The organism is Rhodoglobus sp. G.S.4 (assembly GCF_056619605.1).
The window spans coordinates 1,727,494-1,840,523 of sequence record NZ_CM152748.1 but is presented as its reverse complement, the minus strand read 5'-3'; the positions used below and the strand labels follow the sequence as shown (position 1 = coordinate 1,840,523).

Here is a 113,030-nt window from a genome sequence, read left to right as displayed (position 1 = left end):
TACAAATACAACTGCGCCATTGACGACGCCGAGGTCATTTACATCGGCTGGAACACCTACGGGGGTGGCGGTCGTGAGATCTGGTACAGGTTCAAGAATGGCGACGTGGTTGTTTACTATCACAACGCGGATCGTGTGCTCGTCAAGGTTGGCGATCTCGTGACCGAGGCGCAGCGCTTGGGCATCCAGTCAGACACTGGCAAAGCGTTTGGTGTCCACAATCACACTGAGGTGTGGCTGCGCGGGCGGCGCGATTCCCGTGTAAATCCCCTGACCTACATCAAAGCGTTGGTTGGTGCGTCCCCTGCTGGTGACAGCGGAACAACAATTCTCGACGAAGAAGAGGAAGAAGATATGCCAAGAAACAGTGGGTTCTTTTACACCAGAGCCGATAAAAAGGTTGTTGTCCTGATCTGCAATACCGATTCGGGTTTTGAACACGAGTACAGCAACGGAACCGCAGCAAATGGTGAATACAACGGTCCGGTTGCTGGCACTTTCGCAACTGGCAGTTTCGCCCCCATCACGGAATCTCACGCAATCGCACTCAAACGAGCGCTCAAGCAGGTTAGGGAATCTTCTTCCGTGAATATCGAATCGATCACCGCCAAAATCGACTCCAAAGAGATTGCGGCGAACGTGGAAGCTGGGTTACTTGACAATTTTGAGGCACTTCCCAAAGCAGTGAATGACGACGCGGCACAACGTCTCGCGAATTAACCCTCCGAGCCCGGAGGGGGCCGAATATGCCTGAGTGGCTACCTGTTGTCGGGACTCTTCTCGGCACTGTCTTGCTTGTGGGTGGCGGGATCGTCGGCTCGGCTATGACGAACCGCGTTGCGAAGCGGGCGAATGAGACGGCGTCAATGGCGGCGAATCGATCGGCTGAGAACGTACTGATTGATCAGCTGCAGGAGGAACTCGCGCAGTACCGGGTTGAGAACAATGAGCGTGCGACTGAGCAGGATCGCAGGATGCAGAAGCTTGAGGATCGCAACGTTGAGATCACGGTTGAGCGGGACATCCTTCGCGATTATGCACATCAGCTTCGTTCCGACATTTATAACCAGAAAGAACCGCCGCCTGCTGAATGGCCGGCAGGCGTGTACCGATGAAAGAGGGTATGAATATGAGTAATGCATCGCCTGATCTTGGGGCTGTTATCACGAGTTCCAAGGTTCGCAAGATTGTGTATGGTACGTATGCTGTTGGCGCCTTGATTGTGGGGGGTGCTGCTGCGTACTTCCTCGGTGTCGAGCTTCCGTTGCCTGAGCAGGTTTCGGGTGCGCAGGCTGTTGTCGCGTATCTTGCGATTCCGATTGGCGCGTTGGCCTTGGCCAATACGTCGCAGGCCAAGGGTTCTGAGTATTGAACCCGTCTGGTGGTTGTCGCCAGTAGCTGGAAAAACTGAAAGCCCCGCGCTTCACTCTTCGGAGTGAGGCGCGGGGCTTCTTTTGCATCGTGGGCGATGAATCTTGATTACTCAGGCATTTCTATCTTCAAGTCACCTGGCCGCATCAGGCCAATAAGGGGTGCCTTTCGACCTAGCCTCGCCGCGCTCGTTGTTAGCGACTCACGCAAGTACGGGAACGCTGCCATGAAGCCGACCCGCTCAGCGAAGTCGTTTAGCACCAGGCGGTCGATCGTGCAGGGAACCTCTAGGTTGAAGATGGAAGCGATATCAGCTTGATAGTTCGCATCATCCGTCGTAACCACGAACCTAAACCGAGTATGAATCTCGTCCTGGGTTACGTGCTCTGAGTATTCCATCTCGAGCTTTGGATCGTTCTGTTCTTCTGAAGGTGGTCCGCTAACTCGAGCCGAGAGTTCAAATGGACGAATCTCAGAAAGCGCGACGATCTCCATCAGGTCAGAAATGTCGGAGATGTGGCGGAGCGCCTTAGTCTCGCTCATGCTCCGAGTGCAAAGTCAGTGCGCTTGGAGTTGACCACGCCTGGTGCGTAAGAAGAAGCACGGGGAACTCTCATGACTGTGATCATCGGCGGGATATCTCCGGTGTGGATGAGTGAGCTGTGAGCGGAGTACTTCGTTCCGTCATCGGGGAAAGCTGTGTGCTCGACTATCACGCCAATTGCGTTTGCATACTGGCGGATAGTTGAGAGCTTTGGGTCTCCGTCGATGCGCTCCATTTTGGAAACTGCTTGTTGGGAGATTCCGATGCGGCGCGCGACATCGGCCTGTTCCATCTTGGCTCGCTTTCGGAACGAAACGAGAAGGCGGATGAAGTTAATGTCATTGTGGAGAAGCTGCTTTGAGCGAGCGTACTCGGGCGTTTGGCGCGCATCGTTTAGTAATTTTCTGAAACTAGCCATGAGGGTAGACTATACACAACTTGCAGGTTGTTTCGTGTGAGTCATTCAGATTCGACTTGTTTCCACTTATTTGCGGCACCCGAAAGGTATCTCTTGCCGGCGAACGCAATTTGCCGATCTTGGATTGCTTTTGAGACTGCTGCTGTTATTCGGCGGCCGGGTTTCATGTGAAGGTGAAGCGCCACCAAGAGCGATGGCTCGTTTGCGGGTTCGCCGTGGTACTGCCTTATTTGCTTACTGAGGAAAGTCCACCGTAGTTCCCACATCTCGGGGCGCTTCCGGAGGGGCTTAATCCGGGTGACAGTTTCAGGCTGACCATGGATGATCTTTCCATCAGCCGCAGCTTCTTTGAGGCCGTCGAACTCGCCGAAGAAGTGATCCCTATTGAACTTAGCAAGCGACGCTAGCCATTCAGCAAGTTCCTTCATCGCCGCGTGATCGTGGTCCAGGTAATCGACCCACTCGTGCGGCGTCTCAGTCTCGATGGTGCAACGTGATCGACGCTCAGACATGAGCGTAACTATGCCACCGTTTTGGACGAGATCAAAGCAGGGCTGTGTCCTTGGTGCCAAGGCTTTACTTTGAGCTCCTGGCTGTCACCGTTTCGATGGCTTGAGAAATGCGAGTCAGTTCAGCTTCGCGACGCGGCAGTTGGGGCACCACCAGTAGGGGTGTTTCTCGGTGCCTGCGATTTGGAGTGGTGTGAGGCAGGCGTCGCAGTTGTGGGGTTGGTCGTCCATTTGTGGATTCTACGCTGGCGCCCGCCGGGATTCAGGGTTCGCAGTTGCCTTCGTGCGTCAAGCGGCGGCGTTCTCAAACGTTGGGAAGTGCGGTGGGAACGACGGGGAGCATTGATGTGCCTGCGGCTGCCGTTCGAACTTCGTCTAGTCCGACGTGGAGGTAAAGCCGGGTTGTTGCCAGATGCGCACGCATAAAGACGCCCCGGTCGCTATCGCGAGCTGACCGGGGCTTCGATGCGGGCTCTAGGCGTCTATGAGTCCTGAGCTTTTTACTTTTGACTCTTTCTCGATCATTTGGCGGAAGATCGAGAAGTGCTTTTCCCAACCGGCCGTTGATCCACCTGATGAGTGCAGCGCGGTCCGTACAGCGGAGAGTCCGGTCGTGAATGCGGCGATTTCGTCGGCGCCCGATACATCCATTGAGAATGTCAGGATTTGTGTCGAAGAATCACTTGCGAGGTCGGCATTTTCTATGCCCGTGCACTCGTGGAGCGCATCTGCGACTTCGTCAAATACCTTGTCAAATTCTTCTGAGGACACCTCTACGCTCTGAACTTCGAGCTCCATGTAGAAGTTGATCATTGCGTTACCTCCCCTTTGTCCAGCATTCTAGGCGTTCCAAATAACGTTTGAGGTTCCCGTGGTAGGAACTGTTTGGTGTCAGGTGCACCGTTTTTGTGTGGCTGCCGCATGGACATTTTCCTTTGAAGTACTTTTTACCTTTTGCGAATACCCAACCTTGGGATTCGCAGGCTTTCATGACTTCTTCGATGTGCTTATCGGTGTGCCGCGGCCTCTTTGCCAAGATACTCCCGAAGGCTGATCGGTGGTTGGGTGTGGCTTTGATACTAGCTTGCTATCGCGGGAGTACCGCGAATCGTACCCCCGAACTGGGGGCATATTCTTGTGCTTCGATCTTTAGAGCGGGCGCGAGTTTTTTGCGTTAGGTGCCCCCGGCGCGACTCGAACGCGCGACCGACAGATTAGAAGGCTGTTGCTCTATCCACTGAGCTACGGGGGCGGGGCGCTTATGGCGCGGTGACTAGGTTACCTGATTGCCCTTTGGTGCGGGTTTCGCGTTTGGCTGATCGGTTGCGTGGGCCGGTGGGGACGGATACGCGGGGGAGTTGTTCCATTGCTGTGCGGATGCGGCGTTGTGAGGGTCGGATGTAGGCCTTCATTGATTGTCCGTCTGAGTGGCGGAGGGAGTGTTGTACATCGAGGCTGTCGGCGCCTATTTCGAGGAGGGTGGTTCCGTGCCAGGCGCGCATGTGGTGGGCGCGGTGTTGGATGCCGGCGCGTTTGAATGCGGTGCAGAGTGTGTTGGATACGGATTTTCCGGTGACGTGTTCACTGTGGGAGGGGAACCAGTAGTCGGTGCGGGAGTAGTTGGCTGTTGTGGCGTAGTCGAGGATTATTGAGTGGAGTGGGCGTGTGACGATTTTGCGGCCTTTGGCTTCGGCTACGAGGATTGTGCCTTCGGTCCAGTTGATGTTGGCGCCGGATACGGCGGCGATTTCTGAGGCTCTGAGTCCTTGGTAGGAGTAGAGCAGTACTTTCATGATTGTGTGTCCGTAGATTCCGGAATTGAGCACGGTCTGGATGTCTTCGGTGGTGACGGGGTTGGGTTCGGTTGGTTCGACTCGTGGTTTGGGGAGTCTGGCGGCGGGGTTGTCGAGGCGGAGTTCTTCGTCTTGTAGCCAGGTGAAGAAGGTGTGGAGTGCGGATCGGTAGTTTTGTTTTGTTTTTCCGGTGAGGTGGGGGCGTCCGAGGAACATGACGAGTTGTTGTTTGGTGACGGTTAGTGGTGATTTTTGTTCGGTGTGGCGCAGCATGGAGCGGATGAAGATGCGGCGTTCTTTGATGGTGCGTTCGGTGCAGTGTTGTGCTCGCATTGATGCGGCCCAGTAGTTGGTGATTTCTTCGGTGGTCATTGTTACCTTTCGGGAACTCGTCAATGAGTGTCTGGCGAGCCTAGAAGGCTGTGGCGGGTGGGGCTATTGCCCAGTAGTGGGACTGATGTGGTGGGTGATGTTTTGGCAGACTTGAAGACGCTTTAGCGGCGGTTCCGCGGGGCCGTATTGCCTGTCCGGTTTGTGGGCCGAGTTTTCCGTATGATCGGAGCGTGCGAAACAAGGGCCTTGTAATCTCTTGGTCGCAGGTTCGAATCCTGCCGAGGGCACTCGAATAGAGGGGCTGACGATGACGCACCAACCCAATAAGACGAATGCAACTGCGGCTAGCGTTGCCGATTTCATCGCTTCCGTCGATTCTGATCGTCGTCGTCTTGAAGCAGAGTCTCTGTTGCAGATCTTTGAACGTGCTTCTGGACAGGATGCCGTGATGTGGGGCCCGTCGATCATCGGTTTCGGGTCAAGTCACTATCGTTATGCCACTGGTCGAGAGGGCGACACTGCGACTATCGGGTTTTCGCCCCGTAAAGCAAAGATTTCGCTGTACACGGCGCGAAACTTTCGGGAGTTCCCGGAATTGCTTGAACGTCTAGGAACCCACGAACTTGCGGTCGGCTGCCTCTATGTGAAGAAGCTTTCCGATATCGATCTGACGGTTCTTGAGGAGTTGCTTGTGCGCAGCTACGACATTGCCAAAGTCGATTACGACGCCAGAAACGCCCAAGGCTGAACTGTGGCAGTCCCAGTGAAACGCAGAGCTCTAGTGGCGTTAGTGCTCGCCGGCTCAATTGCGGGTGTTTCTGGTTGTGGGGGAGGCCCTCAGCCGACTGTCGCAACTTTTGAGGTTGCTGGTGGTGAGCAATACAAGATTGAACTTGCTACTCCCGAGCTGATTGAGCACGCGAAGGCGTTGCTTGCGGGGGAGAGCCTGGCCGCCATTCCCAATGGCGTCGTTGTTCGTGGCGATTCGGCGGTCAATGAGCCATGGTCGTGGCACATCGATCCGGCAGCACTTGAATTCGCGAACGTCACAATCGAAGTGTGCGACGGAATCCCGCAGTATGTCGAAGACGAAATCATCACCTCGGACCGATTCTGTCCTTGGTCTGCGCGGGTCGTTGCAGTCGACGGACCTGGCGACTAGGACCGATAAATTACTTGCGGTCGGGCGTCACGACAGTCGTAGGTGCAGTGTGGCCACTGCTTGACGGGGCGCTGCCTGCAGCAGTGGCGGTAGAACCACTTGCCGCAGCAGTCGTGTTGCTCTGGGAGGCTTCCTCGGCGGCCTGACGTGACGCCCACTCTTGCTGCTTCACGACCAGTTCGTCTTCGGCTTCGCCCGTCTCGTACTTCCAGCTTGCGAGGTCTTGAGCGAATAGCTTTTTGGCGCGGCCCGGGCGTGCTTGCCAGTCGAGGAGGCCTTCTTGAAGTTCCGCGAGGTCTTGTTCCGCTTGGAAGCTGTAGTTGACGGAGTTCTTCTTCATTGTGGCGAGTTTGTGTGCTGCCCAGTCGGCGGCAATATTGGAACCTTTGAGCGGAAGAAGGCGCACGCGCACTTCGGCTTCGCTTGATTGGTGGTCGACGTGCTCTTTTTCGCCAGCAGAGAGCGTGCTCCAGGTTGCAGCGCGGCGGCCCGAAGAAATGAGGGCTGCGACGGCGGCAGCTTTGGCCTGGCGATCTTGCTGACCGATGAGCCGACGCAGAGACGAGCGGGCGATTAGGCCAACGATTATTCCTCCGACGATGATCGCGAGGAAGGGCACGAGGGCGCCGGTGACGAAGGCTGTTCCCTGATCGGAGTTGAACCAGTCAACGAGGTCGTTCCACCACTGAAGAATCATGTTGGAACTGTAACCCCGCTAGTGAGCGAGGGCGCATAGCGACAGGCGCGTCACATCAAAATCGAAAGATATCGAGGGCGTCATCAATCGACCAGAAGTCTCCGAGCGGCAAGAATCGACGCTGTCGTTGCAGCATCCGCTTGGCCTGGAATCGGGCACCTGCTGCTGACTGCCAGCGGTGCACGTAGCCGAGCACTTCTCCGTCGGGGCGTGTAATCCGCCACAAGTCGTCGTTGAGCTCGACGGTGACAATGCCCGATTTGATGGAGTGCGCAGTTTCAGCGAAGTCGAGGGTGGTCATAATTGCTCCTTCGGTCAGCGAGGCCAATGTGTGTTGTTCGAATATATGTTCGAACACTGACATTTGGCGGTGAGCTGTCCACAGAGCGTTAAGGAGAAAACCGGGGCCGCCTGATGAGAGCGGCCCCGGTTTCGCGGGATGGAGCGAGCGAACGTTTAGCGGAGGGTAGTTCCATCAACGGCCAGCGGCTCGATTGCGGCAAGCTCTTCTTCGGAGAGAGCTGCACCGTCAAGGGCCGCGAAGCTGTTTTCCAACTGCGCTACGCTGCTGGCTCCGACCAACGCCGAGGTGACTTGCGGATGACGTAGCACCCAGGTGAGAGCAAGCTGCGCGAGACTTTGTCCACGGTTCTGGGCAATCTCGTTGAGGGCACGGACGCGCTGGAGGTACGTGTCGCCGAGCGGGCCAGGCTGAAGCCAGCGACCCTCGGAAGCACGCGAACCATCCGGAATGCTGCCATCCATGTAACGGTCGGTCAGTAGTCCCTGCGCAAGTGGGGAAAATACGATGCTTCCCGCGCCGATCTGGTCGAGAACGGGGAAGAGACCATCTTCGATGTGGCGGTCGAACATGTTGTAGCGCGGCTGGTGGATCGTCAGCGGGATGCCGTATTCCGCGAGCGCTTCTTCGGCAGCCAGCGTTTCTTCGGGGTTGTAGTTCGAGACACCGACGTAGAGGGCCTTGCCTGAATTGACCGCGGTCGCGAGGGCGCCCATCGTTTCTTCGATGGGGGTTTCAGAGTCGGGGCGGTGGTGGTAATAAATGTCGACATACTCAAGGCCCATGCGGTCAAGACTCGCGTCGAGCGATGAGAGCAGGTACTTGCGCGACCCACCGTCTTGGTACGGGCCAACACCCATCTCGTAGCCAGCTTTGGTCGAAACAATCATTTCGTCTCGATATGGCACGAAGTCATCAGCAAAGATCTCGCCAAAGTTGCGTTCTGCTGCACCAATTTCTGGGCCGTAGTTATTGGCGAGATCAAAGTGGGTGATGCCGAGGTCAAACGCGCGGCGCAGAATTGCACGCTGCGTGGCCTGCGGGCGATCAGAACCGAAATTGTTCCACAATCCTAAAGAGATCGCGGGAAGTTTGAGGCCACTGTGGCCTACGCGGTGGTACTCGGTGGAGTCGTAACGGTGGGGAGAGGCGTCATAAGGCATACGTTCAGCATATGCCCAGAGACTGGGGGAACACGGAGCGTTGGATGAGCGTTGTATGAGACATCCAGCCCAAGAAAGTAGGCTCAACTTATGCACACATTTCATCTCGCAGGCGGCTGTTTCTGGTGCCTCGATGCGGTCTACCGCACCCTCAATGGCGTTACCGACGTAGTTTCTGGATACACCGGTGGCACTGTGCCCAACCCCAGCTATGAACTGGTCTGCACTGAGACCACTGGGCACGCTGAAGCGGTTGCCGTCACCTTTGACCCTGAGATCATTCCCGACGAAGTCATTCTCGACGTGTACTTCACGCTGCACGACCCGCGTCAACTCAATCGGCAGGGCAACGACGTTGGTTCGTCGTACCGTTCCGCGATGTTCTATGACGGTGACGAGCAGAAGGCTCTCTTTGAGGCAGCTCGAGACCGCGCATCCGAATACTGGGATGGTGGCATCGTTACCACAATCGAACCTCTCGACACCTACTACAAGGCCGAGGAATATCATCAAGATTTCTTTGCGAAGAACCCCGGTCAGGGCTACTGCATGGCGGTAGCGCTGCCCAAGGTCAATAAGATTCGTTCCTCGTTCTCCAGCTACATCCGCTAGTTCGATCGCTAGGGGCTCGGTGGGAGCTCTTGTCTCTTTGCTGCGGCAGAGTGGCGCTGCGCCGTTCGACAAAGAAGGTCTTTATCTTCTGAGTCGGGCGGCGTAGGTTCGTTAACGAGCGACGCTGGTGTCGCCTCACTAATCGAAGGAGGTTCGGAAATGACTGATCACACTCTGACCGGACAAACCTGGGTGGCATTCACACAGGCTGGAGCAGTCGGCTCAGTTCATCGAGTCACTGATGGTTTCACCTTCAAGTTATTGAGCGACGAAGGGTTCCGAGGGGTTTATCCCACCCTCGATGCTGCGAAGGCAGCCCTGCACGCGAATCTGCTGCCTGGCACCGCGTGGCCGGAGTTCCGCGAACACTAGACAACCCACTTCTCCTAGTCACTGTTGCCGCGGGCGCGGCATCCACAGATCGCTGTGCCCGCGGTGACTCATGTCTGCGCTGCCGAACACTAATGAGTGACGGATGTCGGGTCGACTTCCCGGCACGAGTGTCGGCCCGCATCTGTCTCCATTCACTGTCGCTGCACACCGCTGCAGCGACGCAGACAGAGGAGCAGAAATGACAGACAACATCACGGTCTCCGGGCTCGTAGCAACGGCGCCTCGCCACATCGTTACAGGCGAAGGACTGCCGATCACTTCCTTTCGCCTTGCCTCGACTCAGCGCCGGTTCGATCGAAGCAATCAGCGATGGATCGACGGCGAAACGAACTGGTACACCATCACTGCCTTTCGGCAATTGGCGATCAACAGCGCAACGTCGGTAGTCAAAGGAGATCGCGTGGTTCTCGCAGGGCGGCTGCGCATTCGGGAGTGGGAGAATGCGGACCGGAGCGGAACCAATATCGAAATTGAGGCTGATTCTCTAGGGCACGACCTCATGTGGGGCACCGCTCAGTTCTCCAGAACAATCGCCAACGCTGGCAGTGCTGGCAGTGCTGGCGCAGGCCAGCATGGTGGCGATAGTGCGTCGGCTCACGATCGGTTTGAGCCGGCATCGGCAGGAGAAGAAGGCTCAGAGGGGCGAGACGACTCAGCGTCATCTCGCGCCGAGACTGAAGAAACCGAAGACCGGGAGCTCGAGCCAGTCACCCCGTTCTGAGTGGATCGTGCGCGCAGGCAATCTAGACTTGAGGCGGCCCTGAAGGCAGAAGGCCACCGAAAGGATTGCAATGCGCGTACGACCAGCTCACCGAACAGGCGGAGCAATCGCGCTAACCCTTGTGGCGGCAATGACGCTCAGTGGATGCGTGGCGTCAGCCCCCGCGCCAGCACCGAATGTCACACCGAGCGCTGATGCCTTGAGCACACCATCGCCAGAAGCAACACCCACTGGCCCCATTTTGCGTCCCGGTGAGTCAGCTGCCGCAAACCGTCAATTCTTCGACCTCATCAACACCGAGTATCACGACGCAAACGGCCGCGGCAACGGCCGCAGCATCGTTGACAACCTCAGTGCTAACGGCTTCGTCAAGCAAGACATGGAAGTCACTCCAGACAACACCGCAATCGGAATCGCCGCAGACTCCATCGTGGTGTCGGTGCGAATCAAGGGTGAGTGTCTTCTCGGTCAGTTCACGCCGAACAATTTCGTCTCATCCATCGAGCCGCTACTCGGTACCGGTGGCTGCCTTGTCGGAAAGACCCGCACAATCGACTGGTAGTACCCCAAACGGGTTCGACTGAGCTCGAAGCCTCCGTAGAATGGTCCCATGGCCGAATTTATTTATTCCATGGTGCGCGCGCGAAAAGCGGTCGGTGACAAGCTCATTCTCGACGACGTCACGATGTCGTTCTATCCCGGAGCAAAAATTGGTGTGGTCGGGCCCAATGGTGCCGGTAAGTCGACCATCCTCAAGATCATGGCGGGGCTCGACACGCCAAGCAACGGTGAGGCTCGACTGAGCCCAGGCTACAGCGTCGGAATCCTCATGCAGGAACCCGAACTCGACGAATCCAAAACCGTTCTCGAAAACGTTCAAGAGGGCGTTGGCCCCATCAAAGCTAAGGTCGATCGCCACGCTGCCATCGGGCTCGAAATGGCAGAACCAGATGCCGATTTTGATGCGCTCATGGCCGAAATGGGCTCGCTTCAAGAAGATATCGATGCCGCAGATGCCTGGGACCTCGACTCCCAGCTTGAACAGGCAATGGATGCCCTGCGCACGCCGCCCGGAGACTGGCCAGTCAACAAACTCTCCGGTGGAGAGAAGCGCCGCGTTGCGCTCACCAAACTCCTCCTACAGAAGCCTGACCTGCTGCTTCTCGATGAGCCAACTAACCACCTCGATGCAGAAAGCGTTCTCTGGCTCGAGCAGCACCTCTCCAAGTACCCGGGTGCCGTACTGGCCGTAACCCACGATAGGTACTTCCTCGACCATGTCGCCGAATGGATTGCCGAAGTCGACCGCGGTCACCTTTACCCCTATGAGGGCAACTACTCGACCTACCTCGAGAAGAAGCAAGAACGCCTCCAAGTGCAGGGCAAGAAAGACGCCAAGCTCGCCAAGCGACTCTCGAGTGAACTCGAATGGGTGCGCTCGAACTCCAAGGGCCGTCAGACCAAGTCGAAAGCGCGACTCGCACGCTATGAAGAAATGGCGAATGAGGCGGAGAAGACCAGAAAGTTGGACTTCGAGGAGATCGTCATCCCCATGGGACCGCGACTCGGAGCACAAGTCATCGATGCCAAGAACCTCAAGAAGGGCTTCGACGAGCGCATCCTGATCAACGGATTGAGCTTCACACTTCCTCGAAACGGAATTGTTGGAGTCATCGGGCCAAACGGCGTCGGTAAGACCACACTCTTCAAGACCATTGTTGGGCTCGAACCCCTCGACTCCGGAGACCTGAAGATCGGTGAGACCGTCGACATTTCCTACGTCGACCAGAGCCGTGGTGGCATCGATCCCAACAAGACACTGTGGGAAGTCGTCTCAGACGGCCAGGACTACATCCAGGTAGGAAAGACTGAAATCCCGTCGCGCGGCTACGTCTCCCAGTTCGGTTTCAAGGGGCCCGACCAGCAAAAGAAAGCTGGAGTTCTTTCGGGTGGTGAGCGCAACCGTCTCAACTTGGCGCTGACGCTCAAGCAGGGGGGAAACCTCTTGCTGCTTGACGAACCAACCAACGACCTGGACGTTGAGACTCTCGGGAGCCTCGAAAACGCCCTTCTTGAGTTCCCCGGCTGCGCTGTGGTGATCACTCACGATAGGTGGTTCCTCGACCGCATCGCCACCCACATCCTCGCCTATGAAGGTACCGAAGCGAACCCGGGCTACTGGCACTGGTTCGAAGGAAACTTCGACGCCTACGAAGAGAACAAGATCGAGCGACTCGGTCCAGACGCCGCAAAGCCGCACCGCAGCGCCTACCGCAAGCTCACTCGCGACTAGGGATGAGACTTCACGTACCACTCCCGCTGCGCTGGTCAGATGTCGACGCGTACCAACACGTCAACAATGCCGAAGTGTTTCGCCTGCTCGAAGAGGCGCGCATCCACGCATTCTGGCCAGCTGCGGGAGTGGATGCGCCCCTCACCGCTGTTCTTGACGGTCGCCCCAGCGGCCCAACCATGACGCTCATCGCGCGGCAGGAGATCGAATACCTGCTGCCGATTCCGTACATGCGCGAACCCATTGATATCGAGATGTGGATCGGTCGCGTCGGGGGAGCAAGCCTCGAAGTCTGCTATCAAATACACACGCCGGCAGGGATCGAACCTCGCGAACTATTTGTTCGCGCGTCAACGACGCTTGTGCTCGTGGATGCCGCGACCTCTCGCCCTCAACGCATCAGTGATGAGCAACGTGAAGTATTCGCCCGTTACGTCGAAGAGCCTCTGCAGTTCGCTAAGCGCCGCTAGCCTGCCGCGTTCGTGCGCCCTGCTAGCTAACCGGATCAGCTAGGGCTTGCGGCCGTGTCATCGCCGTCATCGTCTCGGAATTCTTCGTCGAGATCGGTCGGGTCAAGCCATTCTGCAATCGCGTGCGCTCCGCGAGCTTCAAGCAAGTGTTCGGCGTACTGGAAGAGTTCTTTGCGGTTTTCGACGCCTGAGCCCAGCGGCATCGCCACGTTGATTCCTGCTGCTGACGATTGTGCTGGAGTGAGATCGACTATTGCCGCCACCACAACGAGGAACGATGCTGGACTCTTGGCGCCGCGCAAGTAGTCGACGACTTTGCCGTCCAGCGACTGCGCATCGAGCTTCCCTTCGCCGCTGATAATCACGTCGGCACTGCCAATTACGTCGCTGAGTCCTGTCGTGTCAGCGACGAGCTGGGCTCCGCGCACAAGTTCTGCTGAGAAGAGCGCGACGAGTGGCGCCGCAGTACCACCGGCCGCACCCATGCCGGGCAGGGCTGCGATTCCGGCGGCGGAAAAGCGGCGGTCGGCTACCAGCGGGTGTTCGGCCAGCACCTGCGATAGTCGGGTGAGTCCGGCATCCAACACTGTAACTTCGGATGCCGTTGCCCCTTTTTGTGGAGCAAAAACGTGGGCAGCGCCTCGGCTCCCCGTGAGCGGATTGGTGACGTCGACGGCGATGTGCCACTGCGTCTCCAGTGCGCCGGGGATAAGCCCGCTGAGGTCAATCGTGTTGAGTGCGGTGAGCGCACCACCTCCGGGCGCTAGCTCGTTTCCTTCGGCGTCGAGGAGGCGCGCTCCGAGGGCGCGCAGTAGGCCGCTGCCTCCGTCGGTGCTGGCAGAGCCACCGAGAAAGACGGTGATGTCGCGGGCACCTCGTTCGATGACGCTGGCGGCGATGAGGCCGACTCCGTAGCTATCGGCTCGCAGCGGATCGGCCGTGACGTCGCCGACATGGGGGAGTCCGTTTGCTTGAGCGGCTTCGATGACGGCGCGATGTCCGTCGAGATCGAAACCGTAGCGGGCGTCGCGTTGACGGCCGAGGGCATCGACGGTTGAGATGGTGAGGGCGGGCTGAAGCCAGGCGGAAAGCACAGCATCGAGGGAGCCTTCTCCGCCGTCGGCCATGGGAAAGGTGAGCACCGTGGCGGTGTCGGGAAGCATCTCTCTAACGCCGCGTTCAAGGGCGGCGGCGGCATCCGCTGCGGTCAGGCTGCCCTTGAAGGAGTCGGGCGCGATGATGACGACGGGGTTCTCAGTTGCTGGCACCCTTCGACCCTAGCGCGGGCGAGCCGCGCACGAAGCCAAGGGGCGGGGCAAAGCGGCGGAGCAATGGCACGGAACAATAGGTCGCGAAAAAAGGGGCCGCCCGAAGGCGACCCCTTTTCGTAGATCACAGTGCTCAATGCACCGCAGATTCACACAGTGTTAGCTGGTGAGGCCGTCTACGTAGTCCTGGTTCGCTGCGATCCAGTCTGCAACGATGGGCTCGTAGTCGCTGCCCTCGTATTCGTTGTACATGACGTTCTCGAGCGAGTAGAGCAGCTCGGAGTCCATCTTGAAGTCAGAGATCCACGAAGTGATTTCTGGCATGTCGTCGCTCAAGGTGTCGCGTGCGAAGGAGTGAATTCCTTCGGCGTCTCCGAGAGTTCCCTCTGGGTCAGCAAGGTCCTTGATGGGGAATGCATCGTAGGCCCAGTGCGGACGCCAGAGTGTAACGGCAATGTTCTCGCCGTTGTCGAGCGCTGCCTGAAGTTCAGCAAGCATTGCTGGGGTCGACGAGGTCAGAAGTTCCATGCCGTCGAGACCATAGGTAGGCATGGTCTTGGTCATGACTGCCTCGGTGAGGCCGGCGCCAGGCTCGATACCGACGATGCGGTTTCCGAACGCGTCAGCGTTAGCTGCGAGCTCTTCGAGCGAGTCGATCGGTGCATCTTCGTTCACTGCAACGGTCAGTCCGGCTTCGGTGTTCCATGCGCCGAGGTCGGTGATGGTTGCGCCGTACTCTTCCATCAGGCTTGCGTGGGTGACTGGAAGCCATCCGTCAAGCGCGATGTCGTAGTCGCCAGTGCTGAGGCCCGAGAAGATGGGGGTAACGTCAGCGTATTCCAGCTCTACGTTGTAGCCCTTGTCTTCAAGGATTGCCTTCCAGAGGAACGAAACTGCTTCGCCCTCAGGCCATCCGTTGAATACGGCGATGGTGAGATCCTTGTTCTCAGGAGCGTCACCTGCCGCGGTGTCGTCTCCGCCTGCGGCGCAAGCCGACAGACCGAGGAGCGTTGCCGCTCCAATTGCAAATGCAGCGCGTGTCTGCTTCTTCATTGTGTCGTCCTTTTCTGCCAACGCCGAAGCGTCGACGATGTTGACGTCGATGCACACAGGGTTTTCTGCGTGCGGGAAAACGAGCGCGGGTGAGCGCCCGAAAATTAGCGAACTGGAGGAGTCAGTTCTGCTGGCTCGGCTGTGGCGGGCGCAGAAGTTGCGCTCGTGCCGTCAGCCTCGACCGTGTCGGATGCGCTTGGCTTACCGCGGAAGCTGAAGGAGTCCAGGATGAAGCGGAAGTAGCCCTTGCCGGTGCCGAAGGATGCCGTGAGCCGGTCAAGGAAGATGGCCAGAAGCACTACGGAGAGTCCAGCTTCGAACCCGAGCGAAACATCCGCCCGGCTTAGGCTCTGGATAACGGGCTTACCGAGGCCACCAGCGCCGACCATCGAGGCAATAACGACCATCGAGAGTGAGAGCATGATCACCTGGTTGATACCGGCCATGATTGACGGGAGTGCCAGGGGAAGCTGAACCTGTCGCAGGATGCGGCTCGGTGACGAACCAAATGCCTGTCCAGCTTCAACAACCTCTTTATCGACACCACGAATTCCCAGCTCGGTAAGACGCACGCCGGGAGCAAGTGCGAAGAGCACCGTTGCCACGATTCCGGGAACATCACCAATGCGGAAGAGGATCAGTGCGGGAATCAAGTAGACGAATGCTGGCATTGTCTGCAAGAAGTCGAGCACTGGCTTCACGATGGTGGAGACCGTTTGATACTTGGCAGCGAGGATTCCCAGCGGAACACTGATCAGAACTGCAATTGCTGCAGCTACCAAGACCAACGCGAGGGTATCCATAGCGTTTTCCCACTGATCCAAGCTGAGGATCAACAGGAAGCTGATTGTGGTGCCCAGTGAGAACACCCAACCGCGCGCTACGAAAGCGATCACGGCAAAGATGATCAGCATTATCCAGAATGGCGGCGACGTGAACAGGAAGTTCATTCCGTCCGCTACCGAGGCAATCATGAATTTGATGACATCGAAGAAGACTCCGAACGTCACGGTGATGTAGTCAATGCCATCTTCGACCCATTGGCCGAGGGGAAGTCTAAAGAAATCGTTCATCGGGTGACCTCCTTCTCGGTGGCGGTTTCGGTGGCGGTTTCAGGGGCGTCGACTTCAGGAGTAGCAAGAGCGTCAGAAATCAGCTCCGTCGAGACAGTCAACGACGGCTCCATCGAAGGAAATTCGCCAGTGTCTGTCGTGACATTGCCGAGTGCGGCGAGCAGTGTGACGCGCGGGACTGCCCCAATTAGGCGGCCACGCTCATCCACTACCGCGAGCGGCAGTGGACTCTCCACTGACGGAACGAAGAGTTCCGAGAGCGAGGTGTCTGCTTGGATAACGTTGAAGTCGTCGCTGATGATCGAGCTCAGGTCGGTTTCGCCGCGGCGGACCAACGTCATTGCCTCAGCATCGCGAACGATGCCCTTGAGCGTGCGATCGCGACTGATGACGAATGCGGTCGAGCTTTGCATGTCGCGCATCGTTTTCAAAGCTGCACGGGGTCCTGAGCCGGCGAATGCGGTGACGCGGGCTGGCTCCATGACGCTTGCTGCGGTGAGAACGCGTGAGCGGTCCACATCCTGAACGAACTGGGCAACATAGTCGTTGGCCGGGTCGGTGAGGATGTCTTCTGGAGTCCCGATCTGAACAATGCGACCGTCGCGCATCACGGCGATGCGGTCACCGAGGAACATTGCCTCGTTGAGATCGTGAGTGATGAAGATGATCGTCTTGCCGAGTTCCGTCTGAAGCTCGAGCAGCTGCTCTTGCATTTCGCGACGGATCAGGGGGTCGAGAGCGCTGAACGCCTCGTCCATCAAGAGCACATCAGTGTCAGCGGCGAGGGCGCGGGCAAGGCCTACGCGCTGCTGCATTCCACCAGAAAGCTCTGACGGCATCTTGTCGCCCCAACCCTTAAGGCCGACGAGGTCGATCGTCTTCTGGGCGCGAGCGAGACGTTCCGTGCGGGGAATGCCCTGAACCTCGAGCGCGTAGGCGGCGTTCTCAAGAACACTGCGGTGAGGGAACAGCGCGAAGTGCTGAAACACCATTGAGATGCGGCGACGGCGAACGTCGCGAAGTTTTGCGGCGGAAAGGCCTGAAATGACATCGTCGCCAACTGTTACTGAACCGGATGTGGTGTCCCACAGTCCGTTGAGCATGCGGATGAGCGTTGACTTGCCCGATCCGGAGAGGCCCATGACGACGAAAATTTCGCCTTTGTGAACATCGAAGCTTGCATCAATGACGGCAGCGGTGCCCAGCTCTGAGATCTCGTCGCGAGTTGCTCCGTGCTGGAGTCGCTCGACTGCTTCGTTTGGGCGGCGGCCGAAAACCTTATAAAGGTTCTTGGCGCTGACTGCGATTTCCTCGGTCACGTTCTCCTGAATGCTCGGCACCATAAGGGCTCCGCTCTTCTCGATTACGGTCCGGGTTGCGGGCACCTTCCTACTCACGCTGCTCCCTGTCGAGCTGTGCGAGAAGGGGAATCATTGTCGGAACGATTCCAGTGCGAAACAACCGTACGAACGTCAACTCGGACTCCCGAGGTGGCGCGCGCGGCCTGATTCGTTGCGCCCCGTCCACAACGCCAAACAAGGGCGTACCGGGAACCGGGCCGTAATCAAACGTAACTCTTTTGCGGAATGTTCGCAGCTTCAGGTCCACCAGATTGGGGACATCCCGCGGCGTTGGTCGACTTCGATCCGCGGCACAGTAGGCATCGGGGCGGGTCGACTTCGTTGCCTATTCGTTACATTGGCGACGCCGCCGTGGGGCGAGTCGCAACGAATAAGAGGGCTTAGCGCGGCGGGCGCACCATACCTTCTTGAGCAACACTGGCGACAAGGCGACCAGAACGATCGTAGATGCGGCCGAGCGAAAGCCCGCGCCCACCGATTGCATTCGGCGACTCCTGAACATAGAGGAGCCACTCATCCACTCGCGCCGCCCGGTGCCACCACATGGCATGGTCGAGGCTGGCAACCTTGATCCCCGGAGTAGCCCAGGCGAGCCCGTGTCGACGCATGATCGACTCGAGAATCGAATAGTCGCTGGCATAGGCCAGAGCTGCGCGATGAAGGTTCATATCGTCGGGCATTGGACCAACCGACTTCAACCAGACAGCCTGGTGAGCCACATGCCCGCCCTCAACTGAAATGAAGATCGGCGAAGGAACGTAACGCATATCAAATGGGCGCTCGGATGCCCAATACCGTGCAACCGGATGATCGAGCGACGCCAATGACTCGGCAGTCGTTGGTAATGACTCCGGGTCGGGGAGGTCGCTTGGCATATCAATCTGGTGATCGAGACCGTCGTCTTGGTCCTGGAACGATGCGATGGCCGAAAGAATTGGCACCCCATCTTGATAGGCCTGCGTACGTCGTGTTGAGAACGATCGACCATCGTGGATGCGGTCGACTGAAAAGGTGATCGGGAGGTTGATGTCTCCCGGACGCAAGAAATAGCCGTGCATCGAGTGCACGATTCGGTCCGCGGCGAGAGTGCGCTGAGCGGCAACAAGAGCCTGCGCAAGCACTTGACCTCCGAAGACTCGACCCTGCGGCATCCATTGGCTTGGACCCGTAAAAATGTCTTCGTTTGTTCGTGCGCCGGTGTCGGTCAGATCGAGGGCAGTTAGAAGCCCAGACATAGGGTCGCTCATGCCTGTAGTTTAGGAGACCTATGACTGGATCGTTTACTTTGGTGGATTCCCTGGCTCTGGGTGATCTGCATGTCTTTTTGGGTCGCGCTGCTCGTGTTGACGACGGCTCCGTTCGACTTATTGGTGGCGCAGGCGTGCTTGCCGTCTACGTTTCCGTGCTGCATCCCGCTGGCTTGCTTGACCACAGCCCAACCGTTCTTGGTTTGAGAACCTTCGCTTTGGCGTCGAAAGATACCTTCGACGCTGTTGTGCCCGTTCGCTCCCTTATCGGTCGCGTGGAAAGCGCGATAGACGAATCCGCCGACTCGTTTGGGGAACCCGTGACGGTGAGCCTGCCCATGAGCGTGAACACCGTCACGTGGGCTGCGATTACTCCGCCGCGTGGAGGATGGGTGGCAATCGATACGGTTGCGGGCGAGATCCTTGAGACTGCGGCCAAAGAGGGAATCGACGAAGTTGCGCAGGCCGTGCCCTCGGGCGTTGGCGAAGCGATCGTGCATAAAGTGCGCACAGAAGTATGGGGGCGTCCGCTGGACAACCCCGATTACCTGCCAGCGGGAGCAGGATTTGCTGCCGTAAGTTTGGGCTTCCTCGGCGACGACGATTCAGCGTCAGTCTACGAATCCGGTGCGTGGACGCGAATCACCACCAAACGGGGGCACGTACTCGTCAAGCGTCGGGCGTGGTCTGTCGCGCGCTAGCCCTCAGGTTCTCTAGACCCCGAGTCCGCTAACAAGGTTGAGCGATAGCAGTAGTGATCCGACTCCGGAAACGAACCAGACGCCCAACGATGCCCAAATGGGTGTGAGTCCCCAGCCCAGCTGACGCTTCACGACAACCGAACGCCCGATGCAGTAAATGAGTGGGCCCAGGAAGATGAATGCCGGATGAAATGGGCGGTCGATCCCGCGACGTTTCAGGCTTCGAACATCGCGAAAAGCTAAAACGATTGTGGCGATATAGGCCACCCACGTGCCGACGATCACCATGATGAATCCGGGATCTGAATAGACCAGAAGCGGATCGTAGGCGCTGAGAATCAGCGTCGTGGGGTCGATGAGGGCGAGGCCAATGAGCGGCAGGAACGGCAGCAATATGATCGTCCAGATTTGCCACGTGTACGGCGACACCTCGCTCGATGACGCAGCCGGCGCCTGAGCATACTGGGGTTGCGCATACTGCGGCTGCGCGACCGTAGCCGTGGACGTGGCAACGGGTTGCGACGCTTGGCCACCCGCAGGCACGTATTCTGACGGACCCCAGGCTGAGCCGTTCCACCACGCCTTGCCTCCACGACCAGACGGATCCGAATACCAGCCCGGTGCCGTTGGCTCCGCCGAAGAATTGCTCATGTTGGAATTCTAGCTGCAGCCGCGGCTCATTCTGTGGCTTAAAGCGCTGCGACACTCCGCCCAGCAGCACGACCGCTGAAGAGGCACCCGCCGAGGAAGGTGCCCTCAAGCGCGCGGTAGCCGTGCATCCCTCCACCGCCGAATCCGCTGGCCTCTCCTGCCGCCCACAAACCCGGCACCGTGGCTCCGTCAGCGCTGAGTGCTCGGCCGGCTAGATCGGTGTGGATGCCGCCCAAACTCTTGCGAGTCAGAATATTGAGCTTGACCGCAATGAGCGGCCCCGCTTTCGGATCAAGGATGCGGTGTGGCTTGGCCACACGGATGAGCTTGTCTCCGAGATAGTGGCGAGCTTGTCTGATCGCATTGACCTGCGAATCCTTCGAGAATGAGTTGGTGAGTTCGCGGTCGCGCGCCTCAATCTCGCGACGCACGTGCGGCAGATCGATCGCGACATCCGGGGTCAGATTTTGCATTCCGGTGAGTAATTCGTCGAGGGTGTCAGCAACAATGAAATCGGCGCCGTGCTTTTTGAAAGCCTCGACGGGAGCTGCGGCGCCCTTGCCGAGCCGTTGCTTCAGGAGTTCGCGCACGCTTTTGCCGGTCAGATCGGGGTTTTGCTCACTACCGGAGAGCGCAAATTCTTTCTCGATGATTGCCTGGGTGAGCACAAACCAGGAGTGGTCGTAACCAGTCGCGAGGATGTGTTCGAGGGTGCCGAGCGTGTCGAAACCGGGAAACAGGGGCGTCGGTAGGCGGTGCCCTGTCGCATCCAGCCACACACTCGACGGGCCAGGCAGAATGCGGATGCCGTGCTTCGGCCACACCGGATCCCAGTTCTGAATTCCTTCGACATAGTGCCACATGCGGTCGCCGTTGATGAGGCGAGCGCCAGCGGACTCGACGATGCCGAGCATCCGTCCGTCGACGTGAGCGGGAACACCGCTCAGCAGCTTTTTGGGGGCTGCCCCCATCCGCTTCGGCCACTGGGCGCGCACGAGATCGTGGTTGCCGCCGATGCCTCCGCTCGTCACGATCGTGGCGGGGGCGCGCAGCTCAAAGTCGCTAATGATCGTTCGGTTGGATGATGCACCGCGTGCTGCGTCGTCTGCAGCTAGCGTCGCACCGCGTACGCCAACAACGGCACCGTTCTCTCTGAGGAGTTCATCGACGCGGTGACGAAAATGCAGAGTCGCGAGACCATCAGCGACACCACGGCGCACGGCATCGATGAAGGGCTGAACGACGGCAGGGCCAGTTCCCCACGTCACGTGAAAACGCGGAACCGAATTGCCGTGCCCCAGCGCTGTGTAGCCGCCGCGCTCTGCCCAACCAACAACAGGGAAGAACCCCACACCGCGTTCGCGAAGCCATTCGCGTTTCTCGCCGGCAGCAAATTCTAGATAGGCCTCGGCCCAACGCCGGGGCCACTCGTCTTCTTTGCGATCGAAACCAGCCGTGCCGAACCAGTCTTGACGGGCAAGTTCGAGTGAGTCTGTGATGCCCATGCGTCGTTGTTCTGGAGAGTCCACCAGAAACAGCCCGCCGAAGGACCACCACGCTTGGCCGCCAAGGCTGGCTTCTGGCTCTTGTTCGACGATGGCGACGTGTTTGCCTGCCGCGATGAGTTCGGCGGCGGCGACAAGGCCCGAAAGGCCTGCTCCGACGACGATTGCGTCTAGTTCGCGCGACTGCGTCATACGTGACTCCTTTGACACTGATGTGCTGACAGTATGTCGCGTCACCCACCAATTTGGTGGCAACTTTCGCGCGCCACCTTGTGAACCGCGCACGGTGTAGGTACGGTCAAATTAACTCCGAGCGACGAGGCTCGGGTCAACCTGTGATTTACCAATCACGGTTGTGAGGATCGCTTGCGCGTGGCTTACCGGCAGACGCAATGGCAGATCGGAGGAACGATGAGTATGACCGTGCCCGTGAAAGCCCAGAAATCTGAGGCTAAGAAGCAGAACCCTGAGTTCGTGCAGCTTCTCGATCCAAAGGGAATTCGGCTCAGCGATGATGTCTATGACCCTTGGGTGTCGGATGTCACCGGCGATCAGCTCGCCAGCCTCTATGAAGACCTCATCATTGTGCGTCGCATCGATACTGAAGCGACTGCCCTCCAACGTCAGGGCGAGCTTGGACTGTGGCCGCCGCTCTTTGGTCAGGAAGCCGCTCAAGTCGGTTCCGCTCGCACTCTGCGGCCCGATGATTTTGTGTTCTCCAGCTACCGCGAAAACGCCGTCGCGTACTGCCGTGGAGTGAAGCTGCCCGATCTTGTTCGGGTGTGGCGCGGAACTGCGGCCTCGGGGTGGGATCCGTTCTCGGTGGGAATGGCAACGCCAGCCGTGATTATCGGCGCCCAGACGCTTCATGCCACTGGATACGCCGTCGGCTGCAAAAAAGATGGCGTCGATAGTGTCGCTGTGGCTTACTTCGGTGACGGTGCCACTAGCGAAGGGGATGTCAGCGAAGCAATGGTCTTTGCTGCCTCCTTCAAGGCTCCCGTGATTTTCTTCTGCCAAAACAACCAGTGGGCGATCTCCGAGCCAGTGGGGTTGCAAGCTCAGCGGCCGATTGCCGATCGGGCTCCGGGGTTCGGTATTCCGAGCATCCGGGTCGATGGCAACGATGTGTTGGCTGTCATGGCGGCAACTCGCAGCGCCCTCGACCGCGCGCGTAACGGTGGCGGCCCCACCTTTATCGAAGCGGTGACGTACCGCCGTGGACCGCACACGACCTCCGATGACCCGAGTCGTTATGTCGACCCTGTGGTCGCAAAAGAGTGGGAAGCTCGCGACCCTATTGCGCGCGTCGAAGCCTTTTTGCGCAGTGAAGGGGTGCTGACGGACGAACTTGCCGCCTCCATCCAGGCGCGTGCCGATCAGGTCGCTGCCGAATTCCGGGCGGGATGTCTGGCGCTCGAGAACCCAGAACCGCTCAGTGTTTTCGACAACGTCTATGCGACAGAACACTCGGGTCTTGCGCGTCAAAAGAGCCAATACAAGGCGTACCTAGAGGGGTTTGAGAAATGACTGAACTAACTCTGGCGAAGGCGCTCGGCTCAGGTTTGCGCCGAGCCCTAACCGACGACGACAAGGTTGTGTTGCTTGGCGAAGACATCGGTACTCTCGGTGGAGTCTTTCGAGTGACCGATGGTTTGCAGCGCGATTTCGGCACAGATCGAGTGATGGATACGCCTCTCGCCGAAGCCGGAATCATCGGGATGGCGGTGGGGCTCGCATTCCGGGGCTACCGTCCGGTGTGCGAAATTCAGTTCGACGGCTTCATCTATCCAGGTTTTGACCAGATCGTCGCGCAGGTGGCGAAGCTGCACTACCGCACGGCCGGAAATGTGCGGATGCCGTTGACGATTCGTGTTCCCTACGGTGGAGGAATTGGCGCGGTCGAGCACCACTCGGAGTCGCCGGAGGCCTACTTTGCCCACACCGCTGGGCTGCGCGTTGTCACGTGTTCGACGCCGCAGGATGCTCACAGCATGTTGCGCGAAGCAATAGCGAGCGACGATCCTGTGCTGTTCTTCGAACCCAAGCGTCGCTACTGGACCAAGGGTGAGGTCGACGAAGATGCTGACGGCCTGCCGATGGGCAAAGCGCGTGTCGTGGTTGAGGGTACTGACGTGACTCTTGTTACCTATGGCCCGCTGGTTGCTACTGCTCTGGATGCCGCAGTTGCCGCCGCCGACGAGGGTATTTCTGTCGAGGTGGTTGATTTGCGTTCGCTGTCGCCGGTTGACTTTGACACCGTTTCGGCGAGCGTGCAGAAGACGGGGCGGCTCGTGATTACCCACGAAGCTTCGGAATCTGGCGGTCTCGGTGCCGAAATTGCGGCGACTCTGACTGATCGTTGTTTCTACTACCTTGAGTCGGCCCCGGTGCGCATCACGGGGTTTGACGTGCCGTATCCGCCAGCAAAGTTGGAGGATCACTTCTTGCCGGATCTTGACCGCATTCTTGATGGTGTTGATCGCGCTCTTGGTCGCGTCAATTCGCTCACCGGGTGGAGCGCATGATGGCCGTTAAGGAGTTTGCTCTGCCCGATCTGGGGGAGGGACTCACCGAGTCGGAGATCGTTGAGTGGCATGTCGCTGTCGGCGATATGGTCACGCTGAATCAGCCCATTGCTGAGGTGGAGACGGCGAAAGCAATTGTGTCGCTGCCGTCGCCAGTGGCGGGCAAGATCACGGCTCTTCATGCTGAGCCCGGGGCTACCGTCATGGTTGGGGCCAAGATCGTGACATTTGAGCTCGAAGGTGCTGCCGGGTCTGCTGATGCTGCGGCTTCGTCAGATGCTGCAGAGCCAAACGATTCGGCTGAGTCAGAAGGTTCGTCCGCTGCCTCAGCCGCATCAGCCGCTCCGGAACGCAATTCGGTGCTAGTGGGATACGGTCCGGCGGTGGAGAGTGGCAAACATCCCACTCGCAAGCGTCGTGCGCCTCAATCGGCAGAGCCTGCTCCCGCCGAGTCGACCGCAACCGAAGTTGAAGCCGGAACCGGAACCGCAGCAGAAACGGCAACCGAAGCCGCAACCTCGACACCAGCAGCAAACGCTACAGCCAGCCCGGCCGAGGCGCGCACCAAGTCAACACCGCCGGTTCGTAAGCTCGCCCACGACCTAGGGGTTGACCTCACGACCGTGCAGGGCAGTGGGCCAGACGGCGTTATTACCCGTGAGGACGTCTCGAAGGCCGCCGCTGCGGGAGGAGACACCGCTGCAGCCACCTCAGCAACAGCCAGCACAGCAACCACCGCAGCAACAGCCACACGAGCGCCCCGCGCAGGTAGTTCCGAGGCTCGCCAGCGCGAGCAACGCACCCCCATCAAGTCAGTGCGCAAAGCGACAGCGGCTGCCATGGTGGCGAGCGCCTTTACGGCACCCCATGTCACCGAGTTCTTGACGATCGATGTGACTCCGACTCTCGACCTTGTTGCGCGTTTGAAAGCGAAGGGGAGTGCGGCATCCGTTCTCTCCGTTGTTGCGAAGGCGCTGTGCATTGGGGTTGCACGCAACCCGTCGCTCAATTCGCGCTGGGATGCGGAAGCTAACGAGATTGTTGAGTTCGGTTATGTGAATCTGGGCATTGCGGTGGCAACACCGCGGGGGCTCATGGTTCCGAATCTCAAGGATGCTGATTCGCTGACATTGGCTGAGCTCACGGAAGCGATCGGCGTTATTGCTCGGGATGCTCGTGCCAGCAAGGCCACACCGGCATCGTTGAGCGGCGGAACAATCTCGATCACGAACGTTGGTGTGTTTGGCATTGACACCGGCACCCCCATCCTGAACCCGGGCGAAGCTGCAATTCTGGCGATCGGTGCTGTGCGCAAATTGCCGTGGGAATACCGTGGCGAGATAGCGCTCCGCGATGTCATGACACTGAGTCTGTCGTTCGACCACCGACTCGTTGATGGCGAACAGGGTGCCCGCTTTCTCACCGATGTTGGGGCAATTCTGAGTGACCCAGGCACCGTATTGAGCATGGTGTGACACGAGGGGTGGCCGCGACAGGTGACAATGGTCTTATGACCGAGAATTTCGACCCTGCCGCGGCCGCCACCACTTCGCGTAAATCGCGACGTTTGCTGTGGGGCATTCTTGCGCTGGCTGCCTTCGTGGTTGCCGTCGACCAGGTGAGCAAGTGGTGGGCTGTGGCAACTCTCGGCGACGGCACGACAATCCCCATCATTGGGGATCTGCTGTCGTTCCAGCTTGTCTACAACCCCGGAGCGGCCTTCTCTATTGGCGAAGAGTTCACGTGGGTTCTCACAATCATTGCGGCGCTCGCGGTCGCGGCGATCACTTGGTATGCGGCGCAAGTTGAGTCACGCGCGTGGGGCTTTGCTCTCGCCATGCTGTTGGGTGGGGCCATCACCCACCTCGGAGATCGACTTTTTCGCGACCCCGGTTTTGCGCGCGGCCACGTTGTCGACTTCATCAACTACAACGGTTACTTCATCGGAAACATCGCCGATATTGCTCTCGTCGGTGGCGCCATCATGATCGTGGTCATTTCGCTCATGGGCATCGCATCGAAGCCTGAACCGGTGGCGATCGAGAGTGCGGATGCTGCGGCAACACCTCCGGCAGCAACACCCCCAACGGCACCATGACAGACCTCAGTCTGCGGATGCCCAACTCGCGGCTGCGGGCTGTGCTCAATCTCGGCACACGACGCACGCCGCCCATCACTCTGCCAACGGCGTTGGCCAAGCCGGAGCTCTTCGCGGACTGGGATGACGAAGGGCAACTGAGCGACCTCCACGTCGAGTACAAGACTGGTCAACTGCACCTCGAAACGACGAGTGCCGGTGTCAGCCACCACTTCCACACTCCGCACGGTGAGCACCGCCCCTCAAGCCCGTGGCGGGCCAACGACACCAACACGCTCTTGCAGTGGGCAACCCAACTAGCTACCGACTTTCATGCACTCTTGCCGACTGTGCTTGAGGACATCACTCAAGCGGCAGCCTGGCACGATGCCGGATTCGACCTCTACATTTGCGAAGTTGAGGAGCCGGTGCAACTTGAACTGCTCGAGATTGAAGTCGAGGGTGAGCTGCTGACGTTGCCGTGGCTCGGTGCGGGAACGGTGAGTCACGACCACATCGACGGCGAGAATCATCCGATCGCCCTCCTGTGGGGTGCAGGCGACTCTGAACCCGACCAGCCAATCGCCGAAGCATGGACTGATCCCCGCACTGGAGCGCCGCGAACCAAAGCCGTTCCGGGAGTCAACTGGGACATTGTCGGGCTGCCAGCGGTGGAAGTATTGCCCTGGCTGGAGGGAATCTACCTCAACCACCACGTCATTCCGGATGCCGAAGGAACGCTCCTCAATGCGGTTCTGCGACGCCTCGGTGGGCTCGATCGCCCCTAACGCATTGTGAACGCGAAAGGGCCTGCGACCGATCAGTCGCAGGCCCTTCATCGTGCTGGATTTGTTAGTCGTCAGTGTTGTCTTGATCGCTGCTAGTGGTAGCGCCGCGATCGCCGTGATCTGCGCGGTCGCCGCCACGGTCGCCATCGGTGGCGTCGGGGTTTGCTGCGCGCTCGGCTTCATGCTCGGCACGAAGTTCGGTGAGGGCGGCGGTGAGGGTGTCTTCGTCTAGGTTGAGTTCGGTGGCGAGAGCCGTCACGAACGTCGCTCGGCGGGCATCCTTCGCTGCTGTTCGTTCTTCTTCGGTGGCGTCGGACCCCAGTCGTTCTGGGCGCTCGGTGCTATCGCGCACTGCCGTGAGGGCGTCAGTCACGTCGGCTTCGGCGAGGCCGAGCTTGGTGGCGAGGGCGTCAGCATCGAGGCGAGGGCCGTGACCGTGCCCGGCTCGTTCGCTGCTTGTAGTGGTGCTGTTGGTGGTTGTTTCGGAGGCAGCTGCGCTTGTGGTGGCAGTGTCGATGGTGTCAGCCTGGGCAGGCAAGGCAATGCCCAGCGCGACACATGAGGCCAGCACTACGCCAGCTGCTCCTCTGATCAATTTCTTGTTCATGGTTGATCCTTTTCGTCCTATCCGGAATCTCCGGTGTACGAAATCCACACTCGGCTCACTGCCTATCAAAACCCTATGGGGACACCGCGAGAGGCATGGGCAAGTGCTGTGGTCTTGCCTGAGCTTGCGCGCTACGCGTTGAGGGCGGCCAGCGCCATCCGCTCGAGCACGGCACGCGTCGCGCCGGCACGCCCGCTGTGGGGGGTGGAGTTGATGAGCCCGAAGGTGGCGTGGGCGCGGGTGCGCAGCTCGGCGGTCGCGGCATCCGGATTTATCTGGGAGAGCACGCCAACCCAGAGTTCGACGTAGCTGCGTTGCAGGGCGCGAACGTCGTGTTGGTCGCTGGCGGTCAGGCTGTCGAGGTCGCGATCTTGAACCCGGATGACGTCAGCGTTGCCGAGCGCAAATTCAACATGAAACTGAACGAGGCTTTCGAGCGCGGCTCGGGGTGTGGCGGCGTGCTCGATCACGGTCTGGGCTCCGCGGCACAGGTTGGAGCTGGCGTCAACCAAAATCGCGGCGAGAACGTCTTGCTTGCCGTCGAAGTGGCGGTAGACGGCGGGGCCGCTGACGCCGGCGGCTGCGCCGAGTTCTTCGAGCGAGACCCGGGTGAAGCCACGCTCGGCGAAGAGGCTGGCGGCGGCGTCGAGGAGGGCCTCGCGCCGGTCGGCCTTCGCTTGGCTTCGCGGAGTTGGCGTCTCGTTCATGTTCTGAGTCTAGACAGTTCGGTTAATGCTCGCTAACCTAAATTGCGTTAGTAATGACTAACCCAAGTGGCCACAAGCTACGCAGAACGAAGGTGTTCGATGGAGAAGATTTCCTCGGCCGCTCAACCGTCCCACCCGACGTTTGCGGCTAACGAAGAGTCAATGCGCGGCCTTGTCGAGCAATTGCGCGAACGACTCGCGACGACAGCCCTCGGCGGCTCAGAGAAATCTCGCGAACGCCACGTCTCCCGCGGCAAGCTGCTTCCTCGCGACCGAGTCGATGAACTGCTCGATGCGGGCAGCCCCTTCATCGAGATCGCCCCGCTCGCTGCGAATGGAATCTACGACGACCAAGCCCCCGGCGCCGGCGTTATTGCCGGTATCGGCCTCATCCACTCTCGTCCCGTTCTCGTGATCTCCAACGACGCCACGGTCAAGGGCGGCACCTACTTTCCCCTCACGGTCAAGAAGCATTTGCGGGCGCAAGAGATCGCGCTCGAGAATAAGCTGCCGTGCGTCTATCTCGTGGACTCGGGTGGAGCCTTTCTCCCGATGCAGGATGAGGTCTTTCCCGACCGCGACCACTTCGGGCGCATCTTCTACAACCAGGCTCGGCTCTCGGCGGCGGGCATCCCGCAGATTGCCTCGGTCATGGGGTCGTGCACGGCGGGTGGCGCCTACGTTCCCGCAATGAGCGACGAAACGATCATCGTGCGCAATCAGGGCACAATCTTCCTTGGCGGCCCGCCGCTCGTGAAGGCGGCCATCGGCGAGATCGTCACGGCCGAAGAACTCGGCGGGGGAGACGTGCACGCGCGCACTTCTGGCGTCACCGATCACCTTGCCGACGACGACCGCCACGCGCTCGAAATTGTGCGGGACATCATCAAGACCATCCCCAAGCCTGCCGCTCCCGCGTGGGATGTTGTTGCCTCGCGCCCGCCCGCTGTGAACCCTGACGAGCTCTACGGCGTCGTACCGACCGACGTGCAGAGCCCCTACGAGGTGCGCGAAGTGATCGCGCGGCTGGTCGACGGCAGCGAGTTTCACGAGTTCAAGAAGGAATACGGCACGACGCTCATCACCGGGTTCGCAACGCTGCACGGGCATCCGATCGGCATCGTCGCCAACGCCGGGGTGCTGTTCAGCGAATCGGCGCTCAAGGGCGCTCACTTCATCGAACTGTGCGATCAGCGCGGCATCCCGCTGCTGTTCCTGCAGAACATTTCGGGCTTCATGGTCGGTAAGGAATATGAGGCCGGCGGCATCGCCAAGAACGGTGCCAAGATGGTGACCGCGGTCGCGACCACGCGCGTTCCGAAGTTCACAGTCGTGATCGGCGGCTCGTTTGGGGCCGGCAACTACTCGATGTGCGGTCGCTCCTATTCGCCACGATTCTTGTGGATGTGGCCCAACGCCCGCATCTCGGTCATGGGCGGCCCGCAGGCTGCCGCTGTGCTCTCCACGGTGCGCCGCGATCAGCTCGGCGAAGACGCCTTCACCGACGACGACAAGGCCGAGTTCGAGAAGCCCATCCGCGAGCAGTATGAACGCCAGGGCAGCCCCTACTATTCGACAGCCCGCCTCTGGGATGATGGAATCATTGACCCCAAAGACACGAGAGACGTGCTCGGCATGGCTCTCGATATCGCCGCAGCCACCCCGCTGCCCGACCCGGGCTTCGGCCTCTTCCGGATGTGATGGCGATGTTCTCTGCTGTTCTGGTCGCCAATCGTGGCGAAATTTCCTGTCGCATCACGCGCACCCTGCATTCCATGGGTATCCGTTCGATCGCGGTGTACACGGAGCACGACCGTGACGCAAAGCACGTTCGAGTCGCGGATGCCGCGGTGCTGATCGACAGCTACCTCTCGGTTGAATCGATCGTTGCTGCCGCCCATGCCGTGGACGGCATGCACGCCGATGCGGTGCACCCGGGCTATGGCTTCCTCTCCGAAAACGCGTCCCTCGCCGAGGCCTGCGCGGCAGCCGGAATCACGTTTATCGGCCCCGGCGTCGAAGCGCTTGAGATCATGGGCGACAAGATTGCGTCGAAGAAGCACGTGACCGAGTGTGGCGTCGCCGTGATTCCCGGAGTCGCTGAGCCGGGCATGACGAACGACGATCTCGTGGCTGCTGCGGCCGAGGTCGGGTTCCCGCTGCTGATCAAGCCGTCTGCTGGTGGTGGTGGCAAGGGCATGACGATCGTGCGCGAGCCCGATGCTGTTGCCGGTGCTCTCGACTCTGCTCGTCGCGTGGCCAGTGCCGCGTTCGGCGATGACACTCTCTTTCTCGAGCGCCTCGTCGAGAAGCCCCGGCACATCGAGGTGCAGGTGCTGGCCGATAGCCACGGCACCACGATTCACTTGGGGGAGCGCGAATGTTCGCTGCAGCGCCGCCACCAGAAGATCATCGAAGAAGCGCCGTCGCCGCTGCTCGATGAGGCAACGCGGCAGCGCATCGGTGAAGCTGCCTGCGAGGTCGCCCGCAGCGTGAACTATGTCGGCGCGGGAACCGTCGAGTTCCTCGTCTCCGACAATGCCCCCGACGAGTTCTTCTTCATGGAGATGAACACGCGGCTGCAAGTGGAGCATCCCGTCACCGAAATGGTCACCGGAATCGACCTCGTGGAGTGGCAAGTGCGCATCGCTGCCGGCGAGAAGCTCACGGTGGAGACACCGACACTCACCGGTCACGCGGTCGAGGCGCGCATCTACTCCGAAGACCCCGCCAACGACTTTTTGCCCTCGGCCGGTCAGATCGTAGCGCTCCACGAAGCGAACGATGTCCGCGTCGACAGCTCCTTAGTCGAAGGCGGCACCGTCTCCGCCAACTACGACCCCATGCTCGCGAAGGTCATTTCGCACGCGGCGACGCGCGACGAAGCCCTCACGAAACTCGACCGTGCCCTCGCCGACACCGTCATCCTGGGCGTCACGACCAACATCGAATTCCTGCGAGCTCTCCTCAACCGCGACGACGTGCGCGCGGGCGACCTCGACACGGGCCTCATCGAGCGAGCTCTGGCCGAGATCGAGTTCGCCGCGCCTACCCCGGCGGTGCTCGCAGCGGCGGCCCTGAGCATCCATTCCGAGCGTTGGATGCCGGGCTCACCCTGGCAGCGTCCCAGCGGCTGGCGTGTGGGCCACCATCGCTCAGCCCGCTACCGTCTCGCCTGTGCGGGGCAGGTGCACGAGGTTCTGGTTGCCGGCCCGCCCAGCGCAGCGGACGTCACGATCGACGGCACCACCACCCCGGCTCGCCTGACGACCACCGGTATCGAGTGGGGCACGCAGAGCATCCGCCTCACGATCGAAACGGTTGACGCCACGGTGTGGATTGGGCAGGAGGGCACTTCCTGGGCTCTCACTTCGCAGTCTCGCGCCGAGTCACTCGCGGCCCACCGCGCCACTCTCGCAAGAGTCGCCGGTGTGGTCGATCCCGAACTGCGTTCGCCCATGCCCGGCACCGTTGTTGCGGTCGCCGTCGCGCACGGAGACTCCGTGACTGCCGGTCAGACGGTGCTCACCATTGAAGCCATGAAGATGGAACACCCCGTTGTCGCCACCCTCGATGGGGTTGTCGACATCAGCTTGAAGCCTGGCGATCTGGTCACACGCGATCAGATCGTTGCCCGAATCGAATCGCCACAAGCGAGCACTGAAGGAGAAACCTCATGAGTCACGACGCTACCCGCGGCGAAATCACCCACCTCGGCCTCACCGATGAGCAGCTGAAGTTGCAGGCAGATGTTCGCCACTTCGCCGACACTGTTGTCGCGCCAGCCGCGTACGAATACGACACGAAGCGTGAACTGCCCTACGGCATCATCGCGCAAATGGGGGAGATGGGTCTCTTCGGTTTGCCGTTCCCCACGGAGTTCGGCGGTCAGGGAAAGGACTACGTCTCCCTGTGCTTGGCGATTGAAGAACTAGCTCGCGTTGACCAGTCGATCGCGGTCACGCTCGAGGCCGGCATCGGTCTTGGGGCGATGCCGATCTTTAAGCAGGGCACCGAAGAGCAGAAGCAGCAGTGGGTTCCGATGCTCGCCCGCGGTGAAGCGCTGGCTGGTTTCGGTCTTACCGAAGCGGATGCCGGCTCCGATGCTGCGGGAACCAAGACCACTGCCGAGCTAGTCGATGGCGAATGGGTCATCAACGGCACGAAGCAGTTCATCACCAACTCGGGCAGCGAAATCACGAAGGTCGTGACGGTGACAGCCGTGACCGGGCGTCGCGAAAACGGTAAGCCTGAGCTGAGCGCCATCCTCGTTCCGAACGGCACGCCAGGCTTCACGGTGCACCCGCCCTACGACAAGGTCGGCTGGCACACTTCTGACACGCACCCCCTGTCGTTCGACAATGTGCGCGTTCCCGAAGCCAACCTGTTGGGGGAGCGCGGTCGTGGTTTTGCTAACTTCATCGAAACGCTCGATGAGGGTCGCGTTGCGTTCTCTGCACTCTGCACGGGGGCCGCTCAAGGTTGTCTCGAGGAGTCGATTCGCTACGCCAACGAGCGCCACGTCTTTGGTCGTTCGATCGGCTCGAACCAGCACATTGCGTTCAAGATTGCGCGGATGCAGGCGCGAGTTCACTCGGCACGCTTGGCAACGTACGACGCAGCCCGCAAACTGGTTGCCGGTGTTCCGTTCAAGATGGAGGCGAGCTTGGCGAAAATGATCAGCAGCGAGGCGGCCATGGATAACGCTCGGGATGCCACCCAAATCTTTGGTGGCTATGGCTTCATGAACGAGAACCCTGTCGCCCGCCACTACCGTGACTCCAAGGTGTTGGAGCTCGGCGAGGGCACCACTGAGGTGCAGATGATGGTCATTGCTCGTGAGCTGGGGTTCGCAACCCTATGACCGGCAAACGTATTCAGCAGCGCGGTCTCTGGTTCGACGAGTTCGAGGAGGGCGCGGTGTATTTGCACGCGCCCGGCCGCACCGTCACCGAGGCTGACAATGTTCTCTTCACGACGATGACGATGAACACGCAGTCGCTGCACTTGGATGCCGCGTGGTCAGAGCAGCAGCCGTTTGGGCAGCGCTTGGTGAACTCGATGTTTACGCTCTCGACGATGGTGGGAGCATCCGTGGCTCAGCTGACTCAGGGCACGATTGTGGCCAACTTGGGTTTCACGGAGGTCAATTTTCCGCATCCGCTCTATCACGGCGACACGATGTATTCCGAGAGTGAGGTGCTGGAGAAGCGACTCTCGAAGTCGCGCCCCGGCCAGGGAATCATTTCGCTGCGGCACACGGCCAAGAACCAGGACGGCGTTGTGGTGGCTGTGGCAACCCGTTCGGTGATGGTTTGGACTGAGGAGGGCGCGCCGTGATTTTCACTCTAGGGCCGTCGATTCTGTTTGTTCCGGGCGATCGCCCCGACCGTTATGCCAAAGCGCTTGAGCGCGCGGATGCCATCATCATTGACCTTGAGGATGCTGTTGCGAGTGTCGACAAGGCTGCGGCCCGCGCTGCTCTGATTGCGAACCCGATGGATCCGGCCCGCACGATTGTGCGACTGAATCCGGCCGGAACGCAGGATCATGACAGTGACCTCGAGGCGTTGGAGCAGACTGACTACCGCACGGTGATGCTCTCGAAAGCGGAGTCGGCAGCTGACTTTGATGCCCTCACCGAGCTTGACGTGATCGCCCTCTGCGAGACGGCTCGTGGTGTGCTCGCTGCGACGACCCTCGCCTCGCTGGAGTGCGTGGTTGCCCTCATGTGGGGTGCCGAAGATTTGGTGGCGTCGCTCGGCGGCTCGTCGTCGCGCGAAGATTCCGGCCCCTACCGTGGTGTGGCCTTGCATGCGCGCTCGTCGGTGCTGCTCGCGGCCGGAGCCTATTCGAAGGCCGTGATTGATGCGGTGCATCTCGACATCGCAGACACCGATGGTCTGGCCGCTGAGGCTCGGGATGCCGCAGCACTCGGGTTCACTGCAACGGCCTGCATTCATCCCTCTCAAGTGGCCATTGTGCGCGAAAGTTATGCGCCCACGGTCGAGCAAATCGCGTCAGCCCGAGCACTTCTCGCCGCCGCGGAATCGCAGCCCGGAGTCTTCAGCTTCGAAGGCCGCATGGTCGACGGGCCGATCCTGCGGCACGCGGAGTGCGTGGTGGCGCGGGCGGGGTTGCGCGAGGGTTAGGTGCCGTTCTCACCGTGGCCCGGATCCGAATCATTGAGTGTCGCAGAGATTTCGCAGCGCAACATTTCTCGCGTGGCGTTGCATTTTCGTTTGATTTAGAGCCCTCGTGGTGTCAGTCGTAGACGATAGAGTCCTAGTGTGCCCAGATTTGACGAATCCTCCCGATGCAGCGCTGGCAGTCACGTCAGGTTCCGCTGGTATGGATTTCCGACGTGCACGATTGGCGGCGATCTGGAAGCTGCTACAGAGGCTTTTTTTAACGCGTTAGATGCGCCGGATCGAGTTTGGAGTCCTCACAGCAAGGCGATGGCAAAGATGGAGTTTCAGCGCCGTATACAGAAGGCGGAGCTTGGCAAACTCAGGCCAGTAGCTGACGTAAAACCTGTCGATGTGGAAAATCCGCCGCCACTGTACGAGATTCGATGGCAGAGCATCCCGGTGACTACTCGTGCGGGCGGTCTTCTAAGCCATCGCAGCACGATCGTACGTCTCTATCATTCCGAGCCCATTTCGCACCCTAACCACTTCATAGGGCACCATATTCATGAAAAAGACTTAGCAGTAGATCACATTTATCGCGCACAGGACGAAGAAATAAGAATGTCTAAGCGATACTTTGATGCTGGAGTCCCTAGTTCGTGGGGGATTGCTACTTAGGTCGAAAGCAATATAGAGTTTGATCTATGACAACGGATGCGGCACGCCTCGAAACGCTCGCTGGCCAGCTGATCGATGAGCATGACAACCTTCTTTCGTCGCTTATCGAGCAGCGTAAAAAGCACAACCTCACCCAAGCGGAAGTCGCCGAACGTATGGGGGTTAGTCAACCAACCATCGCGGCCTTCGAGCACTATGACGCGAATCCAACGTTGGCTACCGTGCGACGCTACGCTCTCGCAGTTGGTGCGAACATCGAACACTCTGTTATAGATGCGTGTTGTTCAATCGACGAGTCATTTGAAGCGATCGTAACCTCGCTATCGGGTCCTTGGCCTCCGCAGCGTGATGATGTGTCGGCGCCGCACACTTCTTGGGTGACCGCGGGAACCGTTCGTCGCGTTTCTGTTCATGGCAATGGCTGAGCTGTCTCTTGAAGATTTCGTCGGACGCTGCTCGCTGACGTCGATCTCACAACTGGAACTGAGCGGCACACGTTCACTTGATTCGAAGGCCTCATCCGACGCCGATCCGGTAGATCCTGCCTACGGGCTGGATATAGATTTGCGAGACGCAGACGACGGGTTCCGCATTCGCCTGACTACACGAGTGGAAGCCCCTCAGGGTGCCATCGTTTCCCAGGTGGGTGCAGAATATGCTGTTGAGGCGCTGAGCATTCGTTCTGTCTCTCGAGTAGTTCTTGTCGAGTTCGTAAATAATGTGGCTCTCATGCATATCTTGCCCTACACGCGTCAATCAATTTCTGACATTTCAATGCGGGTATTTGGTGCACCTTTGCTGATGCCGATTATTCAACGAGGCGAGCTCTCGTTCTCGGGCGTCAACGAGTAGGGATAAGCGCGCTGTCCACATTGGCTGATTTTCACAGCGTCAGCCCGATTTTGGTATCCAGGTCTCCGTCGGCGGCTCCAACGCCGCTTCAAGAGGCCCGTTAGCCGCTAGATGACACTCTCAAGGTCGGGATACTCGGTTCGCCGCAAAACCTCAAACCACTGACCCCAGATACGATCCCGTCGATGGGAAAGCGGCCGTTCTCGACTTGATCTGGCGTGTGGTGAGGCCGTTCTTCATGGCGAGAGCGATCGTATTGGCGAGTTCGGCATGGTCGTGGAGAGGGAGGCGGGCGCCGATGATGTGCTTGGGGCTCTTGTCGATCAGAATCCTTGTCACTCCGACTGTCTCACCACTGCGGTAGTTGGAAAACCATCCACTCGTGTCGTTGAATCGCACGTCAATGTCGAGTCCGCTCTCCTCGGCCTCGGCCTCGTGCTCGAGCATGCCGGCTCTGACGAACTCCGGAATGGTGAACGCCGCAGTGGGAATGGCGCGGTAGCCCGGTGTCGCCGAATTCGGCTTCAACATGTTGGATGCCGTGATCTTCGCCTCCAACACCGCGACCGGTGTCGGCGGCATCCCTGGGGTGCCAGCAGCATCGCCCGCCCCACCGTTGCCACACCCACATAAAGCTCGTGCTCGAGCCTCTCGTCTATGGCGCGATCAATGAAGTGTTTCCGCATCAGCTATAGACCGTTGTGATCTAATCGCACTATGACAGGAAGCCCACTCGAACTCCCGACGCTGCAGGGGGAGCGGTTAGTGCTGCGCGCATGGCGCGACTCCGATGTCGCAACGGTTCAAGAAGCATCCGGCGATCCTCAGATTCCGCTCATCACGACTGTGCCGGCAACCGACGATGACGCCGAGGCGTTGGCTCTCATCGCCCGGCAACATGATCGTCTGAGAACCGGTGCCGGTTAGGTGTTTGCGATAGGCGATAGCGCCGACCGTGCCGTTGGTCACATCGGGATATTTTCGTAGCCGGAGCAGGTGCGCGCGCCAGCATTGGGTATTGGGTCGTGCCCTCCGAGCGGCGCAAGGGATACGCCGCCGAGGCACTGCGGATGCTCACGGCGTGGGCCGTGAACCACGCTGGTCTCGACCGGATCGAGCTATATGTTGAGCCGTGGAACGAGGGGTCGTGGCGAGCGGCAGAGAGCGCTGGCTATGAGCGGGAAGGTCTGCTTCGGGCTTGGGAGCGGATAGACGGAGAGCCGCGCGACATGTTCATGTATGCCCGATTGACATCGGGCATAAGAATTACGGCGCGCTGAGGGCTACAAACTGCGCAGCTTCTCTCTCAATTGGTCAACGGTGGGTGCGCCGGCAAAGCCATCCGGGGTGACATAGCGGCGGCAGGCAAGCCCGACCGGGGCATCCGGCTGGGCAAAGGGGTCCACGCCATCGAAGAGGATGCTCGGTGACCCGCGGAACCCCACGCGCTCAGCTTCTTCGACCGTGTCGACCAGGTGTCGCGACACCGTGATCTGCGGGAACTCTTGTACGAGTTCGGTGATGTGCTGATCGGCAACCTTCCAGTTGGGGCAGCCCTCGAAGTATTGCAGCGTGATCTCCATACCTTCACCGTAAACCTTGAAGTGCGCGTGAAGCTGAAGCGCTGACGAACGCGGCGCCCGAGCGCGGAAGCTGCAAACGTGACGACGAAAATCCAATATCACCTTTAAAGCGTCTAAAGTAGATTTATAGCACCAGCCACTCACGTTAGGAGCAGTTCTCATGGCCTTCTTCGTCGACCTGCTCTGGAACCCTCAGGATGCCGCACACCTCAGTCGCAAAGACCGAGCGCCCGGTCGGTATCGTGCCTATGTGCCCGACAAACTGGGGGAGCAGCTTCCTCAGCTCGGCCAAGAAGCGCAGCAAGCGGCAGAAGATGCGCTTGCGGTTCTCGCCCGCGCCGACGAGAGAATCGGTGCTCGTGGCGGATACCTCAACCACCTGCTGATCCGCTCCGAGAGCATCTCCTCATCCTGGATCGAAGGCAATCGGGTCACCCCCAAGAAACTTGCGGTCGCAGAGCTGCTCCAGCACGGAACTCGTGTTGCTTTGGATGTTGTGGCCAACGTCCACGCCACTGAGGAAGCAATCGCCTCCCTCGCCGACCGTGAGCGCCCCGTCACGACGGCTGACCTCGAACAGCTGCAGCACGTGATTGAACCGGGGCTGGATGCGGGATTGCGTACCGAGCAAAACTGGGTGGGTGGATCCGGCTGGAGTCCGCTGCGTGCCGACTTCGTGCCTCCGCCGGAATCCGAAGTGCGACGGCTTGTCGATGATCTCAGCCGTTTCGTGACCGCAACACACGGGAACCCTGTCGTGCGCGCGGCGATCGTCCATGCGCAATTCGAAACCATCCACCCCTTCATTGACGGCAATGGCCGAACCGGGCGTGCCCTCATCCACACCGTTCTTCGGCGCACGGATGCTCTCAGAAACACCCTCATCCCCATCAGCACGGTCTTCGCCGGCGACGTCAACGACTACATTGCCGGGCTCACTGCGTTCCGGCAAGACCCACCACGACTGGATGACTGGATCATCGCATTCGCCAACGCCGCCGAGCTCGCCGCAGCGAACGCAGTGCGGCTCTCCGACGACATCGCTGCGCTTGATGATGAAATCCGCTCCGCTCTAATCCGGTATCGACAAGCCGAAGGTATCTCACCGGCGACACCACGTCGCGATGCCGTCATCCTGCGCATTCTTGACGCGTTAGCCACCGAACCAGTGCTCACGATCGAAACGGTCGCGGCGCGGCACCGAGTTTCTCCCGCCGCGGCGCACCGAGCACTCGCGCAACTCGCGGAAGCTGGCATCCTCGGCCGCAACAAGGATCACAAAGGCAAGCTGATTTGCTGGACCGCCGACCGACACCTAGCGCTCGTCGCGCTGACCGAACGCAGCAACCGAGTCGGAGGGGGAGACACCGAACACCAACGCCCGCGCCGCGGCCCGGACGCGCCAGACCCCACACAGACCGGGTTGCTGCGATCGAACCCGAAGGATCACGCGACCCTAGAGTGAAGTCGCTCGTCGATCAGAACTCGCAAACCTCGGTGAGCTCATCCAGTCTCCGCACGATGTGTCGAAGATCGACCGGTTTCTCTACGAGAAAGTGCTTCGTCGGGTAAAATTCGTACTAGGAACAGGGGCAAAAATGATCATCGCTGAAGTGCGTGCGCAGTACGTTGAGGCCACAATTCACAGCGGCGAGATCGAGGGTCTGAGCGTGTCAGAAGCCACTCGCGCTGACGCTGATTCCTACATCGCCGGTGCCATCGATTCCGACGAGCTAGTTGACCGTGTGCGTGCTCGGTATGGGCTCAACTGACTTCGTAGATCCCTACCCGATAGCGGGGACCACGGTTCTGCGCAATCTTGTTGGTGCAACGACCGCAGCTGAGCTTTCAGCGGCGGAAGCAGACCTCACGTTTGCTCGTGCAACACAGCTACTGAATGATCCAGTTCCGGCAACCAGTGAACTAGCCGAACTCAGAACTATTCACTTTCGACTCTTTCAGGACGTTTACGACTGGGCCGGCCATGTTCGAACCGTCGACGCGAATCTGTAGCCACTGATCATCATGTTTGACAAAGTCGTGGCGCCAGCCGCCGGGGAATCAAGAGAAGCCTGGTCAACGCAAGAACTGCGGCGCCTGTCTATCAACAACTCGGACACCGAAATGGTCGGCAACTAACGGTCACTACTCCTCAAACGTATTGACGATGGCGTGCGCGGCACGGTCGAGATACGCCCAGATTTCGGCGTCGTAGAGCGGCGGCAATTCGAGAGTGTCGAGGGCGTTGCGCATGTGGTGCAACCAGCGGTCGCGAGCATCCGGGTTCACCTTGAAGGGCATGTGACGCATACGCAGGCGGGGGTGTCCGCGTTCTTGGCTTTACGTGTTCGGGCCGCCCCAATACTGTTTCAAGAAACCCGTCAGGCGCTGGATCGCACCCTCAAGGTCAGGCTGCTCTGGGTACATCGGCAGCAGCACCTCATCGGTTGCGACGCCAACATAGAACTCGCGCACGAGCTTCTCGAACGTGGCGGGGGCAAGACTACAGGCGGGATGCTTGCCCATGGCGAACCCAACTTTTCGGTGGTCCACATCTTGGCCAACTCGCCTCTGTAGGGGCTGCGTCCTCTAAAGCGCTGACTTGACCTCCTGAACGACTCAGACCAGAGTTATTATCACTACGAATAATTGCGGCAAATGGCGAGGATGGCACACTCATGAGCGAACCCACTGACACGAGTACCACGGGTTTCAGCAGACGAGGGTACCTCGGAGCGGGGGGTCTTGTCGCTGTCGGCGGGCTCTGCGTGATTCTGGGTATTTCATTTGCACCAAACTTCGCCACCGTCTTTTGGGTCGCAGCACCACTCGCAGCCATAACCGCACTAATTGTTCTATTTTCGAACCGAAACTAGGTTCGCCTTCATTGATCAGGTAGCGACCGGAACCGTTGTCAAGGCAGCAGACCTCGACATCCGCTCTGGCTGCCTACGATCTATCGAATGCTGCGCAGCTTCTCACGCAGATGGTTAACGGTGGGTGCGCCGGCAAAGCCATCCGGGGTGACATAGCGGCGGCAGGCAAGCCCGACCGGGGCATCCGGCTGGGCAAAGGGATCCACGCCATCGAAGAGGATGCTCGGTGACCCGCGGAACCCCACACGCTCAGCTTCTTCGACCGTGTCGACCAGGTGTCGCGACACCGTGATCTGCGGGAACTCGTGGACGAGTTCGTTGATGTGCTGATCGGCAACCTTCCAGTTGGGGCAGCCCTCGAAGTATTGAAGCGTGATTTCCATACCTTCACCGTAAACCTTGAAGTGCACTTGAAGGTCAAGCGTTAGTCTTGCCCAATGCTTATTGGAGAAGTCGCCGATCGCCTGGATGTTCCGCGCCACACGATTCGCTTTTACGAAAAGCAAGGGCTTCTGCCCGAGCCTCAACGGCAAGGCAACGGGTATCGCGACTACGATCCCGCCGTTGTCGACCGAGTCACATTCATCCGCAACAGCCAAGCCGCGGGGCTCACACTGTCGGAAATCATGAGCATCCTGTCGCTGCGGGATGCCGGCGAAGCGCCCTGCACCCACGTCTCAAGCTTGCTCGAACACAAACTAGAAGGCGTACAGGAGCGCCGGAAAGACCTGGCGGCGCTCGAAGCGGAGCTGAAGCAACTCATCCACGAGGCTCAAGCTCTCGACCCGGCCAACTGCACCGAGGCTGAGATCTGCACCATCATCCCTAATGCTCGGGAGTTATAGTGCCCGCAGCAGCTACTTCTCGACGCTTCGTCGGTGCAATCGCGAGCTTCGGCAGCGCGAAACCAGCTGTCAGCTCGTCGTAATCGTGCCAACAATCCAAGGGGTTCCCGTGGCGCAATCCGGTTCCGTCTTGGCGCTACGCGCTGAGCCACCACCTCCGCCTAGGGAAACGTTCTCACCAGAGTTCGCCACCACGTTGTTATCGGCGTCGAGCACATCGAAGAACTTCGCATCTCCAGTGACCGAGTAGCCCTTGGGCCACACGAGAGCTACAGGTCCGCCCTCGGTCTCCGCAATCACGCACGCGTTTGCGCCGATCTTTAGAGTTCCCTCAAGTAGCGCTTCCATCCCGCTGAGCTGCGCTGAGTTCGATGTTGCCAGCCGCACAGAGTCAGCCGCGCCAGTGTGCGACGGGGTAGCGGACGTACATGCGCTGAGGGCCATTGCTAATGCGACTACGACCGAAAGCGTGGCCAGCTTTCTCGAAAATGTATCCATGGCAGAGGATGCTACTCCTCGAACGTATTGACCATGGCGTGCGCGGCACGGTCGAGGTACGCCCAGATTTCGGCGTCGTAGAGCGGCGGTAGTTCGAGAGTGTCGAGGGCGTTGCGCATGTGATGTAGCCAGCGGTCACGGGCATCCGGGTTCACCTTGAAGGGCATGTGGCGCTGGCGCAGGCGGGGGTGCCCGCGTTCCTGGCTGTACGTGTTCGGGCCGCCCCAATACTGTTCCAAGAAACCCGTCAGGCGCTGGATGGCACCCTCGAGGTCGGGCTGCTCCGGATACATCGGCAGCAGAACCTCATCCGTTGCCACACCCACATAGAACTCGCGCACCAACTTCTCGAACGTGTCGCGACCACCAATAAGTTCCCACATCGAATCGGCCGGAGCATCCGGAGTCACCGCCGGTTTCGCAATGATGCGAATCTTCGGGCGCTTCGCGGGCTCCGCCGCGTTCGCAGTCTCGGCTACGTTCTCGGCGCCGGCGCCAGCTGCATTCTCAGGCTCAGCTACATTCTCAGAGTCGGTCATTTCTTGGGCTTCTCCTCGCCAAAGTTCACGGGCACCGGGCGCGTGCGGGGCGGTCGTGCACCGCGCACACTGGCAGCACCCTCAAAGCCACTCAACACGATCGAGTTCAAAGCGGGAAGTTTGACACCCGCCTCATCCAAATCCTTCTTCAAACGAGCCCGCAGCTCGCGAGCAACATCATCCTTCGTCGCGGATGCCGTCTTCACCACCAGGCGAACCACCACCGCCTCCGACGAAATAGATTCAATGCCCCAAATCTCGGGCTGCTCCAAGATGCGAGTCGTCCACTTGGGAGTCTTATAGAGGTCGACGGCGGTTTTCAGGATGCGCTCCTGCACGGCATCCACATCGGAGTCGTAGGGCACAGCAAGATCAATGATCACGCGCGCCCACCCCTGCGACATATTGCCGACCCGGGTGATCTCACCGTTGCGCACAAACCACAGGGTTCCGTTCACATCGCGCACCTGTGTGGTGCGGATGTCGACAGACTCAACAACACCAACAGCCGGTCCGAGATCAACAATGTCGCCAACGCCCAACTGGTCCTCGGCCACCATGAAGAGACCATTCAGCACGTCCTTCACGACGTTTTGGGCACCAAAACCTAGACCAGCACCGGTCGCTGCGGTGATGAGGGCGAACGCGCCCGTGGCGCCAGGAACGAAGAGATTGAAGAGCAGAAGCAGCACGACGATCACAATGGCAACCGTGACCAGACTAGAAAGCACCCCGCCCAGAGTGCGAGTGCGCTGCACAACACGAACGGCCGCCAGTGGCGAGGTCATCAAGACCTGAGTGTCGTGAATATTCTCTTTGTGCTTCACACCATTAACGATGCGGTCAACGACACGCTTGATGACGAAGACCAGAACGAAGCGAATGAGCCACGCGCCGAGAATGATCGCGAAGCCTTCGACAATCGGCCATGCGTCAAAAAACGCCTCAATGTTGGCGCGCAATCCGCCCAACGTGAAATCTTCCATGCATGGGAGCCTAGCGAGCGACTGCTGAATAGTCGCCGCTAGGCTCCCGCACGCACGCCGTGTGGCGTCTGGGTGCTACCAGTTGTCGCGAGCCTGAACTACCAGCGCACGCTCAACCCCCGCAAGGTTCTCCACGATGATGCGGCGCAAAGCCGGAACATCAGGGTTCGCCTCAAGCCACGCGTTCGTGGCATCCACGAGTCCTTGGCTGGCCAACGGTGCCGGGTAGAGGCCACGCAGAACCGTCTCGGCAATTGCATAGCTGCGGTTCTTCCACACATCGTTGATCGCCTCAAAGTACGGAGCCACAAAAGCTTCCAGCACAGCGGGGTCGTTCACGTGGGTGTAGCCCATGGTCACGTTGCGAACGATCGCGTTCGGAGCCTTGTCACTCTTCACGAGCGAGTCGAACGCGGCCTGCTTGCCGGCCTCCGTGGTGATCGTGGCGCGAGCGCGAGCCGCAGCCTGCTGGCCGTTTGCCGTCTTGTCCTTGGCGAGAGCCTCATCCACTTCAGCATCACCGGCCGCACCGTTGAGCACGAGGCCCTCCAGAAGCTCCCAGCTCAAGTCAGTGTCAATCTCGAGACCCTCCAGCGTGGTCGAACCGCTGAGCAGGGCGCGAAGCACCGTGACGTGCTGCTCGGTGGATGCCACATTCGCGAAGTACTTCACGAACTGGAACTGAGCATCCGACCCAGCCTCAGCACTCTGAGCGAGAGCCCAGAGCGTGTCGCCGATCTTCTCGATCGTGGCGGCACGACGCTCAGGAGCAACGTACTGCTTCGCAACCAGAACCAGCTGCGCGAGCGTGGTGCGGATGGTGGTCGACTCGGTCTCCGACGCAATGTTGCCGAGAACCAGGGCAACATAATCGCTGGCCGCAGTCTCAGCATCGCGAGCAGCATCCCAGGCGGCACCCCACACGATGGCGCGAGCCAGCGGGTCAGTGATGTCCGAGAGGTGCTTCATTGCCACAGCAAGCGACGCGTCGTCGAGACGGATCTTCGCGTAAGCGAGGTCGTCATCGTTGATCAGGATCAGGTCAGGGCGCTTCGTGCCGACAAGCTCAGGAACCTCGGTGCGCTCGCCCTCAACATCGATCTCGAGGCGGTGGTGACGAACGAGCTTGCCGTCCTGCAGCGAGTAGTACCCGATAGCCAAACGGTGCGGGCGAATCGTGGGGTAGTCCTCAGCGGCGGTCTGAACGATCGCGAAGCTTTCGACGGTTCCGTCTTCAGCGGTCACGACATCCGGACGCAGCGTGTTTACGCCGGCGGTCTCAAGCCAGAGCTTGCTCCATTCCATAAGCTCGCGGCCACTGGTCTTCTCCAGCTCAACGAGCAGGTCCTTGAGCTCGGTGTTGCCGAAGGCGTGCTTCGTGAAGTACGCGGCAACGCCGGCCATAAACGCTTCCAGGCCAACCCAGGCAACGAGCTGCTTGAGAATCGAGCCACCTTTGGCATAGGTGATGCCGTCGAAGTTGACGAGAACGTCATCGAGGTCGTTGATCGAGGCGTACACGGGGTGAGTCGAGGGAAGCTGGTCCTGCTTGTAAGCCCAGCTTTTCTCCATCGCCGCGAACGTGGTCCACGCCTCAGTCCACTCGGTGGCTTCAGCGGTAGCAATCGTCGACGCCCACTCGGCGAACGACTCGTTCAACCACAGATCGTTCCACCACTTCATGGTGACGAGGTCGCCGAACCACATGTGAGCCAACTCGTGCAGGATCGTCACAACGCGACGTTCCTTGATGGCGTCGGTCACCTTCGAACGGAATACGTAGGTCTCGGTGAACGTGACAGCGCCCGCGTTCTCCATAGCGCCCGCATTGAACTCCGGCACGAACATCTGGTCGTACTTCTCGAAAGGGTACGGGTACTGAAAGTGCTTCTCGAAGAACTCAAAGCCCTGCTTGGTCTTCTCAAAAATGTAATCAGCATCAAGGTACTCGCTCAGCGAGGCACGGGTAAAGATACCGAGCGGGATGACGCGGCCATCGCTCGAGGTGAGCTCGTCGCGAACCTCGGCATACGGACCAGCCACGATCGCGGTGATGTAGCTCGACATGATCTGAGTGGGTGGGAACTCCCACGTGGCATTCTCGCCATCCACTGTTGGAGTCGGCGTGGGGGAGTTGCTAATCATGGCCCAGCGTGCCGGTGCCGTCACCGTGAACTGGAACGTTGCCTTGAGGTCAGGCTGCTCGAACACAGCGAAGACGCGACGCGAATCCGGCACCTCGAACTGCGAGTAGAGGTACACCTCATCGTCAACAGGGTCAACGAAGCGGTGCAGGCCCTCACCAGTGTTGGTGTATTCGGCATCCGCCACAACCTCAAGAACGTTGTTCTCAGCAAGGTTGTCGAGCTGGATACGCACACCATCGTTCACGGCAGCAACATCAAGAGCGGTGCCGTTGAGCGTGACCGAATCAACCGTGCGGGTGATCGAATCAATGAAAGTGGATGCGCCAGCAGTGGCAGTAAAGCGAACAGTCGTGCTGCTCTTAAACGTCTCAGGACCCGTTGTGAGGTCAAGCGCAATCTCATAGCTGTCAACGTTGACAATCGCTTTACGTTCTTGCGCTTCAACTCGGGTGAGGTTCTCTCCGGGCACGTACAACTCCTTCGTTTTGGGGCGGTTTGTGACCGCACCCAACTAGCTTATGCCGCGCCCGCAGAATGTCAGCAATAGCGGATGATCGCGACCGTAGACTGGGCGAATGCGCATCCATATCGCCACCGATCATGCCGGCCTCGAGTTCAGTGCCACCCTGCAGCAGCACCTCACCGACGCCGGCCACGAAGTGATCGATCACGGCCCCGTTCAGTACGACGCTCTCGACGATTACCCTGGGTTCTGCATTGCCGCAGCGCTCGGTGTTGCCGCCGACCAGACTGCCGGTATCGAAGCGCTCGGTGTTGTCTTTGGCGGGTCAGGAAACGGTGAGCAGATTGCCGCTAACAAGGTGAAAGGCATCCGCGCCGCCCTCGTCTGGAATGACTCGACCGCCGCGCTCGCGCGCCAGCACAATGACGCCAATGTCATCTCTATTGGCGCTCGCCAGCACACCGTCGACGAGGCCACACGTTTCATCGACCTGTTCATCGCCGAGCCATTCTCCGGTGAAGAGCGCCACGCCCGCCGCATCGCGCAGCTCGCCGAATACGAGACGACAGGCGCCATCGCCGCGCACCCCTTCGAGCAGTAATGCCTGAGGGGCATTCCGTACATCGCATTGCGAGACAATTCGCGCTGCACTTTGTCGGCAAAACCGTCGCCGTGTCATCACCGCAAGGTCGCTTTGCTGCGGGTGCTGAACGCATCGACGGACTTCGGATGCTCAGCGCCAAAGCCGTGGGCAAGCAGATGTTCCTCGAATTCGAGCACGACCGCTGGCTGCGCGTGCACCTCGGGCTCTACGGAGCCTGGGATTTCGCCGGCAACTTCACCGCCGACGCGACCACGGCATCCGCTGCTGGCCGCATGGGGCAAACCAACCAGCACGGAACCGTTATTGATGGTGCGGCTGTTGATGGTGGGGATGCCGGTGGTTCGATTGCTAGCGGCGCGGCTAGTCGCGACACCGTCGTGGGGGAGCACGAAGACTCCCTCGCGAGCATCGGTGCCCCGCGCCGCACACGCTTGCGGATGTCGGAGCAAGAGAAAGCCAGCGATGCGCCTTCAGAATTCCCGCCAGAGCCCATCGGCGCCGTTCGCGTTCGCCTCCTGACCGACACCACCTGTGCTGACCTGCGCGGGCCAACGGCCTGCGAAGTGCTCAATCCTGACGAAGTGCAGATCGCGCTCAACAAGCTCGGGCCCGACCCTCTCGTCGATGACAATGGCGAGGCCGAAGAACGCTTCGTCGCCACGGTGCGCAAAAAGCAGACCGGCATCGGCATCCTGCTTATGGATCAGTCGGTCGTCAGCGGCATCGGCAATGTTTACCGCGCCGAGATTTTGTTCCGCGCTCGCCTCGACCCCCACACGCCGGGAAAGCTCATCCCCGAAGAACTTTTGCGCGAACTCTGGAGGGACTGGGCGCGCCTGCTCGAAATCGGTGTGCGCACCGGGCAGATGATGACCATGGAAGGCCTCACCGGCGACGACTACACGGCCGCGCTCGCAAACCGCGCCGACCGACACTGGGTTTATCACCGTGAAGGTCTCCCGTGCCGCGTGTGTGGAACGAATATCGCCATGGAACTGGCCTCGGCGCGCAAACTGTACTGGTGCCCTAATTGTCAGGCACCATTAGGCACCAACCCTCAGGGAGGCTGACATGCGACACACCCCCACCTACGTCATCACTGACCCGGCCGAAGTGCGCCGACTCGTCAGCGAAAACCCGTGGGCCACGATCGTGTCACCAACCTCGAACGGCATGGTCGCCTCGCACTATCCAGTGATGCTCGAAGAGCGCGACGATCAGATCAGTCTCGTCAGTCACTTCGGGCGCCCCGATGACGAACTGCACGAACTCGGCCAGCACGAAGTACTCGTCATTATTCAGGGACCGCACGGCTACATTTCGTCAAGCTGGTACCCCGAAGGCGATGACATCCCCACCTGGAACCATGCCACCGCCCACCTTTACGGCACCCCCGAGATCCTCAGTGAAGAAGAGAATTTTCGGGTGCTGAGTGAACTCGTCGATCACTTCGAACACCACGTTGAGCATCCGGTCAGCCTCAAGGATGACGAAGCCGGCGCTCGCCGCACCGCCAAAGGAACCGTCGGCCTGCGCATCGTCATCGACCGCTTTGACGCTCGACTGAAGATGAGCCAAAACAAAAAGCCAGAAGTGCACCAGCACATCATTGATGAACTCAACTCAAATGGCACGTACAGTAGCCCAGAACTGGCCGCAGAAATGACAAGGGCACGACCGAGTGAAACTGAGTAACGCCCGCATCGTCGGAGACGATGCAGCACGTCTTGTCGACGTGACCCTCACCGAAGGACGAATCTCATCCATCGAGCCGCACGACGCTTCGGCGGCCGAAGCACACGACGACACCGTCGACCTTGACGGCCGCTGGATCATGCCCGGTCTCTGGGATCAGCACGTGCACTCCAGCATGTGGGCCCAACAGTCCCAGCGAATCGACCTGAGCCACACCACCTCAGCGACCGAAGTCGCGGTCACTCTCGCCACCTCCGTTCTGGCGCACTCCGATGGCATCATCGTCGGCCAAGGATTTCGGGATGCACTCTGGCCAGACCAGCCCACCCGGGCGCTGCTCGACTCCGCCGTTGCCGACATCGCCGTCGTGCTCGTCAGTGGCGACCTGCACTCCTGCTGGCTCAATAGCCTCGCCCTCGAACGGTTCGGCTTCTACGAGCATCCGACCGGATTTCTTCGTGAAGAAGAAGCCTTTGCGGTGGGAAGCGCGCTCAGCCGAGTCGAACCCGAAATTCTCGATGGCTGGATTCGCGACAGCGCACAAGAAGCAGCATCGCGCGGAGTCGTCGGCATTGTCGACCTCGAAATGACGTGGGAGTTCGACAACTGGCACCGCCGCATGCTCGAAGGCTTCGACCTGTTCCGGGTGCGCGTTGGCGTTTACCCACGATTTCTCGAACGAGCAATATCCGAAGGCCTCGCAACCGGGCAACAACTCGCCCCATTGCTTGAGGTCGGGCCATTCAAAGTCATCACCGATGGCTCGCTCAACACCCGAACCGCGTACTGCATGGAGCCCTACCCCGGAGATGGCGAAAATCGGGGAATGCTAAATATCCCCACCGACGAACTCATCGACTGGATTCGCACCGCAAGTGACGCCGGCCTTTCGCCGGCCGTGCACGCCATCGGCGACGACGCCAACCGGCTTGCCCTCGACGCTTTCGAGGCCGTCGGATGCGGTGGCCGCATCGAGCACGCTCAGTTGCTTTCCCCTGAAGACATTCCTCGTTTCGCCGCTCTCGGAATTGCCGCAAGCGTGCAACCCGAACACGCCATGGATGACCGAGATGTAGCGGACGCTTACTGGGCTGGTCGCACCCACCGCACCATCGCGTTGCGAGCGTTGCTCGACGCTGGCGCGGAACTCCTCATGGGTTCTGACGCTCCGGTTGCTCCGCTCGACCCGTGGGCCACCATCGCCTCGGCGGTCAGTCGCAGTCGCGATGGGCGCGAGCCGTGGCATCCAGAACAGCGCATCACTATCGACGAAGCATTGCGGGCATCGACCCAGTCAACAATCGCTGTCGGCGAGGTCGCCGACATTCTGGTGACACGAAAAAACCCCCTCGACTGCAGCGGTGAAGAACTGCGGGCGATGCGGGTTGATGCGACGATTCTTGATGGTCGCTTCACTCACAACGAGTTGTAGAACAACACGTCGCAGGCAAAGCGACCACCAGAAAAGTTACTTGGTGGCGAGGTGGGCGAAGAGGAACCAGCGGTCCTTCTCAAGCCCACGAGCGATCTCAATCGCGACGTCTTCGCTGACCTTGTCGAGCTCGCCGAGCTCATCGACTGCAGTGCGCACGGTGACGAGCGTTGCGTCGATCGCGGCGATGACCTGAGCGATGACCTCGTCAGACTGCTGGAATCCAGCCGTCATGCTCGGGGTCGTTGCCTTGGCGCCGACGGTCTGGGTGCGGGCATCAATCGGGAGTCCGAGGGCCACAACACGCTCAGCGGCGGTGTCTGCCCATTCGCGGGCGTGGTCGACGATCACGTCGAGGAGTTCGTGTACGGCCTGAAAGTTGACACCACGAACGTGCCAGTGAGCCTGCTTGCCATCAATCGACAGCGCGGTGAGGTCGGTAACTACCGGACCCAAAAACTGGGCAACACCCGAGGTGACGTCAGGATCGGCTGAGGTCTGCGGAACTGCTTTAATCTCGGTCATTTGTGCTCCTTCGTTGTTCTTCAGATACAACGTTACGTCGCAGCAAAAATTTCACAAGCAAGCTGAGGCAACGCTAACCAGCCGCAACTCGACTCACGGGGGCTAACCCCACTGTCGATCGGTGAGCATCCACTCTGTTCGCCGTCCCTCGATTTCGTGATCCTGAATAAGGCAAACATCTGCCCTGTAATGCGCGAGACTAAAGCGAGAGACCAATGACGACACAGACAGCAGTAAAACCCCGCAACCCGTACTGGCAGCTGTGGCGCAGCACGCCAAAAGAGGTGTTGTACCTGATGCTGGGCTTCCCGATCGCGATGACCGGGTTTGGTGTGGCCATCTCTCTCGTCGCCACCGGCATCGGCACCCTTGCCATCTTCCTCATCGGTTTCTTCGTGATGATCCTCGCGCTGTACGTCGGTCGCGGCTTCGGGCTCGTACACGTCAACCTTCTGGAGTGGGCCGGCCGCCAGAAACTTGAACGCCCCGACTGGCAAGACGACCGTGCCGCCACCGGATTCGGCGGGTGGTTGAGCGCAACGCTCGGCAACCCGCACTACTGGCTGTACCTGCTACACACCACCATCTTGGGCTTCGTTCTCACCCTCATCACCTGGACAATCTCCTTCGTGTGGGTTGTTGTCGGGCTGACCGGGCTCTCGTCCTGGTTCATTCGCAGTCAAGTCGATGGGGAAAACTCCGACTGGTCGCTCGGAGAATGGTTCTTCGGACTCCTCGGCGTGAACACCACCGGCTGGAACCTTGAAATCGCCGACAACATCGTCGCCTTCGCCGTCGGACTCATCTTCATCGCGACGCTGCCCTTCGTCACACGCGGTCTCGTCCTGACCCAGTGGTGGCTTGCCCGTGGAACCCTCACCGCCTTCCGGTCGGACGGGCTGCGACGTGAAGTGCAGTCCCTCGAAGAGTCGCGCGGCGCGGCCCTCTCAGCAGAAGGCCACTCTCTTCGTCGCCTTGAACGCGACATCCACGACGGCCCACAACAGCGACTCGTGCGACTGCAAATGGATCTTGCCGCCGCGGAACGCCAACTCGACACCGACCCAGAGAAAGCTCGTCAGCTGTTGACGGAAGCCCAAGCGCAGTCATCCGAGGCCCTCGAAGAATTGCGGGCACTTTCTCGCGGTTTCGCACCGCCGCTCTTGCTCGATCGAGGCCTTGTCGCTGCCCTCGAATCGGTGGCCACACGCTCCGTCGTGCCGACCTCGCTCACTTCAGAGCTTCCGGCCCCACTCATCTTGCCCGGCGAAATCGAGCGCGCGTCGTACTTCGTGGTTGCTGAGTTGCTGACGAATGTCGCGAAACATGCTCAGGCCAGCCACGCCGAGGTGCACTTGAGCACTGAGCTGGCCGACGACCGTCCGTGGCTACTAGTGAAGGTCACCGATGACGGTCAGGGCGGCGCTGCTATCACCGCCGAGCACGGCTTGGCCGGAATCGCGGAACGCGTTCGCGGCGTCGGTGGAAGCTTCGAAATCGAAAGCCCTGAAGGCGGGCCCACCTCGGTGACGGCGCGACTACCGTTACCGAAGCAGAGTGCAGAACAGGCTCCCGTTGCCCTCTAGTCTTGAGCGCATGAGCCCTTTACGTGTTGCTGTTGCCGACGACTCGGTGCTGCTGCGTGAGGGGCTCGTGCGTGTGCTCGTCGAAGCAGGGTTCGATGTTGTCGGCGCTTTTGGTGACGCGGATGAACTGCTCACCAATCTCGATAGCTCCGAGCCCGATCTGGTCGTGCTCGATGTGCGAATGCCGCCGACGTTTCGCGACGAGGGTGTGCGGGCGGCGATTCGCCTGCGTGAATTGCGACCGCAGATCGGCATCCTGTTGCTGTCGCAGTATGTCGAGGTTGTGTACGCCCAAGAACTGCTCTCTTCTGGCCGTGGCGGTGTCGGCTATCTACTGAAAGATCGTGTGGCTTCGCTTGATCAGCTTCGGGATGCTGTTGAGCGCATTTCTGCCGGCAGTACGGTGCTTGACCCTGAGGTTGTCGCGCAGTTGGTCGGTCGCCGTCAGGATCCGTTGATGACCCTCACGCCGCGCGAGCACGAAGTGATGACTCTGGTGGCGGAGGGGCGCACCAACGCCGCCATTGCCCAGAAATTGGTGATCGGAGTTGGCGCTGTGGAGAAGAACGTCACATCGATTTTTCAGAAGCTTAATTTGGAAGATTCCGGCAGCGATCACCGACGAGTGCTCGCTGTTCTCACCTGGTTGCAGCGCTAACTTCACTCGAATTAGCCCTAGCGCAGCGCGCTGAACTTGGTGTTGAGGGTTGTGAGATCGCGGATGCGCCGCTCAAGTGTGATGCCCAAGAACAACACGATCGCGCCGCCGATAACTGCCCAGAGCCACCACGAGGTCAGTTGATAGAAGCTGATCAGCGCGGGAGCGAACGTGTGTGATGCGTGGATGAGTACGACAATCGTGGCGATAACGAGTGGTGCTTTGAGCTTGAGCCATGCCCCAACAACGATGATCGCTACCGCGACGATTCCGAGGGCGACGATGCGCCACTGAGTGCCATCGCTGTCAGTGTCGATGAACGTTGCGATGAGGCTCGGTGCCAGCAGGATGAGGAGCCCAGCACTGAGCCAACGCATGCTTCGAGCATCCGGGTCGCTCACCATTCGAAGGCTCCCGTGGGCGAGGAGGGCAACGCCGATGAGCACGGTGACCCATTCCAGCGGCTGCACGAGATCGCCGAAGTAGGCGATAGCTCCGACAATGCTGGCGAGGGCGAACCCGAGGTAGCTCATTCGGTGGGTGAGTGGTCGCGTCGATGGACGTGAAGCGAGCACGAGCAGTGCGCCGCCGAGGGCTGCGAGAACGATGATTCGGATGGTGTCGATTGGCTGGTCGCGCTGACCTGCCTCAAGAAGCGCGAGCGTCTCTATCGCGTAGAGCAACACGAGTGCGCTACCGAGTAGCACTTCGCTGAGCACGGCCCAGCGGGGGCGGTTATCGTCGTGCGAGAATCCGCTGGCGGCAGCACCGAAGCTGGCAAGGGCAAGCACCGCGGCGGCGGCGAGCAGTCCAGCGTCGAGTTCGGGCACCATCCCTCGACTGTCGGCGATCATGATGATTGCGCGCGAAGCGGTGGTGACGACAAGCCCGATCGCGGAGGCGATGATCGCAACGCCCCAGAAGTCGATGAGGTCGCTGCGCGGTTCCACGAAGGCGGCGGTCAGGAGCAGTGCCCCGCAGAGCCCAGCAATGACGAGGGTGCGGAGTCCGTCACCACTGGCAGCATTCAGTGCGAGTGGCAGTATCGCGATGAGGAGTCCGGCGAGAGTAATCGCCGGAGCCGAGGCTAGCCGTGCTTGCCGCAGTTCTGCGCGCGCGATGAAGATCGAGAGTGCGATGACGATGGCGGCGAGGGGAAGCACATAGGCTTCGAGCGCTTCGACGCGGGACTGATCGAGGCGCAACCAGAGCGCCCAAGTGCCGAACGCGACAGCACCCCATATAGCGTGGCGGCGCAATGATGCCGATCCGAACACTCCGTCACGCGAGATCGAGCTGAGGAGCACCGTTACCGACACGAGCAGCGCGATCAACCATGGCGTGTGCTGCGGTTCAAGGATTGCGCTCACTGTGGTGATCGCGGCAACAGCCAGCGCGCTAATCTCGCTGGCTCGTCGAACGGGAGCGTCGTGGTCGCGCAGGCGCAGAATCATGCTGAAAGCGCCGACGAGCACGGATGCCGTGGCGGGGGCGAGTTCGATGGCGACCGTGGGGAGTTCGATCATTCTGCTTGCGCTGTCGAGCAACCAGGCCGTGGCGGGGGCGAGGGCGGCAGCTGCAGCAATTGCTTCGGGAACGGAGGCGCTCGCACCGCGCCCAAAGATAGTGAAGCTCAGTGCGGTAAGTACGAGAACGGCGCCAACGACGTTGACGATGGACAGATCGAGCATGAACGGAGCGGGTGACCCGGCTCCACTTGCAAAGGCCGTGCCCCCAAGGTTGGCACTCCAGAGGGATGCTGCCGCCAGAGCCGTGACACTGAATCCGGCCCACCACAGCGTGCGGGGTTCGAGCATGGCGTTCTCACGTGAGCGCATCATGAGCGCTCGGGCGATCATCCCGAAGCCAAGAATTGCGGCGATGAGCCAGAATTCGAGGTAGAGCGTTGCGCTGACGACGTAGGTGCCGAGCGCTACGAGCACAGCGAAGGTGAACGCCACGTAGGCAACGGTGCGGGTGAGTGGCGGCTTCGCGAACCGAGCGTTGGTGACGAGGAGCGCAGCGCCGAGAGTCACCAAGGCAACGATGCGGATGCTGCTGAGCGGTGTCGACGAACCGTTCAAGTCGATCGCGATGATGCCTTCGACCGCATAGAGCAGTACGACGGCGGCGCCCAGTAGTGCGGGGCTCGACTTCTGCCACAGAGTTGAGTGCGAAACGCGCGCGAAGTCTGTGTAGGCGAGCCCGAAACTGGCAACGGTCAGAAGCGTCACGGCGCCGATGAGCATGAACTCGGCGTTGGGCTGAGCACTTGGTGCGGCAGTGAACGAGTAGAGGGTGCGGGCTGCTGTGGCGGTGATGAGTCCGGTGGCGGCGGCTACAACGCTGATGCCCCAGAAGCTGAGCAGTGACGGGCGTGGTGCGATGAAGGCGGCCGCGAGCAGGAGTGCCCCACAGAGTGCGGAGATGATGAGCGTACTTGTTCCCGAGCCGCTTGCTGCGTTGAGCGCGAGCGGAACTACGGCAATGAGGAGGCCGGCGAGTGCGATGAAGGGTGCCGAGCGCAGGGAGGATTCCCGTAACTCTGCGCGGGCAGTGAAGATCGAGATAGCCAACACGATTGCGGCAAGCGGGAGTACGTAGGCTTCGAGGGCCTCAACCCGGGACTGGTCGAGGCGCAACCAGAGCGCCCAAGTGGAGAACGCAACTGCGCCCCAGATGACGAAGCGACGCGGCGAATGTGAGCCAAAGATTCCGTCGGCGGAGATCGACGCCAGCAGAAGCGTGATCGAGACGAGCAGGGCGATTAGCCAGTGCGTTTCGTGGGGTTGAAGAATTGCGCTTGCCGTGGTGATTGCCGCAACCGTTAGCGCGCTGAGCTCTCCAATGCGCCGAACGAGCGTGTGGCGTTGGCGCACGCGAAGAGTCATGCTCAGAGCGCCGACGAGAACGGATGCCGTGGCCGGAGCCAGCTCGATCGCTATGGCGCCGAGACCGGCGGTGCGGCTCGCACTATCGAGAGCCCAGACCAGAGCGGGAGCGAGGGCGGCAGCAGCGACGAGTCTTTCGGCAGTGCGCGTCTGCGTCGGGCTCGTCACACCCGTGCCGGTAGACGCTGTGCTGGTAGAAACTGTGTTGCTGAATGTGGTGCTCCTCAGCATGGTGATGCTGAGTATGGTGACCAAGAGCACGGCGACGACCACACTGATGATGTTCAGGCTGAGAGCGAGCGGTGCGTCGGGGAATGGGGCCCCGTCGACTGTCGAGGTCCAGAGAATGCTGCCTGCCAGTGCTGTGCTGACGAATCCCATCCACCACAAAACTCGTCGTTCGAGGTCGGTTACTTCGCGCGTGCGGGGCCAGAGCGATCGGGCACTGATGATCACGGCAAGAACGGAGACGGTCAGCCATGATTCGAGAGGGTTGGGGCTCGTGGCGGTGAGAGCGAATTGCAGTTGTTCGCCGAAGCCAGCGGCCGCGAGAAGAAGCGCGAGCATCGCCGTGCCGAGCATCGTGGCGCGAACGGCAACGGCGGTGACGAGGTAGCGGGCGGCGAAGAGAATTGCGGCGGTGCCCATGCTGGCGAGTAGCCACGTGCCGTAGCTCGACCATCCTGAGACATAGGCGAGCACCAGAGGAAGGGAGCCGCCAATGATGAGGATGACCGTGCTGGTGCGTAACCCAGGGCGGCGGCGCTGGCTGATGCCAATTGCGACCACAGCGAGTGCCGCCAGCGCGAGCCAGACCGCAATGACCGGCAACAGCGTTCCGGCCAGCGGCGCAGCGAGGGCGAGGGCAGCACCGGCGCTCGCCAGCACTAGGGGGAGCCGTGCGCGAAGTTGTCCTGTAGCCCACCACGCGAGCGTCATGATGACGGGAACGCTGAGAATCGCGAGTTGGGGCCAGCCGTTGTCGCTGACGTCGAACGGCGCGCTCGCCGGTGTGATGCGGCGCAGCGACGACTGAGTAACGTACTGCATGGCAATAGCGAGTGAGCTCGCGAGGGGCGAGATGAGAGCGATTGCGGTGATCGCCCAGACTCCGAGCGACGCCCAATGGGTCGTGTTGCGGCTCGCAGCGCCGAAGTATCGTCCGCTGCCTTCGCTGAGTACAGCTAGGGCGGTCAGGGTTGCGACGACGGCGAATGCGCCGATAGGGGCATCAGTTTCGATGAGATTCCACACCGCAGTTGCCACGGTTATCCCAGAGATCACGGCAAAGCTATTACGGATGATCGTGCCGAAACCTGCCCGCTGTGCGGCAACACTGTGGGCTGCCGCGACGGCGCCCAACAGGAGGAGCCAGCCTGCGGTCGAGTCGTCGTCTGACAATCGGAGCGGGAAATAGAGGGAGGCGAGCGCGCTGAGGAATCCGATCGAGAGTGACACGAACGCGTAAACGATCATGATCACTCGCTCGGCTACCCCACGGTAGTTGCCGTGGGCGGCGGTCAGGTAGATGAGCGTCGCGGCGGAGAAGGCCACCATCGGAATCAACACGAGAGTGTTCGGGGAGTCTCCATTGGCGAGCCCAGCGATGAGGAGTGCGGCGGCGGGAGGGAACGCGGCAAAGCCAAACACGTTGACAAGGGTGAGTTTGCTCGCCCGGTGCCAGAACATGAACCCCAGCGAGGCCACAATCAGGGCGGCTCCCCAGTACACGCGACCAGCGGAGTCACCAACGACTAGAAGCTCGTTGGCGCGCACTGCATAGATATCGAGCACGACAAGCACGACGGCCAGCGCTGAGAGTGCTTCTGCTGTCGCGGAGAGCCCACGTTTTTTCACCATCGTTGCGCCGACGATGCTCGCGATAGTGATGGTCGCGATGATCGCTGACCGCCAGATGAGTCCGAAGCTAATGAAGGCGTAGATGAGGAAGAAGATCGCGCCGACCGACAGTAGTGACACTCCGACGATCAGCAGGATGACCTGGATGCCCGTATGTGAGCGAGCGGTGGGTGCTTCATTTACGCCGGACGCCGTGTATTCGGTTAGGCGAGGCGCAGGCTCGAGAGGGCTCGCAAGAGATGAGGTGGCTGCAGCAGCAGCCGAAGCAGCTGCAGCAACATCTGGCGCCGATGTCGGCTGCGGATACACCGGTGCTGCAAGTGGCGTCGGGGGAGCCTCGGCGGCAACAGTGTGAGTGGGGGGTGCCAGTGCGGCTGTTGAGCGAGCCGCGCGTTGAGCTGCGGCTGCTTCGAGCGCGGCTCGTTCGGCAAGACGGAGCTCATCGCGAATTCGCGTGCGTTCGGCGGCTGTCTCGAACCGGATCTTTCCGATCAGTTCAAGCCGCGCATCCATGAGTGCAACGACGTTGAGCGACTCGTCCCTTAGGCGAGCGGCGTCGGGGTGGTTCATGTCGAGCCCGCAACTCACACACACCAGGTTGTTCGGAAGTGCTACAAAGCAGGCAGGGCAGCGTGAACTGTCAATGAGGTCTTTGGGGCCACGGGGAAAAAGTACGTGGCCGACATGCTCAATAAAGGAACGCGGTGCACCAACCATTTACTCGGAGTTCCTTTCGGGAGGAACCCTCAGAGTAGCGTTGAATAATCCTTAAGAAGCGATTAGACGCGAAAGTGTGGACTGCTGCTGCGAGAAGCCATTCGCTATCTGGATTTCTGGGCGAGGCTTTTCGAGGCGGTTAGTCCACGCTTGACCATCCCACCAGCGCAGCATGTGGCTGCCAGCGGGATCCGGGTACCAACCGAAGGGGGGAAGTTGAGTAGCGGTGTTAGACATCGGGGGAGTCCAAGGTGCCCTGCCGCGGTGGGCGATACGGGTGCGGCGTGCGATCCAGCCGCGGGGGATCAGTTCGGGGAACGGCTATCCCCAGTATAGGGGGCACGCTCGAATCCTGACAAGGGGTCAGTTAGTTGCCGCGCGCGGCTAAACGCGACCCCTCTGACCGTGGGTAAGATAGTCGCGTGAACATCTTCGGTTTTGTAATCTCTTTGGCGCTCTTTGTCGGTGGAATTTACATGATGGGCGAAGCTTTTTATGTAGAGGGCCTCGAGTCGGTCGTCTTCATGGGCGGACTCCTCATCACGTGCCTCGGAGTATTCGTGCCGATTCACATCATGAAGCGCATCGATAGCTAATTGACCGTGGCGAGCTTTCTGAGTCGGCTCGCCCCTCTTGCGTTGACCCTCCGCGGGTCAAAGCGCATGTTTAGTGATCCGCAAAAAACTCTCAACAGGGTTGAGCAGCTTCGACTGCACCCCGCACAGGCCACACCGCCAGCATCCATCTCCCGTCACGTGGATGTCACTTCTCGCGTTGTTGACGGATGGACAGTATTCGACGTCTCCGCCCGCGCCGGCGCTAGCCCAGCCAAGGCACTCTTTCTTCACGGCGGTTGCTACGTCTTCGAGATTGATCCACTGCACTGGCGATTTGTTGCCAAACTCGTTCGCGAAACCGGCGTAACCATCAGTGTTCCGATCATGCCGCTTGCCCCAGCCGGGCAGGCATCCGTCGTTGTCGACAAAGTTGCCAACCTGGCGCAGTCGCTGATCGCCGAGGTGGGTGCCAGCAATGTCAGTGTGATTGGTGATTCATCCGGAGGTGGAATGGCGCTCGCGGTGGCGATGGAACTTCGCGACCGCAAACACGAACCGTTGCGGGCGATCGTCCTGTCGGCGCCGTGGCTCGACATCAGTGGGACTGACCCCAAACTGGCGGAGATCGCGCCAAGTGATCCCTGGCTGGCTGTGCCGGGAACTAAGGCAGCGGGAGCACTGTATCGCGCAGAATTGCCGGAATCTGACTGGCGCGTAAGCCCGATCCATGGCGAGCTAGCGGGCCTCGGTCCGATAACCGTGTTCACCGGAACGCGAGACATCGTGCACGCCGATGCACTTCGACTGCTCGAACAAGCAACCGAACAGGGCATTCAGATCGACTTCCATGTGGGGGAGGGAATGATCCACAACTATCCGATCCTGCCCATCCCTGAAGGGGCACAAGCTCGGGCAGTCGCAGCGACAGCTATTCGCTGAGCAGCCTCACAGAACCGCGTTAACGACTAAAGGCCGCCTCAAACGAGGCGGCCTTTAGTAGTGGAGGGGATACGGAGAATCGAACTCCGGTCATCAGTTTGGAAGACTGAGGCTTTACCATTAAGCTACATCCCCACTTGGCACCCGATCGTGCTGTGCGCCGAGGAATACTGTACCTGAAACCTGGCGAAGAACGAAGTCGAGACCGGCATAACTGAATTTCGCCGCCTATTTACTGGCAACAGCTGGGGGAGAACTGCTGATCTGCAGATCTCGTCAACATTCTGTTCTCGCTCAGGCTAGACTTGCCGAGGCCAATTGAGTACCGGCGCGATTTTCTGCGTCGCGGTCAGATCTATGTACGGCGCCCGGGGCGTAGCTCAGCTTGGTAGAGCGCTCGGTTTGGGACCGAGAGGTCGCAGGTTCGAATCCTGTCGCCCCGACGAATACACACAACGAATTACAGGAGTCCACAACGTGAAGACAACCGTTGAGAAGTTGAGCCCGACCCGCGTCAAGCTCAACATTTCGGTCACCCCAGAAGAACTCAAGCCGAGCATTGACCACGCGTACAGCCACATCGCATCGCAGGTCAACATTCCCGGTTTCCGCAAAGGCAAGGTTCCACCGCAGCTCGTTGACCAGCGCGTCGGCCGTGAAGAGATCCTCAACCACGCAGTGAGCGACAGCCTTGACGGTTTCTACCGCCAGGCCGTAACCGAAGAAGAGATTCGCGTTCTTGGTCGCCCCGAGGCAGACATTGTCACGTGGCCAGAGGTCAAGGACTTCAGCGGAGAACTTGTTCTCGCTATCGAGGTTGACGTTCGCCCCGAATTCGATCTTCCTGACTACGACAAGCTCACCCTCACGGTTGACGCTGTCGAAGCATCCGCGGATGACGTGAAAGACGAACTCGACACCTTGCGTGCTCGCTTCGGAACCCTCGTTACCGTTGATCGCCCCGCAAAGAAGGGCGACTTCGCTCAGCTCGACCTCGTAGCCAAGATTGGCGACACCGAGGTCGACTCCGCATCGAGCATTTCGTACGAGCTTGGCTCTGGCGAACTGATCGAGGGCATCGATGAGGCGCTCGACTCGCTCAGCGCCGGCGAATCGACCACCTTTGAGTCAGTTCTTCTCGGTGGAGACAACGAGGGCGAGACAGCAGTAATCAGCCTTTCACTGCTGACCGTCAAGGAGCGCGAGCTTCCTGAGGCAGACGACGACTTCGCCCAGATGGCCAGTGAGTTCGACACCATCAAGGAACTCAAGGCCGACCTCAAGGAGCAGGTCAAGCGCTCGAAGGCCTTCGGCCAGGGTGCAGCAGCTCGCGACCAGATCGTTGACGAACTGCTCAAGACTCTTGACATCCCCGTTCCCGAGAAGCTCGTTGAAGACGAAGTTCACCGTCACCTCGAGAACGAAAATCGCCTCGAAGACGACGAGCACCGCGCTGAGGTCGTTATCGCTAGCGAGAAGACTTTCCGTTCACAGATCCTCCTCGACTCCATCGTTGAGAAGGAAGAGATCAAGGTCAGCCAAGAAGAGCTCACCTCGTACCTCGTGCAGGGTGCTCAGCAGTACGGCATGGAGCCGGGCGAGTTCATCCAGGTTCTGGACAAGAACGGCCAGATCCCCGCAATGGTTGCCGAAGTTGCTCGCAGCAAGGCCCTCGCGGTCGTGCTCAGCAAGGCAAAGGTTGTTGACACCAAGGGCAAGACAGTAGACGTATCGGCATTCACCGCCGTCGCAAACGCTGACGTTGTCGAGGATGACGCTGCAGTAGAAGAAGCAGCAGACGAGTCCTAAAACACAGCTTCATACTCGTGGCCAGCTAGTTATCTAGCTGGCCACGAGTTCGTTAACGCGTAGTTTGTGATTAACCAGTGATGGTGTCGAGGAACAGCCGCGAGTAGCGTGCACCGTCGACTCCGAGAGCCACATCGATCCGGCGGAATAGCGGATCGCCAGCGCCCGACTGTTCATGACCGGCAGTTCTGTGGTCAACCACGGTCTGCCCCCGAGTAAGCGGATCGCCGAGACTAACTCGAACAGGCAAATTCGTGGTGCTCAGACCATCCGGATCGATTGCGGCGCACACCGCACCCGCGTCTCCGATGTCTCCATGGCCTTCGCCAACAACTCGAACCTCCCCACCCTTCACCGAGACAATGTGCTGGAGCAAGCGACCGGCTAACTGCGCTCCTGGTTCGGATGCCGCTGCAAGGTCCGCGATATCTGTGGGGGAAATCGTCACCGAGTAGAACACATCGAGACCATACATAGTGATGGGAACGCCAGAACTCAACACGATTTCGGCGGCCTCTGGATCGTGCCACGTGTTGAACTCGGCGACGGCTGTCGCGTTGCCAACGGAGGCCGAACCACCCATGAACACGATTCGTTCAACGTTGGCCAAAACTTCGGGATACATGCGCACCAAGAGGGCAATGTTGGTCATCGGTGCCAACGGAACCACAGTCACCGGGGTAGGGCTGGCAAGAATTTCGCGGCGCAAGAGTTCAACAGCATGCAGCGGCACAGTGCTGCGTGGTGAAGGCGCGAGGTTCAGGTCGCCAAGGCCGTCTGTGCCATGCACATGAGCGGCATGGTTAGCCTCGGCGAGCAGCGGGCGACTGGCACCCGCAGCGACCGGAACATCACCGGCGCCCGCGGCATCCAGTACCGCAAGCGTGTTCTTGACGACCTGTTCAAGGCTGGCGTTGCCTGCGACACACGTGACCGCACGCAGATTAACGTCGGGATGCCGCACAGCGACCATCAGGGCAAGGGCATCGTCAATGCCAGTATCAACGTCGAGAATCATTTGCTGCATGACGCAATGCTAACCGCGGCGGAGCTGCTTAATCAGCGACAAGTTCGGCCGCGTAGCCACGCACCGAGCGCGAGTAAATCGGCAGATAGTCAGCCAACGCCATCAGGGCAACCGCAGCCGCATGAGTTGCCTCTCCGCGACTGGTCAACGCGAGAGCGAGAAAGGCAGCAGAAGGCCCCGTCCACTCATCATCGGGATGCTCGTGCAATTGCTGCTCAAGCATCGCTATCGCCTCATCGATGCGACCGAGATTGCGCAGCGTGCTCGCCAACTGAATGATTGCGCGTGGCCGTAGCGCGACATCCAGCCCGTTTTCGAGCGCTCGACGATAGAGCGGTTCGGCTTCAGCTTCGAGGCCGGCATAGTCGCGAGCGCCTGCGGCCTCGAACAAAGCCTCGGCATCGTCACCATCGCGTTCGGCGACAAGCTCATCGATAGCGATGACAACATCGCCTTCTGCCATGGACTCCGCGTTGGACCAGATATCTGCGACTCGGTCGCGCCAGTTGTCATGCATTTTGTGAGCCTACAAGCACCGCTGAACGACGCGGTACTTTGCCTAGGGCGAACAAGCCAGAATCGGGACGCGTACTCGGATACATTCGTATCAAGCGATTACTGAAACGGAGCGCAACAATGGCCCAACCGGCATTGGTCTCAAGTGTTTTTGACCAACTCCTCAAAGATCGCATCATCTGGCTTGGCTCAGAGGTGCGGGACTCAAACGCGAACGAGATCTGTGCAAAGATCTTGCTGCTCGCGGCAGAGGACCCCAAGCGCGACATCTACCTCTACGTCAACTCACCCGGTGGATCTATCACCGCGGGAATGGCAATCTACGACACGATGAAGTTCGTACCGAACGACATCGTTACCGTCGGCATCGGCCTTGCCGCGTCGATGGGGCAGTTCCTGCTCTCATCCGGCACCAAGGGCAAGCGCTACATCACCCCGAACGCTCGTGTTCTCTTGCACCAGCCGTCGGGCGGATTCGGCGGAACCTCTGCTGACATTCAAACTCAGGCTGGCGTCATCCTCGATATGAAGAAGCGCATGGCTGAGCTCACTGCAGAGCAGACCGGCAAGAGCGTCGAGCAAGTGCTGATCGACAACGACCGCGACAACTGGTTCACGGCTCGTGAAGCGCTCGAATATGGCTTTGTTGACCACCTGCGCGAGTTCGCGTCCGACGTCGTAGGCGGCGGCGGAACCGAAGAGGGCGCATCCGACAACGACGCCACCAGCAAGAAGGACTAGCAATGACGAATTTCAACCTCGGAGCACACGCGCCCGCCGGCATTGGTCGTCCGGATGTCGATGCTCGCTACATTCTGCCGACGTTCGAAGAGCGCACGGCCTATGGCTACAAGCGTCAAGACCCGTACGCGAAGCTGTTCGAAGATCGCATCATCTTCTTGGGTGTGCAGATCGATGACGCCTCCGCCGATGACGTCATGGCTCAGCTTCTCGTTCTCGAGAGCCAAGACCCTGACCGCGACATCGTGATGTACATCAACTCGCCCGGTGGCTCGTTCACCGCGATGACGGCCATCTACGACACGATGCAGTACATCCGTCCCCACATCCAGACTGTGGTTCTCGGTCAGGCAGCATCTGCTGCCGCCGTGATCACCGCCGGTGGAACGAAGGGCAAGCGTCTCGCTCTGCCCAACGCTCGCATCATGATCCACCAGCCTGCTGGCGGTTCAGAAGGTGCAAGCCAGGCTTCGGACATCGAGATCCAGGCTCGCGAGATCCTGCGCATGCGTACGTGGCTCGAAGAGACCCTGTCGCACCACTCGAACCGTACGCCCGAACAGGTCAACAAGGACATCGAGCGCGACAAGATTCTGAGCGCCGCTGACGCTGTCGAGTACGGTCTTATCGACCAGGTACTCACCAGCCGCAAGACGTTGCCGGCGATCACAAGCTAGCGAACTCAATGCAGCGCTAGCGGCTTCGGCCTATAGCGACTGTGCAGCACTGAGGCGGTCATCCGAATTGTGGATGACCGCCTCAGTCAGTTAATCGCCGGAGTCATCAGCCTTCTTGCGTCTCGCGGAGATGAGGAAGATCGCAACGCCAGCAACAAGCACCAAAGTAATCGCGGCAGCAATCAGCACAACCGTCGACGCATCGAGCGTGGGGCTCGCATCAGTACTCTCGTTTTCAGAGTGTGTCTGGTCTGGTCCCGGTGCAGCCTCGTCGAGGGTTCCGCCACCGCACGCGGGGGGAGTGGTGAGCCCCCTAGAGATTGTTTGGCTGGAATCGGGCTGCCAGTCGAATCCGACCTCTCCAGAGATCGTGTGACCATCTGCGGAGACAACCTGCCACTGCATTAGATAGTCGCCAGCCTCCCCGAGCGTGGCGCCGGTAGAGAGCGTTGCATCACGGATGGCGAAACATCCGTCACCGAAGTACTCTCCCGATTCGTTAGTGATCTGGATGGCGAAGCCGCCAGCATCGCCGGAAAGGTCGAGCAGAGTGTCGTTTGTGGTCACGGAAAATTCCGTAGGCAACTCAGTGACGATCGCACCCTCTTCAGGATTGCTCGTGACTAGGTAGTTATGTGCGTACGCGGGCGCGGCCACGAGCAGCATGAGCGCTGCAATCATGGCCGCGCTGAGCGCAGCGCCGGTGCGGGTAATTCGACGCATCTGTGGAGCTACTTGCTGGTGGGGCGACGGAAAGCGAAGGCCAAGACCAGCGCTGCGAGTCCAGCAACGAGTCCAGCAATTCCGAGACCGCGCGCGACAGGATCACTGCTGTTCGCAGCTGCAGCGTTGTTACTCGCTGCCGCGTCATCGTGGCTGTCATCGCCGCCGTGCGTGTCTTCGTCAGTCGCAGCAGCATCGTGATGGCCAACCGGCTCGTCGTTGATGTAGAGCACCGGGGCAGGCTTCTCCGCGCCCTCTTCGGTTCCGCTCCAGCTAACGACTGAACCATCGGTGTACGTCTGGTCTGCCGTGAGTACGACGCTGCCGACGTCGGGGATGGGACCGAGTGAGACGGGCAGGAGTAGGAGCGCGCCGTCGCCGAGTTCTGAGCCAGCCTGAGCAGTCCAAATGATCGACGTCACAGCTTCGGTGATTTCGCTTTCGCCGACCATGACGGGTTCGGGAAGTTCGCTGCGCACAAGCTCGGCGTCCCAACCGGGAACCGGAACAAAGCGCACACTCGTGAAGGGCGTATCGGTGGGCAGTTTGAGCTCTACCTGGTTAGTTTTTTCGGTTTCTGACTCATTCGGCACCTTAACGGTGATGAGCGCGTACGAGCCAGCTTCGGCTTGCCCGGGTTCGATCGATACGTGTGCGATCGCGGCCAACGGGGCCGCAATAGCCAGGGTTGCGCCTGCCGCGAGGGCGAGGGCAGATTTCGTGAAGGCAGCTTTAGTCAAAATAGTCATTTCGTTCTCTCTGAAGGGTCGCAAGTATGCGACAAAAGTAAGGGGATGCTGTGCGGGCTAAGCCGCTGTGGTCGCGGCAGGTGGGCCGCGATAGCGCATCGTTGAGAGAAAACGGGTGGCAAAGCGCGCGAGATGAAGCGGTTGCTCAGGTCGGGGAACCGGAGCTGTTCGCACTGTGATCGCGACAACCGGTGTGAGTAGCCGTGCCAGGAACAACCGTGCCGTTGTCAGAAGCCCCCAGAAAGCGACCTCCGCGTAACGGACCATGACGATCGTGACAACGGCAGCACCAAGGTGGGAGAGTGACATGACCGAACTGGCGCTCTGAGTAACAGAGCTGAAGTTCACGGTCATTGCCGACATGTCATGGCCCGCAATTCCCTCAGGCGCGAGCATCGTACTAAAGAGTGCGTGGTACATGGCTTGGCTGGCAATGATCGCCACGGTCAGTCGTGCAAGTGAGACAGTGCGACCGGCGAGCAATGTGCACACCGCGACAGAGATCACGAGCGACACGGCCATTCCGAACAGCGACGGGGAAACCCCGCCAGCTAGGAGATGGGAGAGGGCTGCGGCAAGTGTGGCAAAGAAGGCTGCCGCACTTCCACGAAGCACGCGCATTGCACGGGTATGCATGGGGCTCCTTCTCTCAGTTGCATCGAACTCGTTAAGCCTAGTTCGTATCCGGAGCCAGATTCGCTTGGTCGGTCACCCGGTGGCTAGTGGCCGGGCCTCGACGCGCCGAAACGCCGCCCGTAATGGTGACGGAGACTGACCCAAAATCGGGTTAGGCTCGTAATCAAGGTATTTACTCAAGGAGAGGAACCGGCATGGCCCGAATTGGGGAAAGCGCGGACCTGCTCAAGTGTTCCTTCTGCGGCAAAAGCCAAAAGCAGGTTCAGCAGTTGATTGCCGGTCCCGGCGTCTATATCTGCGACGAGTGCGTAGATCTCTGCAACGAGATTATTGAAGAACGCCTGGCTGAAGCCGGCGAAGAGGCGTCGAGCGAATTCGACCTGCCTAAGCCTCGCGAAATCTACGCGTTCCTTGAGGAATACGTCATCGGCCAGGAGGCCGCCAAGCGCGCCCTCTCCGTTGCCGTCTACAACCACTACAAGCGCGTTCGCGCCCGCAACACCATCACTTCTGCTGACGCTGTTATCGACGATGTCGAGATCGCTAAGTCCAACATCCTGCTCATCGGCCCAACCGGTTGCGGCAAGACGTACTTGGCGCAGACTCTGGCCAAGCGACTCAATGTTCCCTTCGCTGTTGCGGATGCCACGGCTCTGACCGAAGCAGGCTATGTCGGCGAGGATGTTGAGAACATTCTCCTCAAGCTCATTCAGGCAGCTGACTACGACGTCAAGCGTGCCGAGACCGGCATCATCTACATCGACGAGATCGACAAGATCGCCCGTAAGGCAGAAAACCCCTCCATCACTCGAGACGTATCGGGTGAGGGCGTGCAGCAGGCGCTGCTCAAGATTTTGGAAGGCACTGTCGCCTCTGTTCCCCCACAGGGTGGCCGCAAGCATCCTCACCAAGAGTTTATTCAGGTCGACACGACCAACGTGCTCTTCATCGTTGCCGGCGCTTTTGCTGGTCTCGAAGAGATCATCTCCAATCGCGCAGGCAAAAAGGGCATCGGCTTCGGTGCGCCGCTCCACAGCAAGGGTGACGACGTCAACCTCTTCGGTGAGGTGCTGCCGGAAGACCTCCATAAGTTCGGACTCATTCCCGAGTTCATTGGTCGACTGCCCGTCGTGACGACGGTGACCCAGCTGGACCAGGTCGCTCTCATGGATATCCTTACGACGCCGAAGAACGCGCTCGTGCGTCAGTACCAGCGCATGTTCGAGATTGACGGAGTTGAGCTCGAATTCGAGCATGACGCCTTAGAGTCGATCGCTGACCTCGCCGTGCTTCGTCAGACCGGCGCGCGCGGACTGCGTGCGATTCTTGAAGAAGTACTTGGTCCGATTATGTTCGACGTGCCGTCAGACGAAACCGTCGGCCGCGTTATCGTCACCAAGGCTGCAGTACTCGAGAATGCCGCACCGACGATCATCCCGCGCGAGATTATGCGCGAAGAGAAGTCAGCCTAACTCGCAAGTTTTCTAGAGTTCATTCTCCGGAGTTCATTCTCCGGTAGCGACTGGAAGAGTGCTGGGCAGTCGGCGCTAAATAATGCTGCATGCGCACGGTTCCTGACGGCGAGAGCCTTCCCGTAAGTACTCCTTCGCACCGCTCGCTGCTCCTCCTGCTCTATTGGGAGTTCTCTTGGCGTGCCCAAGCGTTAAGGGCACAACTCATAAGCCTGCGACACCCTCACGGCGCCCTATTTTCGTTTCGGTGGTCTCGAACCGTTGACAATCTCCTTTACTTAATTCTATAGTTTGTTTAGTCCTGAACTAAGGGGAACCAATGGCGCTTCGACCGATGGCACGCACCGACGTAAACCGATCAGCAATCCTTGCTCATCTCGGTGCACACGGCCCGGCCTCTCGAGCAGAGCTCGCACGAACGCTGAGCCTCTCACCGGCTTTGATGACCCAACTCACGAAAGACCTTCTGAACGACGGGCTGCTCAGTGAGTTGGAACATCAGCCATCGCAAGGTGGACGCCCGGCGCGCATGCTCGGCCTTGTGTCGAGCGCGGGGCGAGCGGTCGGTGTGAAAGTTGCCTCCGATCACGTCGCCTTCGTCGAAGTGGGAATCGATGGATCACTGCTGCGCACGGCGAGCGAACCATTCGATGCAGCGTCAGCCACCATGCTCACAACCCTTGCCGGCCTACTGCGCGCATTCATTGCCGGAGGTTCCGAAGCACCGCTGCTCGGCATCGGAGTCGGAGTTCCCGGTGCCGTTGACTCGCAGGCTGAAGGTGTAGTCAGCTCTACCCAGCTGAAGTGGAACAACGTTCCCATCGGCGCCACTCTTCGGCGTGAACTTGGAATGCCCGTTCTGGTCGAAAACAACGTCAACGCCCTCGCGATGGCTGAACGGCTCTATGGTCTCGGGCGCCGTCATCGCAACTTTCTCGCCGTCACAATCGGAACCGGTGTCGGTGCAGCAATAGTCGTCGATGGGGGAATAGTCCGCGGTTTCGGAGGAGGCGCCGGTGAAATAGGACATTTTCCTGTTCGCGACAACGGCCCACTCTGTAGCTGTGGCAATACCGGATGCCTCGAAACTTTCGTGTCCGAATCTGCCCTGGTCGCCACAGCCAGAGACCGCGGCGTCATCGCAAGCACCGCGGGAATCACTGCGCTTCGCGATGCTGCGGATCAGGGGAACGCTGAAGCGATCGCCGTGTTCGGCGAAGCTGGCCACCTGCTGGGGCGCGTAATTGCCGGACTCGTGCATGTAATTGACCCTGAGATTGTGATCCTCCTCGGAGAAGGCACCGCTGACTGGCACCACTGGTCCTTCGGATTTGAACCGGCCTTCCGTGCGGCACTTATCCCGTCCCGTCGTGGTATTCCCGTTGCTGTTGAGACTTGGCAGGATGCCAGTTGGGCACAAGGAGCCGCCACCCTCGTGCTTGCCACCCCGTTCGATGCAGAAGGTATCGCCGGGGAACAAGGAGACTTGGTTCGCCAACGTCTGGTCCAGCAGGCATCGCCACCGGAGCGCGCCTAATGGCTATACCAACCGTATTGAGTGCGACACCGACCCCTGACTCCCCGGCAATACGGCTGCGGAGCTCAGCTCTTCGGAGAAGACGGCCCCGAGCATCCGCTGGCTACGTGCTTACCGTTCTTGCATTTCTCCTGCCCAGCGCCATTCCGCTAGTGCTCTTCGTACTCGGCCCAATGCTTGCTGCAGCGTGGATCAGCTTCACCGAGTGGAATCTCATCACGCCAATGGAATTTATTGGCTGGGCTAACTACCAGTCGCTGCTTGCCGACGAGCGCACCGCCGAAGTCTTTCTGCACACCATTCAGTACATCGCAGGCTACTTACCCCTCGTCTACATTGGCGGGCTCGCACTAGCACTCGCACTGAACCGTGCGCTCAAAGGCCGTTCGCTCTGGCGCGGCATCTACTTTCTGCCCGTCGTAACCAGCTGGATCGCCGTCGCCATCGTGTGGCGTTGGTTGCTCAATCCCAACAACGGAGTCGTCAACCTGGCCCTGGGCTGGTTCGGAATTGATGGCCCCGGCTGGTGGACCGATCCCGACTGGGCAATGATCTCGATCATCCTCGCCAGTGCGTGGAAAGACCTTGGATTTGTGATGGTTATCTTGCTCGCCGGTCTTCAGTCGATCAACCCTGACCTGTACGACGCAGCAAAAGTTGACGGCGCCGGTGCATGGAGTCGACTGAAGAACGTCACGATCCCCATGCTGAGCCCGAGCAGTTTCTTCGTCGTCGTCATCTCACTCATCAACGGCTTCCAAGTGTTTGATCAGGTCTACGCAATGACCGGTGGTGGACCGGGTGGATCCACTCAAGTAGTGGTTCAACAGATCTACGACCTGACGTTCCGCTACGGGGCCGCAGGCGAAGCCTCCGCCCTCTCATGGTTGCTGTTCATCGTGATTCTCGGCGTAACAGTGATTCAAATTATTGGACAGAAGAGGTGGGTGCACTATGCATAATTCACAGCGCGTTCGCCCTAAATCGATTGCATTACACGTCGTTGTCATCGTGGGCGCTGTGGCAATGTTCTTCCCGTTCTTGTGGACCTTCATCACCTCCATCACGCCAGGTGCAGGTTTTTCGATTGCTCCGCAGCTCTGGCCAGAAAACCCCTCATTTGAGGCGTACCAAACGCTCTTTACCGAGCGACCCTTTGCGCGAGTTATCGCCAACAGCGTCGGGCTCGCCCTTGTGACAACCGTGGTGCAACTGTTCACAAGCGCTACAGCCGCCTATGCCTTCAGTCGATTGCCATTTCGTGGGCGCGGCGTCGTGTTCGCTATCTACCTGGCAACCATGATGATCCCGCTGCAAGTGCTTATCGTTCCCCTATTTGCCGAGCTAAAAGCCTTCGGGTTGCTGAACACCTACCTAGGAGCGCTCTTGCCGACGTTTGCTAGCGCCTTCGGCATCTTCCTGCTGCGGCAAGCCATCAACCAGGTTCCACGCGACCTAGATGAAGCAGCGACGCTTGACGGAGCCGGGCACTTTCGAGTGTTCACCCAGATCGTCCTTCCGAACATTCGCCCCGCGCTCGCAACGCTCACAGTCTTTGCTTTCATGAGCAGTTGGAACGCGTTCCTCTGGCCGCTCGTTGTGCTTCGTTCACCCGAACTACAGACACTGCCGATCGCACTCGCCGGACTACAAGGTCAGTACACCACCGCGTGGGATGTCGTGATGGCCGGCTCAGTCGTGAGCATCCTGCCGATGCTCGCGCTCTACATTTTCGCCCAGAAATACATCATTCAGGGCGTCGCAAGCTCAGGGATCAAGTAGGCCCCGGGACACCAGAGATCCATTCATCACCTGACATCAAAGGAGATATCTAGCATGAAACGTTCACTACTTGCTGCGGGAGGCATCCTCGGCGTCTCGGCACTGCTGCTGAGTGCGTGCGCCACGAAACCCGCGAGCAGCGACGACCCGGTAACGATCACCTATTCAAACTTCACCTCATCAGGAGGAAACGAAGAGAACCTGCAAACGATCATTGATGCGTTTGAAACAGACAACCCCAACATCAAGGTCGAGGTGACGACGTTGCCCTACGGCGACTACTTCACGACCCTGCAAACCGACCTCGCCGCCGGCACCGTCGCGGATGTCGTAGACACGAACTACGACTTCTTCCCGCAGTTGGCTTCGAGCGGTTCGCTCGCCCCACTCGAAGTCACCAACCCCGACTCCTACCGCGAATCGCTCATCGATGCCTACTCGGTCGATGGCACGAGTTATGGGCTGCCGAGCTCATTCTCCGACGTAGTGCTCTACTACAACGCTGATCTGTTCGACGCCGCCGGGCTCGACTACCCGACAAGCGACTGGACCTGGACTGATGAAATGGCAGCGGCAGAGGCGCTCACCGATTCAGCAACAGGAACCTGGGGAGATCACCAACCGGTGTCGTTCTATGAGTTCTACAAAGTGCTCGACCAGAATGGCGCATCGTTCTTGAGCGATGACGGTACATCGGTCGCGTTTAACACTCCGGAGGGCATTGAGGCTGCCGAATGGCTCACCTCAAAGAGTGGCACTGTCATGCCAACCATCGAAGAAGGTCAAGGCACCGCCGACTTTGACACCAACCTCTTCCTCGAAGGCAAACTGGGAATGATGCACTCCGGCATCTGGGTCTTCGGGGCGCTGGCTGATGCACCATTCACGTGGGACATTGCGGTCGAGCCAGGAAACACTCAGCAGGCCAGCGCAGTGTTCTCGAACGCGGTCGGTGTTTCTGCAGCATCCGATCACATCGCAGAGGCAAGCGCTTTCGCTGAATTCTTGACCTCATCACAGACGATGATTGACGTGCGTTTGGACACCGGTTGGGAGTTGCCTCCCACGAGCGATGAAGAACAGCTCGCCGTATACCTGACCAAGGACACTCCGGCCAACCGTCAAGCAGTGTTCGACTCGCTTGACTCGATTGCGCTCACCCCGCTTGTCGAGAATGGCCAGCAGGAGATGCAAGACATCGTCACCGAGGAACTGATTGAGGCGCAGGCTGGCCGCAAGTCAGTGGCTGATGCTCTCGCCAGTGCTGAAGAAAGAGTCAACGCAGTAATCGGATAGCACTTCTCTCGAGTGAGGCCCACCCCGTTCACGTGAGTGTGGGCCTCACTCCCAGCTGGCCCAGGAGGGCACGTAATGACTTCACCCACCGACGACGAGTCTCTCGCGTCGCTCGCGGCTCACAGCGTCACACTGATCGCGACGCTGCAGCACCCCACCGGTGCGTACCCCGCGAGCCCCACCTTCTCAGCGTATGCCGGCTATTCGTGGTTTCGCGATGGGGCATTCATCGCAGACGGGATGTCGGCGGCGAACGCTGTCGACTCGGCGTCCCAGTTTTTTGACTGGTGCGAAACAATTCTTCTCGATCGTTGTACCCAGATTGACGCGATCGAGCTTGCCGAGGCAGCCGGAAGACCGCTCGCTAATTCTCAGATGCTTGCCACTCGCTTCACTTTCAACGGTGGTGAAGGCAACGACGACTGGTGGGACTTCCAAACGGATGGCTTCGGCACGTGGGTGTGGGCGGCTGTAGCGCATGCGCAACGGCACGGTCTCAGTCTCGAACGCTGGAGAAGGGGCATCGAATTGTCGGTGCGTTATCTTCTGGCCACCTGGCAGCGCCCCTGCTTCGACTGGTGGGAAGAGCACGAATCCGAGCGCCATGTCTCGACGCTGGGATGCGTCGTAGCCGGGTTGAGCGCGGCCGCTGACTCTGGGGTACTCGCGTCAGAGTGGCAAACACGGGCACGGCTCGCTGCCGCAGAAGCTCAGGACCTCATTCAGCGTGAGGGCATTCGTGATGGTCACTTGGTCAAGTGGTTGGGGTCTGATGCAGTCGACGGATCACTCGCCGCGCTCATCGCTCCACTCGGAGTAGTTGATGGCACTTCGTCTGTTGCGTCGCAAACTGTGGCGCGCATCATGGCCAAACTGGCAGTGAACGGGGGAGTGCATCGCTATCTCGACGACACTTTTTATGGCGGTGGACAATGGCCGCTGCTCAGTTGCATGGTCGGCCTCGCATACTCTGCCGGAGGCGACTCCGCACGAGCTCGCGAACAATTGGAATGGGCTGCCACGACCGTAACGGCTGAAGGGTTCTTGCCGGAACAAGTCGATGACCACCTTCTCGCCCCGACGCGGGTTGCAGAGTGGCTCGAACGCTGGGGAACCGTTGCCACACCCTTGCTGTGGAGCCATGCCATGTTCGTGCGGCTAGCCGTGGAGATTGGCGTTTACGTGCCGCCAGTGGCAACCGAACCAGCACACGAAACTACTGAACGACACCACGGAAATGAAAGAGAGACTGTCTAGTGCTGAGACATCGACCACGAGGCTCGGGTCACCCATATTCGGTTGATACAGAACAGCGTCAGCCGGTAATCCCCATCGAAGGTGATGACCTTCGTCTGGGAGTGCGCGCGACCTCCGACGTTGACGAAGTAACCCTCGAGTGGCACGACGGCGAATCGATTACCGAGCATCCACTCGAGCGGGTTCAACAGCGTTCACGGGGACAGGCCGTTGACGGCGGCCACTTAGCGTCTGCTCAGGCCAAACTGGCGCGGGCCAGCACCGGCTTCGCGGTAGCAGTCAGCACCATAGGGGCGGGGGCTTCCTACCGCTACCGGTTCGTTGGAGGCCCACGCTCCTCACCACGCTCGCAGTCCACACGGTGGTTCTCTGTTCGAGCATCGGGTTGGCAGAGTGCGCCAGACTCCCGTGTTGCCGTGGATGCCGCTGCCGGGCTTGTTGCCGGCAGCGTTAGCGTGCTCACTGACGGGCACGGAATCGCGAGAGTGCGATTCGCTTTGGCTCTTGAAGCTGGAGAGCACGTGTCTGGCTTTGGCGAGCGCTTCGACTCTCTTGACCATCGCGGGACGAGTCTCGACTCAGTGGTCTTCGAGCAGTACAAGTCGCAGGGCGCCGAACGCAAAACATACCTTCCGATGCCTTTCGCTCATGTCGTTGGCGGGCGCGGTTGGGGCTTTCACGTGCGGACGAGTCGCCGGGTGTGGTTCGACGTGGCGGAAAGCGATTCTGAGTTGCTCTGGATCGAGGCAGAGCTTGACGCGGTCGATGATGACGCCGAGGTGCTCACCGTCGGCGGCTATGACGGCAGTCCCGCTCAGGTGCTCAACCAATTCCTGGCCGAAGTCGGGAGACCGGAAGTGTTGCCGAGCTGGGTCCACCGGTTGTGGGCCAGCGGCAATGAGTGGAACACTCAAGCCGAAGTCATGCGTCAGATGGATGCCCATCGTGAGCACGGCATCCCGGTCGGTTGCGTCGTTATCGAAGCGTGGAGTGACGAAAGTACCTTCACGGTGTGGCGGGATGCGCAATACACGCCGACCCCCGACGGCGCACCACTGGCCCTTACTGACTTTAGGTTCCCCGCCGAGGGTGCCTGGCCCGACCCGAAGGCCATGATTGATGAGCTGCACGATCGCGACGTTCGCGTGTTGTTGTGGCAGATTCCCCTGATCAAGATGCGTCCCCATCCGGTGGGGCAAGCCCGTTTCGATGCCGATGCCGCAGTGGCAGAGGGCGTGCTTATTCAGGATGAGGACCCTCGCGGTGCGCTCAAGCCGTACCGCAATCGCGGTTGGTGGTTTCCGCTCTCTCTGATGCCGGACCTCACAGATGACCGATCCGCTCGCTGGTGGACGGAGAAGCGTCGCTACCTCGTCGAAGACATGGGCGTCGATGGTTTCAAGACTGATGGCGGCGAACATGCGTGGGGCTCCGAGTTGCACTATCGCGATGGGCGTCGCGGCGACGAAAAGAACAACACATTTCCCGTGCACTACGCGCGGGCCTACGGAGACCTGTTGCGGCGAGCAGGCAAAGCGCCGGTGACATTCTCTCGAGCAGGCTACACGGGATCTCAGGCGCACGGCGCTTTTTGGGCCGGCGACGAGAACTCAACCTGGGATGCATTCCGTTGGTCGTTGTTCGCTGGTCTCAACGCAAGTGCGAGTGGGATTCTCTATTGGGGGTGGGACTTGGCTGGGTTTAGCGGAGACGTACCAACGGCGGAACTGTATGTGCGCTCCCTTGCCGCAGCTGCGTTCGTCCCGATCATGCAATACCACTCAGAGTTCAACCATCACCGTTCGCCGAGTAGAGACCGAACACCCTGGAATATTGCCGAGCAGTCAGAAAACCCCGCAGTGCTCTCAATGAGTCGCTCGATTGTTGAATTGCGCGAACGCCTTGTCCCGTACCTTGCTGCGGAGAGCGAGTGGGCGGTAGCCAACGGGACAAACGTGATGCGTCCATTGTTCTTTGACTGGCCTCAGGATGAACGACTCTGGAAGCAACCCTTGCAGTGGATGCTGGGGCGAGACATTCTCGTTTCACCCGTCACCGAAGAGGGCGCCCGTGAGCACTCGACAATGCTTCCCGCTGGTGACTGGGTTCACGCCTTTAGCGGCGATCCCGTTGAGGAAGCGGCAACCGATACTCGAACAGTGCCGTGGGACGAGGTTCCCGTCTACGTGCGTGCAGAAGCGTGGCAGCGTTTAGCGGCCACATTTAACGGGTAGTGCGCGGATCGATGATCCTGAGGGCGACCGCGTCCGGTAATGGAGCCTCAGCAAGATTCGGGTAGTGCTGAGTCAGGATCGCCCTCAGGGCATCGTGCTAGATGACATCTAAGTGTCGGGGTGCGCTAGGCGCAACCGGGACTATTGTGCCCTGTTCGGGTGGTTTGCGAAAGAGTTTCAGCAATTTTTGTTGAGCACGCACAATGATCGTGCGTTGGTGGGCTGAATAGCCTGCATATATCGTCGAAACGTCCGCAACTGTTGCTTCGATCGAGGCGGAGTCTGAAGCATGCGCAACGGACTCCGCTCCGACGAAAGGGTTCTAGCTCAGCCCGCGACGATTCAGCAGAGGCTGCAGTTCGGCGTCACGACCGCGGAAATCGCGGAATGCTTCGAGTGGATTCTTCGAGCCGCCGACACCGAGAAGTTTCGATCGAAAGCGGTCGCCATTGGCTCGCGTGAGCCCGCCATTTTCGGTGAACCACTCAACAGTGTCGGCATCCAACACTTCGCTCCAAATGTAGGAGTAGTAGCCAGCATCGTAGGCAGAGTTTGCGAAGATGTGCTGAAAGTAGGTGCTTGAATAGCGCGGAGGTACCGCAGCATTGTCGAGGCCGACCGCAGCTAGCGCCTGCGCTTCGAAAGCGGCAACATCAGTCACGTCATCGTCGGCGCCAATGCGGTGCCAGGCTTGGTCGATGAGGGCAGCAGCCAGGTACTCACTCGTGAGGAACCCTTCGTTGAAAGCAGCGCTCGCGTGGATGCGTTCGACGATCTCGCGTGGCATTGATTCACCGGTCTGATAGTGCTTGGCGTAGTTGTCGAGCACCTCGGGCCAGAGCATCCACATTTCGTTTACCTGACTGGGGAATTCAACGAAGTCGCGGTAGGTGTTTGTGCCTGAGAACTTCGGGTAGGTCACTCGAGCGAACAGCCCGTGCAATGCGTGCCCGAATTCGTGAAAGAGCGTGTTCACTTCGTCATAGGTCAGCAGGGTGACTTCGCCAGCCGCAGGCTTAGGCACATTGAGGTTGTTGGTCACAATGACCGGATGCCCGAGCAGATCCGACTGCGAAATGAGCGAGTTCATCCACGCCCCACCGCGCTTCGAATCACGCGTGTACAGATCAAGCGTGTACAGGCCAACCTCGGTGCCGTCCTCGTTCGTGACCTCAAAAATGCGAACGTCTGGGTGGTACGCCGGAAGGTCATAGCGCTCACTGAATGTCACGCCATACAGCTTGGTCGCGGCAAAGAACACACCATCACGCAGCACGCGCTCTGCCTCGAAGTATGGGCGCATCTGGGTGGTATCGACGCTGTATTGTTCGGCCCGAACTTTCTCCGAGTAGTAAGCCCAATCGGCGGCGGTCACCTCAGTGTGAGCCAGCTTCTCGAGCGCAGCATGTTCTTCACGAGCATTGCGGGCAGCAGCCGGTGCGAGCTTTCCGAGCATGTCTGCCACGCGCTGCGGGTTCTGCGCCGTCTCGTCGGCCGTAACCCATGCCGCATGACTCTCAAAGCCCAACAGTGCCGCCCGCTGAGAGCGCACCTTGGCGATCTCAAGAACCAGAGCACGGTTATCGAAATCCCCACCCCGAATACCGCGGGCTCGTGACGCTGCCAAAACTCGACCGCGCACGTCCGCATTGTGCAAGACAGACAAGTGAGGCTGGTTGGTTGGCAGAATCAGAGTGATCAGGTACTTGCCGGTGAGACCACGATCTGCTGCAGCACTCGCGGCAGCAGAAATTTCTGACGCATCGAGACCGGCGAGTTCTTCAGCACTATCCACAACGATCGCAAGATCATTGGTGTCGGCGAGCAGGTTCTTCTCAAACCTCGTCGTCAAGCTCGACAGCCGGGAGTTGTATTCGCGCAAGGTGGCCTTGGCCTCGTCGTCGAGACCAGCGCCTGAGAGCGTGAACTCTGTGAAATAGCGTTCGACGAGGTAGCGCGCTTCGGCATCCAGCGTGCTGGAATCAAGGCCATCGTGAATATGGCGGATGCGCTCGTAGAGTTCGCTGTTGAGGCTAATGGCGTCGCGATGAGCAGCAAATTTCGGGGCAATGACCTCTTCAAGAGCATCCGTCGCCGCGTTGCTGTCGGCCGAGGTCTTATTGAAGAAGACAATCGCGGCACGCTCAAGCAGTTGACCACTTTTCTCCAAAGGAATCATCGTGTTTTCGAAGGTCGGCGAATCAGTCTGAGAGGTTATCGCCGCTATCTCCTCAAGCTGCTGCGCCATGCCTTTCTCGAACGCGGGAGCGTAGTGCTCATCCTCGATATCGGCGAACGGTGGCATACCAAAGGGCAGCGTGCTGGGCTCAAAGAAAGGATTGGTCATACATCCACCCTATTCTCGGAGTATGACTAGAGAGCGCTACACCCACGGCCATCACGAAAGTGTTCTCAAATCGCACACGTGGCGAACCATCGCAAACTCTGCGGCATACCTCGAGCCACACCTGCAGCCAGGGCTCTCGCTTCTCGATATTGGCTGCGGGCCAGGCACAATAACGACGGAGTTTGCCAAGGGACTCGCCCCTGGCACGGTTGTTGGGTTGGATGCCGCTCCCGCAGCGATAGAAAAAGCCTCGGCCTTCACCGCCGACAACCTCAGTTTCGTCGTCGGTGACGCCTATGCGCTGCCATTCGACGACAACAGTTTCGATCTCGTGCACTCGCATCAGACTCTGCAGCATCTTGGCGACCCGGTCGCGGCGCTCGGAGAAATGAAACGTGTTGCCAAGCCGGGTGGGCTCATCGCGGTGCGCGATGTCGACTATGCGGGCGTCATCGCTTATCCCGAATTGCCGGGGCTCCGAGTCTGGGCTGACCTCTATGACTCAGTGCACCGCAGTAACGGGGGCGAGCCGAACGCGGGCCGGCGCCTGAAGGCCTGGGCGCTGGAGGCGGGGCTCACCGATCTCACCGTGACGGCATCCGTCTGGAACTTTTCCGACGCCCCTGACCGTGAATGGTGGGGCAGCATGTGGGAGGCGCGAGTGTTGGAATCGGCTTTTGCCGAGGATGCACTGAGCAAGTCGCTCGCCACACACGAGGTGTTGCAGCAGATAAGTGCTGCGTGGCGCGAGTGGGCAGATTCGCCAGACGCGTGGTTGGCAATGCCGCACGGTGAGATTCTCGCGAGAGTGTGATCTCACCGGCGGCCGTGCGGCTGCTAAAGCGACTAGGTGTGCGCTGCGACTAGGTGTGCGCTGCGATTAGTTCGCGGGTTGTTCTACTGTGACGTCTCCGTCAGCGGCTTGGCGCACGATGGTGCCGTCGTCGAGTTCGGCGACAGGGCGCGATTCAAGCCACGTGAGCGTCCAACGCCACGCACTCGTGTCGAGGTGGGCGATTTCTGATTCAACGCCCGTGATTGCTTCGCGCATTGCCGCGTCGAGGCGCTCGGGAGCAGGTTCGCCCACTGACCATCGTGTGCCGAGCTGCATTAAACGTTCTTTTCGTAGAGGATCCACGACGTGCGGTCTGCGACCTTGTCGTAGAGGCGCTTGGCGCTGTCGTTTTCTTTGTTGGTGATCCAACGAAGTTTTCCGCCACCATCTTCTGCCGCGCGGGCAGCGATGTCGTCGATGATTGTTCCAGCAACGCCAGCACCGCGGTGCTCAGGATCAACGTAGAGGTCGTCCATGAACCAGCCCCACGACGCGGTGAAAGTGTCTGGCAGGCGACGGTAGAGGCCGAAAGCGGCGATGTCACCGGGGTTAGGGCGGTCCTCGGGAGAGACAGCAACAACAGCGTTTAGTTGCGCCGAGTCATCCATGAGCCATTCCCACACGCCCTGAACGATTTCATCCGTGAACTCAGTGTCGTAGAACACGCCGTACTTGACGAAGTGTGCTTTCCACTGCTCAAAATCATCTTCTTGGATGTCGCGGATGGTGTACGAAGGCTTCTCTGAGTTCGTCATTCATTCAACAATACGCGGTTTTGGGGTTCGACGCCGAACTCGACGCCGAACCCTCCGTTGACCGCTAGGCGGAAGCTTCGGGTGCAGCTTCAACGAGAACGATGTCGCGGACCTCGATCTCGTCGGCCTCAACAATCGTGAGGTCGTGGATGCGGCCCACAGCCTTCAGATCGTCAATAGCGGCTGCGATCAGGGCTGGGCCTGCCAACGTTGCCGTGCTTACTTCGGTCTTCTGGGATGCCTTTGCATCGGTCTTGGCGCGACGAATGCTGATGAGTGCTTGGCTGACGGCCGAGAACAGTCCGGTCGGTTCTGCCGTTACGCCCAATTCGTCTGCTGTCGGCCACGTCGCCGTGTGAACGGAGGTGTCGTGCGTCCAGCGCCACACCTCTTCTGTTGCGAAGGGGAGGTAGGGGGCGAAGAGTCGCAAGAATACGTCGATCGCGGTGTGCAGGGCGCGGTTGGCGCTCGCTTGAGCTTCGGGGGTTCCGGCGCCATAGGCGCGTTCTTTCACGAGCTCGAGGTAGTCGTCACAGAAGGTCCAGAAGAACTTCTCCGCGACTTCGAGGGCCTTGGCATGGTCGAAGTTCTCGAGCGCCGTGGTCGCCTGTGACACTACCGAAGCAAGCTCGGCAAGCATTTCGAGGTCGAGGGCTTCGGTCACAACGGCACCGGAATCGGCAGCAACACCGGCAGGAGCGGGAAACGAGTACACAAACTTCGAGGCGTTCAGAACCTTGATCGCGAGACGGCGACCGATCTTGATCTGCTTCGGGTTCTGCGGATCGAACGCTGCGTCAGTACCGAGGCGACTGGATGCTGCCCAGTAACGCACCGCATCCGAACCGTGGTCATCGAGCATGCCCTTGGGGGTGACGACGTTGCCCTTGGACTTCGACATCTTCTTGCGGTCAGGGTCGACGATGAAGCCGGAGATGCCGGCATTGCGCCACGGCACAGTGCCGTGTTCAAGCTCGGAGCGCAGCGCGGTCGAGAATAACCAGGTACGGATGATGTCTTGGCCCTGGCTGCGCAGTGAGTAGGGGAATACGAGATCAAACAGTTCGGGGTCGGTCTCCCAACCACCGGCAATCTGCGGGGTCAGGGATGACGTGGCCCAGGTGTCCATGATGTCGAGTTCGCCCTCGAAGCCACCGGGAACACCACGCTGGTCTTCCGTGTAGCCGGGAGCGGTATCTGACGAGGGGTCGATCGGCAGCGAAGCTTCGCTGGGGACGATCGGGGCACCCTTTTCGCCGTCAGCATCGAGCTCGTACCAGACGGGGATCGGCACGCCGAAGAAGCGCTGGCGCGAAATGAGCCAGTCGCCCGTAAGGCCACCAACCCAGTTGTCATAGCGAACACGCATGTGGTCGGGGGTGAAGTTGATCTGCTTACCGGCCTCGAGGAGGCGGTCACGCAGCTTCTCGTCACGGGCACCGTTGGTGATGTACCACTGGCGCGTCGAAATGATTTCGAGAGGCTTGTCGCCCTTCTCGAAGAACTTCACCTGGTGCTGAATCGGCTTCGCGTCGCCGATCATTTCGCCAGATGCTTTCAACAGCTCAACAATGGCGGCTTTCGCGCTGAAGACCGTCTTGCCCGCGAGTTCGGCGTAGGCAGCCTGAGCAGCGTCGCCAACGAGGACATCGGGAGCGTCGGCAATGATGCGACCGTCGGCACCAATGATGGTGCGGTTGGGAAGATCAAGCTCGCGCCACCAAACAACGTCGGTGACATCACCAAACGTACAAATCATGGCGATTCCCGAACCCTTATCTTGCTGAGCAAGGTGGTGGGCCAGGATCGGAACCTCAACGCCAAAGATCGGCGTCTTCACCATCGTGCCAAAGAGGTGCTTGTAGCGCTCGTCGTCGGGGTGAGCCACGAGAGCAACACAGGCCGGCAAAAGCTCGGGGCGCGTCGTCTCGATATGGATGTCTTCGCCATCAGCTTTGTGGAAGGCAAGACGGTGGTAGGCGGCAGGCTGCTCTTTATCTTCGAGCTCGGCCTGGGCAACAGCGGTGCGGAACGTGACATCCCACAGGGTGGGGGCGAACGCCTGGTATGCCTCGCCACGGTCGAGGTTGCGCAAGAATGCACGCTGAGCGGCACGCTGCGCGTCATCACCAATGGTGCGGTAGGTGAGGTTCCAGTCAACGCTCAAGCCCAGTTGGCGCCAGAGATCCTCGAACTGCTTCTCGTCTTCGGCGGTCAGCGTCTCGCACAACTCAACGAAGTTGCGACGCGAAATCGGAAGCTGCGCGGCAGCCTTCGTCGACTTGCCTTCTCCACCCTGCTGAGGAGGCTCGAAGCTCTCGTCATAGGGGAGCGTGGGATCGCAGCGCACACCGTAATAGTTCTGAACCCGACGCTCGGTGGGCAGACCATTGTCATCCCACCCCATCGGGTAGAAGATCTCTTTTCCCCGCATGCGCTGGAAGCGAGTGACCAAGTCCATGTGCGTGTAGCTGAACACGTGGCCAATGTGCAGGCTGCCGGATGCCGTCGGCGGGGGAGTGTCGACCGAGAATACGCAGTCAGCCCCCTCAGCAAGCGCCTTCTGGCGATCGAACCGATAGGTGCCCTCGTTCTCCCACACGGGAGCCCATTTGTCTTCGAGTCCTTCTAGGGCAGGTTTTTCGGGAACGCTCGACGACATAATTACTCCGGTTCGATATGTGCGGCACCGAGTCAAAGAAGAGGTGCCTGAGTGTGTTGGTGAGAAAATTCTACTTGGCGTTGAGGGCCGCGTCGATCGCCCGCTCGACGTAAGGCTCCAGGCGCCCACGTTGCGGGCCAACCTGCGCCCACTCCTGGGCCGCCGCCACCACACACGCAATGAGTGAATAGGCCTGAGCGCGAGCCACATCCGAATCGACGCCATGATGGTGGGCATATCCGCTGAGCAAGCGGGCCTGCGTGGCAAACCGGCTCATAGCGGATGCCTGCAATTCCGCCGCACTACCGATCAAGTCGTACTGGGTAAGGATGAACGGCACATGCTGCGACTCCAGCGGGGCAACAGCGGCAAGCATTGCAGCGCGGATGGCCTCGGTCGCGTTAGCAGGCTGAGACGGCTGATCGGCTAACGCCGTTTTCAGTCGCTCGGTGACGGCATCCAGCTCTACCCAAAAAACTTCACCCTTGGCATCGAAGTAGTTGAAGAAGGTATTGCGGCTCACCCCGGCGCGAGTAGCAATTTGATCGACGGTTGTGCCCGTGTAGCCATTCTCAATGAACAATTCAAAGGCAGACTCTTGGAGCAGTTCTCGGGATGCCGCTGGCGGGCGGCCACGTGCGGCCGAGTGGGGTGAGGTCACTGACTCATCCTCTCACTCGGGGTAGGGCGGCAATGAGCGACTGGGTGTAGGGATCTTTGGGGGAAGTAAAGATCTCATTCGTCGCCCCCGTCTCAACGATGCGTCCCTGATTGATGACCGCGACGGTATCGCTCATATGGCGGATGACTCCCAGATCGTGAGAGATGAAGAGATAGCTGAGCCCTAAGTGTCGCTGCAGTTCGTCGAGCAGATTCAACACGCGGGCTTGAGCGGAAACATCGAGAGATGACACTGGTTCGTCGCACAGGATCGTGCGGGGACCAGGGGCGAGGGCCCGCGCAATTGCGACCCGCTGTCGCTGCCCGCCCGAGAGGTGAAGCGGGCGACGGTTCTTGACGGAGCGAGGCAGACCAACAGCGTCGAGCAGCTCATCGGTTGTCATTAGCGCTCGCTGGGCATCCGATCCGCCAACGCCGAGAGCGTCACCAAGGATGCGGTCAACGCTCAAGCGCGGATCGAACGAACTCAGAGCATCCTGATAGATCGCGCCAAGAGTGTGGCGCAATGGGCGGCGCTCGCGGGCAGTCAGCGACCCCCACGGTGAGCCATCGAGGAACACGGTGCCGCTATCGGCAGTCTCAAGCCCCAGGGCGATGCGCGCGATTGTGGTCTTGCCTGATCCTGATTGGCCGACAAGCCCCAGAGTGCTCCCGGTGGTGAGCGTGAGCGATACAGAATCGAGAGCCTGAATCGGGGCGCTGTGCCGTGTGGGATAGCGCCGCGAAACGGAAACCAGTTGTAGCGCAGGGGCCGAGCCTGAGCTGGTGGAAAACCCATCACGCGCCGTCAATTCGGGCAGCACTGCCGTATCGGCTGACAAGTTCGACGTGGACTCTTCTAGCGGAAGATCGAGAGGAACACCACGAGGCACGTCAACCGGAATTGACGCCAACAGTTGGCGGGTGGCGACTGCAGACGGTGCGCCCAACACTGACCGAGTTGTGCCGGTCTCTACGATGCGCCCGTAACTCATGACGGCCACACGATCCGCGACTCGAGAGACAACAGCAAGGTCGTGGGTGATCAGAATCATCGCGGTGCCGGAGTCTCGGAGCGACGACAGCAGCTCGAGCACGCGTGCCTGCACCGTGACATCGAGAGCCGTCGTCGGCTCATCAGCAATGATCAACGACGGCCCAGCGGCGATACCTGCCGCGATCAGCGCACGCTGACGTAGCCCACCCGAAAGCTCACCCGATCGTTGGCGCGCTCGCAGCGCTGGATCGGGAACACCGACCGCTTCGAGAAGTTCGAGAACGCGCTCGTGCCGTTCCGCTTGGCTGAGTTTCGTGTGCAGTCGAAGCACATCATCAATTTCCCGCCCGACCGGGCGCAGCGGGTCGAGCGACACGAGCGCATCTTGCAAGACCAGCCCAATGGATGCTCCGCGAATGGTTCGCCACCGTCGAGATCCGGGTGCCGGCAGCTCCTCTCCCGCGAGGCTCAGCTCGTCGAAGCTCACGTGGGCTCCGGCGGGCGCAAGCCCGAGCAGGGAACGCGCTGTAACGCTCTTGCCTGATCCGGACTCTCCGACAATGGCGAGGCATTCGCCGGGGTGAACCTCGAAGCTCACGTTGTCGACGGCGGGAGCGGCGGTGCGAGCGAAGCGCACGCTGAGGTTCTGCACGCGCAGTAGTGGTGAGTCGGTCATCCGCCCGCCTCCTGTCGGGTTCGCGCGTTGAGGGCGCGGCCAAGCACCGTGAACGAGGCCGCGGTGGCGACGATCGCGAGACCGGGGAACACGGTGAGCCACCAAGCGACGTCAATGTAGGTTCTCCCGTTCGAGAGCATTGCGCCCCATTCGGCGGCGGGTGGGGCAACGCCGAGGCCGAGGAAACCGAGCGATGACGCCCAGACGATCGCTTGGCCAACACCGAGTGTTCCGAGCACGAAGATGGGCGTGAGAGCACCGGGCAGGATGTGTTGCCAGATGATGCGTGCCCGCGAATGACCGAGCACAGTGGCCGCCTCGACGTAGCTCGCGCTGCGAACGCTGCGAAGTTGGCTGCGGATGATGCGGGCATAGCCGGGGGCTGTCGACAACCCAACCGCCACCGTCGACGTGATGACGCCTGGCCCGGCGATGGCGATGAACACGAGCGCGAGCAGGAGGCCGGGAAGAGCAAACATGACCTCGACGATTCGCGTGCTCACGAAGTCACCGAGTCGGCTGCCGAGCCCGCCAAGTAGGCCGAGAACTAGGGCGAGGCCCAAGCCGACCGCAGTCGCGGCAATTCCGATGAGCAGCGAATTGCCTGCGCCGAACACCACGCGGGTGTAGACATCGCGACCCGACTCGTCGGTGCCAAAGAAATGGGCAAGAGTCGGTGACTGGAACGCTTCCGCCGGGGCCACCGCATCCGGATCGGCTGTGGTGATGAGTTGCGGCGCGAGAGCCGCGGTCAGGATGAGCGCGAGCACCGCCAACGCGATTACGACGCCAAGGTTACTGAACAGTCGTGGAACGCTGCGGATGCCGGAACCTCGCCCCGCGGGCTGCGAGAGGCGGCCAGCCAAGATTTCGGTCATCGTGCTGCCGCCTCGGTCACGCGCGGATCGACGATGCGGTCAACGGCATCCGTAGCGATCGTGACAAGGATGAAGGTGAGGGCGGAGACGAGGGCGACAGCGGTGACGACGGGGATGTCGCGGATGGTAACAGCGCTCAGCAGCGTTCTTCCGAGTCCGGGTCGCGCGAAGATCGTTTCGACGACGACTGCGCCGCTGAGTAGGGAGCCGAACGCCCAGCCCGAGAGCGAGATACCCGGAAGCGCAGCGTGGCGCACTACGTGCCGCAGCCGCACCCCCCATTCGCCTTCGCCGCGTGCCCGAGCGGAAAGAACGAAGGGCTGCTCGTAGGCATTTGCGAGAGACTCACGCATGATCTGCCCCAGAAACCCTGTAAGCGGTAGAGCCAAGGTCAGTACCGGCAAAACGAGCCCCAGGGGCCCGGGAACACTAATCGGTGGGAGCCAGTGCAGAGTGTTGCTCAACAGAATAATGAGCAGGGAGGCAAGCCAGAAGTGTGGGACGGCTGCCGCCAGCAGTTCAAGGCCAGAGCCCACCGCTCGTGAGGTGCGCCCGCGACCACTCGTAGCCACAGTCAACCCCAGAGCGCCAAGCCACGCGACGACCAGGGATGCGACAGTGAGCGTGAGCGTTGACCATAACTGCGTCAACACATACGGAGCAACTGCCACCTTGAGGGCATATGACGTTCCAAAGTCGGCGACGGCGAGCTTGCCCATTGCCAGAAAATACTGAACGATCAGCGGTTGATCGAGACCATAATCGGCGCGAATCTGAGCAACCGCCTCCGCTGACGCTTGAGAACCTGGCCCGCCCAGAATCGCATCAACAGGATCACCAGGAATCAACCGGAGCGCAAAGAAAATAACTGTCGCGACTGCCCACAACACGAACACCCCGCCACCCACTCGGCGTGCGATCCACCCCAGCGAGCGCAACCGCGTCGCTGGGGTGGAGACACTCGCCGATGCGGGAGCGTCAGACGAATCCGTCACAGGGGATGATCCTCGATGTTCGTTGGTCGTGCGGGATTGGGCGTACTAGTTACTCAACCACGCATCGTAGAAGGTCGGAGCAGAAACGGTCGGCAGCGCCCGGAACCCCTCGACGCTCGTGCTGTAGAGGTAGTGATTCTGCTGGTCATACAGCGGCAGAACATAGAAACCGTCAACAATGATCGACTGAGCTTCGGCGTACAGGTCTTGACGCTCAGCGGCATCCGATGTCTCGCTTGCCGTTGTCAGAATCTCATCGAGAGCAGGATCACTGAGCTGCGCCAGGTTCGCGTAGTACCCGCTCGGAGCCGGGATGATCGAATCCGAGTGGTACAGGATGCGCAGCACGTCAGCGCCGACTTTCGTGTACGGGGCGCTCACAAGGTTGTACTCATTCGTGAACAGTGCGCCGTACCACGACGACAGATCGGTCGGCTGCAGGATGACCTCGAAGCCGACGTCCTTTGCGGAAGCCTGAATCTGCTCAAACAGCGACTGCTCAGCCGGGATCGACTGGTTCGTACTGATGGGGAACGTGAGAGTCAGGCGCTCGCCGTCTTTCGTGCGGTAGCCATCGGAATCGATCGTGTCCCAGCCAGCGTCATCCAGCAGCGTTGCGGCAGCCTGTGGGTCAGTAGTGAAGACGTCGGGAAGCGATATGCCGGCCGGCTCGACGCTCGAAAGCACCGAATACGAACGCTCGGCAGTGCCAAAGAAGAGGCTCTCGATGCCAGGGTTCACATCCACTGAGCGGATGAAGGCTTCGCGCACTCGAATGTCGTCAAATGGTGCCTTGCCCGAGTTCAGCTCGATACGGTTCGCGGCGCCCGGGCGTGGAGCGTTGAGTTCTTCAATTGTCGAAACGTCGCCCGCCGAAGAAATGTTGTTGGGTTGAGCGTTGTCGATCACGTCGACATCGCCAGACTGCAGGGCCGCGTAGCGCGTTGCAGCATCCGGAATAAATCGCCACTCAAGCGAGTCGAGAAGTGCAGGACCAGTGTGTTCTGCGTCTTCGGGAGCCGAGTTGTAGTTCTCGTTGCGGTCGAGGGTGATCGACTGCTGCTTCACCCAATCGGTCACGATGAATGGCCCGGTGCCGACGGGGCTCTCACAGTTCACCGCTTGGTCGCGTTCGAGGGCGGTGGGCGACTGGATGCCGACCCACGGCTGGGAAAGTGACTCGAGGAGTGCGCTATCCGGTGCGGACATCGCGAAACGCACCTGATCAGCGGCGACTGCTTCAATGCTGTCGATCTTGCCGACAGCGAGGTAGCCAGTAGACGAGGCCGTGTTGGGATCCTTCAAGTGTTCGATATTTGCTTTGACAGCTTCAGCATCGAACGGCGTGCCATCGGTGAAGTTGACGTCGTCGCGCAGGGTGAAGTCCCACGTGAGGCCGTCGGGGCTCTCGGTCCAGTCGGTGGCGAGCCAGGGGATGATCTCGCCATCGCTGTTCTTGGACACTAGGGACTCAATGTATTGAGTACTGATGAGGGCTTGAGGATAGTTCCCGCCCACATGAGGGTCGAGGCATCCGGGTTCCGCGTCACCGGTCGCATAGACCAGTGTTCCGCCAGCGAGGGGAGTCGCTGAGGGGGCCGTCGCAGCCGTACAGCCGGCGAACAGAAGTGTGCTGGCTGCGAGGGCGATGGGGATGAGAGACGGGCGAAGCGCGGGCATGTAGTGACCTCTTGATGTGGGCGGGAACGAGCTCGGATATGAGCGAACTAAGCATTGTTGAACTCAGTACATAAACTCTAGCAGCACAAAAAACCGGGCCGGTCCGCGTGAGCGAAACCGACCCGGTTGAGAAACCGAACGCGCGAGCGTTAGTCCTTCTTGCGTGAAAACTTCGTAGCGAGCTTCCACGTGGTGGGGATTACCGCAGCGGCAATGCCTGCCTTGATAAGCCCGCCAATGATGAAGGGGTAGAGGCCCCAGGCGAGAACCTGCTCGAGGGTTCCACCCGTGGCAATTGCCAACCAGGCGAGGCCGAACGCGAACGTCACAACCGTGCCACCGAGGAACGAGAGTGCTGCGCCGAAGAACTTCTTGTCCCAGTCACGCTGAGCGAGCCATCCCGTGAACCCCGCAGCGAAGATGAAGCCAATGATGTAACCGCCGGTAGTGCCAGTGATCACGCCAAGCCCAGACGAAGCATCGCTGAAAACGGGGATGCCGACGATGCCGAGAAGCGCGTACAGCACCATGGAGATCGCGCCGCGGGTCGCACCGAGTGATGCACCGACAAGCAGAACCGCGAGGGTCTGACCCGTGATCGGCACGGGGTAGAGGGGCACAGCAATCTGGGCCATTACGGCGGTGAGCGCGGCACCAGCGCTAACGAGAGCGATATCAGTCGCGAGGCTGCGAGAGAAGACGGTGTCGGCAAGCGTTGGACGGCCGAGGGTCAAAGTGAGAGTCGACACGCGACGCTCCTTTCCTTTGTCTGCGAACTGTAGAGAGCCCTGCCTGGATAGGCCGGTGCCTGAATAACCCTAGTCATAGATCGACGCGTGTGACGTGCGCCTTGTGATAACAAAATCGTTCGAGTTTATGAGATGCGCGACAAAAGCTGATCTCCTGACTTTCCTGCTTGGGCGAAGACGTAGGTCGGACGTACGGTGAATGCAGCGGAGTAACGTGAGAACGAGGGGGCTCGATGATGGTGAACGGTGCGGATGCTCGCGGTCACGGTTACGACTCCGAATTTCTCGGGGTCGAGCTTGCGGTGCCGGTTCCGACTGCGGCGATTCTCGGTAACGAGCTCTACGTCAGAAACCCTCTCGACCGTGGCCATCTTGCTCGGCGGGCAGATCTCACGTGGGGTGAACTTGGTGATGCGCAGCAAGCCAATCGTGACTCGTTCTCTTTCACGAACATTGCGCCACAAATGGACGACTTCAATCAGTCGAGCAGGCAGGGGCTCTGGGGTCGGCTGGAGGACGCTCTCTATGAGGATGTCGATGTCGATGATTTGAGAGTCTCGGTGATGGCCGGCCCGGTGTTTTCTCAGCGGATGCATTCCGCCGATCTAGCTGAAGGTGACAGTGTTGGTGCGCCGCCACGGAGACCGTTGGCGCGCACGAGAGATATTCGCTGGTAGTCAGAGCGACGTTGGACCTGTAAATTGTGCTACTTCAACTAGAACAACTATGATTGCAGCATGTTGATTCGAGTTGACCCAGCGTCTGAGACGCCGCTGTTCGAGCAGCTCGCGGCGAGCATCCGGTTATCCGTAATCGATCGTTCACTTGCTGCAGGGGAGCGACTGCCGAGCGCGCGCGAACTTGCTGAATCGCTTGGCATCAACATGCACACCGTTTTGCGCGCCTACCAAGAACTCCGCGACGAAGGCTTTATTGAACTTCGGCGTGGACGAGGCGCGATTGTTTCCGCAACACCCCATAGTTACGACTCGCTCACTGCCGGGGTCACCGCCGTCGTGGCAGACGCGCGCAGCAACAACGTGTCGCTTGCCGCCCTCACTGCCCTCATCCGAGAGGAATACCAATGACCCTTCCCACCGAGAACGTCGCGTCGAAACGCACGCGGGCCCGCCGCCTCATCATTGTGATTGGCGTCGTCGTTCCGCTCCTCATCACGCTCGTGGGGGCGTTTGTCATGGCGCTGTGGATTCCCGAGCTGCCCAACCCCGTTGCCTCTCATTGGGGAACAAGCGGCCCGAATGGCTATACAACAGCCGGAGGGATCATTGCGCTGCCATTGCTCATCTCGCTCGCCTTTGCAGCATTTACCGCGATTGTGAGTTGGAAGGGCGCACCGCAGGGCGGGCTCCTGTGGGCCCACAAGATCCTTATCGCAACCTCCGTATTCTTGGCGGTTCTGCTGACGGTCATCTCTGCCGGTAGTTTGGCGATCCAGCGCGGCCTCGAGTCAGCGACGAGCGTGGGGGACATTGGTGGCATCATGCTTGCCGCGTTCGTCATCGCTCCCGTGCTGGGTTTCTTCGCGTGGCTCATGCTGCCCGCTGCGGAGACAATCACGTCGACAGCCGTCGCCGCTGAACCGATTACGGGATCAGATACCCAGCGCGTGCACTTCTCGACGAGCACACGGCTCGGCCCAGGCGTTGTCGTGATCGCCGTTGTCGCCCTCGTAGCGCTCGGCCTCGCACTCGCCATTCAAGCGGTCTCGAATCCTGCAGAACTGCTCTTGCCGGCAAGCATCGGGATCATCGTGATTGCACTCGCCGTCAGCACACTCTCGTGGCGCGTAACGATTGACCATCGCGGGCTGCGGGTTCGTTCAGCGATGGGCTGGCCGCGCACCACTATCGCACCAGACCAGATCGATTCTGTCGCCGTTGTTGACGTGAATCCGATCGGCGAATTTGGCGGCTACGGCTGGCGCTGGGCACCAGATGGTCGCAGTGGCATTGTGCTCTCCAAAGGTGAAGCGATCCAAGTGACGCGGATGAACGGCAAAAAGTTCATCGTCACGATGCACGATGCCCAGCGCGGTGCCGAAGCGCTCGCGACTGTCGCTAAGAAATAGCGCTCAACGGTCAGCTAACTCGCGTATCATTGACGCCACACGCTATGAACCGGCTATCACCGGGGAGCGTTCGGAAGAAATCGTCTCAACTTCAGCTTTGGCGGGGGAGCGGGCGGCAGTAGAACCGAACGGGTAAGCCCGTTACAGCGATATGAGAGGTGTGCCGCAGGGTGCACAAGCGGGGTGGTACCGCGGCCGTGAGGTCGTCCTCGTGCAGATTATTCGCACCCACGTACCACTGGAGCCTCATGTCGTATCCTCGCCACCGCTCAGACGATTCCGTAGCGCCGTCACCCAAGTTTCCGGCGATCGAAGAGCAAGTGCTCTCGTACTGGAAGTCCGACGGCACTTTTCAGGCATCCATCGATCAGCGTGAAGGCGCAGATGAGTGGGTCTTCTACGACGGCCCTCCCTTTGCCAATGGTCTGCCACACTACGGTCACCTGCTGACCGGCTACGCCAAGGACCTCTTTCCGCGCTACCAGACCATGCGCGGCAAACAAGTGCACCGCCGCTTCGGCTGGGACACCCACGGACTCCCCGCTGAACTCGAAGCGATGCGCCAGCTTGGCATCACCGAGAAGGCCCAAATCGAAGAGATGGGCATCGACAAGTTCAACGATGCGGCGCGCGAATCTGTGCTCAAGTACACGGGTGAGTGGCAGGAGTACGTCACGCGGATGGCGCGCTGGGTCGACTTCGAGAACGACTACAAGACCCTTGACGTCAACTTCATGGAGAGCGTTATTTGGGCGTTCAAGCAGCTTCACGAAAAGAATCTCGCCTACGAGGGATTCCGAGTGCTTCCCTACTGCTGGAACGATGAGACCCCGCTCTCCAACCACGAACTGCGTATGGACGATGACGTCTACAAGATGCGTCAAGACCAAACCGTCACTGTCACATTCCCGCTCGACGGGGTGAAAGCCGAAAGCCTCGGCCTCACCGGCGTGAAGGCGCTTGCCTGGACGACCACCCCGTGGACGCTGCCGACCAACCTTGCTCTCGCCGTTGGCCCTGATATTGACTACGCCGTGCTGCCCGCTGGCCCGCTCGGCGCCGGGGACGGCTCAGAAGAAGGATCGGCACAGTACCTGCTTGCTGGCGATACCATCGCTGCCTACGCGAAAGAGCTCGGCTACGAGACTGCTGAGGATGCCCTCGCCGCCGTATCGCGCACGATCAAGGGTTCCGAACTCGACGGTGTTCGCTACGACCGTCTCTGGGACTTCTATGCGGATGCCGAAACCTACGGAACCGAAAATGCGTGGCAGTTCTTGGTTGCCGACTATGTTGCTACCGGCGAAGGTACCGGCATCGTGCACCAGGCGCCCGCCTACGGTGAAGATGACCAAAATGTGTGTGCTGCTGCTGGCATCCCTGTGGTCATCTCAGTTGATGATGGCGGCAAGTTCTTGACGTCGGTTCCACCGGTTGCCGGAATGCAAGTGTTTGACGCCAACAAGCCTCTAACGAAGTTGCTGCGAGAAGAGGGCCGCCTGCTCAAGGTCGCCAGCTACGAGCACTCCTACCCGCACTGCTGGCGCTGCCGCAATCCGCTGATCTACAAGGCTGTGTCGAGCTGGTTCGTCAAGGTTCCCGAGTTCCGTGACCGCATGGGTGAACTCAACCAGGAAATCAATTGGGTTCCCGAGAACGTCAAGGAGGGCCAGTTCGGCAAGTGGGTGGGCAACGCCCGCGACTGGTCGATCAGCCGCAACCGTTACTGGGGCTCGCCGATCCCGATCTGGAAGAGCGACAACCCTGACTTCCCGCGCGTGGATGTCTACGGCTCGCTTGCCGAGATCCAAGCAGACTTTGGTCGCTTGCCGCTCAACCACGAGGGTGAGCCCGACCTGCACCGCCCGTTTATCGATGAGCTGACGCGTCCCAACCCCGACGATCCAAGCGGTCAGTCGACAATGCGTCGTATCGAAGACGTGCTCGACGTGTGGTTCGATTCCGGTTCGATGCCGTTCGCTCAGGTTCACTACCCCTTCGAGAACCAAGAGTGGTTCGATACTCACAGCCCGGCCGATTTCATCGTGGAGTACATCGGTCAAACTCGCGGATGGTTCTATACCCTCCACACGCTGTCGACGGCGTTGTTCGACCGCCCGGCATTCTCGAACGTCATCAGCCACGGCATCGTGCTGGGCAATGACGGCCAAAAGATGTCGAAGAGTCTGCGCAACTACCCGGATGTCTCTGAAGTCTTCGACCGCGATGGCGCCGACGCGATGCGCTGGTTCCTGATGTCGAGCTCGGTTATCCGCGGCGGAAACCTCATGGTTACCGAAGAGGGCATCCGTGATGGCGTTCGCCAGATGCTGCTTCCCCTGTGGAGCACCTATTACTTCTTCACTCTCTATGCGAACGCCGCCGATAACTACGAAGCAACGTGGCGAACAGACTCGACAAACGTTCTCGATCGATACCTGCTGGCGAAAACTCGCGAACTCATCGAAGACGTCACCCGTGAGCTTGACGCGCTCGACAGCCCCATGGCCGCCGCAAAACTTCGCGACTTCGCTGATGTGCTCACCAACTGGTACGTGCGTCGCAGTCGCGACCGCTTTTGGAGTGGAAATGACACTGACGCGTTCGACACGCTATACACGGTGCTTGAAACGGTTGCGCGGGTCGCAGCGCCGCTGCTGCCGCTGGTCTCGGAAGAAATGTGGCGCGGGCTGACCAACGGTCGCAGCGTGCACCTCACCGATTGGCCAGATGCCTCCGCGTTCCCGAGCGACCATGATCTAGTGGCCTCGATGGACCGCGTGCGCGAGATTGCTTCAAGCGGCCTGGCGTTGCGTAAGGTGCGCAGCCTGCGGGTTCGACTTCCGCTGGCATCGTTGACCATTGTCAGTAAAACTCCCGATGCGCTCGCGTCGTTCAGCGACATCCTTCGTGATGAACTCAATGTCAAAACTGTTCGGTTTGAGCAACTCGAAGATGGATCGCTTGACAGCTTCGGCATCACCAAAAAGCTGACCGTCAATGCCCGTGCTCTTGGACCGCGTGTCGGCAAGCAAGTTCAGCACGTCATCAAAGAGGCCAAAGCTGGCAACTGGGAGGCGACCGCTAATGGGGTCTCGGTCGATGGCATGGCTTTAGAATCAGCCGAATATGAACTGCAGATGGAAGCAGCCGATGAAGCGAGTGCGATCGCATTCCTCTCTGACGGTGGTTTCGTGATCATTGATACCCAACTCACCCCTGAGCTTTCGGCCGAAGGGCTGGCTCGAGACGCCATCCGGGCCATTCAGGATGCGCGCAAGGCTGCAGGCTTCGACGTAAGCGACCGAATCGCACTCGTCATCAGTGCCCTCGACGCCGCTGACCATGAGGCCATCGACTTCCACAGCGCCATGATCGCCTCAGAAACGCTTGCAGCGCAATCGACGGTTCAGAGCTTCGCGAATGAGCTGACAGAGGGCACACTTGAGACATACCGCACCGAATTGCCGGCAGGAAAATATGCCAATCAGGGCGGCCTGGTGATTGACATCACCAAGATAGGAACGATTAATGTCTGAACGCGACGAAGAATTCGACGACAGCGTAGAACCAGATGAGTCATTCGATGACTCTCTCAGTGACGAAGAACGGGCCGAGCTCGAAGCGGCCCACCCTCTTGCTGACCTCAGCCCCTTCGCTGATGGTTTCGAGGGAACGAACATCGACGAGGACTCAGATTTCGAACTCGAAGACTCCGAGTACGCCCAAGATGCCGCACTCGTCTACGACGAATTGCTGGCGCGGATAGGGGAGCAGGCACCGCAACCGCGGCTCGAGGCAACTCGTCGTGCCGTCGAACTCATCGGTGACCCGCAGCGCACTTACCCGGTGATTCACATCACGGGAACCAACGGCAAGACGTCAACGAGTCGCATCGTCGAAAGTATTTTGCGGGCCTACGGGTTGCGCACCGGACTCATGACGAGTCCGCATTTGGTGCGCGTGAACGAGCGGATCGTGATTGATGGCCGAGCCATCTCCAACCGCGCTCTTGCCGCCAACTGGGCTGACATCCGCCCCTTCCTCCTCATGGTGGATGCCGAGTTGTTGGCAAAGGCCGAAGAGCCGCTGACGTACTTCGAAGCGCTGACGGTACTCGCATTCGCGAGCTTCGCGGATGCCCCCATCGATGTCGCTGTGCTCGAGGTCGGCATGGGCGGCGAGTGGGATTCCACGAACGTCGCCGACGGCCAAGTTGCCGTCTTCAGCCCGATCGCGCTCGACCACACTCAGCGCCTCGGCACGACAATTTCTGAAATTGCGCGCACCAAGGCGGGAATCATCAAGCCGGCAGCCTCAATCGTGTCTGCGGTTCAAACTGCGGATGCCCAAATTGAGCTTGAACGGGCGGCAGACCTCACGGAATCCAAGCTTGGCTTCGAGGGCGATGCTTTTGAGTTGACGAGCAGCGCCGTAGCTATCGGTGGCCAGTTGATTTCGGTTCGCGGCCTCGCTGGCACCTACTCCGATCTCTTCTTACCGCTCTTCGGCGAGTTCCAAGGGCACAATGCCGCTCTTGCTATTGCCGCAGTCGAGTCCTTCTTAGGCGACGGCAGTCAGGCACTTGTCGGTGACGTTCTCGCCGAGGGACTCGCAACCGTGTCATCTCCTGGTCGCCTGCACGTTATCGGTGCTGAGCCCACAGTAATTGTGGATGCCGCGCACAACCCTCACGGTGCCACAGCTCTGGCGGCAGCGCTGAAGGAGTACTTCACTTTCGACGAAATCGCGTTCGTCATTGGTGTGCTTGACGACAAGGATGCCGCTGGCATTGTTAAGGCTCTGGCTCCGGTTGCTAACCGCTTCTATGTCACGACCTCTCAATCGGATCGCGCAGTGGCGCCAGAGGACCTCGTCGAAATTGTTCGCGAATTCTCTGATGAGACAACCGACTTTGATTCGTTCGCCGAGGCGATGGAATTGGCCCGGGAGTGGGCAGGCGAGAATGAACGTCGCGCCGTAGTCGTCACTGGGTCAATTTCTTTGGTCGGCGAGGCGCTCGCTCTAGCGGAGGCGGAGGGCTGGAAGCCGTGAGTCGAACCCCACGACCTCGCAGAACGCGCTCCGTAACTGAGTTGCTCTTGAGTATCGTTCTGGTGCTCGATGCGACTTTGATTTTCTTCGTGGCCTTGACTGCGTTCGGCCTGAAGGCTCTCGGTCCGGCACCAGCCTTTGTCGGCGGCGCAGTGTTGATCCTTGTCTTCGTTGCCCTGGCACGGATGCTGCACCACCCTTGGGCAGTATGGATCGGCTGGGGGCTTCAGGTTGTCCTCATAGCGCTTGGCTTCATTCTCGCCCCGATGTTTGTGGTCGGCGCGGGCTTTGCTGCAATCTGGACATACTGCTTCATCAAGGGCCGCCAGATCGACGCCGCCAAAGCCGCAATTCTTAGTTCATCAACCACGACTACCCCCGCTGAGGAGACACAATGAACATCGAAGAGACACTTGTACTGATTAAGCCGGATGGCGTTGCTCGCAATCTGACCGGAGAAATCCTTCGCCGTATTGAGGCCAAGGGCTACCAGCTCGTCGACGTGCGTTTGGTGCAGGCTGAAGTAGATCTGCTCGCGCAGCACTACGCCGAGCACGAGGGCAAGCCGTTCTACGAGCCGCTGATGGATTTCATGCAGTCGGGTCCGACTGTTGCTTTGCGCATCGCCGGCAACCGTGCAATCGAGGGTTTCCGCTCGCTCGCAGGCACGACTGACCCGACGACTGCTGCTCCAGGCACCATCCGTGGTGACCTCGGGCGCGACTGGGGACTCGCCGTTCAGCAGAACTTGGTGCACGGCAGTGACTCTCCAGAGTCGGCCGCACGTGAACTGGCTCTCTGGTTCTCCTAAGTCTTCCCACTCTGCGAACGCCAGGCGCGTTCCGCACAAAAAACGGCGAGATCCCGACTGCGGTCAGGAACTCGCCGTTTTTATGTTCCCGGTGCGGCATACGCCGCTGGGACGGAATATCTCTTAGAGGTAGCTCAGTACGTCGAGGCGCACTTGCGCGATGATCGCGATGATGATGTAGCCGACTAGGGCAATTACCGGCACCCAGCTGTACGCAGCTGATGCAGCCTTGCGAAGCGCGCGCGGTGCGGGAATTGCCCCCACCTTAAGGTTTCGCAACGTCACAGCCCAGAACATCGGGATCGTCACCGACCAGACGACCATGCACCAGGGGCACAGCGTGAAGAGATTGAAAATGCTTTGGTAGGAGAGCCACATGCACAGGGCAAATGCTCCGGCAACGCCAATGTTGAAGGTGACCCAGAACCAGCTGTTGAAACGCGCGCCAGCCAAAATCGCTGCCCCAACGACGACGGGAGCCATGAAACCAACCAGTCCGAGTACGGGGTTGGGGAAGCCGAACAGGGCTCCTTGAGCCGAGTCGAGATTCTTTGCACACTGAACGATGATGCTGAAGTCGCAGCTGAGTACCGCTTCTGGGTTTTCGAGCGAGTGGATCTTCTCCACCATGAGCTGGAACGACGCCCACAGCCCGATCAAACCGGTGATGATCAAAAATACGGCGAGGGCTATGGGCCTGTTTCGAACCCCGGAGGCAGTCATGCTGGGATTATCGCATGCGCGTCAGGCTCGTTTTCTGAGAATGCATGCGATAATGAAGCGTAGTTACTCCGAGCCGCGCTCGGAATAACACCAAGAAGGCTTACCGGGCATAGCGACCGGACCAGTTACGCAACGCTTGTTGCGCGAGTCGGATAGCCAGTTCCGAAGTGTCGTGACAGGGCACAACTGCAGCGCGAGCCACGAGCCCGTTGCAAGACCTGAAGAATTAGTAGCGGTTCTCCCACCATAGGTTTGGCAGGGGAATAGCGCACGAGAGAGTACCCGGTAGGTGGCGCGGTCGCCTATTAGGGCAAGGAGTACACCAGCGATGGTGAATCAAAGCGATAGTTCGAAAGAAGTTCCGAAGAAGAAAGGCCTTTTCGGCCGCATTCTTCCTGCTTCCAAATCAGCATCTAAGTCGACGGCGCAGACGCCAGCAGCGCAGACGCCAACCGTGCAAACCCCACCTGTCGAGGCCCCCAAGGAACAGGCGCCACCCGCCGACGTTCCTGCGCAATCGGCTAAGCGTCCAGCGGCTAAGACTGCGAGCCAGCACTTGGGGCTCGAGGTTCCCGCATCAGTAACGGAGATCCCCGCGGATTCCGGTTCCGACGCCAATAAGAGCAACGACGCGCAAGCGCCGAAGACGTCGACCACGCGCTCTCGCTCACGCAAGAGCCCAGCAGCGTCGGTGCAGAACTCTTCGGATGCCGCCACTGAAAAGGCCCCGTCAGCAAAGAAAGCCCCAGCGGCGAAGAAAACGGCAGCAGCTAGTGCTCCGTCGACAACATCGTTGCTCTTTCAGGCACCGGATCTTCCGGATCTTCCAGCGCGTGCGCCTCGCTCGCGCAACGACAACAAGTCGAATGGCGACACCCGTGGTGATGACAACGCGTCGCACGATGAGGCAGGCAACGTTCGTCGTCGCTCACGCCGTCGTTCTGGCGAAGAGGCCCGTCCAGGTGACGAGTCTCCCAACACCGTTGTTCGCGTTCGCCAGCCGCGCAAGCAGGCTGAGCCAAGCAACGAGCCGACCAAGGTAAAGGGTTCGACTCGTCTCGAAGCCAAGAAGCAGCGCCGCCGTGATGGTCGCGATGCTGGTCGCCGTCGTCCCGTTGTGACCGAGAGCGAATTCTTAGCGCGTCGCGAAAGTGTCGACCGTGTCATGGTGGTCCGCTCAAAGTTTGACCGCATCCAAATTGCTGTTCTCGAAGACGGCGTATTGGTTGAGCATTATGTTGCCAAAGCTCAGGACGCGAGCCTTATCGGCAACGTGTACCTCGGTCGCGTGCAGAACGTATTGCCGAGCATGGAGGCAGCGTTCGTCGACATCGGACGTGGCCGCAACGCGGTGCTCTACTCCGGCGAAGTTGATTGGGATGCTGCAGCAGAGAACTCTGCTGACGGCAAGCCGCAAGCGCGTCGTATTGAACTTGCGCTCAAGCCAGGTGACCGCGTGCTCGTTCAGGTGACGAAAGACCCTGTCGGACACAAGGGTGCCCGTCTCACTAGCCAGGTCTCGCTGCCTGGCCGCTACCTCGTCTACGTGCCCAATGGGTCGATGAGTGGCATTAGCCGCAAACTCCCAGACACTGAGCGTTCACGCCTCAAGAAGATCCTCAAGGGTGTACTCCCTGAGAACGTCGGCGTCATTGTGCGCACGGCAGCTGAGGGTGCCACGGAAGAGCAGCTCACTCTCGATGTGAGTCGCCTCACGAACCAATGGGCAGACATCAGCTCGCAGGTGGAAAAGGCTCAGGCTCCGGCCCTTCTTCATTCTGAGCCGGATCTGTTGATCAAGATCATTCGCGATGTCTTCAACGAAGACTTCCACAAGCTCGTGATCGAGGGTGACGACGCTCGCAAGACAATTGAGGGCTACGTGCGTTCTGTCGCTCCCGATTTGCTTGATCGTTTGCAAGAACACGAGGGTTCGGTTGACTCGTTCGAGGAATACCGTGTGTCGGAACAGATCGAGAAGGCGCTTGACCGCAAGGTCTGGCTTCCCTCTGGTGGTTCACTCGTCATCGACCGCACTGAGGCCATGACGGTTGTCGATGTCAACACCGGAAAATTTGTCGGCTCGGGAGGAAACCTCGAAGAGACCGTAACCAAGAACAACGTTGAGGCCGCCGAAGAAATCGTTCGCCAGCTACGTCTGCGCGATATCGGTGGAATCATCGTCATTGACTTCATCGACATGGTTCTCGAATCAAACCGCGACCTCGTTTTGCGTCGTCTCGTTGAGTGCTTGAGCCGCGACCGCACCAAGCACCAAGTTGCCGAAGTTACCTCGCTCGGCCTTGTGCAAATGACTCGTAAGAAGTTGGGTCTCGGGCTTCTCGAAACTTTCAGCGAAAACTGTGAAGTTTGTGCCGGCCGTGGCGTTGTCGTGCACCATGATCCCGTTACCAAGCACCGTCAGCAGCCCACTCAGAACGAGCAGGCTGGCAGCGGTCGCCGTGGTCGTAATCGTGGCGGGAATGGCAACAACGGAAGCGGCAACAACGGAAGCGGCAACAACGGTGGCGCAAACGGCGGTGGAAATAGTTCCGGCTCCGGTAGCAACGCTGGCTCGCAGAATCAGCAGTCGAACGGTGCTGCTAAGTCTTCCAACGCTGGCTCAAGTAACGGTGCCAGCAATGGCGGCAGTAACGGCACTCACGCGATCACCGAAGATGTTCGCAATGCTCTTGCCCGTGTCGCAGCCAGTACCGTCGTAGCGGCCGCCGAGCCCGTAGCAGACGCACCAGCGACATCCCCGGTGGCTCCGTCGGCAGATCAGGCGTCAGCAACAGGGCCCAAGTCACGTTCGTCGAAGAACTCAGGGTCATCACGCAACTCTGGTTCATCGCGAAACGCGAACTCGTCTCGCGATGCTGACTCGACTCAGACGTCGGATTCTCCTCAGGCTGAGGCAAACGCATCGAAGCCAGTAGCTCAGGCTAGCGAGGTCGTTGAGGCTGCAGCAGAAGCTGCGGTTGCGATTCTCGATCTTCCGGCTACGAAGAGTTCACCATCGTCGCCAAAGATCAGTACTCAGGACGCTGAACAGATTTTGGGTTCGGTTCTCGAGGCTCTTCCTGAGCCCAAGCAGCCGGGCCAAGGTCGATCGCGCGGCTCGCGTCGTGCCAGCAGCCAGGGCAAAACAGTGAATGCGACGCCGAACAACGATCAGTAATGCCGGGTGTTCTCGGCTCTTTTAGAGTCGCGCTTTTATAGGGTTAGCGTGTGAGTTCCACTGTGACTGCGAACGTCGATGATCGCCATCGGCATGATCATCGACCTCGCCGATCGCGGCGCCGCTGGTTGTGGGCGGCGATCGGAACGCTCGGAGTTATCTCACTGCTCGCGTTGCGGGCGTACACCGGCGAATTAGACACGCTCGGTGTTCCTGGCCTCGCGCAGGACTTACTGACGTTAGCGACGAGCGTGATCATTGAATCGCTGCCGTTTGTGGTGCTCGGTATCGTTCTGTCGATTGTCGTGCAAGCGTGGCTGCCCGATGACCTGCTGATGCGTTACCTGCCACAACGACCTGTGTTCAGGCGTGCAATCATTTCGCTCTTTGGTATTGCTTTGCCAGTCTGCGAATGCGGAAATGTTCCGCTAGCTCGCGGACTAGTGCTTAAAGGGTTCTCGGTTCCTGAGGCGATGACGTTCTTGCTCGCAGCCCCGATCATTAACCCGATTACGATCCTGACGACCTATCAGGCGTTTGGGTTCACTGACGGCATCCTCGTCGGTCGAATTCTTGGCGGGCTCGCGATTGCCAACATTGTTGGCTGGCTCTTCAGCCTGCATCCGCAACCGAACTCGATGCTCACCGGTCGGTTCGCCGCCCAATGTTCTGCCAGTGCCGATCATCAGCACCAGTCGCGTTCAGACAAGAGCCTCGACATCTTCATGCGCGAGTCGAGCGTGCTCATGCCCGCCGTCTTCATCGGTTCGCTTATCGCCGGCGCAATTCAGGTAGCGGTTCCACGCGATGTGCTCGTGTCGCTCGGCAGCAACCCCTTGTGGTCGATTCTTGCAATGATGCTGCTCGCCTTCGTAATATCGGTGTGCTCCAGCGTTGACGCGTTTTTCATCTTGCCGTTCGCGAGCACCTTCATGCCGGGATCAATCGTGACATTCTTGGTCTTCGGCCCGATTATCGACATCAAGATGTTGGCCATCATGCGCACGACATTCACAGCACGCGTATTGCTGCAACTTTCACTGGTGGTTGCCCTCATGAGTGCCGTTATTGGGTTGGTGATCAACTATGTGGCCTAACCTCCAACGTTGGTGGGGAGTCATCCTGATTGTGGTCGCGGTCAGCGCCACCATGTGGCTCGCGGCAAGCCAGCAGCTCGTTCTCTACATCCATCCCCGCTACGTGGTATTCACGGTCATCATGGCCGTGATTGCCCTCGTTCTTGGCGTGATGAGTGTCGCAATTCGCCCTGGCAGCACCGAGGAACCTGCAGTGAGAAGTGGCTGGTCTCGGGTTCTCGGGGTTATCGCGCTCGTTCTCTCGGGGGTTGTTGCACTTTCGCTTGTTGTCGTGCCGCCGGCCACCCTCTCCAGTGCAACAGCGAGTCAACGTGACATCGTGGGCTCAACGGTCGGCAGTGATAGCCAGAATGTGGATGACGTCGACAGTGCCGATGAATCATTGATTGCGAGCTTCACGGTTGTCGACTGGGCATCGTTGCTGCGCCAGACCAGCGATCCGAGCTTTTACTCCAATAAAACCGCAGATTTAGTAGGTTTCATCACTCCGAGTGATGACGATCCCGACAACATTTTTTATCTTTCTCGCTTTACGGTGACCTGCTGCGCTGTTGACGCTCAGCCGACCGGTGTCGCGGTGTACGCGCCCGGTTGGAGCAATGAATTCGCGATCGACTCCTGGGTGCAGATCACCGGGAACTTCGAGATTAACCCGAGCTCGCGCAGCGATATTTCACTCGTTCTTGTCCCGAAGACCTTGAGCATTGTGGAGCGGCCAAATGAGCCATATCTCTATTAGCCGCAATCCCAACAATCCCCATGCTGGCGCTCAGGCGTTCCGCAAGGCGTTCGCTTGGACGATTGGGGTGCTCGTTGCGCTCTGTGGTGTGTTTTTGGCCTTGGGGTATCTGCAGGGGCCGAAGTTGTCGAATGCCCAACTCGACACGGATGCCGTTGTTGCCTCATCTGATCAAACCTTGCGTCTCTTTCTCAACCAAGCAATCGCCGCAATTGATGCCGGTGCCGTGACTGTTGAGCCAGCCGCAGCCGTTAGCGTCTCGAGCGAGGCTGATCTGATCTCGGTGAAGTTTGAGCAGCCGCTCCAGTACGGCACGCAGTACACGGTGACTGTCGATGGAGTTGTCAGTCCATCCGGCGGTTCAGCCTCAGCGATCGACTACTCATTTACCACTGGCGAAGCAGAGCTCTACTATCTCGACCGTGGGGTTCCGGTCGATGAGATTGTGCGCACCGGACTCAGCGGCTCTGAGCGCACTGTGCTGTTCGCGGGGGAGGGCATCCAAGAATTCACTCCCGTAGGGGACTTGGTGGCGTTCACTACGGCCAGTGCCGACCGCCTTGGCGCGCTGCATCTGGTGAATCCAGAGTCGGGTATTACTGAACAGCTGTTGCTGCCAGAGGTGGGGGAGGTCGCGGACCTCGATGCGTCGCGTGCGGGGGCAACTCTCGGGTTTACGATTTCGAGCGATGATCCTGGGCCGATTGAGACTGTCTCGCACACGCTCTACACGGTTGATCTCGATCGTGGGCGCGACGTTGTTGCTATCTCCGACCTCGATGGTGATCCCATGCGCGTTACGGGCTGGCAGTTCATCCCCGGTACGGCAAATATTGTTGCTCTCACCACCGAGAGCACCGTAGTGCGAGTAGATACCGCTTCGGGTGAGGTTGTGCCGCTCGGTCAGTTTTTTGAGTTCGGCAGGGTATCGGCGGATGGTTCCCACGTGGTCGTCGGTGATGCGCGTGGCAGCGCTTCCCTGTTGCTTACCGATGGTTCTGAACGTCGGCTCCTGGCATCACCGGTTGATGGCAAGCAGCCGTTTTTGGGCGACGCCGATGCGAATGCCGCTGACGATTTGGTTGCCAAGATGGTGTTGGTGGGGGAGGACGGACACACCTTTAGCAGCATCCTTGCCTACGACGACGGCGCGGCTTCACGCATCCTCTTCCAAACGGTCGAAGACAGAGGCGCGATTCTCGATTTTCGGGTGTCGCCCAATGGACAATTTGTCGCGGTTGAGGTTCAACCCAATGTTTCCGCATTCGATTCCGACGAGTATGTGATGAGTGCGCGCCCGCGAAGTGTTGCGACCTACATTGTTGAGATCTCAACTGGCGCAGTCACACGAAGCGTCGAGGGCTTCGGCGCCATCTGGCGGTAGGTTCGTTTTATGACTGCGATCTCTGACCTCGATTCGCTGCTGTCCACTATGGAACCTCAGCACAACCCCGGTGTATTTGTGTTTGCGACGGTGGAGTCACTTCGTGACATCGACGCCGATTCTGTCGTAGCGATGATCATTGAGGCTGAAGGGATCTCTGTGGTGCTGAGCGAGTCGGATGCTCTGCGTCAGTCGATTCCCCACAGCTTCCGATCAGCGTGGATCACTCTCACCGTCAATTCTGCTCTTGAGGCCGTTGGTCTTACCGCAGCGTTCGCTCAGGCACTGGGCGATGCAGACATCAGCTGCAATGTGATCGCTGGCAACTATCACGATCACATATTTGTCCCCATTGACTCTGTGGATGCCGCACTCGCTGCGCTGCGATCGCTTCAGTCGGCATCGCTCTAGTCCGGGCGCCCTATTTGGTGCGGTCGCGCTGAGGAACCCGAAGTCCGCTAGCTTCCAGCCGGCGCACGAACTCTCGAACGCCGACTGGTTCGGCGCCGAGGGCGACAAGTTGTTCCCACATCCGCGCTGGTACATCGTAGTGATCGAGGTCGAATCCTCGGCGGGGGATGCCCGCGAGCTCAGCGAATTCGTGGAGTTCGGCTAGCGACGTGTCACTCACGAGGTGGGCCCACACCGTCTCGTGGGCGGGCCAGATCGCCTGGTCGATCAACACAGTCATGGTCTGAGCCTAATTGAGGGCAGATCGTGACGTTGAGCTTTTGACCGGGCACCCGTTTGGGACGTACTATTGTTGTCGCTGCACTTGAACTGTGGTTGTGATCGTTGAGATTGCGATCAATCTCCGGTGTACACGTTCTCATTTTCGCTAAGTCGTCTCTCATGGCTGACTTAATTCGAAGCAGCAGAAGCGTGTCGTTTGACCGGGAGTGCCCACGTCGAGTATCGTTGATCCTTGGTGTGTGCTGGGCATAGCCCGCAGAATTCGCCACAAGCTTCAGTAGTTCTAGCTATTAATCGTTAAGTAAGGGTCAAAAGTGGTTTACGCAGTTGTGCGCGCCGGTGGGCGGCAGGAGAAGGTAGAGGTCGGCACGATTGTCGTTCTCGACCGCATCGCAGCCGACAAGAACGGCAATGTTGAGCTCGCTCCAGTTCTGTTCGTTGATGGCGACAAGATCACTCACGACGCCAAGGCGCTTGAGAAGATCAAGGTCGTTGCCGAGGTTCTGAACGATGAGCGCGGTCCAAAGATCGTTATTCAGAAGTTCAAGAACAAGACCGGTTACAAGGTTCGCCAGGGTCACCGTCAAGAACTGACCCGCATCAAGATCACCAGCATCAAGTAGCTGACGAGCGTAAAGGACTTCCAAGAAAATGGCACACAAAAAGGGCGCAAGCTCCACCCGCAACGGTCGTGACTCCAACGCGCAGCGCCTCGGCGTAAAGCGCTTCGGCGGCCAAGAGGTTCTCGCCGGCGAGATCATTGTTCGTCAGCGCGGCACCCACTTCCACCCCGGCGTCAACGTCGGCCGTGGAGGAGACGACACTCTGTTCGCTCTCTCAGCAGGCGCAGTGCAGTTCGGTGCAAAGGGCGGCCGCAAGGTCGTCAACATCGTCACCGTCTAGTTTTCCCCGGTTGCCTGTTCGCAGGCGAACGATACAGCGAAGAGCGAGCTTCGGCTCGCTCTCGCCATTTAACTCAGCACCACTAGGTGCAGCACCATTGAGTACAGCAATAGCATTACCCGTGTCTCACGAGAATAGGAGGAACCATCATGGCATCGTTCGTCGACCAGGTGACCTTGCATCTCGTAGCAGGACACGGCGGAAACGGTTGTGTTTCAGTCAAGCGTGAAAAGTTTAAGCCTCTTGCCGGCCCTGACGGCGGTAACGGTGGCAACGGTGGCGACATCGTGCTTTACAGCGACCCTCAGGTCACCACGCTTCTGAACTTCCACCGATCGCCGCACCGCAAATCGCAGCACGGTCAGCCAGGTCAGGGCGACCACAAGGCTGGCACTGCCGGTGCTGAAATGTTGCTCTCGGTTCCGGTCGGCACGCTCGTGCGCGATCAGGATGGCGAAGTCCTCATCGACATGGATGCTCCCGGCATGCGCTTGGTCGTCGGCCCAGGTGGTCAGGGCGGGCTCGGCAACGCAGCCCTCTCATCCACTAAGCGCAAGGCTCCCGGTTTTGCGCTGCTCGGAACGCCCGGTTTTCAGGGCGACATCTTCCTTGAGCTTAAAACCGTTGCCGATGTTGCTTTGGTCGGCTACCCGTCTGCAGGCAAGTCGAGCTTGATCGCTGCTATGAGCGCGGCCAAGCCAAAGATTGCTGACTACCCGTTCACTACGTTGCACCCCAACCTCGGAGTCGTTGAGTCCGGAGACGTTCGCTACACGATCGCCGACGTTCCTGGACTTATCGAAGGCGCAAGCGAGGGCAAAGGCCTTGGGCTTGAGTTCTTGCGTCACGTCGAGCGATGCACCGCACTGTTGCACGTGCTCGACTGCGCCACTTTGGAGCCCGGTCGCGACCCCATCAGCGACCTCGATGTGATTCTCGGCGAACTGGCGGCCTACCCCGTTCCAGAGGGTCAAAAGCCATTGCTCGAGCGCGAGCAACTCATTGCTCTCAACAAGGTCGACGTTTCCGAGGGCAGTGATCTCGCTGATCTCGTCAAGGCTGAGCTAGAAGAGCGCGGCTACCGTGTCTTCGAAGTGTCTGCTGTATCTCGCGAGGGCCTGCGAGAGCTGTCCTTTGCTCTCGCTGCTGTTGTTCTCGCTGACCGCGAGAAGCGCAACTCCGAACCGGTCAAGGAACGCATCATTCTGCGCCCGCGCGCCGTCAATGCGAAGGACTTCGTCGTCAAGGTCGAAGGTGGCACCTACGGCAACATTTACCGCGTTGTTGGCGATAAGCCTGAGCGTTGGGTTGCACAAACAGACTTTGCGAACGAGGAAGCTGTCGGATACTTGGCAGACCGTTTGGCGCGCCTCGGTGTTGAAGACGACCTGTTCAAGGCAGGTGCCGTCCCCGGCTCCACCGTCATTATTGGCGCAGGCGGAGGTGTTGTCTTCGATTGGGAGCCAACGCTCTCATCGGCCGCCGAACTGACTGTTGCTCCTCGAGGAACCGACCCACGACTCGACGACAACCCCCGCGAAACCAACCGCAGCCGTCGCAAGAATTACCTCGAGCGCATGGATGCTAAGGCAGCCGCACGCGCTGAGCTCGAGTCTGAGCGTGAAGCTGGCGTTTGGGTGGACGATGAAGGTTTCGCCATTGAAAAAGGCGATGAGTCGGAGGATCGTGACTAGCAAGCCCGTCGTGCGCGCCGAGATTCCTCGTGCGCGGCGCATCGTTGTCAAGGTTGGATCGTCATCGGTCAGCGGCGCCAACGTGGGCCAAATCGGCGCTCTTGTCGATGCGCTAGCCGCGGCACACGCCGCAGGTTCAGAAGTGATCCTGGTCTCTTCGGGTGCCATCGCTACCGGCATTCCCTTCCTCAAGCTAGATGGGCGACCCACCGACCTCGCTACCCAACAGGCCGCAGCGGCAGTCGGTCAGAACGTGCTCATTTACCGGTATCAGGAGAGCTTCGACCGCTACGGAGTGGTTGCAGCACAAATCCTGTTGACCGCAGGCGACATGGATAACCCCACTCACCACAGCAATGCTCAGCGGGCTATGGAACGATTGCTTGGGCTAAAAATCTTGCCCATCGTGAACGAAAATGACACGGTAGCGACCCATGAGATCCGCTTCGGTGACAACGACCGTCTCGCTGCGCTTGTCTCCGTACTAGTTCGGGCCGACATGCTGGTGCTTCTGTCTGACATCGATGCGCTCTATACGAAGCCTCCTTCTGAACCGGATGCCCAACGCATTGACTTTGTCGCGTTCGATGATGATCTTGCCCACGTGACTTTCGGCGATATTGGTGCTGCGGGTGTTGGCACGGGTGGCGCGGGTACCAAGGTTGCGGCAGCAAAGCATGCCGCAACGGCGGGGATCCCCGTACTCTTGGCTGGAACCGGGAGCGTTGCGGCTGCGCTGGCCGGAGCATCCATCGGCACGTGGTTTGAAGCAGCGATCACGATCGATTAGGGGTCGAAGGCGCGTATTGAGCGCCGCTACACTCTGAATATGGTTGATTCAGGTGTAATCGAGCGCACAATTACTGAGAAGTTCGAAGCGGCACGCGCAGCGTCGCGCACGCTCACCACTCTTACTACGGTGCAGAAGAATGCGGCACTCGCTGCTATCGCCCGGGATGTCGAAACGCACGCCGAACGAATCATCGCGGCCAATGCTCTCGATCTCCAACGCGGCGCAACTAGTGGCATGTCCGAGGGATTACAGGACAGACTGCGTCTGACCCGTGAGCGCATCACACAGCTCTCAGCGGCGGTGCTCGACATCATCGAACTCGCTGACCCGGTCGGCACAGTGGTCCGCGGTTCTGTACTGCCTAATGGACTCTCGGTCTCACAAGTGCGCGTGCCATTCGGGGTGATTGGTGCGATCTATGAAGCGCGACCGAACGTGACGATTGATATTGCGGCGCTGGCGCTCAAGAGCGGCAACGCTGTAGTGCTGCGCGGTGGTTCAGCCGCTGAAGACTCCAACCGCGTTCTTGTAGACATCATTCAGTCCGCTCTTGCGAGCGTGGGAGTGGAGCCGACCGCCGTTCAAACAATTGACGAATTTGGTCGCGATGGCGCGAAGGCACTGATGCAGGCTCGCGGTTTTGTTGACGTTCTTATCCCGCGGGGGAGTGCGCAGCTCATCCAGACCGTTGTCAGAGAGTCAACAGTGCCGGTGATCGAGACGGGTGCCGGCATTGTGCACGTATTCCTCGATGCGTCTGCCGACAAAGAAACGGCGATTGAGATCGTGCACAACGCCAAAGTGCAACGTCCGAGTGTCTGCAACGCTCTAGAGACACTTCTCGTGCATGAAGACGCCGCCGAAAGGCTTATTCCTGCCGTTCTGGCACGCCTCGCAGACGCCGGGGTGACGATTCACGCCGATCAGCGCACCCGTGGGCTATTTCCCCAGGCCCTCATCGCAGACGATGATGCGTGGTCGGTGGAACACTTGAGCCTCGATATTGCTGTGCGGGTGGTTTCCGACCTCGATGCTGCGATTGAACACATCGCAACGTATTCAACCAAGCACACCGAATCGATCATCACCAATGATCTCGCCAACGCTGACCGGTTTCTCGCCGAAATCGATTCAGCAGTTGTGATGGTCAATGCTTCCACCAGATTCACGGATGGCGCGGAATTCGGTTTCGGCGCCGAAGTCGGTATCTCAACCCAGAAGCTGCACGCTCGTGGCCCCATGGGATTACCAGAACTTACCAGCACCAAGTGGGTTGTGCGCGGTAGTGGTCAGGTGCGCGGCTAGACTGTTCTCGGCTTTGTGAATGGAGATCTGATGTCTGTTTTTCTGAATGTACTTGCGTCGAGCGAAGAGCTCGCGCCGCTTATCTTGCCGGCGATCGCTTTTCCGATCATCGCTGCAGTCGTTTTCACGACTCTCGGCTTTGTCACGTGGAGTTTCCGTGACGTGGCTAACCGTCACGTTGCGAAGCCTGCGAAAGCTGGCGACGCTCACGGCGCAGGCCACTAAGGCTTAGTCGTGTCGGCCGAGACGACGCAGAAGCGTGCGCGCATCGGCATCATGGGTGGCACTTTCGATCCCATCCATAATGGTCACCTCGTGGCTGCAAGCGAAGCTCAGCAACAGTTTGACCTCGATGAGGTCGTCTTCGTTCCCACGGGCAAGCCCTGGATGAAGTCAACGGTCACAGCCGGAGAACACCGATATCTCATGACGGTGATCGCCACCGCCGCTAACCCCGGCTTCAACGTCAGCCGCGTTGACTTAGAACGAGAAGGCGCGACCTACACAATCGACACGCTCCGGGACATGCGCAAGGCCTATCCCGATGCCGACCTTTTCTTCATTACGGGGGCGGATGCCATGGCTCAGATCATGGAATGGAAAGACGTTTCCGAGGTCTGGACTCTTGCCCATTTCATAGCAGTTTCACGGCCAGGACACCCCCTAACCATTAGTGGATTGCCTACTCAAGGCGTAAGCTCGTTAGAAGTGCCGGCGCTTGCGATCTCATCCACTGATTGCCGAACCAGAGTCAGTCAGGGCTTCCCGGTCTGGTATCTGGTTCCGGATGGTGTCGTTCAGTACATCGCCAAGCACCATTTATATCGGAGTATGCCATGACCACTTTTCACGATCCGCCGCCGCAGTCGCGCCGTGCGGCGCGTCAGAGTGAGCGCGAACGAGCTGCCGATGAGCAGCCGTCAGTAGAGGGCTTCACAACTTTTCCTTCTCAAGAAGCAGAAGAGAACAGTGTCGAAGAACCTCACAAAGACTTGAGCGCCGACACCACTGCCGCAGCCGCCCCATCAGGCACCGTTGCGCCTCCTGCCGCGCCCGCAACATCCCAACCGTCGACAGACGCCGCCTATCGTCTGGCGCCGCCACCATCACCACTCACGCAAGACTCTTCCTTTGCGCCGCCTCCTCCTCCCGCTGCCGCTCCGGCAGCGCCGGAGTCGAGTTCTCCCGAGCGCACCCTTACTCGTCGCGAACTGCGAGAGCTTCGCGCACGTCAGGAAGCTGAACGTGCCGCTGCAGCGCCCGCTGAAACTGCTGTGCCTTCTGAAACCGCTGTGCCTTCTGAAACTGCTGTGCCTTCTGAAACTGCTGTGCCTTCTGAAACTGCTGTGCCTTCTGAAACTGCTGTGCCTTCTGAAACCGCTGTGCCTTCTGAAGCGGCTGCGTCTCCCGAGGCGGCGCCAAAGGCTGCTTCGACTCCGTTAGCAAATGCTGCTGCGGATGCCGTGCCGCATTATCCATACTCGGGTTCAGCTGGACAGGCTTCCAAGCCTGCAGCGGAACAGCACCTGACTGTAGAGCCCACGATTCCGGCCTACGTTGAACCGCCAGCACTCATCGATCCACTTTCGGTAGTTCCTGAAGCTGCAGCGGTTGCCGCACCTCCCGAAGACGCGCTGAGCGCTTTCGAATCACTACTGGCCAACGCTGACGGTTCCGCGAAAGATGCGGAAATCACGGATGCTCCCCGGTCTCCGCTCATCGATCCGCCGCGTGAGACAGGCTCTGCTAAGTCAGCAGCGGACCTCGACTTCAGCGGAACCATTGCAGCAGCTCCGGTAGACACGTCGTCGGCCGCCTCAGCACCGCACCAGCCAGCGCCAAGCGCAGAACCGCAGTCGGCTGAAGCTCCCCGTTCATCCGCACGATCAACCATTGCGGGACTCCTCGGGTTAGCTCCGGAGGCTGCTAGCGAACCAGCCGATACAACGCCGGCGGTAAAATCAGCGCCCACTATTTCGGCGGCACCAACAAACCTCAGCAATGCCCGCGCAGAGTTCGACGAACAGGCGCGCAAGCGACTCGATGGCGAACTGCCCGCGGTCGACCGACTATCGGTCGAACCCAACGTGACGCCTACCGCCGCGCCGGCCCCGTCGCCGGGGATTGACTCCCCGGGAATGACTGTAGCCCCAGCGGGCCACTGGACTCGCCAGGCTGCGGTTGAAGACGACCCAAGTGCCTCAATCATTTCGAGGACCATTGGCAGCGGAACCCCCGCAACAAGCGCTCTTGTCTTGCCAGCGATCCCGTTTGCCACCGACATCCGTGGTCCATTGAATTCCAGCGGTGAAACTATGCTCACAGGGTCGATTGATCTGCCGAGCACGTTGTCGGCAAGTGGTGTCTCGGACCGTTTTGACCACGCAGATATTGATTCACTTCTCGATCTCAATGACAGCGACATGGTTTCGACTGATTCAGCACCCGTGCGCGCCGTCAAAGCCGTCAGTACGTTCTCCAATCAGTCAGTAACTCAGACACAAAAGCCGAAGGGTACTCGTGCACTCACGGTGTTGCTCATCTCGGCTTCGTCGATGGCTGTTGTGGTTGCCGGACTGCTTGTGGCAGCATTCGCCTTCAACATGTTGTAGGTTTAACTCTTTGCTCTTCCTCCGATTAAGGACCCTGTGACTGCTTCTCCTCGTGCTAACGAGCTACTTTCCATCGTCGCGCACGCCGCCGACGCCAAGCAGGCGACGGATATGGTCGCACTGGATGTCACCGGTCCCACGCCCTACACCGACATTTTCTTCCTTGCCACAGGCCGCAACGAACGCAACGTTCAGTCGATCGCGTCTGAAATTGAAGAGAAGATGATCGAAGCTGGCGCGAAGCCGCTACGTCGCGAGGGCCGTGCGGAGGGTCGTTGGATTCTTCTCGACTTCGGCCACGTTGTCGCCCACATCTTCCACGAAGAAGATCGCCTCTACTACTCGCTTGAGCGTTTGTGGAGCGATTGCCCCGTCATCCCGATCGATATCGCAGCACCAGCCGACCCCGAATCGGGAGCTGTTTAGTCAGTCTGGTTCGATTACTTCACACTTCGTAACTCAATTTGTGTGGGTGCCAGTGTGCTGGTTTTCTTGATCTAGCCGGGCAGTTAGACCCCGCGGCGATTCCACAAGAATTGCCTTCGATCTCTGGGGTTTCATGATTACGCTTTCTTCCGTCACCAAGACTTTTGGTGCAGCCGCGAACACGGTTCGTGCGCTCGACGATGTGAACCTCGCTGTGCAGCGAGGCGAAATTTTCGGCGTTATCGGCCAAAGTGGTGCCGGCAAGAGCACGCTCATCCGCACGGTAAATCTTCTTGAGCGCCCCGATTCGGGCAGGGTCACCGTCGCCGACCGTGAACTGACCGCGCTCAGCGATCGCGATCTTCTTCATGCGCGTCGCGAAATCGGCATGGTCTTTCAGCAGTTCAACCTGCTTGATAGCCGCACC

116 protein-coding genes, 3 tRNA genes and 1 pseudogene (2 of these 120 only partly in view) are annotated in these 113,030 nt (G+C 59.6%); 73 read left to right on the top strand and 47 right to left on the bottom strand.

Annotated features, from left to right (window positions below):
* The 3 genes in view from AC061P_RS08930 to AC061P_RS08920 are tightly spaced (at most 26 nt apart) and all read left to right on the top strand, a layout consistent with a single transcriptional unit that may run on beyond the window.
* Positions 1-720, top strand: the 3' portion of a protein-coding gene (locus AC061P_RS08930; protein ID WP_480390980.1) for a M23 family metallopeptidase. The gene continues 108 nt to the left of window position 1, outside the view; the window shows 720 of its 828 coding nt (coding positions 109-828); its start codon lies off the left edge, out of view; its stop codon occupies positions 718-720.
* A gap of 26 nt (positions 721-746) precedes the next feature.
* Positions 747-1,115, top strand: coding sequence for a hypothetical protein (locus AC061P_RS08925; protein ID WP_480390979.1), 369 nt, complete (start codon positions 747-749; stop codon positions 1,113-1,115).
* Positions 1,116-1,129: 14 nt separating this feature from the next.
* On the top strand, positions 1,130-1,372 hold the full coding sequence (locus tag AC061P_RS08920) for a hypothetical protein (RefSeq protein ID WP_480390978.1): 243 nt from the start codon (positions 1,130-1,132) through the stop codon (positions 1,370-1,372).
* A gap of 107 nt (positions 1,373-1,479) precedes the next feature.
* On the opposite strand, the gene AC061P_RS08915 is transcribed toward AC061P_RS08920, so the two are convergent.
* From AC061P_RS08915 to AC061P_RS08890, 6 genes are all read right to left on the bottom strand, one after another.
* On the bottom strand, positions 1,480-1,914 hold the full coding sequence (locus AC061P_RS08915) for a hypothetical protein (protein WP_480390977.1): 435 nt from the start codon (positions 1,912-1,914) through the stop codon (positions 1,480-1,482).
* Positions 1,911-2,333: a helix-turn-helix domain-containing protein gene (locus tag AC061P_RS08910; protein ID WP_480390976.1), complete on the bottom strand. Its 423-nt coding sequence runs from the start codon at positions 2,331-2,333 to the stop codon at positions 1,911-1,913. The genes AC061P_RS08915 and AC061P_RS08910 overlap by 4 nt, the downstream gene beginning before the upstream one ends.
* Positions 2,334-2,374: 41 nt before the next feature.
* A complete protein-coding gene (locus AC061P_RS08905) occupies positions 2,375-2,845 on the bottom strand; it encodes a hypothetical protein (RefSeq protein WP_480390975.1) in 471 nt (156 codons plus the stop codon).
* Between the two features lie 471 nt (positions 2,846-3,316).
* Complete coding sequence (locus AC061P_RS08900; protein ID WP_480390974.1) at positions 3,317-3,655, bottom strand: hypothetical protein; 339 nt, start codon at positions 3,653-3,655, stop codon at positions 3,317-3,319.
* A gap of 366 nt (positions 3,656-4,021) precedes the next feature.
* A tRNA-Arg gene (locus AC061P_RS08895) sits at positions 4,022-4,094 on the bottom strand.
* Positions 4,095-4,101: 7 nt separating this feature from the next.
* Positions 4,102-5,007: a tyrosine-type recombinase/integrase gene (locus AC061P_RS08890; RefSeq protein ID WP_480390973.1), complete on the bottom strand. Its 906-nt coding sequence runs from the start codon at positions 5,005-5,007 to the stop codon at positions 4,102-4,104.
* A 268-nt stretch (positions 5,008-5,275) separates the two neighbouring features.
* Here AC061P_RS08890 and AC061P_RS08885 point away from each other — a divergent pair, with 268 nt between their 5' ends.
* Positions 5,276-5,716, top strand: coding sequence for a DUF1801 domain-containing protein (locus tag AC061P_RS08885; protein ID WP_480390972.1), 441 nt, complete (start codon positions 5,276-5,278; stop codon positions 5,714-5,716).
* Positions 5,717-5,731: 15 nt separating this feature from the next.
* Positions 5,732-6,130, top strand: coding sequence for a BP74-related protein (locus tag AC061P_RS08880; protein ID WP_480390971.1), 399 nt, complete (start codon positions 5,732-5,734; stop codon positions 6,128-6,130).
* Between the two features lie 10 nt (positions 6,131-6,140).
* Here the strand turns inward: AC061P_RS08880 and AC061P_RS08875 are convergent, their stop codons facing one another.
* From AC061P_RS08875 to AC061P_RS08865, 3 genes are all read right to left on the bottom strand, one after another.
* On the bottom strand, positions 6,141-6,827 hold the full coding sequence (locus AC061P_RS08875; RefSeq protein WP_480390970.1) for a hypothetical protein: 687 nt from the start codon (positions 6,825-6,827) through the stop codon (positions 6,141-6,143).
* Between the two features lie 55 nt (positions 6,828-6,882).
* Positions 6,883-7,128, bottom strand: coding sequence for a hypothetical protein (locus AC061P_RS08870; RefSeq protein ID WP_449647012.1), 246 nt, complete (start codon positions 7,126-7,128; stop codon positions 6,883-6,885).
* A gap of 155 nt (positions 7,129-7,283) precedes the next feature.
* Positions 7,284-8,291, bottom strand: coding sequence for an aldo/keto reductase (locus AC061P_RS08865; protein WP_480390969.1), 1,008 nt, complete (start codon positions 8,289-8,291; stop codon positions 7,284-7,286).
* Positions 8,292-8,381: 90 nt separating this feature from the next.
* Between AC061P_RS08865 and msrA the strand changes: the two genes are divergently transcribed.
* From msrA to AC061P_RS08835, 6 genes are all read left to right on the top strand, one after another.
* Entirely contained in the window at positions 8,382-8,903 is a 522-nt protein-coding gene (msrA, locus tag AC061P_RS08860; RefSeq protein WP_480390968.1) for a peptide-methionine (S)-S-oxide reductase MsrA, read from the top strand.
* A 159-nt stretch (positions 8,904-9,062) separates the two neighbouring features.
* Complete coding sequence (locus tag AC061P_RS08855; RefSeq protein WP_449647009.1) at positions 9,063-9,275, top strand: methyltransferase; 213 nt, start codon at positions 9,063-9,065, stop codon at positions 9,273-9,275.
* A gap of 199 nt (positions 9,276-9,474) precedes the next feature.
* On the top strand, positions 9,475-10,017 hold the full coding sequence (locus tag AC061P_RS08850) for a single-stranded DNA-binding protein (protein WP_480390967.1): 543 nt from the start codon (positions 9,475-9,477) through the stop codon (positions 10,015-10,017).
* Between the two features lie 70 nt (positions 10,018-10,087).
* Entirely contained in the window at positions 10,088-10,579 is a 492-nt protein-coding gene (locus tag AC061P_RS08845; protein WP_480390966.1) for a DUF6993 domain-containing protein, read from the top strand.
* 48 nt (positions 10,580-10,627) lie between these two features.
* A complete protein-coding gene (gene ettA, locus AC061P_RS08840) occupies positions 10,628-12,310 on the top strand; it encodes an energy-dependent translational throttle protein EttA (protein ID WP_449647006.1) in 1,683 nt (560 codons plus the stop codon).
* Between the two features lie 2 nt (positions 12,311-12,312).
* Positions 12,313-12,780: an acyl-CoA thioesterase gene (locus AC061P_RS08835; RefSeq protein ID WP_480390965.1), complete on the top strand. Its 468-nt coding sequence runs from the start codon at positions 12,313-12,315 to the stop codon at positions 12,778-12,780.
* 35 nt (positions 12,781-12,815) lie between these two features.
* On the opposite strand, the gene AC061P_RS08830 is transcribed toward AC061P_RS08835, so the two are convergent.
* The 5 genes from AC061P_RS08830 to AC061P_RS08810 form a co-directional block, all read right to left on the bottom strand.
* Positions 12,816-14,048 carry a glycerate kinase gene (locus AC061P_RS08830; RefSeq protein WP_480390964.1) on the bottom strand — a complete coding sequence of 411 codons (1,233 nt, stop codon included), beginning with the start codon at positions 14,046-14,048 and terminating at the stop codon, positions 12,816-12,818.
* A 159-nt stretch (positions 14,049-14,207) separates the two neighbouring features.
* Positions 14,208-15,101 (bottom strand): glycine betaine ABC transporter substrate-binding protein, encoded by an 894-nt coding sequence (locus AC061P_RS08825; protein ID WP_449647003.1) that lies wholly within the window; start codon positions 15,099-15,101, stop codon positions 14,208-14,210.
* 104 nt (positions 15,102-15,205) lie between these two features.
* A complete protein-coding gene (locus AC061P_RS08820) occupies positions 15,206-16,174 on the bottom strand; it encodes an ABC transporter permease (RefSeq protein ID WP_480390963.1) in 969 nt (322 codons plus the stop codon).
* Entirely contained in the window at positions 16,171-17,517 is a 1,347-nt protein-coding gene (locus tag AC061P_RS08815; RefSeq protein WP_449648185.1) for a quaternary amine ABC transporter ATP-binding protein, read from the bottom strand. Before AC061P_RS08815 ends, AC061P_RS08820 begins: the two co-directional genes overlap by 4 nt.
* A gap of 398 nt (positions 17,518-17,915) precedes the next feature.
* Positions 17,916-18,770 carry an acyl-CoA thioesterase gene (locus tag AC061P_RS08810; RefSeq protein ID WP_449648184.1) on the bottom strand — a complete coding sequence of 285 codons (855 nt, stop codon included), beginning with the start codon at positions 18,768-18,770 and terminating at the stop codon, positions 17,916-17,918.
* Positions 18,771-18,802: 32 nt separating this feature from the next.
* Here AC061P_RS08810 and AC061P_RS08805 point away from each other — a divergent pair, with 32 nt between their 5' ends.
* Positions 18,803-19,483, top strand: a complete 681-nt coding sequence (locus AC061P_RS08805; RefSeq protein WP_449647001.1) for a DUF8185 domain-containing protein — start codon at positions 18,803-18,805, stop codon at positions 19,481-19,483.
* Positions 19,484-19,495: 12 nt separating this feature from the next.
* Here AC061P_RS08805 and AC061P_RS08800 read toward each other — a convergent pair whose 3' ends face one another.
* Positions 19,496-20,134, bottom strand: a complete 639-nt coding sequence (locus AC061P_RS08800; protein WP_480390962.1) for a hypothetical protein — start codon at positions 20,132-20,134, stop codon at positions 19,496-19,498.
* 38 nt (positions 20,135-20,172) lie between these two features.
* On the bottom strand, positions 20,173-21,831 hold the full coding sequence (locus AC061P_RS08795; RefSeq protein WP_480390961.1) for an FAD-binding dehydrogenase: 1,659 nt from the start codon (positions 21,829-21,831) through the stop codon (positions 20,173-20,175).
* Between the two features lie 225 nt (positions 21,832-22,056).
* Here AC061P_RS08795 and pdhA point away from each other — a divergent pair, with 225 nt between their 5' ends.
* From pdhA to AC061P_RS08770, 5 genes are read left to right on the top strand one after another with little or no spacing between them, the layout of a single operon-like run.
* A complete protein-coding gene (pdhA, locus tag AC061P_RS08790; protein ID WP_480392173.1) occupies positions 22,057-23,169 on the top strand; it encodes a pyruvate dehydrogenase (acetyl-transferring) E1 component subunit alpha in 1,113 nt (370 codons plus the stop codon).
* Positions 23,166-24,167 carry an alpha-ketoacid dehydrogenase subunit beta gene (locus AC061P_RS08785; protein ID WP_480390960.1) on the top strand — a complete coding sequence of 334 codons (1,002 nt, stop codon included), beginning with the start codon at positions 23,166-23,168 and terminating at the stop codon, positions 24,165-24,167. The genes pdhA and AC061P_RS08785 overlap by 4 nt, the downstream gene beginning before the upstream one ends.
* Positions 24,167-25,642: a dihydrolipoamide acetyltransferase family protein gene (locus tag AC061P_RS08780; protein ID WP_480392172.1), complete on the top strand. Its 1,476-nt coding sequence runs from the start codon at positions 24,167-24,169 to the stop codon at positions 25,640-25,642. Before AC061P_RS08785 ends, AC061P_RS08780 begins: the two co-directional genes overlap by 1 nt.
* A gap of 35 nt (positions 25,643-25,677) precedes the next feature.
* Positions 25,678-26,265, top strand: coding sequence for a signal peptidase II (locus tag AC061P_RS08775; protein WP_480390959.1), 588 nt, complete (start codon positions 25,678-25,680; stop codon positions 26,263-26,265).
* Positions 26,262-27,032, top strand: a complete 771-nt coding sequence (locus AC061P_RS08770) for a hypothetical protein (RefSeq protein ID WP_480390958.1) — start codon at positions 26,262-26,264, stop codon at positions 27,030-27,032. Before AC061P_RS08775 ends, AC061P_RS08770 begins: the two co-directional genes overlap by 4 nt.
* Before the next feature lie 64 nt (positions 27,033-27,096).
* Here the strand turns inward: AC061P_RS08770 and AC061P_RS08765 are convergent, their stop codons facing one another.
* Entirely contained in the window at positions 27,097-27,639 is a 543-nt protein-coding gene (locus tag AC061P_RS08765; RefSeq protein WP_480390957.1) for a hypothetical protein, read from the bottom strand.
* Positions 27,640-27,770: 131 nt separating this feature from the next.
* Complete coding sequence (locus tag AC061P_RS08760; protein WP_480390956.1) at positions 27,771-28,346, bottom strand: TetR/AcrR family transcriptional regulator; 576 nt, start codon at positions 28,344-28,346, stop codon at positions 27,771-27,773.
* Between the two features lie 99 nt (positions 28,347-28,445).
* Here AC061P_RS08760 and AC061P_RS08755 point away from each other — a divergent pair, with 99 nt between their 5' ends.
* The 8 genes from AC061P_RS08755 (at position 28,446) to AC061P_RS08720 (ending at position 36,007) form a co-directional block, all read left to right on the top strand.
* Positions 28,446-30,047: a carboxyl transferase domain-containing protein gene (locus AC061P_RS08755; RefSeq protein WP_480390955.1), complete on the top strand. Its 1,602-nt coding sequence runs from the start codon at positions 28,446-28,448 to the stop codon at positions 30,045-30,047.
* Between the two features lie 5 nt (positions 30,048-30,052).
* A complete protein-coding gene (locus AC061P_RS08750) occupies positions 30,053-32,026 on the top strand; it encodes an acetyl/propionyl/methylcrotonyl-CoA carboxylase subunit alpha (protein ID WP_480390954.1) in 1,974 nt (657 codons plus the stop codon).
* On the top strand, positions 32,023-33,210 hold the full coding sequence (locus tag AC061P_RS08745) for an acyl-CoA dehydrogenase family protein (RefSeq protein WP_480390953.1): 1,188 nt from the start codon (positions 32,023-32,025) through the stop codon (positions 33,208-33,210). The genes AC061P_RS08750 and AC061P_RS08745 overlap by 4 nt, the downstream gene beginning before the upstream one ends.
* Positions 33,207-33,686 (top strand): MaoC family dehydratase, encoded by a 480-nt coding sequence (locus AC061P_RS08740; RefSeq protein ID WP_100388689.1) that lies wholly within the window; start codon positions 33,207-33,209, stop codon positions 33,684-33,686. Before AC061P_RS08745 ends, AC061P_RS08740 begins: the two co-directional genes overlap by 4 nt.
* Positions 33,683-34,498 (top strand): HpcH/HpaI aldolase/citrate lyase family protein, encoded by an 816-nt coding sequence (locus AC061P_RS08735; protein ID WP_480390952.1) that lies wholly within the window; start codon positions 33,683-33,685, stop codon positions 34,496-34,498. Before AC061P_RS08740 ends, AC061P_RS08735 begins: the two co-directional genes overlap by 4 nt.
* Before the next feature lie 138 nt (positions 34,499-34,636).
* A complete protein-coding gene (locus AC061P_RS08730; protein ID WP_480390951.1) occupies positions 34,637-35,155 on the top strand; it encodes a hypothetical protein in 519 nt (172 codons plus the stop codon).
* A gap of 26 nt (positions 35,156-35,181) precedes the next feature.
* A complete protein-coding gene (locus AC061P_RS08725; protein ID WP_480390950.1) occupies positions 35,182-35,580 on the top strand; it encodes a helix-turn-helix domain-containing protein in 399 nt (132 codons plus the stop codon).
* Entirely contained in the window at positions 35,573-36,007 is a 435-nt protein-coding gene (locus AC061P_RS08720) for a hypothetical protein (protein WP_480390949.1), read from the top strand. Before AC061P_RS08725 ends, AC061P_RS08720 begins: the two co-directional genes overlap by 8 nt.
* A 153-nt stretch (positions 36,008-36,160) precedes the next feature.
* Here the strand turns inward: AC061P_RS08720 and AC061P_RS08715 are convergent, their stop codons facing one another.
* Complete coding sequence (locus tag AC061P_RS08715) at positions 36,161-36,589, bottom strand: NAD(P)/FAD-dependent oxidoreductase (RefSeq protein ID WP_480390948.1); 429 nt, start codon at positions 36,587-36,589, stop codon at positions 36,161-36,163.
* A gap of 135 nt (positions 36,590-36,724) precedes the next feature.
* On the opposite strand from AC061P_RS08715, the gene AC061P_RS08710 reads away from it, so the two are divergent.
* Both AC061P_RS08710 and AC061P_RS08705 read left to right on the top strand, forming a co-directional pair.
* On the top strand, positions 36,725-36,934 hold the full coding sequence (locus AC061P_RS08710; protein ID WP_480390947.1) for a hypothetical protein: 210 nt from the start codon (positions 36,725-36,727) through the stop codon (positions 36,932-36,934).
* Between the two features lie 98 nt (positions 36,935-37,032).
* On the top strand, positions 37,033-37,287 hold the full coding sequence (locus tag AC061P_RS08705) for a GNAT family N-acetyltransferase (protein ID WP_480390946.1): 255 nt from the start codon (positions 37,033-37,035) through the stop codon (positions 37,285-37,287).
* A 3-nt stretch (positions 37,288-37,290) separates the two neighbouring features.
* Here AC061P_RS08705 and AC061P_RS08700 read toward each other — a convergent pair whose 3' ends face one another.
* A complete protein-coding gene (locus AC061P_RS08700) occupies positions 37,291-37,590 on the bottom strand; it encodes a thioredoxin family protein (protein WP_480390945.1) in 300 nt (99 codons plus the stop codon).
* A 160-nt stretch (positions 37,591-37,750) separates the two neighbouring features.
* On the opposite strand from AC061P_RS08700, the gene AC061P_RS08695 reads away from it, so the two are divergent.
* The 3 genes from AC061P_RS08695 to AC061P_RS08685 all read left to right on the top strand — a co-directional run bounded on the left by AC061P_RS08695 (position 37,751) and on the right by AC061P_RS08685 (position 39,603).
* Entirely contained in the window at positions 37,751-39,055 is a 1,305-nt protein-coding gene (locus AC061P_RS08695) for a Fic family protein (RefSeq protein WP_480390944.1), read from the top strand.
* Positions 39,056-39,188: 133 nt separating this feature from the next.
* The gene (locus tag AC061P_RS08690) at positions 39,189-39,362 is read left to right on the top strand and encodes an antitoxin VbhA family protein (protein ID WP_480390943.1); all 174 of its coding nucleotides are present in this window, start codon (positions 39,189-39,191) and stop codon (positions 39,360-39,362) included.
* On the top strand, positions 39,349-39,603 hold the full coding sequence (locus tag AC061P_RS08685; protein ID WP_480390942.1) for a hypothetical protein: 255 nt from the start codon (positions 39,349-39,351) through the stop codon (positions 39,601-39,603). Before AC061P_RS08690 ends, AC061P_RS08685 begins: the two co-directional genes overlap by 14 nt.
* Before the next feature lie 132 nt (positions 39,604-39,735).
* On the opposite strand, the pseudogene AC061P_RS08680 reads toward AC061P_RS08685, so the two are convergent.
* Both AC061P_RS08680 and AC061P_RS08675 read right to left on the bottom strand, forming a co-directional pair.
* A pseudogene (locus tag AC061P_RS08680) lies at positions 39,736-40,116 on the bottom strand (globin).
* A 430-nt stretch (positions 40,117-40,546) separates the two neighbouring features.
* Positions 40,547-40,849, bottom strand: a complete 303-nt coding sequence (locus tag AC061P_RS08675) for a thioredoxin family protein (protein ID WP_480390941.1) — start codon at positions 40,847-40,849, stop codon at positions 40,547-40,549.
* Positions 40,850-40,903: 54 nt separating this feature from the next.
* Between AC061P_RS08675 and AC061P_RS08670 the strand changes: the two genes are divergently transcribed.
* Positions 40,904-41,311 (top strand): heavy metal-responsive transcriptional regulator, encoded by a 408-nt coding sequence (locus AC061P_RS08670; RefSeq protein ID WP_480390940.1) that lies wholly within the window; start codon positions 40,904-40,906, stop codon positions 41,309-41,311.
* A 69-nt stretch (positions 41,312-41,380) separates the two neighbouring features.
* Here AC061P_RS08670 and AC061P_RS08665 read toward each other — a convergent pair whose 3' ends face one another.
* The 4 genes from AC061P_RS08665 to pepN form a co-directional block, all read right to left on the bottom strand.
* A complete protein-coding gene (locus tag AC061P_RS08665) occupies positions 41,381-41,809 on the bottom strand; it encodes a hypothetical protein (protein ID WP_480390939.1) in 429 nt (142 codons plus the stop codon).
* Between the two features lie 11 nt (positions 41,810-41,820).
* Complete coding sequence (locus AC061P_RS08660) at positions 41,821-42,192, bottom strand: globin (RefSeq protein WP_480392171.1); 372 nt, start codon at positions 42,190-42,192, stop codon at positions 41,821-41,823.
* A gap of 152 nt (positions 42,193-42,344) precedes the next feature.
* Positions 42,345-43,334, bottom strand: a complete 990-nt coding sequence (locus tag AC061P_RS08655; RefSeq protein WP_480390938.1) for a mechanosensitive ion channel family protein — start codon at positions 43,332-43,334, stop codon at positions 42,345-42,347.
* Positions 43,335-43,409: 75 nt separating this feature from the next.
* The gene (pepN, locus tag AC061P_RS08650) at positions 43,410-45,950 is read right to left on the bottom strand and encodes an aminopeptidase N (RefSeq protein WP_480390937.1); all 2,541 of its coding nucleotides are present in this window, start codon (positions 45,948-45,950) and stop codon (positions 43,410-43,412) included.
* A 106-nt stretch (positions 45,951-46,056) separates the two neighbouring features.
* On the opposite strand from pepN, the gene AC061P_RS08645 reads away from it, so the two are divergent.
* Genes AC061P_RS08645 through AC061P_RS08630 form a run of 4 tightly spaced genes read left to right on the top strand, consistent with a single transcriptional unit; the run spans position 46,057 to position 49,675 of the window.
* Positions 46,057-46,545: a ribose-5-phosphate isomerase gene (locus AC061P_RS08645; protein WP_480390936.1), complete on the top strand. Its 489-nt coding sequence runs from the start codon at positions 46,057-46,059 to the stop codon at positions 46,543-46,545.
* Positions 46,545-47,618, top strand: coding sequence for an Fpg/Nei family DNA glycosylase (locus AC061P_RS08640; protein WP_480390935.1), 1,074 nt, complete (start codon positions 46,545-46,547; stop codon positions 47,616-47,618). Before AC061P_RS08645 ends, AC061P_RS08640 begins: the two co-directional genes overlap by 1 nt.
* A 1-nt stretch (position 47,619) precedes the next feature.
* Positions 47,620-48,243 (top strand): FMN-binding negative transcriptional regulator, encoded by a 624-nt coding sequence (locus AC061P_RS08635; RefSeq protein ID WP_480390934.1) that lies wholly within the window; start codon positions 47,620-47,622, stop codon positions 48,241-48,243.
* On the top strand, positions 48,230-49,675 hold the full coding sequence (locus AC061P_RS08630) for an amidohydrolase (RefSeq protein ID WP_480390933.1): 1,446 nt from the start codon (positions 48,230-48,232) through the stop codon (positions 49,673-49,675). Before AC061P_RS08635 ends, AC061P_RS08630 begins: the two co-directional genes overlap by 14 nt.
* Positions 49,676-49,711: 36 nt before the next feature.
* Here the strand turns inward: AC061P_RS08630 and AC061P_RS08625 are convergent, their stop codons facing one another.
* Positions 49,712-50,200 carry a Dps family protein gene (locus tag AC061P_RS08625; RefSeq protein WP_197105938.1) on the bottom strand — a complete coding sequence of 163 codons (489 nt, stop codon included), beginning with the start codon at positions 50,198-50,200 and terminating at the stop codon, positions 49,712-49,714.
* Positions 50,201-50,415: 215 nt separating this feature from the next.
* Between AC061P_RS08625 and AC061P_RS08620 the strand changes: the two genes are divergently transcribed.
* Complete coding sequence (locus AC061P_RS08620) at positions 50,416-51,786, top strand: sensor histidine kinase (RefSeq protein WP_480390932.1); 1,371 nt, start codon at positions 50,416-50,418, stop codon at positions 51,784-51,786.
* Positions 51,787-51,796: 10 nt separating this feature from the next.
* The gene (locus AC061P_RS08615; protein ID WP_480390931.1) at positions 51,797-52,444 is read left to right on the top strand and encodes a response regulator transcription factor; all 648 of its coding nucleotides are present in this window, start codon (positions 51,797-51,799) and stop codon (positions 52,442-52,444) included.
* 17 nt (positions 52,445-52,461) lie between these two features.
* Here AC061P_RS08615 and AC061P_RS08610 read toward each other — a convergent pair whose 3' ends face one another.
* Both AC061P_RS08610 and AC061P_RS08605 read right to left on the bottom strand, forming a co-directional pair.
* Positions 52,462-57,912, bottom strand: a complete 5,451-nt coding sequence (locus AC061P_RS08610) for an SCO7613 C-terminal domain-containing membrane protein (protein WP_480390930.1) — start codon at positions 57,910-57,912, stop codon at positions 52,462-52,464.
* Positions 57,913-57,963: 51 nt separating this feature from the next.
* A complete protein-coding gene (locus AC061P_RS08605) occupies positions 57,964-58,149 on the bottom strand; it encodes a DUF2510 domain-containing protein (RefSeq protein ID WP_449646969.1) in 186 nt (61 codons plus the stop codon).
* Between the two features lie 185 nt (positions 58,150-58,334).
* On the opposite strand from AC061P_RS08605, the gene AC061P_RS08600 reads away from it, so the two are divergent.
* Both AC061P_RS08600 and AC061P_RS08595 read left to right on the top strand, forming a co-directional pair.
* Entirely contained in the window at positions 58,335-58,508 is a 174-nt protein-coding gene (locus tag AC061P_RS08600; protein ID WP_449646968.1) for a hypothetical protein, read from the top strand.
* Positions 58,509-58,514: 6 nt separating this feature from the next.
* Complete coding sequence (locus AC061P_RS08595; RefSeq protein WP_449646967.1) at positions 58,515-59,408, top strand: alpha/beta hydrolase fold domain-containing protein; 894 nt, start codon at positions 58,515-58,517, stop codon at positions 59,406-59,408.
* Between the two features lie 61 nt (positions 59,409-59,469).
* Here AC061P_RS08595 and AC061P_RS08590 read toward each other — a convergent pair.
* Positions 59,470-59,543, bottom strand: a tRNA-Gly gene (locus AC061P_RS08590).
* Positions 59,544-59,777: 234 nt separating this feature from the next.
* Between AC061P_RS08590 and AC061P_RS08585 the strand changes: the two genes are divergently transcribed.
* Both AC061P_RS08585 and tig read left to right on the top strand, forming a co-directional pair.
* Positions 59,778-59,851, top strand: a tRNA-Pro gene (locus AC061P_RS08585).
* A gap of 34 nt (positions 59,852-59,885) precedes the next feature.
* Positions 59,886-61,217 (top strand): trigger factor, encoded by a 1,332-nt coding sequence (gene tig, locus AC061P_RS08580; RefSeq protein ID WP_480390929.1) that lies wholly within the window; start codon positions 59,886-59,888, stop codon positions 61,215-61,217.
* Positions 61,218-61,287: 70 nt separating this feature from the next.
* Here the strand turns inward: tig and AC061P_RS08575 are convergent, their stop codons facing one another.
* Both AC061P_RS08575 and AC061P_RS08570 read right to left on the bottom strand, forming a co-directional pair.
* On the bottom strand, positions 61,288-62,244 hold the full coding sequence (locus AC061P_RS08575; RefSeq protein ID WP_480390928.1) for a nucleoside hydrolase: 957 nt from the start codon (positions 62,242-62,244) through the stop codon (positions 61,288-61,290).
* A gap of 28 nt (positions 62,245-62,272) precedes the next feature.
* Entirely contained in the window at positions 62,273-62,761 is a 489-nt protein-coding gene (locus AC061P_RS08570; protein WP_449646964.1) for a tetratricopeptide repeat protein, read from the bottom strand.
* Positions 62,762-62,880: 119 nt separating this feature from the next.
* Here AC061P_RS08570 and AC061P_RS08565 point away from each other — a divergent pair, with 119 nt between their 5' ends.
* On the top strand, positions 62,881-63,501 hold the full coding sequence (locus tag AC061P_RS08565) for an ATP-dependent Clp protease proteolytic subunit (protein WP_219948205.1): 621 nt from the start codon (positions 62,881-62,883) through the stop codon (positions 63,499-63,501).
* Positions 63,502-63,503: 2 nt separating this feature from the next.
* Positions 63,504-64,178, top strand: a complete 675-nt coding sequence (locus tag AC061P_RS08560; RefSeq protein ID WP_449646963.1) for an ATP-dependent Clp protease proteolytic subunit — start codon at positions 63,504-63,506, stop codon at positions 64,176-64,178.
* 90 nt (positions 64,179-64,268) lie between these two features.
* Here the strand turns inward: AC061P_RS08560 and AC061P_RS08555 are convergent, their stop codons facing one another.
* Genes AC061P_RS08555 through AC061P_RS08545 form a run of 3 tightly spaced genes read right to left on the bottom strand, consistent with a single transcriptional unit; the run spans position 64,269 to position 66,286 of the window.
* Positions 64,269-64,901, bottom strand: coding sequence for a copper resistance CopC family protein (locus AC061P_RS08555; protein WP_480390927.1), 633 nt, complete (start codon positions 64,899-64,901; stop codon positions 64,269-64,271).
* 8 nt (positions 64,902-64,909) lie between these two features.
* Entirely contained in the window at positions 64,910-65,650 is a 741-nt protein-coding gene (locus tag AC061P_RS08550; protein WP_480390926.1) for a YcnI family copper-binding membrane protein, read from the bottom strand.
* A gap of 57 nt (positions 65,651-65,707) precedes the next feature.
* Positions 65,708-66,286, bottom strand: coding sequence for a hypothetical protein (locus AC061P_RS08545; protein WP_480390925.1), 579 nt, complete (start codon positions 66,284-66,286; stop codon positions 65,708-65,710).
* A 194-nt stretch (positions 66,287-66,480) separates the two neighbouring features.
* Here AC061P_RS08545 and clpX point away from each other — a divergent pair, with 194 nt between their 5' ends.
* From clpX to AC061P_RS08510, 7 genes are all read left to right on the top strand, one after another.
* The gene (gene clpX, locus AC061P_RS08540; RefSeq protein WP_449646959.1) at positions 66,481-67,758 is read left to right on the top strand and encodes an ATP-dependent Clp protease ATP-binding subunit ClpX; all 1,278 of its coding nucleotides are present in this window, start codon (positions 66,481-66,483) and stop codon (positions 67,756-67,758) included.
* Between the two features lie 319 nt (positions 67,759-68,077).
* Positions 68,078-69,295, top strand: a complete 1,218-nt coding sequence (locus AC061P_RS08535) for an ROK family protein (RefSeq protein ID WP_480390924.1) — start codon at positions 68,078-68,080, stop codon at positions 69,293-69,295.
* Positions 69,295-70,257, top strand: a complete 963-nt coding sequence (locus AC061P_RS08530) for a carbohydrate ABC transporter permease (RefSeq protein WP_480390923.1) — start codon at positions 69,295-69,297, stop codon at positions 70,255-70,257. Before AC061P_RS08535 ends, AC061P_RS08530 begins: the two co-directional genes overlap by 1 nt.
* Complete coding sequence (locus AC061P_RS08525) at positions 70,250-71,077, top strand: carbohydrate ABC transporter permease (RefSeq protein ID WP_449646956.1); 828 nt, start codon at positions 70,250-70,252, stop codon at positions 71,075-71,077. Before AC061P_RS08530 ends, AC061P_RS08525 begins: the two co-directional genes overlap by 8 nt.
* Before the next feature lie 54 nt (positions 71,078-71,131).
* Positions 71,132-72,373: an ABC transporter substrate-binding protein gene (locus tag AC061P_RS08520; protein WP_480390922.1), complete on the top strand. Its 1,242-nt coding sequence runs from the start codon at positions 71,132-71,134 to the stop codon at positions 72,371-72,373.
* Positions 72,374-72,448: 75 nt separating this feature from the next.
* Positions 72,449-73,630: a glycoside hydrolase family 15 protein gene (locus tag AC061P_RS08515; protein ID WP_449646954.1), complete on the top strand. Its 1,182-nt coding sequence runs from the start codon at positions 72,449-72,451 to the stop codon at positions 73,628-73,630.
* Complete coding sequence (locus AC061P_RS08510; RefSeq protein ID WP_480390921.1) at positions 73,630-75,864, top strand: glycoside hydrolase family 31 protein; 2,235 nt, start codon at positions 73,630-73,632, stop codon at positions 75,862-75,864. The genes AC061P_RS08515 and AC061P_RS08510 overlap by 1 nt, the downstream gene beginning before the upstream one ends.
* Positions 75,865-76,186: 322 nt before the next feature.
* Here AC061P_RS08510 and AC061P_RS08505 read toward each other — a convergent pair whose 3' ends face one another.
* On the bottom strand, positions 76,187-78,211 hold the full coding sequence (locus tag AC061P_RS08505) for a M3 family metallopeptidase (RefSeq protein WP_480390920.1): 2,025 nt from the start codon (positions 78,209-78,211) through the stop codon (positions 76,187-76,189).
* 22 nt (positions 78,212-78,233) lie between these two features.
* Here AC061P_RS08505 and AC061P_RS08500 point away from each other — a divergent pair, with 22 nt between their 5' ends.
* The gene (locus AC061P_RS08500) at positions 78,234-79,025 is read left to right on the top strand and encodes a methyltransferase domain-containing protein (RefSeq protein ID WP_480390919.1); all 792 of its coding nucleotides are present in this window, start codon (positions 78,234-78,236) and stop codon (positions 79,023-79,025) included.
* Positions 79,026-79,091: 66 nt separating this feature from the next.
* Here the strand turns inward: AC061P_RS08500 and AC061P_RS08495 are convergent, their stop codons facing one another.
* From AC061P_RS08495 to AC061P_RS08455, 9 genes are all read right to left on the bottom strand, one after another.
* Complete coding sequence (locus tag AC061P_RS08495; RefSeq protein WP_449646950.1) at positions 79,092-79,322, bottom strand: hypothetical protein; 231 nt, start codon at positions 79,320-79,322, stop codon at positions 79,092-79,094.
* Positions 79,322-79,801 carry a GNAT family N-acetyltransferase gene (locus tag AC061P_RS08490; RefSeq protein ID WP_449646949.1) on the bottom strand — a complete coding sequence of 160 codons (480 nt, stop codon included), beginning with the start codon at positions 79,799-79,801 and terminating at the stop codon, positions 79,322-79,324. The genes AC061P_RS08495 and AC061P_RS08490 overlap by 1 nt, the downstream gene beginning before the upstream one ends.
* Positions 79,802-79,865: 64 nt before the next feature.
* Positions 79,866-82,463 (bottom strand): valine--tRNA ligase, encoded by a 2,598-nt coding sequence (valS, locus tag AC061P_RS08485; RefSeq protein WP_480390918.1) that lies wholly within the window; start codon positions 82,461-82,463, stop codon positions 79,866-79,868.
* A 70-nt stretch (positions 82,464-82,533) separates the two neighbouring features.
* Positions 82,534-83,124, bottom strand: coding sequence for a TetR/AcrR family transcriptional regulator (locus AC061P_RS08480; protein WP_480390917.1), 591 nt, complete (start codon positions 83,122-83,124; stop codon positions 82,534-82,536).
* A gap of 4 nt (positions 83,125-83,128) precedes the next feature.
* The gene (gene nikE, locus AC061P_RS08475; RefSeq protein ID WP_480390916.1) at positions 83,129-84,796 is read right to left on the bottom strand and encodes a nickel ABC transporter ATP-binding protein NikE; all 1,668 of its coding nucleotides are present in this window, start codon (positions 84,794-84,796) and stop codon (positions 83,129-83,131) included.
* Positions 84,793-85,674 carry an ABC transporter permease gene (locus AC061P_RS08470; RefSeq protein WP_480390915.1) on the bottom strand — a complete coding sequence of 294 codons (882 nt, stop codon included), beginning with the start codon at positions 85,672-85,674 and terminating at the stop codon, positions 84,793-84,795. Before AC061P_RS08470 ends, nikE begins: the two co-directional genes overlap by 4 nt.
* Entirely contained in the window at positions 85,671-86,669 is a 999-nt protein-coding gene (locus tag AC061P_RS08465; RefSeq protein WP_480390914.1) for an ABC transporter permease, read from the bottom strand. The genes AC061P_RS08470 and AC061P_RS08465 overlap by 4 nt, the downstream gene beginning before the upstream one ends.
* Before the next feature lie 45 nt (positions 86,670-86,714).
* Entirely contained in the window at positions 86,715-88,349 is a 1,635-nt protein-coding gene (locus tag AC061P_RS08460) for an ABC transporter substrate-binding protein (RefSeq protein WP_480390913.1), read from the bottom strand.
* Between the two features lie 149 nt (positions 88,350-88,498).
* Positions 88,499-89,098, bottom strand: coding sequence for a biotin transporter BioY (locus tag AC061P_RS08455; RefSeq protein ID WP_449646942.1), 600 nt, complete (start codon positions 89,096-89,098; stop codon positions 88,499-88,501).
* 233 nt (positions 89,099-89,331) lie between these two features.
* Between AC061P_RS08455 and AC061P_RS08450 the strand changes: the two genes are divergently transcribed.
* The 7 genes from AC061P_RS08450 (at position 89,332) to ndk (ending at position 97,053) form a co-directional block, all read left to right on the top strand.
* The gene (locus AC061P_RS08450) at positions 89,332-89,775 is read left to right on the top strand and encodes a DNA/RNA non-specific endonuclease (protein ID WP_480390912.1); all 444 of its coding nucleotides are present in this window, start codon (positions 89,332-89,334) and stop codon (positions 89,773-89,775) included.
* 60 nt (positions 89,776-89,835) lie between these two features.
* Positions 89,836-90,186 carry a GntR family transcriptional regulator gene (locus AC061P_RS08445; RefSeq protein WP_449646940.1) on the top strand — a complete coding sequence of 117 codons (351 nt, stop codon included), beginning with the start codon at positions 89,836-89,838 and terminating at the stop codon, positions 90,184-90,186.
* Positions 90,183-91,187, top strand: coding sequence for a DUF1648 domain-containing protein (locus tag AC061P_RS08440; protein ID WP_480390911.1), 1,005 nt, complete (start codon positions 90,183-90,185; stop codon positions 91,185-91,187). Before AC061P_RS08445 ends, AC061P_RS08440 begins: the two co-directional genes overlap by 4 nt.
* A gap of 248 nt (positions 91,188-91,435) precedes the next feature.
* Complete coding sequence (gene ileS, locus AC061P_RS08435) at positions 91,436-94,726, top strand: isoleucine--tRNA ligase (protein WP_480390910.1); 3,291 nt, start codon at positions 91,436-91,438, stop codon at positions 94,724-94,726.
* Positions 94,719-96,242, top strand: a complete 1,524-nt coding sequence (locus tag AC061P_RS08430) for a bifunctional folylpolyglutamate synthase/dihydrofolate synthase (protein WP_449646937.1) — start codon at positions 94,719-94,721, stop codon at positions 96,240-96,242. Before ileS ends, AC061P_RS08430 begins: the two co-directional genes overlap by 8 nt.
* A gap of 47 nt (positions 96,243-96,289) precedes the next feature.
* Entirely contained in the window at positions 96,290-96,640 is a 351-nt protein-coding gene (locus AC061P_RS08425; RefSeq protein ID WP_449646936.1) for a DUF4233 domain-containing protein, read from the top strand.
* Positions 96,637-97,053 (top strand): nucleoside-diphosphate kinase, encoded by a 417-nt coding sequence (gene ndk, locus AC061P_RS08420; protein ID WP_343926461.1) that lies wholly within the window; start codon positions 96,637-96,639, stop codon positions 97,051-97,053. The genes AC061P_RS08425 and ndk overlap by 4 nt, the downstream gene beginning before the upstream one ends.
* 123 nt (positions 97,054-97,176) lie before the next feature.
* On the opposite strand, the gene AC061P_RS08415 is transcribed toward ndk, so the two are convergent.
* Positions 97,177-97,776, bottom strand: a complete 600-nt coding sequence (locus AC061P_RS08415; protein ID WP_449646935.1) for a vitamin K epoxide reductase family protein — start codon at positions 97,774-97,776, stop codon at positions 97,177-97,179.
* A 328-nt stretch (positions 97,777-98,104) separates the two neighbouring features.
* Here AC061P_RS08415 and AC061P_RS08410 point away from each other — a divergent pair, with 328 nt between their 5' ends.
* The 5 genes from AC061P_RS08410 to AC061P_RS08390 are packed head-to-tail and all read left to right on the top strand — an operon-like array spanning position 98,105 to position 104,588.
* Positions 98,105-100,957 carry an Rne/Rng family ribonuclease gene (locus tag AC061P_RS08410; protein WP_449646934.1) on the top strand — a complete coding sequence of 951 codons (2,853 nt, stop codon included), beginning with the start codon at positions 98,105-98,107 and terminating at the stop codon, positions 100,955-100,957.
* A gap of 50 nt (positions 100,958-101,007) precedes the next feature.
* Positions 101,008-102,054: a permease gene (locus AC061P_RS08405; protein WP_449646933.1), complete on the top strand. Its 1,047-nt coding sequence runs from the start codon at positions 101,008-101,010 to the stop codon at positions 102,052-102,054.
* Positions 102,044-102,793 carry a TIGR03943 family putative permease subunit gene (locus AC061P_RS08400; RefSeq protein WP_480390909.1) on the top strand — a complete coding sequence of 250 codons (750 nt, stop codon included), beginning with the start codon at positions 102,044-102,046 and terminating at the stop codon, positions 102,791-102,793. The genes AC061P_RS08405 and AC061P_RS08400 overlap by 11 nt, the downstream gene beginning before the upstream one ends.
* Complete coding sequence (locus AC061P_RS08395) at positions 102,774-104,177, top strand: Ig-like domain-containing domain (protein ID WP_449646931.1); 1,404 nt, start codon at positions 102,774-102,776, stop codon at positions 104,175-104,177. Before AC061P_RS08400 ends, AC061P_RS08395 begins: the two co-directional genes overlap by 20 nt.
* A gap of 9 nt (positions 104,178-104,186) precedes the next feature.
* A complete protein-coding gene (locus AC061P_RS08390) occupies positions 104,187-104,588 on the top strand; it encodes an ACT domain-containing protein (RefSeq protein WP_449646930.1) in 402 nt (133 codons plus the stop codon).
* 10 nt (positions 104,589-104,598) lie between these two features.
* On the opposite strand, the gene AC061P_RS08385 is transcribed toward AC061P_RS08390, so the two are convergent.
* Positions 104,599-104,868, bottom strand: a complete 270-nt coding sequence (locus AC061P_RS08385; RefSeq protein ID WP_449646929.1) for a DUF4031 domain-containing protein — start codon at positions 104,866-104,868, stop codon at positions 104,599-104,601.
* 316 nt (positions 104,869-105,184) lie between these two features.
* Here AC061P_RS08385 and rplU point away from each other — a divergent pair, with 316 nt between their 5' ends.
* From rplU to AC061P_RS08335, 10 genes are all read left to right on the top strand, one after another.
* Entirely contained in the window at positions 105,185-105,493 is a 309-nt protein-coding gene (rplU, locus tag AC061P_RS08380) for a 50S ribosomal protein L21 (RefSeq protein ID WP_009772527.1), read from the top strand.
* A gap of 28 nt (positions 105,494-105,521) precedes the next feature.
* Complete coding sequence (gene rpmA, locus AC061P_RS08375) at positions 105,522-105,773, top strand: 50S ribosomal protein L27 (protein ID WP_219948239.1); 252 nt, start codon at positions 105,522-105,524, stop codon at positions 105,771-105,773.
* A gap of 149 nt (positions 105,774-105,922) precedes the next feature.
* Complete coding sequence (gene obgE, locus AC061P_RS08370) at positions 105,923-107,467, top strand: GTPase ObgE (RefSeq protein WP_449646928.1); 1,545 nt, start codon at positions 105,923-105,925, stop codon at positions 107,465-107,467.
* Positions 107,460-108,257 (top strand): glutamate 5-kinase, encoded by a 798-nt coding sequence (gene proB, locus AC061P_RS08365; RefSeq protein WP_449646927.1) that lies wholly within the window; start codon positions 107,460-107,462, stop codon positions 108,255-108,257. The genes obgE and proB overlap by 8 nt, the downstream gene beginning before the upstream one ends.
* A 39-nt stretch (positions 108,258-108,296) precedes the next feature.
* Positions 108,297-109,565: a glutamate-5-semialdehyde dehydrogenase gene (locus tag AC061P_RS08360; RefSeq protein WP_480390908.1), complete on the top strand. Its 1,269-nt coding sequence runs from the start codon at positions 108,297-108,299 to the stop codon at positions 109,563-109,565.
* 30 nt (positions 109,566-109,595) lie between these two features.
* The gene (locus AC061P_RS08355; RefSeq protein WP_449646925.1) at positions 109,596-109,790 is read left to right on the top strand and encodes a hypothetical protein; all 195 of its coding nucleotides are present in this window, start codon (positions 109,596-109,598) and stop codon (positions 109,788-109,790) included.
* Between the two features lie 9 nt (positions 109,791-109,799).
* Positions 109,800-110,405 (top strand): nicotinate-nucleotide adenylyltransferase, encoded by a 606-nt coding sequence (gene nadD / locus AC061P_RS08350; RefSeq protein ID WP_480390907.1) that lies wholly within the window; start codon positions 109,800-109,802, stop codon positions 110,403-110,405.
* Entirely contained in the window at positions 110,402-112,177 is a 1,776-nt protein-coding gene (locus tag AC061P_RS08345) for a hypothetical protein (RefSeq protein ID WP_480390906.1), read from the top strand. Before nadD ends, AC061P_RS08345 begins: the two co-directional genes overlap by 4 nt.
* A 36-nt stretch (positions 112,178-112,213) precedes the next feature.
* The gene (gene rsfS, locus AC061P_RS08340) at positions 112,214-112,603 is read left to right on the top strand and encodes a ribosome silencing factor (RefSeq protein ID WP_449646922.1); all 390 of its coding nucleotides are present in this window, start codon (positions 112,214-112,216) and stop codon (positions 112,601-112,603) included.
* A gap of 133 nt (positions 112,604-112,736) precedes the next feature.
* Positions 112,737-113,030, top strand: partial view of a methionine ABC transporter ATP-binding protein gene (locus AC061P_RS08335; protein WP_449646921.1) — the 5' portion only. The gene runs 696 nt beyond the window's last position; 294 of the gene's 990 nt are visible here — the first part of the coding sequence; it begins with the start codon at positions 112,737-112,739; its stop codon lies off the right edge, out of view.

Coding starts and splice junctions, on each gene's coding strand:
- AC061P_RS08925 (WP_480390979.1), top strand. CDS start 747: ATGCCTGAGTGGCTACCTGTTGTCGGGACTCTTCTCGGCACTGTCTTG.
- AC061P_RS08920 (WP_480390978.1), top strand. CDS start 1,130: ATGAGTAATGCATCGCCTGATCTTGGGGCTGTTATCACGAGTTCCAAG.
- AC061P_RS08915 (WP_480390977.1), bottom strand. CDS start 1,914: ATGAGCGAGACTAAGGCGCTCCGCCACATCTCCGACATTTCTGACCTG.
- AC061P_RS08910 (WP_480390976.1), bottom strand. CDS start 2,333: ATGGCTAGTTTCAGAAAATTACTAAACGATGCGCGCCAAACGCCCGAG.
- AC061P_RS08905 (WP_480390975.1), bottom strand. CDS start 2,845: ATGTCTGAGCGTCGATCACGTTGCACCATCGAGACTGAGACGCCGCAC.
- AC061P_RS08900 (WP_480390974.1), bottom strand. CDS start 3,655: ATGATCAACTTCTACATGGAGCTCGAAGTTCAGAGCGTAGAGGTGTCC.
- AC061P_RS08890 (WP_480390973.1), bottom strand. CDS start 5,007: ATGACCACCGAAGAAATCACCAACTACTGGGCCGCATCAATGCGAGCA.
- AC061P_RS08885 (WP_480390972.1), top strand. CDS start 5,276: ATGACGCACCAACCCAATAAGACGAATGCAACTGCGGCTAGCGTTGCC.
- AC061P_RS08875 (WP_480390970.1), bottom strand. CDS start 6,827: ATGATTCTTCAGTGGTGGAACGACCTCGTTGACTGGTTCAACTCCGAT.
- AC061P_RS08870 (WP_449647012.1), bottom strand. CDS start 7,128: ATGACCACCCTCGACTTCGCTGAAACTGCGCACTCCATCAAATCGGGC.
- AC061P_RS08865 (WP_480390969.1), bottom strand. CDS start 8,291: ATGCCTTATGACGCCTCTCCCCACCGTTACGACTCCACCGAGTACCAC.
- msrA (WP_480390968.1), top strand. CDS start 8,382: ATGCACACATTTCATCTCGCAGGCGGCTGTTTCTGGTGCCTCGATGCG.
- AC061P_RS08855 (WP_449647009.1), top strand. CDS start 9,063: ATGACTGATCACACTCTGACCGGACAAACCTGGGTGGCATTCACACAG.
- AC061P_RS08850 (WP_480390967.1), top strand. CDS start 9,475: ATGACAGACAACATCACGGTCTCCGGGCTCGTAGCAACGGCGCCTCGC.
- AC061P_RS08845 (WP_480390966.1), top strand. CDS start 10,088: ATGCGCGTACGACCAGCTCACCGAACAGGCGGAGCAATCGCGCTAACC.
- ettA (WP_449647006.1), top strand. CDS start 10,628: ATGGCCGAATTTATTTATTCCATGGTGCGCGCGCGAAAAGCGGTCGGT.
- AC061P_RS08835 (WP_480390965.1), top strand. CDS start 12,313: ATGAGACTTCACGTACCACTCCCGCTGCGCTGGTCAGATGTCGACGCG.
- AC061P_RS08825 (WP_449647003.1), bottom strand. CDS start 15,101: ATGAAGAAGCAGACACGCGCTGCATTTGCAATTGGAGCGGCAACGCTC.
- AC061P_RS08820 (WP_480390963.1), bottom strand. CDS start 16,174: ATGAACGATTTCTTTAGACTTCCCCTCGGCCAATGGGTCGAAGATGGC.
- AC061P_RS08815 (WP_449648185.1), bottom strand. CDS start 17,517: ATGGTGCCGAGCATTCAGGAGAACGTGACCGAGGAAATCGCAGTCAGC.
- AC061P_RS08810 (WP_449648184.1), bottom strand. CDS start 18,770: ATGTCTGGGCTTCTAACTGCCCTCGATCTGACCGACACCGGCGCACGA.
- AC061P_RS08805 (WP_449647001.1), top strand. CDS start 18,803: ATGACTGGATCGTTTACTTTGGTGGATTCCCTGGCTCTGGGTGATCTG.
- AC061P_RS08800 (WP_480390962.1), bottom strand. CDS start 20,134: ATGAGCAATTCTTCGGCGGAGCCAACGGCACCGGGCTGGTATTCGGAT.
- AC061P_RS08795 (WP_480390961.1), bottom strand. CDS start 21,831: ATGACGCAGTCGCGCGAACTAGACGCAATCGTCGTCGGAGCAGGCCTT.
- pdhA (WP_480392173.1), top strand. CDS start 22,057: ATGACCGTGCCCGTGAAAGCCCAGAAATCTGAGGCTAAGAAGCAGAAC.
- AC061P_RS08785 (WP_480390960.1), top strand. CDS start 23,166: ATGACTGAACTAACTCTGGCGAAGGCGCTCGGCTCAGGTTTGCGCCGA.
- AC061P_RS08780 (WP_480392172.1), top strand. CDS start 24,167: ATGGCCGTTAAGGAGTTTGCTCTGCCCGATCTGGGGGAGGGACTCACC.
- AC061P_RS08775 (WP_480390959.1), top strand. CDS start 25,678: ATGACCGAGAATTTCGACCCTGCCGCGGCCGCCACCACTTCGCGTAAA.
- AC061P_RS08770 (WP_480390958.1), top strand. CDS start 26,262: ATGACAGACCTCAGTCTGCGGATGCCCAACTCGCGGCTGCGGGCTGTG.
- AC061P_RS08765 (WP_480390957.1), bottom strand. CDS start 27,639: ATGAACAAGAAATTGATCAGAGGAGCAGCTGGCGTAGTGCTGGCCTCA.
- AC061P_RS08760 (WP_480390956.1), bottom strand. CDS start 28,346: ATGAACGAGACGCCAACTCCGCGAAGCCAAGCGAAGGCCGACCGGCGC.
- AC061P_RS08755 (WP_480390955.1), top strand. CDS start 28,446: ATGGAGAAGATTTCCTCGGCCGCTCAACCGTCCCACCCGACGTTTGCG.
- AC061P_RS08750 (WP_480390954.1), top strand. CDS start 30,053: ATGTTCTCTGCTGTTCTGGTCGCCAATCGTGGCGAAATTTCCTGTCGC.
- AC061P_RS08745 (WP_480390953.1), top strand. CDS start 32,023: ATGAGTCACGACGCTACCCGCGGCGAAATCACCCACCTCGGCCTCACC.
- AC061P_RS08740 (WP_100388689.1), top strand. CDS start 33,207: ATGACCGGCAAACGTATTCAGCAGCGCGGTCTCTGGTTCGACGAGTTC.
- AC061P_RS08725 (WP_480390950.1), top strand. CDS start 35,182: ATGACAACGGATGCGGCACGCCTCGAAACGCTCGCTGGCCAGCTGATC.
- AC061P_RS08720 (WP_480390949.1), top strand. CDS start 35,573: ATGGCTGAGCTGTCTCTTGAAGATTTCGTCGGACGCTGCTCGCTGACG.
- AC061P_RS08715 (WP_480390948.1), bottom strand. CDS start 36,589: ATGCCGCCGACACCGGTCGCGGTGTTGGAGGCGAAGATCACGGCATCC.
- AC061P_RS08710 (WP_480390947.1), top strand. CDS start 36,725: ATGACAGGAAGCCCACTCGAACTCCCGACGCTGCAGGGGGAGCGGTTA.
- AC061P_RS08700 (WP_480390945.1), bottom strand. CDS start 37,590: ATGGAGATCACGCTGCAATACTTCGAGGGCTGCCCCAACTGGAAGGTT.
- AC061P_RS08695 (WP_480390944.1), top strand. CDS start 37,751: ATGGCCTTCTTCGTCGACCTGCTCTGGAACCCTCAGGATGCCGCACAC.
- AC061P_RS08690 (WP_480390943.1), top strand. CDS start 39,189: ATGATCATCGCTGAAGTGCGTGCGCAGTACGTTGAGGCCACAATTCAC.
- AC061P_RS08685 (WP_480390942.1), top strand. CDS start 39,349: ATGGGCTCAACTGACTTCGTAGATCCCTACCCGATAGCGGGGACCACG.
- AC061P_RS08675 (WP_480390941.1), bottom strand. CDS start 40,849: ATGGAAATCACGCTTCAATACTTCGAGGGCTGCCCCAACTGGAAGGTT.
- AC061P_RS08670 (WP_480390940.1), top strand. CDS start 40,904: ATGCTTATTGGAGAAGTCGCCGATCGCCTGGATGTTCCGCGCCACACG.
- AC061P_RS08665 (WP_480390939.1), bottom strand. CDS start 41,809: ATGGATACATTTTCGAGAAAGCTGGCCACGCTTTCGGTCGTAGTCGCA.
- AC061P_RS08660 (WP_480392171.1), bottom strand. CDS start 42,192: ATGTGGGAACTTATTGGTGGTCGCGACACGTTCGAGAAGTTGGTGCGC.
- AC061P_RS08655 (WP_480390938.1), bottom strand. CDS start 43,334: ATGGAAGATTTCACGTTGGGCGGATTGCGCGCCAACATTGAGGCGTTT.
- AC061P_RS08645 (WP_480390936.1), top strand. CDS start 46,057: ATGCGCATCCATATCGCCACCGATCATGCCGGCCTCGAGTTCAGTGCC.
- AC061P_RS08640 (WP_480390935.1), top strand. CDS start 46,545: ATGCCTGAGGGGCATTCCGTACATCGCATTGCGAGACAATTCGCGCTG.
- AC061P_RS08635 (WP_480390934.1), top strand. CDS start 47,620: ATGCGACACACCCCCACCTACGTCATCACTGACCCGGCCGAAGTGCGC.
- AC061P_RS08625 (WP_197105938.1), bottom strand. CDS start 50,200: ATGACCGAGATTAAAGCAGTTCCGCAGACCTCAGCCGATCCTGACGTC.
- AC061P_RS08620 (WP_480390932.1), top strand. CDS start 50,416: ATGACGACACAGACAGCAGTAAAACCCCGCAACCCGTACTGGCAGCTG.
- AC061P_RS08615 (WP_480390931.1), top strand. CDS start 51,797: ATGAGCCCTTTACGTGTTGCTGTTGCCGACGACTCGGTGCTGCTGCGT.
- AC061P_RS08610 (WP_480390930.1), bottom strand. CDS start 57,912: ATGGTTGGTGCACCGCGTTCCTTTATTGAGCATGTCGGCCACGTACTT.
- AC061P_RS08605 (WP_449646969.1), bottom strand. CDS start 58,149: ATGTCTAACACCGCTACTCAACTTCCCCCCTTCGGTTGGTACCCGGAT.
- AC061P_RS08575 (WP_480390928.1), bottom strand. CDS start 62,244: ATGCAGCAAATGATTCTCGACGTTGATACTGGCATTGACGATGCCCTT.
- AC061P_RS08570 (WP_449646964.1), bottom strand. CDS start 62,761: ATGCATGACAACTGGCGCGACCGAGTCGCAGATATCTGGTCCAACGCG.
- AC061P_RS08565 (WP_219948205.1), top strand. CDS start 62,881: ATGGCCCAACCGGCATTGGTCTCAAGTGTTTTTGACCAACTCCTCAAA.
- AC061P_RS08560 (WP_449646963.1), top strand. CDS start 63,504: ATGACGAATTTCAACCTCGGAGCACACGCGCCCGCCGGCATTGGTCGT.
- AC061P_RS08555 (WP_480390927.1), bottom strand. CDS start 64,901: ATGCGTCGAATTACCCGCACCGGCGCTGCGCTCAGCGCGGCCATGATT.
- AC061P_RS08550 (WP_480390926.1), bottom strand. CDS start 65,650: ATGACTATTTTGACTAAAGCTGCCTTCACGAAATCTGCCCTCGCCCTC.
- AC061P_RS08545 (WP_480390925.1), bottom strand. CDS start 66,286: ATGCATACCCGTGCAATGCGCGTGCTTCGTGGAAGTGCGGCAGCCTTC.
- clpX (WP_449646959.1), top strand. CDS start 66,481: ATGGCCCGAATTGGGGAAAGCGCGGACCTGCTCAAGTGTTCCTTCTGC.
- AC061P_RS08535 (WP_480390924.1), top strand. CDS start 68,078: ATGGCGCTTCGACCGATGGCACGCACCGACGTAAACCGATCAGCAATC.
- AC061P_RS08530 (WP_480390923.1), top strand. CDS start 69,295: ATGGCTATACCAACCGTATTGAGTGCGACACCGACCCCTGACTCCCCG.
- AC061P_RS08525 (WP_449646956.1), top strand. CDS start 70,250: ATGCATAATTCACAGCGCGTTCGCCCTAAATCGATTGCATTACACGTC.
- AC061P_RS08520 (WP_480390922.1), top strand. CDS start 71,132: ATGAAACGTTCACTACTTGCTGCGGGAGGCATCCTCGGCGTCTCGGCA.
- AC061P_RS08515 (WP_449646954.1), top strand. CDS start 72,449: ATGACTTCACCCACCGACGACGAGTCTCTCGCGTCGCTCGCGGCTCAC.
- AC061P_RS08505 (WP_480390920.1), bottom strand. CDS start 78,211: ATGACCAATCCTTTCTTTGAGCCCAGCACGCTGCCCTTTGGTATGCCA.
- AC061P_RS08500 (WP_480390919.1), top strand. CDS start 78,234: ATGACTAGAGAGCGCTACACCCACGGCCATCACGAAAGTGTTCTCAAA.
- AC061P_RS08495 (WP_449646950.1), bottom strand. CDS start 79,322: ATGCAGCTCGGCACACGATGGTCAGTGGGCGAACCTGCTCCCGAGCGC.
- AC061P_RS08490 (WP_449646949.1), bottom strand. CDS start 79,801: ATGACGAACTCAGAGAAGCCTTCGTACACCATCCGCGACATCCAAGAA.
- valS (WP_480390918.1), bottom strand. CDS start 82,463: ATGTCGTCGAGCGTTCCCGAAAAACCTGCCCTAGAAGGACTCGAAGAC.
- nikE (WP_480390916.1), bottom strand. CDS start 84,796: ATGACCGACTCACCACTACTGCGCGTGCAGAACCTCAGCGTGCGCTTC.
- AC061P_RS08470 (WP_480390915.1), bottom strand. CDS start 85,674: ATGACCGAAATCTTGGCTGGCCGCCTCTCGCAGCCCGCGGGGCGAGGT.
- AC061P_RS08460 (WP_480390913.1), bottom strand. CDS start 88,349: ATGCCCGCGCTTCGCCCGTCTCTCATCCCCATCGCCCTCGCAGCCAGC.
- AC061P_RS08450 (WP_480390912.1), top strand. CDS start 89,332: ATGATGGTGAACGGTGCGGATGCTCGCGGTCACGGTTACGACTCCGAA.
- AC061P_RS08445 (WP_449646940.1), top strand. CDS start 89,836: ATGTTGATTCGAGTTGACCCAGCGTCTGAGACGCCGCTGTTCGAGCAG.
- AC061P_RS08440 (WP_480390911.1), top strand. CDS start 90,183: ATGACCCTTCCCACCGAGAACGTCGCGTCGAAACGCACGCGGGCCCGC.
- ileS (WP_480390910.1), top strand. CDS start 91,436: ATGTCGTATCCTCGCCACCGCTCAGACGATTCCGTAGCGCCGTCACCC.
- AC061P_RS08430 (WP_449646937.1), top strand. CDS start 94,719: ATGTCTGAACGCGACGAAGAATTCGACGACAGCGTAGAACCAGATGAG.
- ndk (WP_343926461.1), top strand. CDS start 96,637: ATGAACATCGAAGAGACACTTGTACTGATTAAGCCGGATGGCGTTGCT.
- AC061P_RS08415 (WP_449646935.1), bottom strand. CDS start 97,776: ATGACTGCCTCCGGGGTTCGAAACAGGCCCATAGCCCTCGCCGTATTT.
- AC061P_RS08410 (WP_449646934.1), top strand. CDS start 98,105: ATGGTGAATCAAAGCGATAGTTCGAAAGAAGTTCCGAAGAAGAAAGGC.
- AC061P_RS08400 (WP_480390909.1), top strand. CDS start 102,044: ATGTGGCCTAACCTCCAACGTTGGTGGGGAGTCATCCTGATTGTGGTC.
- AC061P_RS08395 (WP_449646931.1), top strand. CDS start 102,774: ATGAGCCATATCTCTATTAGCCGCAATCCCAACAATCCCCATGCTGGC.
- AC061P_RS08390 (WP_449646930.1), top strand. CDS start 104,187: ATGACTGCGATCTCTGACCTCGATTCGCTGCTGTCCACTATGGAACCT.
- AC061P_RS08385 (WP_449646929.1), bottom strand. CDS start 104,868: ATGACTGTGTTGATCGACCAGGCGATCTGGCCCGCCCACGAGACGGTG.
- rpmA (WP_219948239.1), top strand. CDS start 105,522: ATGGCACACAAAAAGGGCGCAAGCTCCACCCGCAACGGTCGTGACTCC.
- obgE (WP_449646928.1), top strand. CDS start 105,923: ATGGCATCGTTCGTCGACCAGGTGACCTTGCATCTCGTAGCAGGACAC.
- AC061P_RS08360 (WP_480390908.1), top strand. CDS start 108,297: ATGGTTGATTCAGGTGTAATCGAGCGCACAATTACTGAGAAGTTCGAA.
- AC061P_RS08355 (WP_449646925.1), top strand. CDS start 109,596: ATGTCTGTTTTTCTGAATGTACTTGCGTCGAGCGAAGAGCTCGCGCCG.
- AC061P_RS08345 (WP_480390906.1), top strand. CDS start 110,402: ATGACCACTTTTCACGATCCGCCGCCGCAGTCGCGCCGTGCGGCGCGT.